Below are 115,343 nucleotides of genomic sequence, written 5' to 3'. Positions count from 1 at the left end.
TCCACGATGTTGACGACCGTGTCCAGGGCGAGGCTCTCACCACAGCCGAAGAGCTCTCGGATCAGGGCAGCCACCGAGTGTCCGGGCATGTACTCCATCACGAAGAAGAGCAGCCCATCGCACTGACCCGAGGTGTAGATCTGCACCACGTTGATGTGCCGGACGCTGGCCATCGCCACCGCCTCGTTCTGGAAGGAGTCCACGAGCTCCGGGTCGGCCGCATGGACGGGCAGGAGGATCTTGACCGCCACCTCGCGTTCGAGGAGCAGGTCGTGCGCCAGGTAGACTGCCCCCATCGCCCCCTGACCGAGCAGGTGCTTGAGAAAGTACTTCCTCGCGAAGGTGGTGCCGGCCGGAACGGGCGGGTCCGCGTCTTGACGTCCGGCGGCCGCGAAGATCAGGGTGGCTCTGGCCGTATCCGTGCCACCCGGGCGGCGCGTGTGGGGCGATTTGGCTCGCACCGTGGAGGCGGTCGCCCTCGAATGGAGGTCGAGCGGTCGTGCCCCCGTGTCCGCGCTGTCGGAGAGGCCTCTCTTCGCCCGAGAGGCTCCGCCGGCGGCACGCCTTCTGGTCTCGCCCGAGCCGGAGGTGGCCCCCGCGCCCTTCCCGGCGTGCAGGTCGCGGTTACGCGAGGAACGATCGCGAGTTCGTTTCATGACCCGCTTCGATGCATGCTTCGCGCCACCGCCGACCTCGCCGTGCGCACGCCCTTCGCGCCCGATTCCGGTGACGCGCCTCGCGCAGACTGCAAGACGGGCCTGGCGATCTGCAACGTGTGCACTTCGCTGCGCAGTCGGTGCGATCCATCGCCTGGAGATCGTGCGGGGTGCAGCGGATCTCGCGCGTGGACGGCTGGCCCCCGAGTTGCATTCTCGTGGGTCATGGTAAATCTCGTCGCTTACGGACAAACGGACGTCGGTCTGGTACGGCCGACGAATGAGGACGCCTTCGTCATCGCCGATCTGACGGACCGCCGTCCGGTCGAGAAGAGATCGGTCGCGCGTTTCAAGGTGGGCGAGCGGGGCGTGCTGCTGGCCGTGTCGGATGGGATGGGGGGCGAGCGTGCCGGCGAGGTCGCCAGCACGATGGTCATCGAGTCCATGCGGCGATCGATGACGGTGCTGCCGAGCATCGAGCCGATCCACGAGATCGTCGAGCAGTCGGCGGAGGCGGCGAACCGCGAGGTCTGGACCGCCGCACAGCGGCCGGAGCTCACGGGCATGGGCGCCACGCTCACGGCCCTGCACTTCCACGGAACGTCGGTATACATCGCCGAGGTCGGTGACTCGCGCGCCTACCTGCTGCGCGGCGGGTGTCTGGTCCAGGTGACGCGCGACCAGAGTTACGTCCAGATGCTGATCGACTCGGGGGCGCTGACGCCGGAGCAAGCCGAGACCGCGCCGCTCAGGAACGTCATCCTGCAAGCCATGGGCGTGAAGGCGGACGTGTCGGTCGCGCTCGGTCGGCTGGAGCTGCGCCAGCGCGACTGCTTCCTGCTCTGCTCGGACGGGCTGTCGAACAAGGTGTCGGCTTCCGAGATGCAGCAGGTGATGCTCGCCGCGCCCACCATCGAGGTGGCGTGCACGACCCTCATCAACCTAGCGAAGCAGCGCGGTGGGGAGGACAACATCACGGTGCTCATCGGCGTGGTGAGCGGCGACCTGCCTCCGCTCGTGGAGGGTGAGACCGTCGCCGAGACGCTCCAGATCCTGCAGGAGGCGCCCGAGCTCGGTGCTCTCGGGGTCACCGGCGCCTGAGGCGACCGTGGTCCAGCGAACCGAGCTACGGAGTTACTGCAGGTGCTCCTCAACGAGCCCGAAGCGGTGGGGCGTCAGAACGCGCCACGAAGCCCGGCGGGATGGGTTGCGGCCCAGGGGACCGTCATCAGGCAGCTTCCACGGCGACCCTGAGCTTCAGCCCGCTCGCGGTCACGGCGTCCTGAAGCGCGAGCTGAACGAGCACGCGCGGTGGGTGCCCGAAGGCCTTTGCGAACCGCGCGGCCTGCTCGGGGCTGACGAGGCGCCGGCCCTTCTCCACGTCACAGAGGTACTGGCGAGAGATTCCGACCTTCTTGGCAAAGGCCACCTGAGACAGGTCGTCACGAGCACGCAGCGCTTCGACCGCCGCGCCTCGACAAGAAGAACCCGACGGCGACGTTCCGGGGCGCGCGGCCGAGGCTCTTTTCGGCCCGCCTGGTCACCTTGACCTTCACGCTCTCCCCACACCGGACTACCGGAACAGCCCCTCGAGCGCCGCGGCGTTGTTCAGCTCGTTCGCGCTCGGCGCCTGGACCTTCTGCTGCGCGCCCATGATCGTGCGATAGACCTCGACGTCTCCGCCGACCCAGGAATGGACGAAGCGCGAGAAGGAGTTGTCGGTCCAGAAGAGCCGATAGAAGTGTTCGAGGTGGATCTCCTGCCCCTGCGCGATGAGGGTGCGGAGCTCCTTCTTCGCCGCGGAGATGGCCTTCGGTGTCGCCACCGTGAACTGTCCGGCGTTGGCCTTGGCCAGCTTGCGGTCGCCCGCGGTCGCCCCGACGTTGAAGCCGGTCATCCGGTTGCCGCGCTTCACCTGCAGCTCGATGCGCTCCGCAGCGGCCGGGTTGAATCTCACGCGCGAGCGCGCGAGGGCCAAGTTCCCGACGAGTAGGGTTGCCAGCGCGACCGAAAGCATCACCGTCCGCATCTCTCACCTCCTTGTGGGCGGCGACCGGCGCCGCGTGAGGGGAGTTACGCAAGGGGAGTGCCACGTATCCAAATCGTCGTCCGGAGCGTTTACGGGAGCTTGGATGCGTCTTCCAGGAGCGCGCCGTGGCGCCTGCGGCCTGGCCTGGCGGTCGGGGGTGATGCGCATCGGTTGCAGAGGTGGCAGGACCCGCGAGGGCTCCGCCGCCGCGATCGGGGTGCTTCTCGCTACTGCAGGTGCTCCGGCTCGGGCGCGCGGCTGGCCGGGACCTTCAGCGCCGCGAGCTTCGCGAGGCGGGTGCGGTCCACGATCGTCCCCGTGGCCGGGATCGCCAGCGCACCATCCACCAGCTCGGGGGTGAAGAGGATGGCCTGCGCCTGCCCGTTGTAGCCGAGCTGCACGAGCAGCTCCTCCTCGAAGTACTGGCAGCGCTGCTCGCAGCAGTAGAAGGGCTCGCGGACGCGGTAGAGCCCCTCCGCGGCGAGCGGCTCGAGCGTCTCGGCGTAGCGCGCGTCGGGGACGGTGGTGCCGTGCTCGTGAAAGAGAGCGCGGTTGTTCTTCCAGCCCCTCGGGAGGTAGACGCCGGGGCCCGGGTCGCCGTGGTTGTGGTAGTAGACCAGCACGCCGGCCGGGACGGTTTCTTCGATCGCTTCGGTGGTGCGGTAGAGGCCGCAGGGCAAGGCTCGCGTCACCCGCGAACTATAGCAGGGGTTCCGTGGGGCATGGATCCCTTGTCCGTGCGCCCCGGCCCGCTCTATAGTTCTGCCGCTTCGCGCTATCGAGGGAATCGCATGCGCTACCTGCTTCCCGCTCTGCTCCTGGGTCTTCTCCTCGCCGGTTGCGGCAAGAAGGGCGCTGGCGCCGCCTGCGAGCTCACCGAGGAGGGGGCGAAGAAGTGCGCCTCCTCGCTCTGCCTGAAGGTGCAGTGCGCGTCGGGGGCCACTCCGGCGGTCTGCGCCGGCGGGAACTGCATGGCGGGCGGGTCCTGCGCCTCGAGCGACGAGACCTGCGTGCAGGTCCCCGGCTACAACGCGGCGTACTGCGTGCCGAACTCCGCCTGCAAGTAGCGGCGCGTCGCGCCGGAGGCGACTACTGCCGGGCCAGTCGTTTCGCGACCTCGGCCGCCTGCCGCCGGATCGTAGGTTCCTGGTCCCAGTAGCTCACGAAGCGGGCGAGCGGCAGCGCGTCGCGGCTTCCGATGCGCGCGAGCGCCTCGAGGAGCCGGCTTCGCGCCTCGGCCGGGGCCGCGTGGAGCTCCTGTTCGATCTCGGTGAGGGCGTAGGGCCCGAAGGTCAGCACCTTCTCCAGCGCGTTTCGCTCTTCGCCGGCACCTTTGGCGTTCACGAGCGCGCGCACCGCGACCCGGCAATCCCAGTCGCGGCTCGAGTCGCACCCGCCCGCGCCGAGCATTAGCCCGCCGAGGAGGATCGTTCCGAGGACCGTGCGCGCCGGCATGCGCGCAGCATAGGCGCGGGTGTGGCTCCCGCCAAGGCCGTTTGAGTCGAACCCCTCCGAGCCTCGGTGCCCCCCGCCTTCCGGCGGATGCGGTAAGGCCTCGGTATCAAAGGCCCTGCTCGTGGCACGCGGGTTGCTGTCAGCTACCCGGTGGCCGCGCGGCAATCCATCCTTCTCGTTCTCTCGCTGCTGCTCGTCGCGGGGTCCTCGGACGCCGGGCGCCGGGCCGGCACCTCGAGACCGAAGCGGGCCCCGGTGGTCGCGCCAACGCTTGCGCTTGCCCCCGCGCCTACCCCCGTCCCCACGCTCGCTCCCGCCCCCTTCTCCGTCGACCGGATCAAGGTCGGGCCCGAGGGCTGCTTTCGTCCCTGGCTCCTCGGCCGCGGCGCGCCGCTCCCCCAGGGTCAGGCCGCGCTGGCGCTGGTCACCGAGGCCCAGCGTGCGGTGATCGGCCGTCTCGCGGAGCTCATGCCCTTCGGCCCGGCCGGCTACCAGGAGGTGCTCGTCACTCCGCGCCACCTGGCCTTCCGTCGTCAGCCGACGGTGGACGGCTGCGCCGTGGTGGATCTCCTTCGTTTCGAGGACGCGGCGGCACAGCTCGCAACCGGGCGGTCGCTCGCGCTCGCCAAGACCTGCGTGGGGCACGCGGGGGCCGGGCGCGAGGTTCGCGCCGAGGTCGGCCCGGTCGATACGCTGCGCCTCTATCGCCAGCTTCCCGCGCGCGCCGAGGGAGACGTGGCCTCCACCGACGGCTTCACCTCCTTCGCGCTCAGCCTCGCCGACGCCTTTCACCCCTTCGGCGCCGCCGGGCCCACGGTGGCCTTCTGCGTGCCGCGTCCGCTCTTCGACCGCGCGGTGCGCGGCGAGGCGGGTGGCACGGGCTGGACCGGTGGCGGGCTCGGCATCGACGTCGAGGAAGAGGTCCAGCTCGACACGCACGCGCTGCGGCCTCTGCTCCCCTGAGGTTGTCGCGCACCGTGCGCGACGTATGCGAGCTCACTCCGCCGTCCGCCTGCGGTACGTCTCGCGGACCAGCGCCGCGACCAGAAGTCCGGTCGCGAGCAGGCCGAGCAGCAGGAAGACCGCCGCCCGATAGGTGGGGGCGTCGCCTTTGACCGCCTGCATGGAAACGATCACCGCCACGCCGCCCGCGTTTCCCGCCAGCATGAGGAGCCCCGTCGCGGAGCCGGCCTGCGCGGGGCCCGCGAGCTCGGCCGACATCTCGAGGAGCAGGGCGTAGGCCGGCAGGAAGAAGAAGCCGAGGAGCGCGGCCAGCACGAGGAGCGTCGCGTAGTGGCCGCTCGCGCAGAGCGGGTAGACCGTGGCCAGCGCGACGGCGGTGCAGAGCAGGACGAAGGGCTTGCGTCGACGAAAGCGGTCCGACAGGGCCGGAATCACCACCGCGCCGACGATGCCGCCGATCACGAGCATCCCGCCTACCATGCCGGCGTCCACGGCGCTCACCCCGTTGGGTGCCAGGATCTGCTCGAGCCAGGTGGTCAGGCCGTTGAAGAAGCCGAGCCCCACGAAGCCCAGCAGGCAGACGAGGAGCAGGTCCCGGTCGCGAAGGAGCTGGCGCATCCCGCGGGGTGCCGTGTCGCTCGACGCCGCGGCCGGGCCGCGCGGGTTCGGCCGCACGAGCGCGAGGAAGAGGCCCGCCACGGCGACGCTCGCCCCGGTGAAGGCGATCATCGCGCCTCGCAGCCCGAGCGCCTCCACTAGTGGGGGCGTGGCGGCCATCCCCGCGGCCATGCCCAAGAACATGCCCATGGTGCCGAGCCCGGTGGCCAGGGCCCCCTGCCGCTCCTCGAACCAGTCGGCCACGAGCTTCGTGATTCCGTTGACCACCAGCGGCTGCGCCAGGGCGACGCCGATCTGGCCGGCCAGAAGCGCGGCGAAGCTTCGATCGTAGATTCGCAGCGCGGAGCAGAGCGCCATCAGCACCGCGCCGAGCCCGATGGTGAAGCGATAGCCTTTCCGGTCGGTCAGCGTCCCGGCCGGCACCGAGACCAGCACGTAGAGCAGGGGAAAGACCATGACCAGGGTGCTGGCCACGAGCTCGCTCACCCCGTAGGTCTTCTGCACCAGGGACAGGAGCGGCGCGAAGTTGAGCCAAAGCGCCTGGCTCAGCGCGGCCACCAGCATGTAGCTCACGAGGACGAGCCAGCGGCGGGAAGGCGGGGTCATGCCGTCGCGAATGTGGCGCAAGTACACCCGGGCATCAAGAGGCCCAATGCCCTTGACACGGCGCGCGTCCTTCCCTACCGTTGCGCCGTCGCGCGTAGCATTTTCCGCTAGTTAAAAGGCTCGAACCGGCGAACATGGCCCTTACCTTCACTCCGCAAGCCCAGGCGCGGATCGCCAAGATCCTCGCCCGCTACCCGAACAAGATGGCGGCCTGCTTGCCGCTCCTCTGGCTCGCCCAGGAGGAGTTCGGCCACGTGGGGCCCGACGCGCAGGCGCTCGTCGCGGCCACGCTCGACCTGCCGGCGTCGCACGTCTACGGCGTGGTGACCTTCTACACGATGTACAACCAGAAGCCCGTGGGGAAGTACCACGTGCAGGTCTGTACCAACGTGAGCTGCATGCTCTGCGGTGGGTACGACACCCTCGGAGCCTTCGAGCGCAAGCTCGGCATCCGGTGCGGCGAGACCACCCCCGACGGGCTCTTCACCCTCGCCGAGGTGGAGTGCCTGGCGGCCTGCGGAGGGGCCCCGGCAGTGCAGATCAACGATCGCTATTACGAGCCCGTCACCCCGGAGACGGTGGACGCCCTCGTGGACGCCCTGCGCGAGGGGAAACAACCGCCGTCGCGGCCCAAGGCATGATGACCAAGATCGTCACCCAGAACTTCGGCAACGCCCAGGCGAAGGAGCTCGCGACCTACGAGCGGCTCGGCGGCTACGCGTCGCTGCGCAAGGCGCTCGGCATGTCGCACGAGGCCCTCGTCGAGGAGGCCAAGAAGTCGAACCTCCGAGGCCGCGGGGGCGCCGGCTTTCCCGCGGGTCAGAAGTGGAGCTTCGTACCGAAGGAGGCGAAGACCGTCTACCTGGTGGTCAACGCCGACGAGGGAGAGCCCGGGACCTTCAAGGACCGCTGGCTCATGTACTGGGACCCGCACCGGCTGATCGAGGGGGCCTGCATCGCCGCGTACGCGATCCGCTCGCACTCGGTCTACATCTATATCCGAGGCGAGCTCTTCGAAGAGGCGCGCATCCTCGAGCGGGCGGTCGAAGAGGCCTACGCGAAGGGCTACCTCGGCCGGTCGATGGCCGGCTCGGGCTGGGCCATGGAGATGGTCGTGCACCGCGGCGCCGGGGCGTACATCTGCGGCGAGGAGACGGCGCTCCTCTCCTCGCTCGAGGGGAAGCGCGGGCAGCCCAAGCTCAAGCCCCCCTTCCCGGCGGTCAAGGGCCTCTTCGGCGAGCCGACCGTGGTGAACAACGTCGAGACGCTGATGAACCTGCCCACGATCGTCGAGAAGGGCGGGGCCTACTTCGCCGAGCTCGGCGTCCCGGGCGACGGCGGCACGCGCGCCGTGGCCGTGAGCGGGCACGTGAAGAACCCGGGCGTCTACGAGATCCCCGTCGGCACGAACCTGAAGGACATCATCTACAAGATCGCAGGCGGGATGCGCGGGGACCGGCCGCTCAAGGCCGTCATCCCCGGCGGGAGCTCGATGCCCGTCCTCACCGCCGACGAGATCGACGTCCCTTACGCCAACGACGCCATGAGCAAGGCCGAGCACATCAAGCCCGTCGAGGTGGCCCCCGGCAAGCCCTTCAGCTGGGGCGGCCGGCCGCTGCGCTCGCTCCCGGGCTCCGGGGCCATCGTGGTGATGGAAGAGGGGACCGACATGATCGCGGTCTGCGCGCGCGTGGCCAAGTTCTACGCCCACGAGTCCTGCGGCCAGTGCACCCCGTGCCGCGAGGGGACCGGCTGGATGAACGCCGTGATGGGGCGCCTGGCCAAGGGGCAGGGGCAGCGCGGCGACGTGGAGCTCCTCTCGACCATCGCCAACGGCATCGCGGGCAACACGATCTGTGCGCTCGGCGACGCGGCGGCCTGGCCGATGCTCGGTTTCATCACCAAGTTCCGCTCCGACTTCGAAGCGCGGATTGCCGCCTCATGAACCAGCCCGACCGACCTCGCTCGCACCCCGCCGTCGCCTGGAAACTCCCCGCGCTGGCCGGGCTCCTCGTGCTCGCCCTCGGCCTCCTTCTGGGCGGCACCGCGCTGGCCCAGGACGCGACCTACGTGGCCCAGGGGGCCGAACCCGCGGGGCTCGACCTCGTGCTCTGGGGCTTCCGCGCCCTGGCCGCCCTCACCCTGGTCGCGGCGGCCGCCATGGTCCTCTCGCACAACCCGGTCGTCGCCTCGCTCTGCCTCGTGGGCACGCTCTTCTGCATCGGCGGCCTCTTCCTGATGCTGCACGCCACCTTCCTCGCAGCGATCCAGGTGCTGGTCTACGCCGGGGCGATCATGGTGCTCTTCGTCTTCGTGGTGATGTCCGTCGGACACCGGGACCGCGAGGAGCTCGGCTTCGGGCGCGGCCGCCTGTCGAAGGGCCTCGGCATCGTGGCCGTCGCGATCCTTCTCATGCGCCTCATCCCGCTGCTCAAGACCGCCAAGCTCGGACCGGCGGCGACCGTGCCCGACGGCTTCGGGGACGTGCGCAGCGTCGGCAAGCTCCTCTTCAACGAATACCTGCTCCCCTTCGAGGCGATCTCGATCCTGCTCCTCGTGGCCATCGTCGGGGCGGTGATGATCACGCGCCGCCCGACTCGCGAACCGGGCCAGCCGCCCGAGCGAAAGGGGGTCTAGATGATCCCGCTCAACGAAGTGCTCGTCTGGGCCGCGGCCCTCTTCGGCATCGGGCTCGTGGGCGTGCTCGTGCGACGCGACCTGCTCGTCGTGCTGATGTCCATCGAGCTCCTGCTGAACGCGGTGAACCTCACGATCATCGCCTTCGCCCGCGCCCGCGGCGACGTGGCGGGGCACGGCCTGGTTTTTCTGATCGTCGCGCTGGCGGCCGCCGAGGCCGCGGTGGGCCTGGCGATCGTCGTGTCCATCTTCCGCACGCGCAAGACGGTCAACGTCGACGAAATAACCCTCATGAAGCACTAGACGCGGCGAGCCCCCGATGAAGGCCGACTTCCCTCTCTTCTGGATTCCGCTCCTCCCGCTCCTCGGCGCGGCGATCAACCTCCTCGTAGGGCGCAAGCTCGAGCGGCGCGCGGTGCACGTCATCGCCTGCGGCTCCGTCTTCGGCGCGCTCGTCGTGGCGATGGTGGCCGTCTTTCGCGAGCTCTACCCGCTCTACCTCGAGGCCCGCGCCGCGGGGGACGCGGGCGTGCTGCCGTCGCTGGTCAACGAGGTCTTCGACTGGATCGTGACCGGCGACGTGGCCATCAAGGCCGGCCTGGTCTGCGACCCGCTCACGGCGGTGATGATCCTCGTCGTGACCTTCGTGGGCTTTCTGATCCACGTCTACTCGGCCGGCTACATGGAGCACGAGGCCGGCTACGCGCGTTACTTCGGCTACCTGAACCTCTTCACCGGGTCGATGCTCCTGCTCGTGCTCGGCGACAACCTGGCGCTGCTCTTCGTCGGCTGGGAGGGGGTGGGCGTCTGCTCGTACCTCCTCATCGGCTTCTGGTACGACAAGGACGGGACCGAGCGCTTCGGCACGGCCAACGCCGAGGCGGGCAAGAAGGCCTTCATCGTCAACCGCATCGGGGACCTGGCCTTCCTCATCGGCATGTTCGTGCTCTTCGCCGCCACCGGCACGCTGAACATCCAGGAGCTCGCGGGCAAGGCCTCGGCGCTCCTGCAAGAGGTGCGGCCGGTCGGGCTCGTCACCGTCTCCGTCGCGGGGCTCGCCGGCTTTCTGCTCTTCATCGGGGCCACGGGTAAGTCGGCCCAGATCCCCCTCTACATCTGGCTCCCCGACGCCATGGCCGGCCCGACGCCCGTCAGCGCGCTGATCCACGCCGCGACGATGGTCACGGCCGGGGTCTACATGGTGGCGCGGCTCAACTTCATCTACATGCTGAGCCCCACGGTGATGGGGGTGGTCGCGCTCGTCGGGGGCCTGACGGCGCTCTTCGCCGCGACGATCGGCATCGCGCAGAACGACATCAAGAAAGTGCTCGCCTACTCGACGGTGAGCCAGCTCGGCTACATGTTCCTCGGCGTGGGCGTCGGCGCCTTCTCCTCGGGGGTCTTCCACCTCTTCACCCACGCCTTCTTCAAGGCCTGCCTCTTCCTCGGCGCGGGGGCGGTGATCCACGCCCTCGCCGGTCAGCAGGACATCCGCCGCATGGGGGCGCTCAGGAACAAGATCCCCCTCGTGCACTGGACCTTCCTCGTCTCGACCCTGGCCATCTCGGGCATCCCCGTCTTCGCCGGCTTCTTCTCCAAGGACGAGATCCTCTGGAAGGTGCTCTCGACGGGAAACCCGGCCTGGCCGAGCTGGTTCCCGTACCTGCTCTTCGTGCTCGGCATGGGGGGCGCGCTCTGCACGGCCTTCTACATGTTCCGGCTCTACTACCTGACCTTCGGCGGGACGAACCGCGTCGACCCTCACGTCGAGGCGCACCTCCACGTGCCGGGGGTGGCGATGAGCATGCCGCTCGTGGTGCTGGCGATCGGCGCCACCGTCCTTGGCGTGCTCGGCCTCCCCGAGCTCGGGCCGCTCCACAACTACTTCCACACCTGGCTCTCGCCCGTCGTCGCGCAGGGGGAACGGATGATCGCCGCCGGGCTGTCGGTCCCGGGGGGAATGGGCCCCGTCGCCCCCGGGCACCTCGCGCACAGCCACAGCGCCGAGGTGGGGCTGATGGTCGCCTCGGTGGTCGTGGCCCTCGGCGGTATCCTCATCGCACGCCGCAGCTATCGCGACGCGATGCCGGCCACGGAAGACAAGCCGCTCGAGCAGCGCGGCGGGCTCTTCCGGCTGCTCAGCAACAAGTACTGGATCGACGAGCTCTACGGCTTCGTGGTGGTCAAGCCGGTGAAGCTCGCGGCGACGCTCTTCTACCGCGTGGTGGACCGCTTCTTCATCGACATCATCGGCGTGAACGGCTCGGCCTGGGTGGTGGACGCCGTGGGCCGCGTCGCACGTCGCGCCCACAACGGGAACCTCCAGCACTACGTGGCGATGCTGCTCGTCGGCACCGGGCTCGTGGTCTACTGGGTCAGCTCGCCGCCGGACCGCTTCGAGGTGCGGCCTCCGAGCCCCGTGGTCGTCGGGCAGTCGGTCACCTTCGACGCCACGCAGGGGGTCATCCCGGACCAGCGCAAGCTCGAGTACCGCTGGGACTTCGACGGTGACGGCACCTGGGACACGAGCTTCTCGGCCGCGGCCACGACGAGCCACGCCTTCCCGAAGGCGGGCAAGTACAAGGTGAAGCTCGAGGTCCGCGACCTCCGCTTCGGCACGCAGGCCAAGGAGACGCGCACCCTGCGCGTCGAGGAGTCGCCTCGCGGCGCCCCGGGGGAGGCACGCTGATGCTGCTCACCGTGATCCTGGCCATCCCGCTCGTCGGGGCGCTCGCGCTGATGCTCCTGCCGAAGGACGAGCCGCAGCAGGCGCGCAACCTCGGCCTCTTCTTCAGCCTCGCCACCTTCGCGGTCTCGCTCGGCCTGCCGGCAGGCTTCCGCCCGACGATGGGCGAGATGCAGTTCGAGCTCAACTTCCCGTGGATCAAGACCTGGGGGATCAACTTCCACGTCGGGATCGACGGGATCAGCCTCTGGCTGGTGATGCTCACCACCTTCCTCACACCGGTGGTGATCCTCTGCACCTACAAGTCGATCCAGGACAAGGTGCGCGAGCTGATGGTGAGCTTGCTCATCCTCGAGCTCGGCATGCTCGGGGCCTTCATGGCGCTCGACCTCTTCCTCTTCTACGTCTTCTGGGAGGTGATGCTGGTGCCGATGTACCTCATCATCGGCATCTGGGGCCACGGTCAGAAGATCTACGCCGCGATCAAGTTCGTGATCTACACGATGGTCGGCTCGCTGCTGATGCTGGTCGCCATCCTCTACATGTACATCACGCACGGCCGCGCCACGGGGGACTACACCTTCGACTACATGGTGCTGAGCCAGAGCGTGTGGGGCCAGGAGGCGCAGCTCCTGCTCTTCGCGGCCTTCACGCTGGCCTTCGCGATCAAGGTGCCGCTCTTCCCGCTGCACACCTGGCTCCCCGACGCGCACACCCAGGCGCCGACGGCGGGCTCGGTGATCCTCGCCGGGGTGCTGCTCAAGCTCGGTACCTACGGCATCCTGCGCTACTCGATGGCCCTCTTCCCCTGGGCCGCCGCCGCCTTCGGACCGTACCTGTCGATCCTCGCGGTGGTGGGGATCGTCTACGGCGCGCTCGTGGCCTACGCCCAGGACGACGCCAAGAAGCTCGTCGCCTACTCGTCGGTGAGCCACCTCGGCTTCGTGGTCCTCGGCCTCATGTCCTTGACCGTCAGCGGAGTCGGTGGCGGCGTCTACCAGATGATCGGCCACGGCCTCTCGACCGGTGGGCTCTTCCTCGCCATCGGCGTGCTCTACGACCGACGGCACACGCACCGGCTGGATCAGTTCGGCGGGCTCTGGCGCCGGATGCCCGTCTTCGCCGGCCTCTTCATGGTGGTGATGCTCGCCTCGGCGGGGCTCCCCGGGCTGAACGGCTTCGTCGGCGAGTTCCTGATCCTGGTCGGGAGCTTCACGCACGAGCAGCAGATGGCGCAGGCAGACCTGCCGTCGCTTATCGTGCACTCGCGGATCATGACGGCCATCGCGGCGCTCGGCGTGGTGCTCGGTGCGGTGTACCTCTTGCATCTTTTCCAGAAGCTCATGCTTGGGCCGATCACGCAGCCCAAGAACGCGGACCTGCCGGACGTCTCGACGCGCGAGGTCTGGACCTTCGTGCCGCTGCTGGTCTTCATCTTCTGGATGGGCCTCTATCCGAAGCCCTTTCTCACGCGCGTGGAGCCGGCGGTGAACCTCTTCCTCAAGGAGTACAAGGTCAAGTACGCCGCCTCCGAGGCGAACGTGGATGGTCCGCCCAAGGTGGTGAAGGAGCTCTCGTACCGGGGTAAGGCGATTCCGCCGCGGCCGGTGGTTCCCGCCCCCGCAGCGCCGGCTGGGACCCCGGCTGCAACCGGCGCCCGGGCCGCCGCGGGAGGTGTGCGATGAACGCGCTCCGCCCCGCGGACTTCCTGCACCTCTTGCCGCTGATCTTCGTCTTCGGCTGGGCCTGCCTCGTGCTGCTGGCGAGCGCGCTCGGTCCCGTGAAGGCCTCGCGCCTCGGGCCGCTCTCGCTCTTCGGTCTGCTCCTGGCGCTCGGCGTGACGGCCTGGTCCTGGGTCGAGCACGCGACGCCCGCCACCGAGCTCTTCGGCGGGATGCTGGTCGTCGACCGCTTCAGCCTCTTTCTCGATCTCATCTTCCTCGTGGCCACGGGGCTGACGATCCTCGTCTCGTCGGGCTACCTCGACGAGCATCGGCTCGCGGAAGGCGAGTACTACGCGCTCGTGCTCCTGAGCCTGGTGGGGATGATGCTGCTCGTGCACGCGGCGGACTTCGTGACCCTGCTCATCGGGCTCGAGACCATGTCCCTCGGCGTCTACGCGCTCGCCGCCGGGTGGGCCGAGAAGCGCAAGAGCGCCGAGGCGGGTCTCAAGTACTTCGTCATGGGCGCGGTGGCGTCGGCGATCCTCCTCTACGGGGTTGCGCTCCTCTACGGCGTGACGGGGACGACGAACCTCGCGGCGATCGCCCGCAAGGCCTACGGCGAGGGGACGAACCCGCTCTTTGTGATGGGGATGTTCCTGGTCCTCGGGGCGATGGCCTTCAAGGTCTCGCTGGTGCCGTTCCACATGTGGACCCCCGACGCCTACGAGGGGGCGCCGACGCCGGTGACCGGCTTCATGGCGGCGGCGGTGAAGGCGGCGGGCTTCGGCCTGCTCCTGCGTCTCGTGCGCGGGACCTTCGGCGCCGACGGGCTGGTCTACGGCTCGGCGGGCTGGGTGAACATCTTCTGGACGCTCTCGATGCTCACGATGATCGTGGGAAACCTGGCGGCGCTCCGGCAGACGAACATCAAGCGCATGCTGGCCTTCTCGTCGGTTTCGCACGCCGGCTACCTGCTCCTCGGCGTGGTCACGCTCACGGTGGTGCCGCAGAGCCCGGGGCCCTTGCTCTACTACCTGCTCTCGTACTCGCTCACGACGGTCGGCGCCTTCGGCGTTGTGGCCTGGCTCGGGCGCGAGGGGAACGAGGGCGTTCAGCTCGAGGATTGGGCGGGGCTCGGCTCGCGGCGACCTGCGGCGGCTTTGGCCATGACGATCTTTCTGCTCTCCCTCGGCGGCGTGCCGCCGACGGCGGGCTTCTTCGCCAAGCTCTACGTCTTTCGCGCGGCGCTCGAGCACCCGAGCCTCTTTTGGCTCGTCATCATCGGGGCGCTCAACAGCGTGGTCAGCATCTACTACTACCTGCGTCCCGTCGTGGCCATGTACTTCCGGGAGGGGCAGGGGGATGCCGGTTCGGCGCCGCTCCGCTCGGGGCAGGCCGTGACCGCCATCGTTTGCGCGGCGATCCTGGTGCTCCTGCTCGGACTCGTTCCCGGGCCCTCCCTCGACTGGGCGGCCCGTTCCCTCCTCGCGCTGCCCTGACCTTCCGCGAAGTGACCGCGCGGGCGGGGCACCGTCGCGCGGGTCTCCTCGCGCGATCTCCGCCGTCAGCTGGGCAGCTTCTCCCCCCGCGCGGCGTAGATCGATCTCGATGGCCTCGATGGCGCCGCAGCTCGTGTCCTCGTGAAGCGCGCCGGCCTTCGCTCCCTCGGTCTTCTCGCTGTCGGCGTTGCGGGCTGCCTCTGCGCGTCGACGGCCCGCGCGGCCGAGTGGCGCGCGCACCTGGTCGCGACCTACGCGGAACGCCCGCCCGGTCCCGGCCCCGTCCAGGCCCGCCTCGGAGAGCTCGTCCGGCTGCAGCTCGTCCTCGAGCGGGGGAGCGGCCGACAGGGGCGCCTCTATGCGGCGGCGTCCCGCCTGCGCCTCGTCCCCGGCGGGCCCCTCCGGCGGGCGCTGCCCCTCGAGGAGCTCGGCCCACTGCGCATCTCCTGGTATCGCGTCGAGCCCGAGCTTCACCACCTCGCGCTTCGTCCCCCCAACGAGGGGAACCCGGCCTACTCCAACTCGGTCCTCTTCGGCCCTCGCCACGGCGTCTGGCTCGGGTACGACCGCCTGGAATACCGACGCACGCTCATCGCCGGCGCCCGGGGAGCGGTGCTGGAGGTCCGCCGCGCCGCACCCAGCCATGCGAAGCTCGCCGCGCACGGGGGGCTGGGCACCATGCGGTTCCAGGCCGTGGTCCTCATCGCCGGGAGCGAGGTGTCGTCCCCCGGCCTCGAGGCACAGGAGCGGGGCGGCCTCTCGCCGGCGGTGATGCGGGTGAGCTTTCGCGCGGGAGATGACCTGCCGGGCCACCTGACCTCGTACTTCAACGTGCCGAACGTCTTTGGCAGCGCCGGGGTGGCGGCCAGCAAGCACCAGACCGAGCTCTACCAGGGGGCGGACTGCGCCGACGTGATCGTAGGGGCCGCCCGGCGGGCCGGGGCGCGGGTGCCGTACACCTCGGCCCTGGGTCTCAAGGCCTACAGCCGGCCGGTGACCCCTCGGCTGCTGCTGAAGGAGGATGGGCTGTTTCTGGCCGACGGCCCCCGGAAGGGGGAGAGGGTTCGTTTGCGTTTCGGGGAGGAGGTCCGGCCCGGAGACCTGATGCTCATCGACTATTATGGCTTCAACGGCAGCCCCCGCAGCTGGGACCACGTCGGGGTGCTGGCGGAGGACCGGGGTAGAAAGGGGGAGCTCGACCCGGAGGACCAGCTCCTCCACATGGGGTATCTCCACGGTCTCGTGAAGGCTGCCCTCTCGACCGAGGGCCCAGCCTACGTCCAGTTTCTGCGCTTCCGGCCCAGCATCGAGCGCGCCTGGCGAGCCGGAAGTCGCTGACCAATTCGTAATCCCTCGGCAAAAAACGCGAGGAGCTTTCTCGTCGAGGGCTCGGCAGGAACGGCCACCCTACCGGAGGCCCCGCCCCCTTCCTCCCGCCATAAGTCGTCTATCAATGCAGAATAACGTGCGGTCTCGCGCCAACGTGGCCCCACCTCGGCCTGGCCGCATCTCGCCGTACCCGCCGTACCTCACCCAGGTTGATTTTCACCCGCCGTACCTCACCCGCCGCACCTCACCCAGGTTGATTTTCACCGCACCACCGCACCTCACCCAGGTTGATTGCCGCACCTCACCCAGCCGCACCTCACCCGCCGCACCTCACCCAGGTTGATTTGGGCCGTCGCCCGGCGCACTGGGGTGGGCGCCCCGGGCGGCGCGGCGAACCGTGCTATAGGTCCACGGGCTCTCACGGCCGGGTCGCGTCCGGCACGGCGCGGCCAGAGATCAACCTGGGTGGGCGAGAAATCAACCCGGGTGCGGCCCGGTGAACCAGAAATCAACCCGGGTGCGGCCCGGTGAGAAATCAACCCGGGTGCGGCCCGGTGAACCAGAAATCAACCCGGGTGCGGCCCGATGGGAGTGGCCCGATGAGGAGAGGTCCAGGACGAATGATGCGATGCGGCATGTGGGGGCTAGCGGCGCTGGCCTGGGCCGTGGCGGTGGGGCCCGGGTGCGGGACCGGCCGGGGGTCGGCTTCGGCCCGTGAACCGGGTGGTCATGGACTCGATCCCGCCACCGGGCTGCTCCGCGTGGCGCCCGTCCGAGTGACGACCCCTGCCTCCGCGGCCTTCTGGCGCCAATGGGGGGACGGGAAGGCGGAGCTCTCGGCCTATCGCATCGTCACCCCCCGCTACGGGGCGGCGCGAGCGGGGACGGCGGTGCTGATCTACGTGACGGAGCCGATGGACAGGCGCACCTGGCTCAAGGACGACCGGGGAGCGGTGCCGGAGGCCGAGCGCCTGAACGTGCTCAAGCTGAACCACTCCCTGGCCTTCCGGACCGGGGTGTACCCCTACAGCGTGATGACGAGCGTCTTCTCGCCGGTGGACGGGGTGGGCCGGGAGCGCTTCGCGCCGACGAAGATCACCTTCAGCGCGCAGGAGTGGTGCGGGCACGTCTACGAGCTGCTGCACGCGACGGCCGGAGCGTTCGCCAGCCAGCTCCGCTCGTATTTCTCCGTGGACGGTGAGCGGAGCGAGCTCGTCGCGGTGCGGCCGGGGACACTCTACGAGGACGCGCTCCTCATCCAGCTCCGGGAGCTCGACGGGGCGTTTGCCGACGGCAAGGACTGGTCGGGCGAGCTGGTGCCGGCCCTCTGGAGCGTGCGCAAGGCGCATCAGCCGCTGCGCCCCGTGCGCGCGCGCATCCAGCGGACGGCGGCGCTGCGGCAAGGGATCAAGGTCACGCGCTTCGAGCTGCGCCTCGGGGCGATCACGCGGACCATCGACGTGGAGCAGGCCTACCCGCGACGCATCCTGGGGTGGACCGGGAGCGACGGCGAGAGGGCGTCGCTGCTCAAGACGGCGCGCCTCGCCTACTGGCAGCTCAATCGCCCTGGAGACGAGGCCCAGCTCAAGGCGCTAGGGCTCGCCCCCGACGGCACGCCACCGCCCGAAGGGGTCCCCGCGGCGACGAGGAAACCGTAGCCGGCTCGCTGCGCCCCTCATCCGGCGCAGGACGCCCGCGCATGCCCCTCACCCGGCGAGGAGCAGCACCAGGTCGTTCACGTTGGTGCCCGTGGGGCCGAGGCGCAGCAGGTCCCCCGTGGCGGCGAGGTAAGGGTACGCGTCGTTCTCGGCGAGGTGCGCCCGCGCCTGGAGCCCGAGCGCGCCGCCCCGGGCGATCGTGCCGCCGTCCACCATCGCGCCCGCCGCGTCGGTCGGGCCGTCCACCCCGTCGGTGGCGAGGCTCACGAGCAAGGCCCCCTCGAGGCCGTCGAGGGCCAGCGCCGCCGAAAGCGCGAGCTCCTGATTCCGTCCGCCGCGCCCGCGCCCCTGCACCGTCACGGTCGTCTCGCCGCCCAGCACCACGCAGGCCGGTCGCGCGAGCGGTCGGTCGCTCGTCACGAGCTCGCGCAACACCCCGGCCAGGATCCGACCGACCTCGCGCGCCTCTCCCTCGAGGAAGGTGCTCAGCAGCAGGGTGGCGAAGCCGAGCTCGCGCGCGCGCCGCACTACGGCCTCGGCCGAGACTACGTTGCTCCCGACCAGCGTCTGGACCACCCCCGCGAGTCGCGGGTCGCCCGGCTTCGGCGTCTCCGGCCGCGTTCCGGAGGCGCCCTCCCGCAGAGCGGCCTCGACCGACCCGGGAACGAGTAGGCCCCGCTCCCTCGCGCGCTCCGTGACCGCGAGCGCCTCGGCGAAGGTCGTGGGGTCGGCCGTCGCGGGGCCCGAGGCGATCACCTCGAGCGGACTTCCCACCACGTCGGAGAGGACCAGCGCCGCCACGCGCGCGGGGTGGGCGCGTGCGGCGAGCTGGCCGCCCCCGAGGCGGGTGAGGTGCTTGCGCACGGTGTTCACCTCCCCGATCGGGCACCCGGCGCGCAGCAGCGCGTGCGTGGTCTCGACGAGGTCCTCCAACGTGAGCCCGGCCGCCGGGAGCGCGAGCAGCGCCGAGCCGCCGCCCGAGAGCAGGCAGAGCACGAGATCCTCGGGGCGCAGTCCGTCCAGAAGCCGTTCGAGCTCCGTCGCTCCGGCGACGCCCGCGGCCGTCGGGACCGGGTGCCCCCCTTCGCGCAGGGCCACGGGTCCGATCGCACCGGGCGAGACCTCGGGCACGATCACCACGCCCGCCTCGATTCGCTCGCCGAGGACGGCGACCGCCGCCTCGGTCATCGCGCGTCCCGCCTTGCCTCCGCCGACCACGCGGAGCCGCGCCCCGCGGGCGAGCGGCAGCCGCGTCTGCCCCACGCGCAGCACCTCCCCGTCGAGCGCGAGGCTTCGCCGGACGGCCGCCGCGGGGTCCGCAGCCTCGAGCGCCGCGGCTAGGAGCTCGTGCGCGGCCTCTCGGAGCGCCGGTCTCACTTCGATGCGCCGCCGGGTGCGCCGCCGGCCGGCCCGCCTGCAGCCTGGAGCAGGCTACAGTCGAAGTCGCGGATGAAGCGGACGTTCAGGGCTTCGTAACCGCCGGGCTCCTTCGCCGAGCGGAAGGCCGTGTGCCGCTTGTACTCGGCCTCGATCTGCGACATCGGGTCCCCGTTGATGCAGCGGCGCAGGATGCCGAAGATCATCCCCGAGCGGTGCATCCCGCCGCCGCAGTGGAAGTAGACGTGGCCCCGCGGAGGGCCTCCCTTCGGCGAGAGGATCTCGCGCCGGATGAGGCCCGCCACCTGCCCCATGGCCGTCTTCAGGTTGCGCGCGTAGTCGGCGGGCTTCTTCACCAGCGCGCGCCACGGGAGGTCCTCCTTCGAGATGTCGTAGTGCGTGGCGCCCATTTCCTTGGCCACGCGCTCCTCCTGCGCCACGAGCTCGAGGAAGGGAAACTCGCCGCCGTAGAGGTTCACCACGTGCTGCACGCGGCCGTGCCGGATGAGCGTGCGCAAGCAGGAATCGGCCCGCAGCGGATCGGTGATCACCCCCGAGCGGTAGACGAGCACGGGGCGCGTCTTCCCCGTCGCGTCGCGGTAGGAACGACCCTTGAGGCGCAGCACCCCGACGTTCTGCGTCTGCAGCACGTCGAAGATGGTGCGCACGAGGTAGCCGAGGACCTCGCGGCTGGCGCTCTTCCGCTGCTCCGTGGTCGGCGTGGCTCCCAGGTGTTTGGCCACCTTGTCGGCCAGCTCCTGGCTGTAGCGCGCCAGCGGAGGATGCCAGGTGACCGTGCTGTTGCAGCGCAGCAGGTCCGGGTCGATCCCCTCGGCCTTCAGCACGGCGCGCGTCTCGGGGTTCTCGATGCGCTGGCTCGCGCGCGGCTCGGTCCCCTCGGGGACGGCGTAGGGCGGCGCCGGGGGCTTCACGGGCGGTTTTCCCCACGCGAGCCCCGACGGCAGGCCCAGCGCCCCTACGGAGGTTAGCGTGACGAGGAGGAGCGGACGCATTCGAGCCATGATGGTCTTCACGAACGGAGGTTAGTAACCCCCGCTCCGTCGCGTCAATTGTCCGATGTCGATGGCGCCCTCGAGGCGACCGGGGTGGACGAGCAGGCCCGTCGGGAGCGGCATCGGCTGTTCGGGAGGAACGTAGAGCGCGAGCTGACCGAAGCGCATGGTGAAGTCTCCGAAGCGCGCGGGCAGGCCGCGGGCCCGCATCGGGTCTGGACCGTCCTGCAGCTGGAGGTGCAGGTGCGGCTCGGCCGAGTTGCCGCTGTTGCCGCATGCACCCAGGCGATCGCCCGCGCGAACCAGTTGGCCCCGGCGCACGCCGAGGCCCGGTCGCAGGTGGAAATACGCCGTGTGCTCGCCGCTCGCGTGCCGCAGCACGACCAGATTGCCTCCCGTGGCGAGCGGGCTGCGGAGGAGCGCCTCCAGCTCGGGGCGGCGTCCGACCGGCTCGTTCTCGGGCTGGCCGTCCAGCGTCAGCACGACCTCTCCGTCGGCGGCCGCCAGCACGGGTCGGCCGTGCGCGTGGTACGCGGCGTTCATGCGCCTATCGCCCGCGTGCGTGAGCCCCTCGGGCCCGGCCACTGCCAGGTCGTAGGCGAAGCTCTGCGAGAGGAGCAGGGCCTGCCCGTGTGGCTCATCGAAACGATGCCCCGACAGCACTTGCCAGTGGCCGGCCACGGGGAGCCGCAGTGGCGTGCGTCCGGCGAAGGTCTGCACGGCGAAGGTGCGACTGGCCGCCCCCCCGTCGAAGGCCACGGTGACGCGCAGCGCGTCGGGGAGCTCGGCGGGGCGCAGGATGGTGAACTGCCGCGTGAGCGAGACCGTCTCGCCGGAGCCCACGCGGGCGTGGCCCATGGGGCGCAGATACCGGTCACGCAGGCGATGCGCGGTGGCGAGGCTCTGGGGGTCGGTGATCACGACCCACGGTGCGGCGCGCAGTCTCCGGCCGAGCAGCGCCTCCTCGAGCACCGTCGTGCCGAGGCGGGCGCCCCTCTTGAGGTGCGCGAGGTCGATGCGCCGCAGCGTGAGCGGCGTTCGCCCTCGGTTGTGCAGGTTCAGATGGAAGAGCAGGTGCGCGTACTCGCCGCTCAGGGTGAGCAGCGGCGCGGCCTGGAGCGGGTCGGGGACGAGAGCGAGCTCGAGCGGATCGGTGTCGAGCTGACCGAGGAGCGGCGCCGGGCGGGGCGCGGGGCAGCCGGCAGGCCCGAGAAGGAGGCCGAGACCGAGGAGCCCGAGACGGGCGAGGCGCGCGAGAGCCGCGGACGCGCCGGGCAGAAGCTACTCCACCACCGTCGCCGACTGGATGATCACCGGCTCGAGCGGGCAGTCCTTCGAGAAGGATCCCTTCGCCCCCGTCGGGACGGCCTTGATCCGGTCCACCACGTCCATCCCCTCGACGACCTCGCCGATCACCGCGTAGCCGTAGCCTTCCTGCGTGGTGTCCTTGTGGTCGAGGAAGTCGTTGTCCACTACGTTCACGAAGAACTGCGAGGTGGCGCTGTTCACGTCCGGGGTGCGCGCCATGGCGACGCTGCCGCGCTTGTTCTTCAGGCCGTTGTGGCCCTCGTTCTCGACCGGGGAACGCGTGGGTCGCTTCTTCAGCTCCACGTCGTAGCCGCCCCCCTGGATCATGAAGCCGTCGATCACGCGGTGGAACACCGTGCCGTCGTAGTGCTTGGCCTCGACGTACTCGAGCATGTTCTTGACCGACAGGGGCGCCTTTTCCTCGTCGAGCTGAACCACGATGTCCCCCATTGTCGTGGAAAAACGAACCTTAGGCATCGCTGGGCTCCTGGCAAGATGGACCGTGCGGCTCGGCCTGGCCTGGCGGGCAGCGCTCGCCAGAAGGACTTACGACCCACCCGGAACGGTGAGTCTAGCGCCAGCGAGTGGGCAAGCCAAGCGTCGGTTTGCCGCGATCTTCGCCGCGGGCTGCGAGCCCTTTAGGGGTCCTCGTCTCCCTGGCAGAGCGCGTGGCTGCGGAGCTTCTCCCAGAGGGTCTTGCGGGAGATACCGAGCAGCGCGGCAGCCTCGGCGCGGCGGCCGGACGTGCTGGCGAGGACGCGTTGCAGGTACTCGCGTTCGAAGGAGCGCAAAGCCGCTGTCAGCGGCACCACGGAGAGCCCCGGGTCGTCGCTCTCGGGGGCGCCCCCGGCGATGTCGGCCGGAAGGTGCGCGAGGTCGACGGGCTCGTCCCGGGCGAGCAGCACGGCCTGCGTGATGGCGTGCCGCAGCTCGCGGACGTTGCCGGGGAAGGCGTACGAGGCGAGCGCGGCCCAGGCGCGGGGCGTGATCGAGGGGAGCGGGCGGTCGGCGGGCACGCTCTGGCGCAGGAAGTGCTCGACGAGCAGCGACAGGTCGCCCGGCCGCTCGCGCAGCGGCGGGACGGTCACGCCGAGGGCGTTCAGCCGGAAGTAGAGGTCCTGGCGAAAGCGACCCTGCTCGATCATCTGGCGCAGGTTGCGGTGCGTGGCCGAGACGAGGCGCACGTCCACCTTGACCGCCTGGTTGGTGCCGAGGGGCTCCACCAGGCCGTCCTCTACCACCCGCAGCAGCTTCGCCTGCGCCGAGGCCGGGAGCTCTCCCACCTCGTCGAGAAAGAGCGTGCCTCCGTCGGCCGCGCTGAAGCGGCCCTCGCGCCGCCTGAGCGCGCCGGTGAAGGCGCCCTTCTCGTAGCCGAAGAGCTCCGCCTCGAGCAGCGTGTCGGGGAAGGCGCTGCAGTTGATCACCACGAAGGGCATCTTGCGGCGCGGGCTCGACTCGTGGATCCGGCGGGCCAGGAGCTCCTTGCCGGTTCCGCTCTCCCCCACGATCAGGACCGGCGTCTCGCCGCTCGAGAGCGCGTCCACGCGCTGGAGCGTGGCGGCCATGGCGGGGGAGCGGGAGACGATGCCGCCGGCCGTGCGGCAGTGGGCGAGCTCGTCGCGGGCCGCCTCGAGCGCGCGCTGGAGGCCACGCCGTTCGGCCACACGCGCCACGCGCACGACCAGCTCGTCCTCGTCGAAGGGCTTGGTGAGGTAGTCGAGGGCCCCTTCACGCAGCGCCCCGACAGCCTCGGAGACGGCGCCGTAGGCGGTCATGAGGACCACATCGGTGGCGGGCGACTCGGCGCGCAGGTGCCGGAAGATGGTCAGCCCATCCACCTCGGGCAGGCGGATGTCGGTGACGACCACGTCGTAGCGGGCGGCGCCGAGCAGCGAGAGCGCCTGCCGGCCGGTGGTGGCCAGCGTGACGTGGTAACCCTCGCGCCGCAGTCTGTCGCCGAGCGACAGGCGGATCGTGGGCTCGTCGTCTACGAGCAAGATGTCAAGCAAGGGTGGGACCCTCCGCCTGTGGCAGCCACAGGGTGACGCTGGTGGGACGACCGGGAAGGCTCTCGATGCAGAGCTCGCCGCCGTGACTGCGCGCCACGGTGTTGGTGATGGCCAGCCCGAGGCCCGTTCCTTCGCCCGGCGGCTTGGTGGTGAAGAACGGCTCCGTCACGCGCGGCAGGAGCTCGGCGGGAATCCCCGCGCCGCGGTCGATGAACCGCAAGAGCGCGCGTCCCGACGAGACCTCGACCTCGGCGTCGATGGCCTCGCCCGGGGGCGAGGCGTACACGGCGTTCATGAGCAGGTTGACGAGCGCCTGGAGGAGCTGGGCGCGGTCGGCGAAGACCCAGACCGGCGTGTCCGGAGCCCGGGTGCGAACGGCAGTGTTCTTCTCGCGCAGTCCCGGCGTGACCATGCGCACCGACGAGGTGAGGAGCTCGCGCGCGTCGAGCAGCGTCGGGTTGAGGTCCCGGCGTCGCGAGTAGTCGAGGAGCCCCTCCACGGCGAGCCGGATGCGGTCCAGGCCGTCCAGCATGGCCTGGTGGTACTCGCTGCGGCGTTCCTCGGCCACCTGTCCCGAGGCGAGAGAGCGGGCGCAGCCGATCACCCCTTGTAGCGGGTTGTTCACCTCGTGGGCCACCCCCGCCACGAGGAGGCCGATCGAGGAGAGCTTCTCGGCCTGCACGAGCTGCGCTTGATCCTCGGCGAGCTGGTCGGTCGCCGCGCGCAGCTCGAGGTGCGCGACGCGGAGCGCCTCGGCCCGCTGCCGGAGCTCGGCCGCGACGTACCCCACGAGCGGCCCGTGCACGAGGAGGCCCGCGGAGGTGACGGCGGTGGTCCACGTCTCGCCGGGGAAACCCTCGCGGAGCTGGAAGGCGCCGTAGACCGCCACGGCGAGCAGCGACGCGCCGGTGCCGATCCGCAGCCCGTGATAGAAGGCCGCCATCGCGGTCCAGAGGTAGAGCGCGCGGTAGAAGGGGCTCTCGGCGCCGCCCGTGAGCGCGACGAGCGCCGCCACGAAGACGAGGTCGAGGCCGAACGCCACGCCGTAGAAGGTGCCCTTGGCCGGGGAGCGGAGGAGGCGCCAGCCGGCCGCGTAGAGCAGCGCGCTGTAGAGGGCGAAGGCGCCGAAGGCGTAGAGCGCGGCCTGGCGCTCGGCCGCGTGGCCCTGCGCGAGGAGCGCGTACGAGACGCCCGCGACCAGCCCGCCGACCCGGCACGCGGCGTAGACGGCGTCCTGGGTGTCGCGAACCGCGGCGGTCCGGCCGACGATCTGGCCGCGAGGCCCTTCAGGCTCGTTACGCTCTCGAAACATCTCGCCGCCCGCCTGTTGCAGGTTCGTGACGCCGGAGGCGTTCGCGCCGCCCCACGAAACACCCTGCGGAGTCCTAATAGCAGCAAAGCCGCGCCCCTTCAAGCGACGGCACGGTCCTTGATAGGCGGGTCACGCCAGGCGGTCACGCATCTCACGGAGGAGCCCATGCCGAGCCGGTGCTGCACACCCATCGCGACCCGCACGCTGGGGCTTCTGCCCGGGGCGCTGACCTTCGTCGTGGCGCTCCTGGCCGCGGTGAGCCCATCGCGGCGCGCCGCCGCCGCCGACGCGACCGGCACGATCTCGGGTGAGGTCGCTGCGCGTTCCCCCAAGCTCAAAGCGGGCGTGGTGGTCTACCTCGAGAAGGTGCCGGGCGCGTCCACTCGGCCGGGCGCTCCGGTCACTATGGACCAGCGCAAGATGGTCTTCCTCCCGCACGTCCTGCCCATCGTGCGCGGGACCACGGTGCGCTTCCTCAACAGCGACGACGTGCGCCACAACATCTTCACCCCCGACGGGGACAAGTACAACCTCGGCACCTGGCCGAAGGGCGAGGTTCGCGTCCGGACCTTCACGCGCCCCGGGGTCTACCGCCAGCTCTGCAACGTGCACCCCGAGATGGAGGCCTTCATCGTCGTCCTCGACAACCCGTTCTTCGCCGCCACGGGGCCCGACGGGCGCTTCGCCATCAAGGGGGTCCCGCCCGGGAGCTACGTGCTGAAGGTCTGGAGCGAGAAACTCTCGGCCCCGAACCAGAACGTGAAGGTGACCGCCGGCCAGACCACGACCCTCAAGCTCAAGCTGGCGCGCTGACCATGGACGCGCGCGTGCGTTGGATGCTGCGAGCGGGGCTCCTCGCGTTGGTCTGTCTGGCGGGACTCGACCGCGCCTGGGCGGTCCCCGCCTTCGCGAGGCGGTACGGCACGAGCTGTCAGACCTGCCACGTCGCCTTCCCCAAGCTCACCCCCTTCGGCGAGGCCTTCCGTCGCCGGGCTCACCACTTCCCCGGCGGGCAGGACGAGGACTACCGCAAGAAGGAGCAGCAGAAGCTCGGCGCCGACGGGTACAAGGCGGTCTTTCCGCGCTCGGTTTGGCCCGGAGAGCTCCCGGCCGAGATACCGATCTCGGCCTTCGTGACCTCCACCGTGCGCGGCGCCCCCGAGGGACCGCAGCGCGCGAGCTTCGCCGCGGTGGGCGGCAGCGTGGCGCTGAACGGCACGGCCACGCTGGGCTCGTGGGTCTCGGCCTGGTTCGGCATCGCCTTCCTGGCGGGCACCGGTGAGACGGCGCAGGTGAGCCTCGAGCGCGCCTTCGTGGCTATCGCCCCCTTCAAGCGTCCGTGGGCCGTGCTGCGCGTGGGGCGCTTCGAGCCGGCGATCTTCAGCTTCTCGAGCCACCGCATGCTGGGTCTCGCGCCGTGGATCCTCACCGCGCCGGTGCGCGACAACCAGTTCGCGCTGGAGCCGACGCAGCTCGGCTTCGAGGTGGCGGGGATCGCGCTGCGCGGTCGCGGCAGCTATGCGCTCGGCTTCGTGGAGGGAGCGGGGAACCAGCTCAACGCGCCGAAGGACCTCTACGGCCGCGTGGCCTACAAGATCGGCGGTATGCGCCCCGACGGAGACGTGGGGACGGCCGAGCTCAACCTGGCCGATCCGGCGCCCTGGCGCGAGTGGAGCGTGCAGCTCGGGGGCTTCGGGTACTTCGGCTGGGCCGAGATCGGAAACCCGGAGAGCGCGAGCCAGGACGATCGCTTCTGGCTGGCCGGCGGCGACGTGAGCGCGCAGCTCCGGGACGTCTCGGTGACGGCGGCCTACTCGCAGGCCCGGCATCGGCGTCCGATCCTCGCCGAGCCGACCCGTTCGCTGACGGTGCACCAGCTCATGGGTCAGGTGGACTACGTGCTCTTTCCGTGGCTCATCCCGACGGTGCGGTACGAGCGTCGCATGCTCGACGGCGGGGCGGAGGATCGCCTCACCCCTGGCGTGTACCTGCTCGTGCGGGCCAACATCCGCGTCGTAGTCCTGGCGAACGTGCAGCGCCCGATCGACGGCCGGTTCGCCCTCGAGCGCGTCCAGGGCAGCCTGGCCCTCGGCTTCTGAGGAGAACGCATGCTTTCCACGTGTCATCGAGTCCCGCGTGTTGGAGCTGCGCTGCTGCTCGCAGCCGTGCTCTGCGGCTGCAGCGACCACGTGCGTCGCCGTTTCGCCCTGACCGCGGTGCAGAACCTGCCCGCCGCCACGGCGATCCTGGCCGGGACCTCGCTGCGTCTGGAGCTGACGCGGCTCGAGCCGCTCAAGAGCAGTCACGAGCTCGTGGCCTGGGGGCGACGCCTCACCGGCTGGCTGCCGCTCGGCGCCGTGTCGGCGACGGTGCCCACCAACTTCGCGCTGCCGCCGGAGCTCGGTTCCTGGTCGGAGCTCGAGGAGCTGGTAGTGAGCGAGGAGTCGCGCGGTAGGTGGGCCTCCGCGCCGGGGGCGGCGGTGGCCTTTCGCGGACGCCTCGGTGGGGCCCTCAGTCTGGGCAGCTACGGGCAGCTCCAGAGCCAGACGCTCGCGGAGGTGACGGCCGAGGTGGACATCGAGGATGGGCGCCTGCGTGTGACGCCGAAGCACCTCTCGGCCGCGGTCGCCCCCTTCCGGCACGGCCTGCTCCTGCTGCGCACCGGCGGAGAGCACGACCACGCCGCGGGCACCCCTCGGCTCGTCGGCACGCTGAAGGCCGACGGCGCGACCGAGGTCACGATCGAGGAGCTCGTGGCGACCTACCAGGAGGTGGCCGTCACGCTGGAGCTCGTGAACGGCGTGGAGCAGGCGGCCACGGGCAGCGTTTTCTTGAAAGGGCAGGTTCCGGCCGCGGCGGGCGCGACGAGCGCGCCGGCGGGCGAAGGACACAGTCACTGATCGGAGGAAGCGAATGACGACGCAGAAGAGCTGGCATCTACGAACTCTGGCGCTCCTGGGTGTGGCGTGTGGCCTGCCGTTCGGGGGGTGCGGCGCTACGGAGTCGCACTCCATGTCCGACATGATGTCGGCGCTGAGCAGCGCCATCGACGTCTTGAAGCAGAAGGTGACGACCCACAAGACCGACGCGGCGACCGTCGCCGATCTGGCCGCGCTGACCTCGCTCGAGGGGACGCACACGGCGGAGGCGCTCGTGGTGGTGGTGGACCTCGAGCACCAGATGGCGGACCTGCAGACCTGCAAGGGGAGCAAAGGCGAGCTGCCGCCCCTGGGGACCATGGTTCCGACGGTGGCGGCCGCGAAGAGCGAGTGCGACGCCCATCGCGCGAAGATCTCCGCCGCGCCGGATCTCGCCGCCGCGCGGGCCGAGGAGACACGGTACCAGGAGGCGATGGAGAAGCACGTGATGGCGCTCCACGGCGGCCACCACGGGATGAGCGCCATGGCCGGGTCGTACACCTGCACCAGCGCCAGTCACAGCACGACGGGAGGCCACGGTCACTGACCGAACAGAGCCGGCGGGAGCGGTCGTGACGACGATGCAGACGCAGACGCAAACGACCAGGGTCCCCTGCCGGGCGGCCTGTCCGGTGGGCACGCACGGGGGGGGCTACGCCGCGTTTCTCGCCGAGGGGGACGTGGCCGGCGCGTACCACGTTCTGCGGCGGAGCAACCCCTTCGCGGGGGTCTGCGCCCACATCTGCCCGCGCCCCTGCGAACGCGCGTGTCGCCGATCCGCACTGGATGTGCCGCTCGAGCTTCGACGCCTCGGGCGCTTCCTCGACGAGGTCGCCGCCGCGTCGAGCTGCGGGTCCCCCCAGGCGATCCTCGAGCAGCTCGACCGTCCTCGTCCCCGGGCCGAGGCCGGTGGTCGGGTGGCCGTCGTCGGTGCCGGTCCGGCGGGGCTCGCCTGCGCGCACGACCTGCGACTCATGGGCCACGAGGTGGTGGTCTTCGAGCGGCGCGCGGAGCCGGGCGGCTTGATGCGCTACGGTGTGCCGGCCTTTCGCCTGCCGCGCGAGGTGGTCGAGCGCGAGGTCTCCTTCATCCTGTCGCTCGGGGCGGAGGTGCGGTCCGGAGCCGCGGTCGGACGCGATCTCCCGCTGCAGCGGCTCCTCGCTGAGCACGACGCGGTCTACCTGGCCACCGGCTGCCCGGCTGGCCCGCCGCGCCTCTTGCCCGGCTCGGACCTTCCCGGCGTGCTCTCGGGGGTCGAGTTCATGGCTCTCGTCGCGCTCGGCAAGGCCCCCGAGCTCCTCGGTCCAGTGGCCGTGCTCGGCGCGTCGCAGCTCGCGTGCGACGTGGCCCGAACGGTCCTCCGGCTCTTCGCGGCGAGCGGTCAGTCGCCTGGCGGGGCGGCGCGCCGGACTCTGGGGGTCGAGCTCGTCGCCACGGCCTCCGATTCGGTCCTGCGCGGCGAGGTGCCCGACTTCGTGGCGGCCGAGGAGGAGGGGGTGCGGCTCCTCGGTGATCGCCGGGTGGTGGGCATCCGCGAGGGGGGCGGGCGTGTCGTCGGGCTGGCCACGGTGCTCGAGCCGGGGTCGCGCGCGCCCCGCAACGCCGTGCGGCGCAGGCCCTTCCACACCTCCTCGGAGCTGCCGGTGGCGACGGTCATCCTGGCCGACGGCAGGCGCCCCGAGCTCTCCTTCCTCGACGCGGAGCTGGCGGCGGCGGTGACCGAGCAGGGCTTCGTGCGCGCGAGCCGGGAGAGCGGAGAGACCGCGGTGTCGGGCCTTTACGCCGGAGGGGATGTGGCCTTCGGTCCCCGCAGCGTGGTCGAGGCCGTCGCCGACGGACGCCGCGCTGCGCTGGCCATCGACACGCGTCTCACGGGACGGCTCGAGGTGTCGCGGGCGCACGAGGTCGTGACGGTGGTGCTCGACGCCGACGAGGCGAGCGTCGTCGCGGAGGAGCGGGACGACGCGCCGGTCGAGTTTCCGGGCCGCCTCCCCATCGAGGAGCGAACCCTCCTGCGCGAGGTGGAGCTCCCCATCCCCGTCGCGAGCGCGCGCGCCGAAGGCCGGCGGTGCCTCCGCTGCTGGATCGACGCCACGTTCCAGGCCTCCGCGCTGGCGGGCAACGAGTGCCTTCACTGCGGCGGCTGCGTGGAGATCTGCCCGCAGAGCTGCATCGATCTGGAGGCGCTCCGGCTGCGGGCCGCGTCGTGCGGTGACCGCTTCGTCGAGCTCGACGCGCGCCTCCGCGGCGTGGGCGGCGAGACGTCGGCGGGCGACCTGCCGCGCAAGGACGACAGCACCTGCATCCGGTGTGGGCTCTGCGTGCTCCGCTGTCCGTCAGGGGTCGTGCTCCTGCGCGCGACCTGCCCGCGCGAGGAATGGGAGCTGCTCGCGCACCTGCCCTCGCGCTCGGGAAGGAGCCCCACATGGCACTAGTGGACGACCTCAAGGAACCCCTGGAGGTGGAGGAGCGGGAGCGTCGAAGGTTTCTCGCGCTCCTCGGCGGCGGCGCGCTGGGCCTCGCCTCGCTCGGCTCGACCCTCCTCACGCTGCGCTTCCTCTGGCCCCCCGTGGAGTACGAAGAGGAGAGCCGCTTCCCGCTCGGGCGGGCCGAGTCCTTCACGCCGAACACCGTGGTCGCGATCCCGACCCACCGGGTCTACGTGGTGCGCACCGACGAGGGGCTCTACGCCCTCTCCGCAGTCTGCACGCACCTCGGCTGCATCACGCGCTACGACCCCGCGAAGCGCGGCATCTCCTGCCCGTGCCACGGCAGCCGCTTCACCGAGAAGGGCGAGGTCGTGGGGGGGCCCGCGCCGCGCCCCCTGCACCGCCTGGCGCTGCTCCTCGAGGACGGCGTGGTCTGGGTGGACACGAGCAAGCGCGTCTCGACCGACGCGCTCTTGAGGGTCGCCTGATGGGCGCCTTCCTCGAGCGCATCGCTCGCAGCCGCGTCTATCGATCGATCGTCCGGCACGGGGCGCCGACGACGAACCGCAACCGGGCGCTGCTCGTCTTCTCTAACCTGTTTCTGCACGTCCACCCCGTGAAGGTGCGGCTGCGCGCCATCGCGTTCCCGCGCACCTTCTACCTCGGCGGCCTCTCGCTGATCTGCTTTCTCATCCTCACCGTGACCGGCGTGCTGCTGATGTTCTACTACCGGCCGTCGGTGCCGCACGCCTATCACGACATGAAGGAGCTCGAATTCGCCGTCGCGTACGGGCTGTTTCTGCGCAACCTGCACCGCTGGGCCGCGCACGCCATGGTCGCGCTGGTCTTCCTGCACATGGTGGTGGTCTTTCTGCGCGGCGCGTATCGCCCGCCGCGCGAGTTCAACTGGGTCATCGGGGTCGTCCTCTTCGTGCTGACGATTCTCGGCTCGTACACCGGTTACCTCTTGCCATGGGATCAACTCGCGCTCTGGGCCGTCACCGTCGGCACGAATATGGCGCGGTCGGCTCCGGTGGTGGGCGAGGGGATCCAGCGACTCCTCGTCGGAGGAGAGACGATCGGCGAGGCCGCGCTGGTGCGTTTCTACGTGCTCCACTGCGTGGTGATCTTGTTGCTCCTGCTGGTGGGGATCGCGCTCCACATCTGGCGCATCCGCAAAGACGGCGGCATCTACTTGCCCCCCCGACGGAGAGAGTGACGATGACCGACGCGGAGGGACGCGGGGCCAAGGAGGGCCACGAGGGGCACGCGCCCGGAGAGGACCGCGACGAGCGGGGATCGGCCGATGAGGCCCTGGTCATGACCTACCCGCACCTGCTCTTGCGCGAGCTGCTCGCGGTGCTCGCGGCGACCCTGGTGCTGGTGCTGGTGTCGATCTACGTCGACGCTCCGCTCGAACAGGTCGCGAACCACGAGAAGACCCCCAACCCGGCGAAGGCCCCCTGGTACTTCCTCGGCCTCCAGGAGCTGCTCCACTATTATCCACCTGTCGTCTCGGGGGTGATCCTCCCGGGGCTCTATCTCGTCGCGCTGGCGGTCATCCCGTACGTCCGGATGAACAACGAGCGGCCGCCGCTCTGGGAGGAGCGGCGCGGTCGGCGCCTGGCTTGGCTCTGGATCGCGGTTGCGGCGGGTACTGCGGTGATGGCGCTCACCGGGGCGCATCCGGCGTGGCCGCTCATCGGGCCGCTCTGGGCGGTCGCGCTCCTCATGACGCTCGCGGCCTTCTGTCGCGCGGGGGGCGGGGCCCGGGGCTGGCTGCGTCGGCAGAGCCTGGCCTTCTGGATCTTCGGCTGGTCGGTGCTGGCGGTCGTGGTCCTCACGGTGGTGGGCGTCTACTTCCGCGGGCCGGGGTGGCGCTTCACGCTCCCCTGGCGCGACGGGGTCTTCTACTGATGGCTGGCGGCGCGAAACCCACGGCGACCTTGCGGCTCGGCGCCCTGCTCTGGGCCTTTGCAGCGCTCGCGCTGGCGCTCACGGCCAGCCTCGCGCTCCTCGCGGCGAACGAGGAGGGCTCGGAGTGGCGCACGCTGCAGCGGCGGTATCGAGAGCTCGCGCGCGCGGCCGGCGGCGGGGCGCTCCCGGTACGGGTGCGGCAGCTCTACAAGCCGGCGCTCGGCGTGGTGGACCGCTGCGTCTCCTGCCACCTCGGCATGGGCGAGGCCAAGCCGGTCGCTGGGCACCCGGTCTTCTCGGCGCACCCGCCGCTCCCCCACCGCGTGCGCGACTTCGGCTGCACCGTCTGTCACGGCGGACAAGGGCGCGCGACCCGTACGGCCGCGGCGCACGGTCAGGTGCGCTTCTGGGACGAGCCGCTGCTCGAGCGGGCGCACCTTCAGGCGGGGTGCGGAAGCTGTCACACCCATCTGCCCACGGCGGATCCCGCGCTGGTCGCGAGAGGACGCGCGCTCGTCCTCGGGGCCGGGTGTCTCGGCTGCCACCGCGTGGGAGAGCGCGGGAGCTCGCGTGCGCCCGCGCTCACCTTTGTCGGGCTGCGCGGTTACCGGGCCGAATGGCACACGCACCACGTCGAGCAGCAGGCGACCGCCCAGCGGGGCCTCTTCAAGGAGGTGCCGTTCTCGCCCCTCGGCGACGACGAGCTGGCCGCGCTCAAGGCCTTCCTCACGGTGCAGGTGGGGGCGCCGCGCCTGATCGAAGGGAAGCTCCTGAGTCTCTCTCTCGGCTGTCGCGGGTGTCACCGCGTCGGGGGCGTGGGGGGGGAGGAAGGGGTTCCGCTCGACGGACTCGGGCGCAAGGCGGCCCGCGAGCTGGACTACCGGGGCGTGCGCGGTCCGCACACGCTCGCGAACTGGCTGCGCGAGCATTTCCTCGACCCCGCGCGCGTCGTTCCCGGGAGCGAGATGCCGCGGCTCGGGTTGAAGCCGCAAGAGGCCGAGCGGCTCACGACCTACATGCTCTCGCTGCGGGCCGTGCCCCTGCCGGCGAAGTGGACCCCCAAGGACCGAGCCCGCGGGGAGCAACTCGGGGAGCGGGACTTCCCCACCGACGGAGCGTCGCTCTACCGCGCGTTCTGTGTCGCCTGCCACGGTCCCGAGGGGCGGGGGCTCGCGCGCACCTTCGGCAAGGTCACCGTCGAGTTCCCGGCGCTGGCGAACCCCGAGTTTCTGGCGCTGGCGGACGATCCGTTTCTGCGAGGGACCATGGCGCGCGGCAGACCGGGGCGCCGGATGCCCGCGTGGGCCAAGCTCGAGGGCGGCCTGCGCCCCGTCGAGCTGGACGCGCTGGTCGCGTACGTGAGGAGCCTCGGGCCCGGCGTCGCCTCGTTCGAGCAGGTGATGGCCGAGACGCCGGACCCGACCCGCGGTCGCGCACGTTTCGCCACGAGCTGCGCGCCCTGCCACGGCGCCGCCGGCGAGGGGACCGCGATCGGGCCGCCGCTCGCCGCCGCGGACAACCCGGTGACGAAGAGCGAGAACCGCATCTACGGCACGCTCGCCATGGGGGTGGCCGGGACGGCCATGGGGGCCTTTCGTCGGTTCGACGCCCGCGAGCTGCGGGCGGTGATCGCCGCCGTGCGCGAGCTCCCGGAGCGCGCCGAGCTCTCTCGCGCGCGCTGGAAGGCCGTGGCCGGGGAGCCCTCGCGCGGGGCGGCCCTCTTCAAGCAGCACTGCGCCACTTGTCACGGCGAGCGCGGCGAGGGGAAGACGGGGCCCTCGATAGGCACCCCGGCGTTCCTCGAGGTCGCGCGGGACGGCTATCTCACGGGGACGATCGTGCGCGGCCGCGAGGGGCGGCGGATGCCGGGCTTCGGCCAGGCGGGCAAGGAGCACAAGAGACTGCTGGCGGGCGAGGTGGCGGACCTCGTCGCGTTCCTGCGCGCGCGGGCTCCGGCGGTGGGGTCGTCACAGCGAACCCGTTGATTTCAATCTGGACCTTGCCGACCCGGCACGCCGACCGGGTGGATGCGATCTAGCCCTGGCAATCAGGACCAAGTTGGTCTAATTTGACGCAAGTCAAGTCAGCCCGCTGTCTCTCTCTAACCCATTACCCGGGAGGATCCATGAGCACGCTCGCTAACAAGTCGGCTGCGATGCGGTTTTACGAAGAGGTGCTGAACCGAAGGCAGCTCCACCTCATCGATGAGCTCGTTGCGCAGGAGTGGGTCGACCACAATCCGGACCCCGGAACGAAGCCCGGCGCTGCCGGCCTCAAAGGGATGTTTCGCGAGGTGCTCGAGGCCTTCCCCGACCTCAGGGTCACCGTCCACTCCCTCGTCGCAGAGGGAGACAAGGTCGGCGTGTACGTGTCGTTCGAGGGCACGCACCTCGCCGCGTACATGGGTCTCCCCGCGACGGGGCGGCAGGTCTCCGTCACGGGCTTCGATTGGATGCGGTTCGCGGGCGGCAAGGCCGCCGAGCGCTGGGGCGTCTTCGATCAGGTGGGGATGATGCAGCAGCTCGGCGCGATGCCCGGTCCGACGCCCGGCGACCTGAAGGCGACGTCGCGGCGCTACTACGAGGCGCTCGACAAGACCAAGGGCGACGTCGGGGCGCTCGTCGGTAATTACCTCCACGCGAACTGCGTCACCCATTTCGGGGGCCAGCCGCACCCGCTCGACGTCGAGGGCGTGCAGGGTCTGGCGCGGAGCTTCTGGACTGCCTTTCCCGACCTCGTGCACACCATCAAAGATCAGGTCTGCGAAGGCGACCGCGTGTTCACCCGCATGACGGCCAAGGCCACCCACAAAGGGGAGTTCGCCGGGGCGCGCGCCACGAACAAGGTGTGTGAGATCGACGTGATCTCGGCGCAGCAGTACACCGAGGGCAAGATCGTCGAGCAGTGGGTCCAAATCGACCTGCTGGGGCTTCTCTCGCAGATCGGTCTCGTCCCCCCCCCGAAGTAGCTGGCCGTTCCCTGCCACGGGCTTTCTGAGCGCCGGTCGGCCGTCCCGCCTCTACGGTCGCGCCGACCGGTCGCGGAAAACCATCGTGGTCAGCTCGCTCGGACGAACGGTGAGCCACCGCGGCTTGCTGTAGCGGCGCGCGGAAAGATAGTAGACGCGAATGCGGTGCGCCCCCGGCGGCAGCGCGTACCCGACGAGCGGCGTGAGACGTCCCGTGGAGCGGCCGTCGAGGTAGACGCGAGCGCGCGGGGTGGCGTTCACGGTGAGGTAGCCGATGCGCCGTCCGGGTGCGGTAGGCCGGGGGGTGGACTCGAGGCTGCCATCGGGGCTCGGGACCGCGGTGGCGGCGTCGGCGGGGGCGCTGGGGCTCGCGTCCGGAGGGGCCCACGCGGCGGCGGCGTCGGCGAAGCGCCGTCCTCCTGAGGGGAGGGTCTCGGGCGGTGTGCCCGGCTGCCGGCCTCCATCGGAGAGGAGAGCGGCGCCTCGACCGACGGGGTCGTTCGATCGCGCGACCCAGATGGCCACCAGTATCCCGCCCAGTGCGGCGAACGAGAGCGCGAAGAGCGGCAGAAGGCGCTGGAGCGCCTGCCGGTCGCCGAGCACGGCCCGAGCGCGGCGGGGGAGCGAGACCCTCGGGGTAGCGCGCGCGCGACGTCGGCGCGGGAGCTCGAACGGCTCGTCGAGGGCGGCCTCTTCGGGGCGCCCGGCCGGCGACTCCTCCGTGTCGTCGGCCTCCGGGCGCGGCGGCGCCGGGGCTGCCGGCGACTCCGCACGAGCAGGCCGCGGTCGCGGTCGGGCGGGCTCAGCCGGGGAGGGTGCTGCCTCCGGGCGCTCCTCCGCCGGATCCGCCGGGTCCTCCGGGTCCTCCACGGCCTGGGCGCGCCCCCGCGGCTTCTGAGAGCGAATGACGCGCGTCTCGTCCTCGAAGAGGCGCTCCCGACGCTCCCGCGCGGAGAGCGACGCCGCCGACGGATCTGTAGGCGCGAGCGCGGCGGAGAGGTCCGGCCCCACGTCGGTGAGCTCGGGCGAGCTGGCCTCGAGGCCGCGGTGCGCGAGCTCCCGCTCCTCGCCGCGGGCCGCGACCCGCGGTGAGGAATTGGCCCTGGTGGGGCCCTCGTCCAGGAGGCCCTCCGGGAAGCTGTCCCGGGCCACCATGGTGATCTCGCCGGTGTGCACGACCCCCGAGGCCGCCGTGGCGGACGCGCCGCCGAAGCTCACCGAGGCGTCCGCGAAGAGAGGGGCGCTGAGAGAGATCGAGCGTTCGGCGGGGCCGTTCTTTCGCGCCGCGAGCAGGGCCTCGGCCCGGCGCTGCACGCGTTCGGCCAGCGTCTGCGTCGTGCGCAGCGGGTCGTAGGCGCCGCGCTCCTCGAGGTGACGCCGGAGCGCGGAGGCGAAGGCCTTGGCCGAGGCGTAGCGCCGCCGCGGGTCGCGCTCGAGGGCCCGCAAGGTCACCTCGTCGAGCTCGGGGGGCAGGGTGGGGTTCACGCGCGAGGGGGGCTCGACCTGATGGTGCAAAGCCACCATCTGCTGGCCGCTGCTCGTGGAGCGGAACGGCTGCTTGCCCGAGAGGAGTTCGTAAAGGATGGCCCCCGCGGCGAAGATGTCCACGCGGTGGTCGATCTCGCCGCCGCAGGCCTGCTCCGGGGGCATGTAGCTGAACTTGCCGCGGATGTCCCCCACCACGCTCACGTGGCTCGAGATGGCCGCGCGCGCCACGCCGAAGTCAGTCAGCTTGATGTGGCCGTGGCGCGAGATGAGCACGTTGTGCGGCGTCACGTCGCGGTGGATGATGCCCATCGGGCGGCCGCCGTCGTCGGTGCGGTGGTGGGCGAAGTCCAGCGCGTCGAGGATCGAGATCACGACGTGGGCCGCGAGCTCGACCGGCAGGGACTGCGAGCTGTGCTCGTCGAGCTCCACGATGCTCTTCAGGTCGAGCCCGTCCACGTACTCCATCGCGATGTAGTAGCTGTCGGCGACGCGGCCGAAGTCGAAGACCTGCACGATGTTCGGGTGGGTGAGCCGGACCGTGATCTTGGCCTCGTCGGCCAGAAGGTCCACCGTCTGCTTGTCCTGCGTGCAGAAGGGGAGCAGGCGCTTGATGGCCACCTGCTTCTCGAAGCCGCCGACGCTGGTCGTCCGCGCGAGGAACACCTCGGCCATCCCGCCGTACCCCAGGCGCGAGAGCAACGTGTACTTGCCGAACTGTTCCGGAGGCATCGCCGAGGCTTATCTTACCAGCCTCGGCGGGGCCTGTCCCGAGGCCCCACCGAGGCCGCGTTGCGCCCACGTCACCCCCACCGCCATAATGCCCGCTCGATGCCGTCCTCGTCGCCTCCGCCCGCGCGTCGCAGAGCCTCCCGCCCCCCTCCGCCCGTCGACGAGGCGGAGCTTCGAAGACGCGCGGCCGAGCTAGATGGCTCGACGGTGGGCGAGCTGGCCCGGGCCCTCGGCGTCCTGCTTCCGGCGGAGGCGCGGCGCGCGAAGGGCGCGATCGGCGCTCTCGTCGAGCGGGCGCTGGGCGCCACCGCGGGGAGCCGCGCGCTCCCCGACTTCCCGCACCTCGGCATCGAGCTCAAGACGATCCCCCTCGACCGGGAGGGGCGCGTGCGAGAGTCCACCTTCGTGTGCACCGTGGACCTCCTCGAGGCGGACCGCGAGGAATGGCTCGCCTCGCGCGTGCGGCGCAAGCTGGGGTGTGTGCTCTGGATGCCCGTCGAGGCCGCGCGCGTGGCGCCGCTGCCCGAGCGCCACTTCGGCACGCCGCGCCTCTGGCGTCCGGACCCCGAGGAGGAGGCGCTCCTCGCGGCCGACTGGCACGAGGCGATGAGCCTCATCGTGCTCGGCCAGGTCGAGCGGCTGGACGGTTATCGCGGCAGGGCCTTGCAGGTGCGACCCAAGGCCGCGACGGGCGAGGTCCGGGTCGAGGTGCTCTCGACGCACGCGGAGGCCGTCTCCACCGTGCCGCGCGGCTTCTATCTGCGCGCGCGCTTCACCGAGGCGCTCCTCTGGCGGTGAAGTCGCGCGCCCCGTCCGCCGAGGTCCCCTACGAGCGCGAGCGGAGCTTCTTGCGCACGGTGACGCGGTTGCCGCGTTCGTTGTAGGCGATCTCGTCCACCGATAGCCGGGCCAGGAGCACGCCGCGACCGTGATCCGAGAGGAAGTTGGCCGGGTCGGTGGGGTCGGGCAGGCTCTGCCAGTCGAAGCCGTTCCCCTCGTCGGTGACCTCGAGCTCGAGTTCGTCGTCCCGGCGACGCGCGCTGACCGTCGTGCGGCGGTCCCGGTAGGCCGGCTGCTTCAGGCGGTCGGCGAGCAGCCGGTCGAGCGCCCCCGCCTCGAGGGCGCGGCTCTTGTCCTCGTAGGAGAGGCCGAGGTTGCCGTGCTCCATCGCGTTGAGCAGCAGCTCCCTGAGGGCCAGGCTCAGCTCCGTCACGGAGCCCTTCTCGAAGCCGGCGGCGCACTGCCGCAGCAGCTGGTCGACGAAGGGCGCGATGGCCTCGAGGTCGTTGCCCAGCTGATAGAGCCACGAGCGCTCGAGCTGCCTCACGGAGCCCGGCATCCCCACCGACTCGTGGCGGGCCAGCCGGAGCGAGTCCTCCATGCGATTGAGGGCGGCCGAGAGATCGTCGAGGCGGACCGGCTTCTTGATGAAGTCGGTGACCCCCGCGCGCAGGGCCTGAATGGCCATCGACTCGGTGCCGTGTCCGGTGATCACCGTGACGGGCACGTCGGGCGCTTCCGCGCGGATCACGAGCGCCACGGCGAGGCCATCCCGTCGCGGCATGCGGATGTCGCTGATCACCATGTCGGGCGTCTCGGCGCGAAAGAGGTCGAGGCCTTCCTCGCCATCCGAGGCCGTCGTGACGTCGTACCCTTCTTCGACGAGCAGGGCGCCGAGCTCCTCTCGGACCAGAGGCTCGTCGTCAACGAGGAGGATTCGGCGCTTCGTTCTCATGTCCGGACGGGGCAGTCTTGAGGGTGATGGTGAAGGTGGTGCCTTCTCCCGCCGTGGATTGCACGGCTAGTGTGCCACCAAACCCGCTCACCAGACCATAGCTGATGGAGAGGCCCAGGCCCGTCCCCTTCCCGACCTCCTTGGTGGAGAAGAAGGGGTCGAAGATGCGCGCGCGAACCGCCTCGGGGATCCCCGGTCCGTTGTCGGAGACGCAGAGGGCGAGGCTCGCCGAGGACGAGGCCTCGACGGGGTGCGCGTGGATGCGGACCGCGCGCTCGCGGCCGGGGGGCGTAGCCTCGAGCAGCGCGTCGCGCGCGTTGATGAGCAGGTTGACGAGCACCTGCTCGAGCTGGGCTTCGTCGGCCTCGACCTCCGGCAGTCCGTCGGGCAGCTCGACGGCCACCGCGATTCCCTTGTCCGTGAACTGCTGGCCGAGAAGGTCGAGGACGGTGTGCACGGGGCGCGCTGCGGGGAAGCTCGTGATCTTCCGGACGCTGGGCCGCCCGAAGCTGCGCAGCTGGTCGATGATCTTGCTCGCCCGCTGAACCTGCCCCTGGACCTTCTCGAGCTTCTCCCGCAGAAACGCCCCGGCCTCGTCGTCGGGGACGCGCTTCAGCATGCGGGAGGTGAGGAGCCCGATGTTGTTCAGCGGCTGGTTGAGCTCGTGCGCCACGCCGGTGGCCATCTCGCCGAGGCTGGCCAGCTTGGCGCTCTGGATCAGCTGGAGCTCGTTGAGCTGCAGCTCCACCTCGAGGCGCTTGCGGTCCGTGATGTCGATGAAGACCACGAGCTGGCCGTTCGTGCGGCCCTCGGCGTCGGTGATGTCGCTCGTGCTCAGCGCCAGCAGGTGCTCGACGCCGGCCTTGTCGACCCAGAATTCCTCGTCGGGGCCAGCCTGCATGAGGGAGCGCAGCGGGATCTCCTGGCTCGGCGGCCGATGCGTGAGGTCGCGGAGCTGGGCGAGCGTTACCCCGCCGACCGTCTCGGCCTCGCGATAGCCGAGGATGCGCTCGGCGGCGCGGTTGATGAGCTGCACGCGTCCGCTGGCGTCGGTCGCGACGATGCCCACCCAGTCGGTGGCGTCGAGCAGATTGTCTCGAAACGCGAGGTGCGCCTCGGCGGAGAGGCGCGCCGTCACGGCGACGTGCTCGGCGTTCCGCCGGCGCTCGACGTCGCGGGCCAGGGCGCCGGTCAGTCCGTCGACCAGGCGCGCGAGCGGATGGCGGAGCATCCAGTTGGCCGTGAAGAACATGATCAAAAAGCTGAGCGCGACGCCGAGACCGAGGACCCCGGCCCCGATGGTCATGTACTGAAGGGTTCCCTCCTCTTCGGCCTGCCGCGGGACGACCAGGAGCAGCTGGTGCTTCGCGTCGTAGGGGCGCAGGATCCACGCGCCGCTCAGCTCGCCGAGCGCCTCCTCGATCTCCACCTTGGTTCCGAGCGTCGGTGGGCCGCGGTAGACCTTCTGGGCCATGGCCGGGAGCGCGGGGTGCGACGCGAAACGCAGCGCCCCGGCGTGGGTGACGAGGGCCATCGGGATCTTGGTGATGCGCGCGGCGCGACCGACGATCTCCTCGTCCGTCGCCCGCGGGCTCTCGTGGCGGAGCGCCTCGCACGCGCCAGCCGCGAGGTCGCCGGTCTTCTCGAGGAACTCGCGCGTGTTGGCCATCGAATCGAAGATCTCGTAGAGCACGCCGGCCCCGCCGACGAGGAGGTTCAGCGCCAGGGCGATGAGCACGAAGCGCAGGAAGATCTTCTGCGCGCCCTGCGCGGTTCCTTGCTGGACGGCGAGCTGTCCGGTCAGATCCTCGCCGTCGTGTACGGTGGGTCTCGGCACCTGCCGACTCTAACCGCAGAGGCCGCGTGAGTCGATCGCGCTCTACCCCGGTGGGTTACCGGGGTATCATTGCGCGGCATGTACGAGGTATTCGAGCACACGGCAGATCTCGGGCTTCACGTCGAGGCGCCGACGCTCGAGGGCCTCTTCGCCGAGGCGGGGAGGGCGCTCTTCTCGGTGATCGTCGAGGAGCTCGACGCGGTGGAGCCGCGCACCACGCGCGAGGTGCGGCTCGAGGGGCCGAGCGAGGACTACCTGCTCTTCGACTGGCTGACCGAGCTCCTGTACCTGTTCGAACGGGAGCACCTGCTCTTCGCGCGTTTCGAGGTGCGGCGCGACGGGGACCGCCTGATCGGGCGAGCCTCGGGGGAGGGGGTGGACCCGGAGCGACACCACCTCACGCACGAGGTGAAGGCCATCACGTATCACGGCCTGTTCGTGGAGGGCGGCCCCGCGGGCTTTGCGGCCGAGGTGATTCTCGACATCTGAGGTGGACCTTGGGCAAGGGTGGGTTTCACGGCACGCTCGAACGAGTGAACGATTGCTGCTACCGCATCCCGCGCAGCTACCGGGCGGGGATGCGCGTGGACGGCCTCATCTACGCCGACGAGGCGATGATCGAGGAGATCCGGCGCGACCAGGCGCCCGAACAGGTGGCCAACGTGGCCTGCCTGCCGGGGATCCAGCGCGCGAGTCTGGCGATGCCCGACATCCACTGGGGCTACGGCTTCTGCATCGGCGGCGTCTGCGCCACGGACCCCGAGGAAGGGGGCGTCATCTCGCCGGGGGGCGTCGGCTACGACATCAACTGCGGCGTCCGTCTCGTGCGGACGGCGCTCTCCGCGGAGGAGGTGCGGCCACGGCTGCGGTACCTCGTCGAGCGGCTCTTCGCGCGCATTCCGACCGGCGTCGGCCAGAGCGGGGACTACACCTTCGGTTCGAAGGAGCTGCGCCGGCTCATGTCGCGCGGCGCGCGCTTCCTGAAGGAGCGCGGACTCGCGACCGAACGAGACCTCGAGCTCACCGAGGGGCACGGGTGCCTGGAGGGGGCCGAGCCCGAGCACGTGAGCGAACGCGCGATCGAGCGGGGCGAGAGCCAGTGCGGGACGCTCGGTTCGGGGAACCACTTCCTCGAGGTGCAGGTGGTGGACCGCGTCTTCGACGACGCGGCGGCGCGCGCGATGGGGCTATACGTCGGGCAGGTGTGCGTGATGATCCACTCCGGGTCGCGAGGCCTCGGGTATCAGGTCTGCGATGACGCGCTCCGTGCGCTCCGGGGAGTGCCGGAACGCTACGGGATCGCGCTTCCCGACCGCCAGCTCGCCTGCGCTCCTGCGAACAGCCCCGAGGGGCAGCACTACATCGGGGCCATGCGCGCGGCGGCCAACTTCGCCTGGTGCAACCGGCAGCTCATCCTGTGGCAGGCGCGCGAGGTCTTCGAGCAGGTCTTCGGACGCTCGTGGGTCGAGCTCCAGATGGAGCAGGTCTACGACGTGGCCCACAACATCGCGAAGCTGGAGCAGCACGAGGTCGAGGGGCGTCGCAAACGGGTCTGGGTGCACCGCAAGGGGGCCACGCGGGCCTTTCCGGCGGGGCACCCTGACGTGCCGGAGCTCTACCGCGAGGTCGGCCAGCCGGTGCTCATCCCCGGGGACATGGGCCGGGCGAGCTGGGTGCTCGCGGGGGAACCGGGGAGCCTCGAACAGACCTTCGGCACCACCTGCCACGGGGCCGGCCGGGCGCTCAGCCGCACCGCGGCGGTGGCGCAGGCGCGGGGACGTCGCATCGACCGGGAGCTGGAGGAGGCGGGGGTGATCGCGCGCGCGCGGAGCCACAAGGGGCTCGCCGAGGAGCAGCCCGGCGCCTACAAGGACGTGGATCGCGTGGTGGAGGTGGTCCACCGCGCCGGGATTTCGCGCAAGGTGGCCCGGCTGCGTCCCATCGGGGTGATCAAGGGGTGAGGCGCTAACCCCCGCGGGCGTTAACCGCCACGGGCTTCGCGGCCCAGGAGCTTGCGCGCCTCCCGGTCGAGCTTGCCCCACCAGCCCTTGCCGAAGATGAACTCCAGCGTGCCGCGCTCCGAGTCGTAGAGCCGCGGATAGCTCGGGTGGTCGTCTACGATACAGGCGAAGGGCTCGTCGTCGGTCTCCTCGAAGATCCCGGCCGAGGCCGGACCGTAGACGGTGAGGAGCGTCCTCTTGCCGCCGTCCGCCTCGTAGTCGTCGAGCGCGAGCGGCCAGAGCGAGCAGGCGACGGGCTTCCACTCGCGCGGGTCCTCCTCGTGCTGCATCGCGGTCATGTGCAGGGCGCACAGGCGCATGCCGTCCCGGTAGATGGTGAACTGGCAGGCCTTGGTGAGCGGGGCGTCGTGTACGAGCTCGAACCCGTAGTCGTCGTTCGTGCGGAAGGGATCCTCGTCGGGATTCTGCAGTCGGTGGTCCTTCGGCAGGTTCTTCCGCACGGCGGGGAGGCGGTCCAGGATGACCTTCCGGTCACGCTCCGTCACGGGGACGTCGTAGCGAGAGCAGCAGGAACGGTCGATGAGCGGCCGCTTCTCCGCCCAGTGGATGCAGCGGTGGCTGTCGCAGAGGAAGCGCCGCTTGACGAGCTGCGGGACGTCCACGTCCACGTGATCGATGGAGAGGAGCTCCTCGCGGGAACGGAGCAGCTCGACGTACTTACGAGTGGCGCACCACTGGAGCTCGTTGTTCCACTGCTCGAGGGTGCTTGGTTTCTTTTGCGCGCGGGTCTTGGACATGGCGCGCTCTTATGACACAGCCCGCACCGGCGACGCAATTGCGCGGTAAGACGCGCGCGTCACCGGCCAGGTCGAAAATAAAGCTGCCCGCCCCGCTGCGGGCCACCCGCCGCCACCCTAAAGCCGAAAGCTGCCCGCCCCGCTGCGAGCACCCGCCGCCGCCCCAAAACCGAAAGCTGCCCGCCCCGCTGCGGGCCACCGCCGCCACCCAAAAAATTGAACTACGTCGAATCCGTGAAGCCCCAAGTCCGAGGTGGCGTCTGCCACAGCACGCTTCCGGTGATCCCCTCCCGATCCCCTTGTTCGAGAAGCCACTGGCTTCTCGCCCCTGCGCGCGCAGTCGAGGCTGCGCGCACCGTCGCCACAATACCGAGAGGAGATCACCGGGAGCGTGCTGCAGGTCGCTGGGCGCGCCCCCTAGGCCCAGCTTCTTTTGTCGACGCCACCTCCGTCCGTTCTCCCGCGGGGGAGAAAAACGCAAAAAAGGCGCAATCACGACCGGTTCGCAGAGCGAAACCCGTCCGATTGCGCCTTCGACTTGCAGGCCCTAGTCCTGCTCGACAAGGCCGCCCACCACCAAGTAGCGAGCGAGTTAACACCCTATTTATGGCGCTGCGGGTCCAACCTGTCAACGAACAATTTCGATCATCTCCGCGTTTTTTTTCGCCGCGCGGAACACGCCGCGCCGCGGCGCTGCGGAATCAGGCGTAGGCCTTGAGGACCTCCTCCAGGGTCTTGCGCAGGTCGCCCAGCTCCTTCGACTTGAACGCGCGCTTCGTGCGCTCGAGCGTGTCCACGGCCTCCTTGAGGGCCTGTGCGAGGGCGAGCCCCCGCGGACAGTTCATGAGCTGACAGGCTTCGCGCGCCGCCTGCTGCGTCGCGAGGGCCTGCGTCATGTGCTGCAGATCTGTCAGGGAGGCCACGATGTTGCGCATCGTGAGCTGGACAAACGCGTCCACGGGTTTCTGCGCCGGCGTGCTCGACGCTCCGAGCGTCTGTTCGACGAGGTCGAGCTCGCTCTTCCAGCTCTGCAGACGCTCACGCGTGGACTTCACCGCGCGGAAGCTCTGATAGCGTTCCACGGCCAGCTTGGCCTGGGCGAGCAGCTCTTCGAAGTCGACCGGTTTCAGCAGGTAGGCCGCGACCGGGAGCTGGATCGCCTCGATCGCCGACCGCACCGACGGATAGCCGGTGACGAGGATGACCTGCAGCCCCTCGTAAAGCTCGGGGAGCTGCCGGATCAGCTCCAGGTCGGGGTTTCCGGGCATTTTGATGTCCGCGATGAGCAGGTCGAAGGGCTCGGCCTTGAGGACCTTCGAGGCCTCGAAGGCGTCGGGGGCGCAAACGCATTCGTAGCCCTCGCGGCGCAGCAGGTCCGCGGTGGCGAGGAGAAAGGTCTCCTCGTCGTCGGCGATCAGAATGCGGCCGAGCGCTCGGTCAGGCACTGGCTTCCTCCGGCAGGGGCTCCGCCGCGGCCTGGTCCACGGGGAGGCACAGGCGAAACGTCGTGCCGCGACCCGGCTCGCTCTCGAAGTCGAGGGAGCCGCGCATGGCTTGCACGAGGCTCTGGCAGATCGCGAGACCGAGTCCCAGCCGCCCCGTCCCCGCGGTACCGCTCTTGGTGGTGAAGAAGGGCTCGAAGATGCGCGACCGGAGGTCGTGAGGAATGCCGCACCCCTGGTCCTGCACCGACACGCACAGGTTCTGCCCCTGCATCTCGGCCCAGATGCGCACCTCGCCGCTGGCCGGTGAGGCGTCGATGGCGTTCTGGACCATGTTGTAGAGCACCTGCCGGAAGGAGCCCTCGGCCAGTCGCACCGTGTTGCCGGCGCGGGCCGCGTCGACGCGCAGCCGGATGCCCGTCTCGCGGCAATTCACCTCGAGAAGCGCCGCCACGTCCTCGATCACGCTGCGCACGTCGCAGGGACCGAGCTCGCGGATGGGCAGGTAGAGGTCGAACATCTGGCGTACGATTCTGGCGATGCGCTCGACCTCGCGTTCGATGCGGCCGACGTAGCTGTGGTAGGGGTGCGAGGTCGGGATCGCGTCCTTGATCAGCAGGAACGAGTTCTTGATGCCGGCGAGCGGGTTGTTGATCTCGTGCGCTATGCGGGCGGCCATACGACCCGTCGCCGCGAGCTTCTCGATGGCGCGCATGGCCTCCTCGGCCCGGCGACGTTCGGTGATGTCTCGCACCACGCCCATCACGGCCGGAGACCCCTCGAAGGAGACGGGGAGGCCCATCGTCTCGACGAGCATGAGGTGGCCGTCGCGGTGGATCATCCGCTGCTCGGTCCGCGGGGACATGGAGAGCGCTCCGGCCTGCAGCCGGTCGATGCATTTGCCGGCCCGCGGTCGGTCCTCGGGGTGCATGAGCGCGAGGGGGGCGGTGCCGATCAGGTCCTCACCCCGCTCGTACCCGAGAACCTCGAGCACCGCAGGGTTGACGTACACGATCTGACCGTGGCGGTGCACGATGATCGCGTCCGGCGAGGCCTCGATGAGCGAGCGGAAGCTGGCCTCGGAGAGCCGTCGTGCCTCCTCGGCCTGGCCGAGCGAGACCACCACGCGCCGCCGCTCGGCCATCTCGCGGTGCAAGGCCTCGTTGGTGGCGAGGAGCTGCTGGACGCGCAGCTCGAGCTCGTCGTTGGCCTTGTGGAGCTGCCGCTCCAACTTCTTGCGCTCGGTCACGTCGCGCGTCGCGCCGGCGAAGCGGACCGGCTCGCCGCCGTCGGCCCAGATCCCCTGGCCGCGCGAGTTGTACCAGCGGTATTCGCCCCACGCGCCCGTCTGCATGCGGAATTCGACGTCGTAGGGCTCGCGTTCGAGGAGGTGTCGGCGTACCGCGCTCTCCACGTCGTCCCGGTCGTCGGGGTGGATGCGGCTGAGCCACATGGTCGGCGTCACGCTCTCGCTCCCCTCGTAGCCGAGGAGCTTCCGGAAGCGCGGGGAGAACCAGATCTCGTTGGCGTCCGTGAAGCCGCGCAGGTCGCGGATCTTCACATCCCAGAGCGCGTCGTTCGCCCCCTGGATGGCCAGGTCGAAGCGCTCGAGCGTCTCGCGGAGCGCCTCCTCCGCGCGCTTGCGCTCGGTGATGTTCCGGATGATCGTCAGCGTCTCGTCGTCGCCGCTCGGGACCATCCGCGCCTCGAAGTAGCGCGTCCCGTCCGAGGCCGGGAGGTGGTACTCGAACGAGGCCAGCGTCCCCGAGTCGAGCGTGCGGCCGAGCGCCTCGCGTGCGGCGGCGATGAGCGACGAGGGGAGCGAGGTCTCCTCGAGCAGGAGGCCGAGCACCTCGTTGGGCTCCGCGACGAGCGTAACGCCGGGACTCGGTTTGACGTCGAGGAACCGCCCCTCCCGGGTCAGGCTGATCATCGTGTCCGGGATGGCGTTGAGCAGCGCGCGGTTTCGCGTCTCCGAGCGCCGCAGCGCGTGCTCCATCTGCCGTCGCCGCGTGATGTCGGTCTGCGAGCCGCCGATGCGCACGGCCTTCATGTCGGCGTCGCGGATGGCCAGGCCTCGGGCGAGGACCCAGCGGTAGGCCCCGTCGCGGTGCCGGATGCGGTACTCCTGCTCGAAGTGCTGGCGCCGCCCCTCGAGGTGGTCGTCGAGCATCGCTTGCACCTCGGGGAGGTCCTCCGGGTGCACCCGCGAGAGCCACTCTTCCGGCGAGTTCGTGATCTCGCTCTCTCCATGGCCGAGCATCGATTTCCAGCGCGGGGAGTAGTAGACCTGGTTCGTGGCGAGGTTCCAGTCCCAGAGCCCGTCGGTGACGCCGCTCGCCGCCAGGGCGAACCGGAGCTCGCTCTCGCGGAGCGACGCCACCGCGCGCTTGCGCTCGCCGATCTCCTGCTGCAGTTGCTGGACGCGGAGCTCCAGCTCCTCCTTCGCCTGAAGGACCTGCCGCTCGAGCTGCTTGCGGTCGGTGACGTCCCGGATCGAGCCCGCTACGCGCACCGCGCGCCCCGACGTGGGGTGCCGCTGCGCCTCGCCGCGCGCGCTGTACCACCTCCAATCGCCGGCGATGTTGCGCAGGCGATACTCCACATCGAAGGGGAGACGGTCGACGAGGTGCCGGCGGAGCTGCTCCACCACGTACGGCTGGTCGTCGGGGTGGAGCGCGGCGTACCAGGCCGCGGCCATGGTCTCCGGGTCGTCCGACGTGCAGCGGAGGAGCTCCTTGAAGCGCGGAGAGAACCACATCTGCAGGTTCCGGGGCGGGAACGACTCGTCCTCGAGCGTGAGCTCCCACAGGCCGTCCGAAGAGCCCTGGACCGCCAGGTCGATGCGCTCGTGCGTCTCGCGGAGCTCGGCCTGGGCGCGACGGGCCTCGGTGACGTCGACGATCACTCCGTCCCAGAGGACGCGTCCGTCGGGGAGCCGTTGGGCCCGTGAGGCGCCGTGAAACCAGATCGTTTCACCCGAGTGCAGCACCGCCCGACCTTCGAGCACCCAGGGGGTGAGCGATTCGAACGACTCCGCCACGGAACGGGCGAACCCCTCGACGTCCTCGGGGTGAAGGAGCGATAGCAGGCTCGACGGGTTCCGCACGACCTCATCGGGTTCGACGCCGAACATGGTCCGGCAGGCGTCGCTGAGGTAGGTGAAGGTCAAGGAGCCGTCGGGCTTGCCGATGACCTGGTAGACCACCCCGGGGACGTTGTCGGTGATGCGCTGGAGGCGGGCCTCGCTCGCGCGGAGCTTCTCCTCGGCGCTCCGACGGCGCAGGCTCTCGTGCGCGCGCCGCTCGGCGAGGCGGAGCCGCAGCTCGAGATGGTCGGGGTCGAGCGGGCGAACGAGGTAGTCGCTCGGCCCCGAGGAGAGAAGCGGGGCGAGCTTGGTGACGTCCTCGGCGTTCGCGACGAACAGCAAGACGGGCTCACCGGCGCCGGGGCGACGCCAGAGCCAGTGGCAGAACTCGGCTTCCTCTGCGCTGACGAGCTCCCAGTCGGCGACGACCAGGTCGTAGGGGGCCGCCTCGTGTTCGGCGAGCGCGCGGCTCACGTCGCCGCAGGAGTCCACCTGGTGGCCAAGCGCGGTCAGTCGTTGCGCGATGGACTGCGCGGCTGTCGGCTCTCGCGCGAGGACGAGCGTGCGCATGCCAGATTCCACCCTCCCGGTCCCGAAGCGTGTCGCACCTATGATAGTGTACCGCGGCGAGCGTGGGGGAAAGGGCAACCGATAGGTTTCTTCCGGAGGGATTCATGGCACGCATGTTCACGAGGGAGGCCATCACCGAGGGCCTCGAGGCCTGCAACACGGACCCGGCGCATCTGGAGCGGGCCAAGCTGATGTCCGGCACGGTGGTGCTGCGGGCGCTCGACACGCCGGACGGCAAGGACGTCCTGGTGACCTACACCTTCGACAAGGGACGGTGCACCAAGTGGGTCTTCGAGGAGGAGCCGGCGCCGTCGGCGCTCCGCAACCGCCCGTTCGTGCCGATGAAGGATGGGTTGGCGCGGGTGACGGCCGCCTACCAGACCTTCGTCAAGCTGGACAAGGGGGAGATGGAGCCGGCCGACGCGATGAACTCGCCCGACTACAAGATCGAGGCGAACATGATGATGATCCTGCCGCTCATGCAGGCCGTGGATTCCTGGAATCGGAAGATTCGCAGCATTCCAAAGGAGTATTAGAACCCTCGCTCGCGCTGTCCTGCCCCACGTTCGCGTCGATGGGAAATACCGTCGGCGGCTCGGGCGCGAGGACCAGTCGGAGCCGACGCACCCGTGCTTTGGGCGGCTCGAGCCCGAGCGCGAGGAGCACCTCTTCGGGGCGTCCCGTTCGTCCCTCACGGCTCGAGACGCGCAAGAGGAGCTCGGTCTCGCCGCTCGGGCCGACGGCGACCTCGAGCTCTTCCACGAGCGGCCGGAGGTCGTAGTCCTTCTCGCGCCGTCGACGCGGCAGCGTCGTGGCGGCGAGGAGCTTTGCCACCCGCTCGCGCAGATCGTCGGCCGAGGCGGGGGGCTCGAAGCGCACGCGGTACTCGGCCGCCTCGACGAGCGCGGGCAGGGCGCGCGAGGCGCACGGGAGCTCCGTCGCGTCGAGGGGGGTGAAGCCGGGCGGGGCGCAGCGAGCGAGCGCCGCGAGGAGCTCGTCTGCGGAGGGGCCGTCGACGGCGACCCAGAGGTCGAGGAGCTCGCCCTCGCTGCTGCACCCGAGGGGCAGGGCGGCGCCGAACTGCACCTTCGCGCGCGGGTGGTAGCCGCGGCTGTACACCACGGGGATCTTGCCGCGGCGGAGCGCGCGTTCGAAGGCGCGCTGCAGGTCCAGGTGGCCGCAGAAGCGCAAGGCGCCGTCCTTGGCGAAGCGGACGCGATAGCGGCGCGCGGCCGGCGGCGGCGCGGGGCGCGGGGCGCGCGGCACCAGGGCGGCGTCGGCCTCGAGAGGGGCGTCGGCCTCGACGGCGGCGTCGGCCTCGAGAGGGGCGTCGTCGCCCGTGGCGGTATCGTCCAGACGTTCGTTCATGGCAGCGGGCCTCGTGGGGCGATCAGGCCGTCGGCTCGAGCGGGGCGCCTCGCGGCGGCGGCTCCGTCGCGGACTGCGCGGCGGCCTTGTGCGCGGCGCGGCCCACCTCGGGGCATTGCCAGGTCTCTCCCGGGTTCGCGCGCCGGAGCTCCTTGAACTTGGGGAGGATGCCGCAGGCGAAGCACTTGTCGCGGCAGTCCTGGCGCGTCCGTCCGACGAGGCTCCACTCGTAGTCCTCGCGCAAGAAGGCCTTCGTCACCGCCGGGTCGAGGTGCTCCCAGGGGAAGACCTCGTCCGCGCCTCGCTCGCGGTGGGTGTAGAAGGCGGGGTCGAGCCCCACCGCGGCGAAGGCCTCCTGCCAGAGCGCGTCCTTGAAGTGCTCGCGCCAGGCGTCGAAGCGCGCCCCGCGGCGGTAGGCCTCGAGGATCACGGCGCCCAGGCGGCGGTCGCCGCGCGAGAGCCAGGCCTCGATCATCGTCTCGCGCGCGTCGGTCCAGCTCAGCTTGATGTTGCGATCCCGCAGCAGGCTGCGCAGCAAGGCCTGCTTCGCCGCGATCTGCTCGGCGCCGTCGCAGGGCACCCACTGGAAGGGCGTGTGGGGCTTCGGCACGAAGGTGCTCACGCCGACGTGGACCTTGGCGCGGCCACCGAGGGAGCGGCGGCCTTCGTTGAGCACCGCGCGCGCGAGCTCGGCGATGGCGCGCACGTCGTCGAGACCCTCCTGCGGGTGGCCGATCATGAAGTAGAGCTTGATCGTCTGCCAGCCGCGCCCGTAGATCGCGCGGGCCGTGGTGACCACCTGCTCGGTGGAGACCGGCTTGTTGATGATCTCGCGCATGCGCTCGCTCGCCGCCTCGGGGGCGAGGGTGAAGCCGCCGCGCCGCGACTGGCCCTGCAAGACGTCCATCAGCTCGGCGGAGAAGGACTCGATGCGCAGCGAGGGGAGCGAGACGTTCACCTGGCGTCCCGCGAAGCGCTCGGTCATGGCCCGCACGAGCTCGAGGACCTGGGTGTAATCCGACGAGGAGAGGGAGAGGAGCCCGACCTCTTCGTAGCCCGTGGCCTCGAGCGCCGCCTCGGCCGCGGCGAGGACCTCTTCGACGGAGCGTTCCCGCACGGGGCGCGCGATGATCCCGGCGTGGCAGAAACGGCACCCACGCGTGCAGCCGCGCATGATCTCGATCGGGACGCGGTTGTGTACGAGCTCGAGGGTCGGGACGAGAAAACGCGTGACCGGCGGTGGCAGCCGCGCGGCGATGTGCTTGCGCACGGTCGGGGGCACGCCGTCGTGACGCGGCCGGATCGCCTCCACGGTGCCGTCGGCGTGGTAGCTGACCTGGTAGAGGCTCGGCACGTAGACCCCGGGGAGGCGGGCGAGCGCTTCGAGCAGCTCCGCGCGCGAGCCGGTGCCACCTTTCCAGGCTCCGACGGTGCGCAGGACCTCGAGGATCAGGTTCTCTCCCTCGCCGATCACGAAGGCGTCGCAGAAGTCGGCTACGGGCTCGGGGTTGTAGGTGGCGTGGCCTCCCGCGACGACGACCGGGTCCTCTCGCGTGCGCTCCGCGGCGAGGAGCGGCACCCCCGAGAGATCGAGGAGCGCGAGCAGGTTGGTGTAGAGCGTCTCGTAGGGGAGCGTCACGCCGAGCACGTCGAAGTCGCGGATGGCGTGCTTGCTCTCGAGCGAGTAGAGCGGGAGTCCTGCCGCGCGGAGGCCCTTTTGCATGTCGGGCCAGGGGACGAAGACCCGTTCGGCGAGCATGTCGCTCTGCTGGTTCACCTGATCGTAGAGGATCGCCAGGCCCAGGTTCGGCATGCCGATCTCGTAGACGTCGGGGAAGGCGAGAGCGAGCCGCAGGGGGACCTGCGCCCAGTCCTTGACCACCGCGTTGAGCTCGCCGCCGACGTAGCGACCGGGCTTCTCGACGGAGAGGAGCAGGGATTCGAGCTCGATTTCGAGTTGGCCGGGGGTACGGGGGATCACGCCGGGGCTCCGTGGCACGGGCCTATATAGCATGGACCCGCGGAAGCACCAGGGCTTGGGGTGGTATGGTCGCACGCGATGGCCGGACGAACACGACCGCGGGCCGGGGGGCGTGCGCAGCGGCAGGAGCAGGCGCCGGCGATCCCCGCTACTCCGCGCCGGGCGCGCTGGGAGCTCGTCGCGCTCTTTGTCGCCCTGGCGGCGCTCTACGCCCTGACGGCTTGCCCCACGATCTTCTCCGGAGACGCGCCCGAGCTCGCGGCGGCGGGAGCGACGTTTGGCGTGCCTCACCCGCCGGGCTATCCGCTCTACTGCCTCGTGGCGAACCTCTGGTCCCGGGCGCTCCCCGTCGGAGACGTGGGCTGGCGTCTCAATCTGCTCTCCGCGCTGGCGGCGGCGGGCGCGGCCAGTCTGCTCGGGGCGCTGCTCCTCCGGCTCGGCGTCGGCGTAGCCGGGGCGCTCTTCGGGGCGCTCTCCCTCGCCCTCGGCGCGACCTGCTGGTCGCAGGCGCTCATCTCGGAGGTCTACGCCTTCGACCTGCTGCTTGGCGCCCTGGCGCTCCACTTCGCGGGGCGCGCGCGCGAGCGGCGCAGCGTCGGGGCAGCGGTGGCGACGGCTGTGCTCGCGGGCCTCTGGTTCGGGCACCGGACGGTGAACGTCCTCTACCTGCCGGCGCTGCTCCTCCTCGGCTGGCCGGCCCTCGCCGGGAGGCTCGCACGACCGCGCGTGTTCCTCGCGCTCCTCGGCGCGGGGGCCGCCACGCTGCTCGTGTTCGCGTACCTGCCGCTCGCGTCGCGGGCCCAGCCGCTGCTCGACGCGGGGGACCCGGAAACCTGGTCCCGTCTCTGGGAGCACGTCACGGCGCGGGTCTATCGACGGTACCTCCTCGCGGGCTCGGTTCCGGCCCACCTCGGCCAGCTCTTCGCCGGGCTGCCGCGGGAGCTCGGCGTGGCGCTGCTCCTCGCGCCCGTGGGGGCCGTCCTCGGGTGGCGACGCGCGCGCGGACCGACGGCCGCGCTCCTCTATCTCGTGGCGGCCAACCTCGCCTTCGCTGCGGTCTACCATGTGCCCGACGCGCAGGTATTCGTGCTGCCGGCGCTCCTCGGGCTGGCCGCGCTGGCCGGCCTCGCGGCGCACGCGCTCCTTTCGCACCTGCCGCCTCGCGCGGGGGCCTGCGCGCTCGTGGCTCTCCCCGTCGGGCTCGGGGCGGTGAACTTCGGACAGAACGACCTCCGCGGACAGACGCTCGCGCGGGACTTCGCGCGGGACGCGCTCGACCCCGCGGAGCCCGGCGCCATCGTGCTGACCCACGTGGACTCGGTCTCGTTCGGCCTCTGGTACGTGCAGGCCGTCGAGCGGCGGCGGCAGGACCTGCTCGTGCTCTCGCGCGGTCGCGCCGTGAGCTGGTATCAGCAGCAGGTGCAGCGACAGCGGCCGGAGCTCGCGCTGCCGAGCTACGAGGGACCCGACGCGGCGATCGCCTGGCCCGCGCTGATCCTGGAGCGCAACGCCGAACGCACCCCCGTCTACGTCACGGCGGACCTGGCCGGCTTCTTCGGGCCCTCGGCCTCGGCCGCGCTCCGCGAGCGGTACGTGGAGCTCCCCGCGGGGCTCATGACCCGGCTCGCGCCGGCCGCCCGGGCGCCCGCTCCGTCGGTGGTCGTGGCGCGAAACCGGGCTTTCTGGCGCGCGGCGTGGCCTCACGCCGTCGCGGCGCGCGAGCGGGTCCTCGAGACCGAGCAGGCGGCGCTCCTCCTGCACTACGGCAGCCTGCGGGTGCTCTTCGCCCGCTACGCGCTCCGTCACGGGGAGGCGGCGGCGGCGCGAGAGGCGGCCGAGGCGGTGGTGGCCCTGAAGGTCGGCCCCGTGCTCGACGCCGTGAACCGCGTCTATCGGCGGCAGGGTCACCAGTACCACATGAGCCGGATGCCCGAGCTCGCCGCGGGGCTCGCGGCGCTGGCGACGGCGCTCGAGAAGGGCGAGGTTTCGCTCACCGCAGTTCGGAGCCAGCTCGAGGGTCCGTCGCCCGAGGGCGTGCCCCCGCCGGCCCCCGGGGCCGCGCCGGGCCCTCGATCCTCGGGGCCGCTCTCCGTCGCCGAGAGCCCGGCCGAGGAGCAGAACCGGGAAGGGATCGCGCGGGCGCAGCGGGGCGACCTCCACGGAGCTCTCGCGGCGTTCGAGGCCGCGGTGCGCCGCGACCCGCGCCACGGCGGCGCGCTCTTCAACCGGGCGCGGGCGCTCACCTCGCTCGGGCGCCTCGAGGAGGCGCGTCAAAGCTATCGCGCGTTGCTCGTCCACCATCCGGCCCACGTGCCGGCGCTGCTCGGACTCGGGGAGCTCCTCGCCCGCGACCGCCCGAGCGAGGCCCAGGCGCTCTACCGTCGCGCGCTGGCCGCTCCGGTGGACGCCTCGCTCAGGACCGTGCTAGAGGAGCGCCTTGAGGCACTTGGGCGCGCGGCGGCGGCGGCGGGGGCGAAGGCAGGTCCCGCCCGTGCTGACGCGCCCCGGTGACGCGCGCTGGCGCAGTGGAGTACGAGCTCTGATGGATCGCATCGCCTACCTCGACGACCTCGCGCGCCTGGACCTGGACCGCCAGGCTCGCGCCGGGATCCCCGAGGCGATCTACGGTGAGGGGAAGACCCTCGACCAGGTGCTGCAGATCGCGACGCGCCTCGCGACCGAGTGCGGCCGCGCCATCGTGACCCGCCTGCTCCCCGGCTGGCTCGAGGAGCTGCGCGCCCGCCTCGAACCCCAGCTCTCCGTCGAGGGGTACGGGGGACGCGTGGCCGTGGTCCGCCGCCCGGGGCATCGGCCCGCGCCGTCGGGGGGCCTCATCGGGCTCCTCGCCGCGGGGACCTCCGACATCCCGGTGGCCGAGGAGGCCCGCGTCGCCGCCGAGGAGATGGGGTGCGCCGTGATCCACCACTACGACGTCGGCGTGGCCGGCGTGCACCGTCTCGTGGAGCCGCTCCGCGAGCTCCTGGCGCGCGACGTCGCGGCGGTCGTGGCGGTGGCCGGCATGGAGGGGGCGCTGCCCACCTTCGTGCGCGGCCTCGTCCCCTGCCCCGTGATCGGCGTGCCGACCTCCGTCGGGTACGGCCACGGCGGGCGCGGGGAGGGGGCGCTCACCACCATGCTGCAGAGCTGCGCCCCCGGCCTGACGGTGGTGAACATCGACAACGGCTTCGGCGCGGGCGCCACCGCGGCGCTCTACGCCAACCAGCTCGCCCGCGCGGCCCGACGGGCCTCGACCGAGGGCGCCCCGTGAACCATCCGCGACGCGAGGAGGCGTGATCGAAGATGCGACCCGAGATCGATTTCTACGGTATCGATGAGCTCTTGAACGAAGAGGAGCGGCTGGTCCGCGACTCCGTGCGCGCGTTCGTCGACGAGCGCGTGATGCCGATCATCCAGAAGCACTACCGCGCGGGGACCTTTCCCAAGGAGCTGGTCCCCGACATCGCGCGCCTCGGGCTGCTCGGCTCGACGCTCAAGGAGTACGGCGGCGCCGGTGTGGGCCCGACGGCCTACGGCCTCATCAACCAGGAGCTCGAGCGCGGCGACTCGGGCATCCGCTCGTTCGTCTCGGTCCAGAGCGGGCTCGTCATCTACCCGATCTACGCCTTCGGCAGCCCCGAGCAGAAGGAGCGCTGGTTGCCGCGGCTCATCCGGGGCGAGGCGATCGGCTGCTTCGGGCTGACCGAGCCCGATTTCGGCTCGAACCCGACGGGGATGCGCACCACCGCGCGGCGCGACGGGAGCGGCTTCATCCTGAACGGCACCAAGCGCTGGATCACGAACGGCAACCTGGCCGACGTGGCGGTGGTCTGGGCCAAGCTCGACGACCAGGTGATGGGCTTCCTCGTCGAGCGCGGGGCTCCGGGCTTCTCGACCGTCGAGATCGAGGGAAAACTCTCGCTCCGCGCGTCGGTGACGAGCGAGCTCATCTTCGAGGACTGCCGCATCCCGGGCGACGCCATCTTCCCCGGTGTCCAGGGGATGCGCGGCCCGCTCTCGTGCCTCACGCAGGCGCGCTACGGCATCGCCTGGGGGGCGACCGGGGCGGCGATGGCCTGCTTCGAGGAGGCGCTCTCCTACGCCAAGGAGCGGGTGCAGTTCGACCGACCGATCGCCGGCTTTCAGCTCACGCAGGCCAAGCTGGTCGAGATGTACAGCGACATCGTGCAGGCGCAGCTCCTCTGTCTGCGCCTCGGGCAGCTCAAGGCCGCGGGGAAGGCGAGCCCCGTGGCGGTCTCCCTGGCCAAGCGGAACAACGTGGCCATGGCGCTGCGCATCGCGCGCGTGGCGCGTGAGATCCTGGGTGCGAGCGGCATCGTGGACGACTACGCGGCGATGCGGCACATGTGCAACCTCGAGTCGGTCTACACCTACGAGGGGACGCACGACATCCACACCTTGATCGTCGGGCAAGCGCTGACGGGCATTCCGGCCTTCTCGGGCAGCGGGAGGTGAGCGCCGTGGAGGGAGCGTCGCCGCTCGTCGGCATTCTGGTGGGCAGCGAGCGGGACTTGCCCGTCGTGGCCGCCGCGGGCCAGGTGCTGAAGAAGCTCGGCGTGAGCTACGAGATCCTCGTCCGTTCGGCGCACCGCACGCCCGACGAGACCTTGGCCTACGCACGCGCGGCGCGGCAGCGCGGCCTAAAGGTCCTCATCGCGGGGGCGGGGCTATCGGCCCACCTCGCGGGGGTGCTGGCGGCCAACACCACGCTGCCCGTGATCGGGGTCCCGATGGCGGTCGGGTCGCTCAACGGCCAGGACGCGCTCCTCTCGACGGTGCAGATGCCGCCCGGGATCCCGGTGGCCACCGTGGCGATCGACGGCGCGGCGAACGCGGGCTACCTAGCGGCGCAGATCATCGCGGTCTCGGACGAGGCGCTCGCTGGACGAATCGAAGAGGACCGCGCCGCGCGGCGGGCCCACATCCTGGCCGTCCCCCCCGTCATGGGGTGACGGGACGGCGTCGCCTGAGGGCGGTTCGCACCCGGGCGCAGAGCTCGTCGGCCCCGATCGGCTTGGCCGCGAAGAGCACGTAGTCGTCGAGCCCCGCCTGGAGGTCGTGCGATTCCTCGTAGCCGCTCATCAGCACCACCGGCAGGTGCGGGCGGACCTTGCGGATCTCCGCGAGGAGCTGGCGCCCTCCCATGAGGGGCATCACCGCGTCGATGAGGGCCACGTCAAACGCCTCGGGGCTCTTTTCGAAGAGGCGCAGCGCCTCGGCGCCGTTCGGCGCGACGACCAGCCGGTAGCCGCTCTCCGAGAGCACGCGCTCGATCACCTGGCGGAGCGGCGCCTCGTCCTCGACGACCAGCACCGTTCCCTGCCCGGGCGGCAGCGGTGCCGGTGCGGGTGCCGGGGTGGGCCGCCGCGGCCGGGCGGGCTGCGACGACGCGGGCAGGAAGACGAGGAAGGAGGTCCCCTGGCCAGAGGAACTCTCGACCCGGATGATGCCGCGGTGCTGGTGCACGATCCCGTGCACGGTCGCCAGGCCGAGACCGGTGCCGCGCGCCCCGGGTTCCTTCGTCGAGAAGTAGGGCTCGAAGATGTGGGCCAGCGACTCCTCGGCGATCCCGGACCCCGTGTCCGCCACCGTGAGCACCACGTGCGGACCGGCCTGCGCCTCGGGGTTTTCGCGCACCTCCTCGGCGGCGAGCGAGGCCTCGCGCGTCGAGATGACGAGCTTGCCCCCCTCCGGCATCGCGTCGCGCGCGTTGATGCAGAGGTTCAGCAGCACCTGCTCGAGCTGCCCCACGTCGGCCTGGATCGGCGGGACCTTCGCGTCCAGGCGGAGGGTGATGAGGATGTCCTCGCCGATCGTGCGCTGGATGAGCTGCATCAGGTCCAGCACGACCTCATTGACGCCGACGGGGGCGAGAGCCATGCGCTGGCGTCGCCCGAACATCAGGAGCTGTCTCGTCAGCGAGGTGGCGCGCTGCGTGGCCGAGACGATCACGTCCAGGTCCTCGTGGTCGGGGCCCGGTGGGAGCCGCGACTGCAGTAGCTGCGCGGAGGCGAGCACGCTCATGAGAAGGTTGTTGAAGTCGTGGGCGATGCCACCGGCGAGCCGGCCGATGGCCTCGAGGCGTTGGGAATTCTCGACCTGCGCCCGGTAGCGGGCCTCCGCAGCGGCGAGGCGCTCCTCGAGGCAGCCCTTCTCGGCGCGCGCCCGGTCGAGCTCGCGGCGCAACCGCGTCTGCTCGAGGACTCGCCGCGCGATCTCGGGGAGGAGATCGATCGTGCGGCCGTCCTTGACCAGGTAGTCCTTCACACCGCGCTTCATCAGCTCCACGGCGAGCTGCACCTCGTCGGCGGCGGTGACCACGACGACGGGCAGGTGGCTCAACGCGGCGGAGAGCCGGTCCAGAAGCTCGAGGGCGTTGCCATCGGGGAGGCGGTAGTCGAGGACCACCAGGTCCGGGGCGTAGCTCTGGAGGGCGTGCGTTGCCGCCTGCAGCCCGTGCACCACCCGGGCCTCGAGGCCGGCCTCCTCGAGGACCTGGGCCTCGAGTTGCGCCATCGCCGGGTCGTCCTCGACCACGAGGACCCGCTGTCGCGCCATGATTCCCGCGTCGATCATGAAAGGACCCCACCTCCCCGCGCTTCGTCCGAGCCCCGGTCCGCGCTACGTTCGAGCAGGCTAGCATGCTCGCGCCGGGGACGGGAGAAACGAACCGGGGACGGGAACGCCGTCACCCGAGGGGAGCGGTCGCGGGGGCGAAAGACGAGCACGGCGCGCTGCGTCGCGAGGCTGTGATCCCTTCGCCGGCGAGCCGCAGCTGTAGTAACGTCACCGGGAGTGAGCACCCCGGAACGCGCGCGCGATCTACGCGATTTGGAGTTTCTCGCGGACGTCACGCGAGAGACCCTGTCGTCGCTGCAGCAAGGCCCCTTGCTGTGGCGCGTGGTGCAGCTACTCCGTCACCGTTTCGGCTACGACGTGGTGACCATCGGCGTGGTCGAAGGGGACGCCGTCGTTTTCCGCGCCGGGAGCAGCAGCTCGGGGGAGGCGGAGCTCGTGGACGGGTCGCCCGACATGGCCCTGCGCGCCCCCGCGGGGCGCGGGATCGTGGGCAAGGTGGTCGAGACGCAGGCCTCGCGGCTCGTGCCGGACGTGGCCGTCGACCCGGATTTCGTCGCCGAGCTCGCGGCGCCGAACGTGCGCAGCGTGCTGGTGGTGCCGATCGTCCACCGCGACGAGCTGCTGGGCGTCGTGGACGTGCAGTCCGAGCGTCCGGCGGCCTTCGACGAGACGGACCTCAAGCTGCTCGAGGTCGTCGCGGCGCTCGTCGGCCCGGCGATGCACACGGCGCGGCTCTACGAGCGGGAGCGACGAAGGTTGCGGCACTTCCGGCTGGTCAACGAGATGAGCCGGCTGGTCATGTCGTCGCTCGACCGCGAGCAGGTCGTGGCGATGGCCTGCCGCGCGATGCTCGAGACGCTCGACATCTCCTTCGCCGCCGTGCTGCTGCTCGACAAGACCGGGCGGCGCCTGGTGCACGGCGGGCACGCCACCCGCCTCGAGTTCGTCGAGGGCGTGGATTTCGAGCGCCTATCGCGGCAGCTCGGCGAGGGGGTGGTCAGCGAGGTCGTGACCTCGGGCGAGCCGCTGCGGGTCGGCGACGTGCGCAACGATCCGCGCTACGTGGAGCTGGTGAAGGGGGTGCGGTCGGAGATCTGTGTGCCGCTGCGGGTGCGCGGACGCATCCTCGGGGCGGTGGACGTGGAGCACGTCGAGCCGCACCACTTCACCGAGGAGGATCAGTCGCTCCTCGAGAACCTGGCCGGCTACCTCGCGCAGGCGATCGACAACGCGCGGCTCTTCGACAGTCAGCGCCGGCGGTGGCAGCAGCTCCTCGTGATCAACGAGGTCACGCGCATCTGCACCGAGTCCATCGACCTGGACCAGATCCTCGGGCACGTGGCCGAGCAGGTGCACGACCGCTTCGGTTACTTCGTCACGGGGGTCTGGCTCAGCGAGGAGCGCGAGATGGTCTTGCGCGCGCTGTCGTGCGAGCAGCCGACGACGGTGCAGCTCGGGAGCCGGGAGCCGCTCGGGTGCGGGATCGCCGGCCGCGTTGGACGCACCGGTCAGACGGTGATGATCGGTGGCCCCGAGAACTTCGACGCCGCGCAGGCGCTGCATCCGGACGTGCAGAGCATCCTCTGCGTGCCGCTGAACACCCACGATCGGATCATCGGCGCGGTGGAGGTACAGCGCTGCGAGCGCGACGGCTTCGACGACGACGACCGACTGGTCCTCGAGACGCTGGCCAAGTCGGTCGCGGGGGCCATCGCCAACGCGCGGGCGATCCGTAACGCCGAGCAGCTGCGCGAGGACCTGAACCGGATGATCGTGCACGACCTGCGGAACCCGCTACAGGCGGTGCTGCTCACGCTACAGGAGGTGTCCGCGACGGGGGGCGACCTGCTTCCGGGGACGGTGGCCGACACGGTGCGGGAGGGGGTCGGCAGCACCGAGGACATCCTGGAGATGGTGAACAGCCTCCTCGACGTGGCGCGCTTCGAGGCGGGGAGGGCGCAGCTTCGCCTCTCGCCGGGGGCGCTGAACGACCACCTGCGTGCGGTGGTGCGAAGGCTCGCGCCGCTCGCGCGCTCGCGCGGGATCCAGGTCACGACCGTGCTCTCGCAGGACGTGCCCGCGCTGCGCTTCGACCACGAGCTCGTGAGCCGCATGCTGCACAACCTGGCGGGGAACGCGCTCAAGGTCACCCCGGCCGGGGGACGGGTGACCATTCGCAGCGAGGTGGTCGAGGACGGTCACGACCGGGTGCGGCTCGTGGCGCCGTACGTGCTCGTCGCGGTGAGCGACACCGGCGAAGGGATTCCCGAGGAGTACCACGACAAGATCTTCGAGAAGTTCGGTCAGGTGGAATCGCGACGCGCCGGCGTGCGCATGTCCACCGGGCTCGGCCTCGCGCTTTGCCGGTACGTCGTGGAGGCGCACGGCGGAGAGATCTGGGTGCAGAGCCAGCCGGGGGCGGGGTCCACCTTCTTCGTCGCGTTGCCCACGCCTCTGGCGTCGGGGCGGGTCGCGCCGTCCCCACCGAGGATCCGACCGGGCGGAGACTGACGCGCGCCTGGCAGCGACGCGGGCGGCTGCCGGCGCACGCGGACGGTCAGGGCAGATCGACCGTCCCTGCACCGTCGAGACCCACCCCGCTCGAGGGGCTCGGCGCGGGGGCGGAGCCGTAGAGCCAGCTCCGGTCGTTCCGGTCGTCGGGCTGCCCATCCAGGCGGTAGGTGTCCGCGCCGTCGGTGTCCACGAACACGCCAAGGGTGAGCGCCTTCGGCCGCCAGCCGGTCTGCACGCTCTGCGGCGCCGCGCCGAGGGTGGACTTCCCGACGGTGACGTAGCCGTCCGTGCCCCCGCGGTTCACGAAGAACCCGTGGCCGTTGTCGTTGCCCGCGCCGAGCGAGAGGTTGGGGGCACGGTAGGCGTCGTCTCCGCCGAGGTCGAGGTGCCAGCCCACGGAGCAATCGTGTCCGACGCCGATCGAGGTGGAGCGGGGCGCGAGCTCGGCGTTGTAGCGGTCGTCGCCCCCATCCTCGAGGAAGAGCGCGAGGGCGAAGTGCGCCGCCGAGCCTTGCACGTACCAGAGGCCGTCGTAGGTGTCGCGGCCCGCCCCGTCGGCGAGGACGCCCGTGCCGTACCAGTAGCCGGTGCCCTGCGCGAAGACCGAGGCGCGGTAGCGGTCGTCGCCGGTCTTGTCGCGCAGCACCCCGAGACCGCCGGCCATGCTCTGCCCGTCGGAGAGGTCGGCGCGCCTGCCGAAGCCGGCACCTTGCACGAAGCTCGAGTTGCCCGCGCCCGGTAGCTGCGGCGAGTGGTAGAGCGGGTCGCCCCCCTGGGCTGGGTCCCCCACGTCGGCCAGGTACGCGTCGTTGCCGGTCGCATCGTAGAGCAGGCCCACGCCCTTCACGTAGCCGTAGCCCTGGGCCTGCGTGTAGGTCTCGTAGCGATCGTTTCCGCCTGCGTCGAGGAGGAGCCCGAGGCCAAAGATGCCCGCACCCTGCGCGCCGGCCTCGCTGCGATAGCGGTCGTCGCCCCCCGCGTCGTAGAGCACGCCCACCCCGAGCGCGCCGAAGCCTTGCGACATGCGGAGCGAGGTGTACCGGTCGGCGTCGGTCCCGAGGTCGAAGAGGAGTCCGATCCCCAGGCGGCCTGCGCCCTGGCGTGAGGACTCGGAGAGGGAGATCGGGCCGTCACCTTTGGTCGGTGGGAGCCCCGCGGCGCGTCCGCCCTCATCGGAGGGGAGGCGCGCGCCGTCGAGGGGGGAGGGAGCCTCGACGTAGCCGTAGGTGTCCGAGCCGGCGAGGTCGATGAGGACCGACACCGGGTTGTCGACGGAGGAGGTGGCGCCGGCGGGGATGCGGTAGGTGTCGTTGCCGCCGGTGTCCATGAGGAGCGCGATAGGGCCGGAGAGCTCGGGGTCTTTCGGGTCGTAGGTCGTGTCGCCCGGGCCGCGCAGGAGGATGCGCCCGATCGGCGTGGCGATGGAGAAGGAGACCGCGGTGCCCACGAAGCGGCCGAGGTCGGCTCCTTCGATCGCCGCGGCGAGCGCGACCGCGGCGCGGTAGAGGGGCTGCACCTTGAACCCGGTCGCGCCCCCCTGGAGCACCTTGTGGACCCAGGGTTCCCTCGGGTTCAAGGCCTTGCCGCTTCGCGCGCGCAGGGCGAGCGAGGTGGCGTAGGTGAAGAGGACCTCCGGCGTGATGCCGGGGCTCTCGGCCGTCTTGCCGAGGTCGATCTCCCTGAGCGAGGCGGCGCGGGCCTTGGCGGCCTCCGCGAGCGCATCCACGACGGGGGCCAGCGCGGCTTGCAGGCCCACCGGGACCCCGGCCACCTCGCGCCCGAGCTGCGCCGGGTCCGCCTTGCCGCCGCTCCCCTGCAGGAGGCGCGCGAGAGCCCACCCGAGGGGGGAGGTGCTCTCGGGGGCTCGCGGGGGCAGGCAGACCGGCCCACCGAAGCCGGCATGGTGCAGGGCGACCTGCAGGGCGCGCGTGACGGGGCGGCTGGAGGCGAGCGCCGCATCCAGCTCGGAGGCGAGCGTGCGCGCGAACCGCGGGCTCTCGAGGGCGGTGCGATGGGTGCGCTCGAAGAGGGGGAGGCGATAGGGGTCGGCCGCATAGAGGAAGGCGTAGACCGCCGGGTCGTAGCTCGTGTAGCTCGCGGTGCAGCGGTCGCGTGCCAGCTTGGCGAGGGCCTCGTCGAGGAGGTCCGGCGGCGCGGGTTTCGGCACCGTGCAGCCGTCCCGGAGCGGACCGGCGTCGGCGAGCGGCTGGACGCAGAGCGCGCTCCCGTCGGCGCCTGGCCCGCCCTCGGAGCGCGCGTCGGTGCCGTGTCCCGCGTCGGTGCCGTGTCCCGCGTCGGCGAGCGCCGCGTCCGAGGTCGCGGTGGTGGCCTCCCCGCAGGCCGCGAGGAGCGACGCCGTGAGGCAGAGCGCGGCCACGAAGGGCGCGGCCACGAAGAAGGCGGCGAGGAAGAGCGCAATCGACGAGCGGTCCGATGGTGTTGCGCGCGCAGACCTCATGCAGGGCCTCCGAAGCTCCAGGGGGGCGTGTTTACCACGCTCTCCGGGCCGACCAGGGTTAGAATGGGGACCCATGGCGTATCGATCGTTCGTGGCACAGGTAGCCGTGCGGCGGCGGGGGCGCGTGGTGGGCGGGGTCTTCGCCCTCCTCGCCGCGGGGGCGCTCGGCTGGATGGCCGTCTCCTTCGCGCAGAGCACGCTCGTGCCGCGCCTCGGGCAGTACTGGAGCGGGGTGAGCGAGACCTATCGCCGCGCGCAGTGGGCCAATACCGTCGCGGCCGCGGCCTGGGTCGCGGGAGCCGCGTCGCTCAGCGTGTGGCTCGTGGCCTTCTCCCTGCGCCGCGCGTTCGGCCTCCCCGGGCAGCCGCGCTCCGCGGCCCGGACGGCCTTCTTCGTGGTGCGCATCCTGGCGGCGATTCCGTTCCTCATCTGGCTCGGGCTCTGGTCCGCCGACGAGATGGGCCTGCGCCGAAAGACCGGCGCGCCCTTCATCGCCCTGGGACAGGGCCTGCTCGTGTGCCTCGCCTTCGCCTACGACGTGCCGCGTCTCGTGCGCAACGCGCGCACGGCGCTTCGGTCGCGGCTCCCCTTGCTGCGCGTGCCGCGTCGCTCGCTGGCGGAGCTGCCCCCGAACGGCGCGGTGCGAACCTTCGGCGTGGTGGCGCGAGGGTCCGAGGCCCTTTCTGGGCCTCTCGACGAGGAGGTGGTGGTGCACTACCGCGAGGAGCGGCCGCTCCCGCTGCCCGATCCCGGTGTCGAGTTGCTGCCGCCCGAGCTGCAGGAGCGAACGAAGCGCCTCCACGCGGTCTCCTTCCTGCTGACGCACGCGGGTCAGCAGGCCTTCGTGGAGGTGGAGCCCGACCGGCTCGTCGTCGAAGGAGACGAGGTGGCGGGGCAGACCTACCGCGAGCTCACGGTGAAGGTGGGCGAGACGGTCCAAGTCGTGGGCCAGGTGCTCTCCGGGGGCGGCGGAGCCGGAGGCTACAGGTCCGGTCCGGCGCGCCTCGGAGCGGGAGATGGGTCGCTGCTGCTCGTCAAGGGCGAGAGCGTGATGCATCGACGGCTCCTCGTGGCGGGCGTCATCGAGCTCCTCGCCGCGGTGGGCTTGCTGGCGTGCGTCCTCGGACTCGTGGGCTTCTGGCTCTACGCCGGCCGAGTCGCGTCCCAGGCGATGCGATGACCGCGAGGGCGCGGCGAGCGATTCTCCTCGTGGACCACGGAAGCCGGCGCGCAGAGGCCAACGCGCTTCTCGAGCGCGTGGCGAGACTCGTGGCCGTCAAGGCCGGACCCGAGATGGTCGTGCGGCACGCGCACCTGGAGCTCGCTCCCCCGACGGTTCCTGAGGGGCTCGCGGCCTGCGTCGCGGCCGGCGCGCGCGAGATCGCCGTGCACCCGTACATGCTGGCTCCCGGGCGGCACGCCGCGGAAGACATCCCGCGGCTGGTGGCTGAGGCGGCGGCGCTCTATCCCGAGGTGAACATCCGCGTCACCGAACCGCTCGGTTTGCACCCCGCGATCAGCGAGCTGGTGCTCGAGCGCTGCGGGCTGCCCGTGGTGGGAGAAACGACCGGAGAAACGACCATGACCGACAAGCGCGTCATCGACATGTGGGCCCCGCTCCTGCCAGTGCCCGAGATGGTGAAGCACGTGGTGGGGCACTTCCCGGCCGCGATGCTCGGGTACCTGCGCGTCTTCTGGAAGCTGGAGCCGACCGCCGAGGCGCTCGCCCAGGTCCTGGCCGGACGCGAGCTCCCCGAGGAGCAGGTGGTGGCGCTCCTCGACGCGGGAGGGATCGGGCGGTCGCTCATCACCGGCTTCGACGAGACCACGAACGCCGGGATGGCCTTCATGTCCAACGAGGTGGTGGCCGGCGTGGCCGAGCGGCACCCGGGGCGCTTCATCCCCTTCGCAGGGATCGACGTGGGGGCGGGGATGCGGGGCGTGCGCGAGCTCGAGCGGCTGGTGCGCGAGCGAGGGTTTCGCGGGCTCAGCCTGCGCCCCTTCATGACCGGGCTTCCGGCCGACGACCGGCGGTACTACCCGCTCTACGCCAAGTGCGTGGAGCTCGACATCCCCGTGAGCGTGCACAGCTCGGCCAACTGGTCGGCCGAGAGAGACAACGAACTCGGCCACCCGCGGCACCTGGGCGTCGTGGCGACGGACTTTCCGGAGCTGAAGCTCATCGTGAGCCACGGCGGCTATCCGTGGGTGCTCGAGGCGGTCCTTCTCGCCTGGAAGCACGAGCACCTCTACCTCGAGCTGGCGGCGCATAGACCGCGCTACTTCGCGACGCCCGGCACGGGATGGGAGCCACTCATGCGCTTCGGGCAGACGACGATCCAGGACAAGGTGCTCTTCGGCACGGGCTGGTTTCTGATCGGGCGACCGCCGGGGGAGCTCTTGGCCGAGTTCCGGTCCCTGCCGCTCGAGCCGCGCGTGCTCGACAAGTGGCTCTTCGGCAACGCCGAGCGGCTGCTCGGGCTCGCGTCGGCGCCGCCGTAGCGGAGGTGTGGCCGCCGCTGGAAGCTCCGCCGGCGCATGCCGGCCATCGCTGCACGAGGAGGAGAACCGATGATGCGAAGCTCACAGCCGCTGATTCCCCTCTGGGCCGTACTGGTTGGCCTGTCGCTCGCGGGTTGCAACAGCTTACCGAGCGGTCAGGCGGACGCGCGCGTGGTCGACGCCACGTTTCGCGACGCCGGCTCGCGCGACGCGACAATGGCGGACGGGGGCTCGGTGGCCGACGCCTTCGCCGCGCCGTCGGCGTTGCAGGCGGTGGTGAACAAGCTGCTCGTCCCGACGAGCGGAACCGAGTACGCGCGCGACTACGAGGGCAAAGGGGAGAAGAAGAACCGCTTCGGCACGATCAATCAGCTCGTGTCGAGCTTCAACCTGGGACTCACGGTGCAGGCCACCTTCGACAACATCCTCGACGGGGCGGTCTGGATCCTCCTCGTGGAGCTCTTCGCGGATTCGCTCGGCGGCTCGGGTCCCGCACAGCTCAAGGGGTACGTCGGCGAGGACCAGGACGCGGTGCACACGGCCGAGGACAACTTCTCGGGGAGCGAGCTCTTCGGCAAGAAGTCCACGGCGGGGCTCTTCACCCTCCCGGGCACGCTCGCGAGCGGGGCGGTCAAGGTGGGGCCGGCGAGCGGGACCTTTCCGATCTGGGTCGAGGGCGCCGAGGTCGTGACGGCTCGTTTCGAGCGGCTCGAGGTCACGGCGAAGGCGAGCGCCTCCGGGATGACCGAGGGGCAGCTCACCGGGCTCGTCCCCAAGAGCGACTGGAACGAGAAGGTGATCCCCAGGGTCGTGCGACAGATCGACTACACCTACAAGCATCCGAGCACGTCGCAGAGCAGCCGGGACAAGCTCCGCGACGTCTTCGACGCCAACAAGGACGGCACGATCACGGTGGACGAGTTCATGGGCAACACGGCCATCAGCTCCGCGCTCGGTCCGGACGTGGACACCGACGGAGATGGCAAGCCCGACGCGGTGTCGATGGGCCTCGGCTTCACGGCCGTTCCCTGCACGATCAAGAAGTAGCGTTTCGAGCGGCTTGCGCGGCGAGCCCTCACCGCGCGAGGAGCTCGCGCGCCTCTCCCCCCTCCAGCACCCAGAAGCGCGAGCGCGGCACGCGGTACTGCGAGAGCACCGCCGCGAGAGCCCGGGGGGGATCGTCCCAGTTCTCGTCGGAGAGGCGAAAGGTGCCGAAGTGGATCGCCACGCTCGTGGCAGCACCGAGCGCGAGGTGGGCCCGCAGAGCCTCCTCCGGCGAGAGGTGCGAGTCGGCCATGAACCAGCGTGGCTCGTACGAGCCGATCGGCAGGAGCGCGAGGCGGAAGGGCCCGAACCGTCGCCGCGCCTCGGCGAAGTGCGGACCCCAGCCGGTGTCCCCGGCGAAGTAGACCGCTCCGGCGCTGCCCTGCACGACGTAGGCCGCCCATAGGGTTCTCGACCGATCCGCGAGACCGCGCCCCGACCAGTGCCGCGACGGCGAGAGCGTGACTCGCAGGTGGCCGTGGCGAGCGCTCTGTCCCCAGTCGTACTCCTCCCCCCCGGGGATGCCGTGCCGCTCGAGGAGCGCGCGGTTGCCGAGCGGCACGAGGATCCGCGGCCGGTGTCGCTCGGCGAGGCGCCGCAAGGTGGGGAGGTCGAGATGGTCGTAGTGGTTGTGGCTGATCAAGACGAGGTCGATCGGCGGGAGGTCGGCGAAGGCGATCCCGGGGGGCCGGTGGCGCTTCGGGCCCACCCCGGACCAGGGGCCGACGCGATCCGAGTAGACCGGGTCGGTGAGGACATTCACGCCGTCGAGCTGCAGGAGCACCGTCGCGTGGTTGATGAAGGTGACGCGCACCCGTCCCGGCTCGCGCACCCGCGCCGGGGGCCGTGGGCCCGGAGCGGGCGTGGGGAGCTTTTCGGGCCACTCCGGAGGCTTCCGCGTCCACCACCAGCGCAGCACGTCGAGCGCGCGCTTCTCCCGCGCGGGCACCTGGTTCAGGAAGCGCCGGCCGTCGAAGTGGGCCGTCCGGGGGCCCACGTGCGGGGGAGCCGAGAGGCAGCCGGAGGCGCAACACGCCAGGGCGAAGAGGAGCGCGGCGACGGGCGGTACGCGGCGAGCTACCCGGCGATCGGCGCCTCGAGTCGGGCCAGAGCGCCGTCGATTCCCGTGCCGCACGTTCACGAACCCGAGCTGGCCTCGGCGTCGATCCGCTGCCGCAGCTCCTCGAGCAGGGCCGCGGGAGCCCGCACGCGCAGCCGCGTTCCGGTCTCCTCGTGCGTCTCGCCGAGCACCCGGCAGGCTTCGTAGGTCGCGTGCACCAGGCGCTGCGCGCGGTAGGGGACGAAGAGCTCGCCCTCCACCATGTCGCGCTCGAAGAAGCCGAGGATGCGCTCGCGCAAGGCCGCGACGTCCTCCGGACGCTTGGCCGAGATGATCAGGGCGTCGGGGAGCTCCTCCGCGAGGGCCCGCCGCACCTCGGGGTCGAGGCGGTCGGCTTTGTTCAGCACGACCAGGGTCGGGTTCTCGCCGGCGTCGAGCTCGCCGAGGACCGTGCGCGTCACCTCGAGCTGGGAGCGCCAGGCGGGGTCGGCCGCGTCCACGACGTGCAGGAGGAGCGCCGCGCCGCGGGCCTCCTCGAGCGTGGAGCGAAAGGAGGCCACGAGGTCGTGGGGGAGCTTCTTGATGAAGCCCACCGTGTCGGAGACCAGGATGCGCGGGTGGGTGAGCGGCTGGAGCACGCGGGTGGCGGTGTCCAGCGTGGCGAAGAGCTGATCCTCGACCAGCACCTCGCTGCCGGTGAGCGCCCGCATGAGGGAGGACTTGCCCGCGTTCGTGTAGCCGACGAGCGCGACCGTATCGAGCTGGCTCCGTCGGGACCGCCGCTGGCCCACGTCCCGCTCGAGCGCGACGAGCTCCTGCCGCAGCTCGGCAATGCGGTCGCGCACCCGTCGCCGGTCGAGCTCGAGCGCCGACTCGCCGGCACCCTTGCCGCCGATGCCACCACGCTGGCGGTCGGCTCCTCCGCGCGCCTCGCGGAGTCGCGGCGTGAGGTAGTTGAGCCGCGCGATCTCCACCTGCAGGCGCGCCTCCCGCGTGCGGGCGTGGCGCTGGAAGATGGCGAGGATGACCGAGGAGCGGTCCAGCACCTCCGCGCCCGTGGCGGCCTCGAGGTTGCGGAGCTGCGAGGGGGTGAGGTCGTGGTCGAAGATGACCACCGTGGCCTGCTTCGCACCGTCGGGTCCCGTCTCGGCTGGCGGCGCCTCCTCTAGGTCGGAGTCGGGGGCGAGCTCCGCCTCGAGCTCGGCGACCAGCTCGGCCCCCTCTGCGCCGTCGTCCTCTTCCTCTTCGTTCGGCTGCGCCCCCTTCTGCCGGCGCGAGGCGCCGGGTGGCACGCGTCCGGTCCCGCCCGTGTAGCGCGCCAGCTCCTTGAGCTTGCCCGACCCGAGCACGGCGGCGGCCCCGGCGCTCGGGCGTCGCTGCGTGATCCGGCCGACCACCTCGAGCCCGAGCGTCTCGGCGAGGCGTGCCAGCTCGTCGAGCGAGGAGGCGAGCTCGGCGTCGCTCACTCCCGGTTGCTGGACACTGGCGAGTACTGCATGTTTCGGGCGTTCGCGCATGGGAGCGCAGAGTGCAGCCTGGGGTCGGGGAGGTCAAGCGAGCTCGGCGGTGGCTCCCGGGGCCTCGGTTTCCCTTGAACGTGGGGCTTGAGGTCCCAGCCGCGGGGACGAAAACGCTGTGGTCTTTGGAGGTCGGGCACGGAATGTCTCTTGCAGCGGTACCGCCAGCTGCATGGATGGGCGGGGCCGGGCTCGTCGAGGAACAACGAACACGGAAGGGGTCAGGGTCGATGCGGAATAATAGAGAACAGAGGCTCGGGTATCTCGTGGAGGGAAGGCCCAGGAGGCCCCTCGCTTCTGCGGCGGCGCTGGTCGTCGTCGCAGCTCTGGCGGGATGCAGTGCGGACCGCTCGGAGCCGGTGGGGAGCTCGCGTGCGAAGCTCGTAGCGGGTGCGCCGCACAACGGCATCTATATCGTGGTGCTCGCGAAGGGGGCGAGCCCGCAAGGCGTGGCCCATGCAGCAGGGGTCGCCGCGGTGCATAGGTATCAGCACGCGCTGAACGGCTTTGCGGCCCCGCTCTCGAGTCAGGCCATCGCCGCGCTGACCGCGAATCCGAACGTCGCGTACATCGCGCCGGACCAGGAGCTCCACGCGGTGGCGCAGACCCTTCCCACGGGCATCCGGCGCGCCGGCGCGGACAGCAACGCCACCGCGCGCATCGACGGCAAGTCGGACCCCATGAACGTGGACGTCGCCGTGATCGACACCGGAACGGGACCTCACGCGGACCTCAACGTGGTGGGTGGCGAGAACTTCGTGCCTAAGGGCAAGTACGGCGGACCGATCGATCCGCTGGCTTACCAGGACGGCAATGGTCACGGGACGCACGTCGGAGGCACGATCGGCGCGATCGACAACGGTGCCGGGGTGGTGGGGATGGCTCCCGGGGCGCGCCTCTGGTCCCTGCGCGTCCTCGATAATTCGGGCTCCGGAAGCTGGGCCGGGATCATCGCGGCCATCGATCGTTTGACCTCGTGGGCCGGCACGCCGGGGCGTCCGCGCGTGGCCAACATGAGCCTCGGGGGGGGCGGATACCCCTCGAGCTGCGATGCCGAATGCGTTTGTGCGTACACCGCAGTCAGCGGACGCGACGCGATGCACGAGGCGATCTGCAAGTCCGTCAAGGCGGGGATCACCTACGTCGTGGCGGCGGGCAACGAGAGCTGCGACGTGGACGCCTGCACGCCGTACGGCCAGGGCCGGGCCGCGGTCCCAGCCACCTACCGCGAGGCGATCACCGTCTCGGCGCTGGCCGACTTCAACGGTCAGTCTGGGGGGGGCGCGAGCGCGACCTGTCGCGTGGACCAGGACGACACGCTGGCGGACTTCTCGAACTTCGGCGCGGGTGCCGGAGCGATCGATCTGATGGCGCCGGGAGTCTGCATCACCTCGACGTGGCTTTCGGGCGGCTACAACACGATCAGCGGCACCAGCATGGCGACGCCCCACGTGACCGGCGCCGCGGCGCTGCTGCTGGCGGCTTCGCCGTCGCTCGCTCCGGCGGAGGTCCTCGCGGGCCTGCTCGCCGGCGCGGATCCGCTCCCGTGCGGCTCCGGAGGCTGCGCCGACGACCCGGACGGCGTGGCCGAGCCGCTGCTCGCCGTGCGCGGCAGCTTCGTCCCGGGGGCCTGCACGCTCGACAGCGAGTGCGACGACGGAAACCTCTGCAACGGGGTCGAGAGCTGCGCGAGCGGGAGCTGCACCGCCGGCTCGGCGCTCTCGTGCAACGACGGGAGCGCCTGTACCCAGGATGCCTGCGACCCGACCCTGGGCTGCGTCTTCAGCGCGATCTCGTGCACGGACGGCAATAGCTGCACCGCGGACACCTGCGATGCGGCTGTAGGCTGCCTCTTCACGCCGATCTCGGGCTGCACCTCCTGTCTGCCCGTGGGCGCGTCCTGCGAGACCTCGAGCCAGTGCTGCTCGTCGAGCTGCGGCGGGAAGCGCGGCAACAAGACCTGCCGGTAGTCCCTCGACGGGGCGAGCCTCTTCCAGCGGCACTCCCCGGCCGCTCTCCCGAAGGTCCGCAGCTTCCGCTCCGCGAGCCGCGTGCAGCGGCCTGCACACGCGGCGCTGCCATGAGCAGGTTCTTGCACACCTGACGCGATAACGCGTGTGTCGTCGCGTCGGGTGGCGCCGGCACGAGGCTTGCTCCATCGCCCCTTCGAAACGGAGGGGCGAGCATGAAGACCCTGGATCGGTTGCGACGGAGCGGTGGGTGGGTGGCCTGGCTCCTGGTGGTGGTGCTCGTGAGCGGCACGAGCGCCTGCACGAGGATGATTCCGCTGCGCCTGGCCTCGCCGACGCTGGGGGAAGAGGTCAAGAAGTCGAAGCAGGTGGTCGCCACGCTGTGGGACCGGACCACGGCCCGCTTCGACCGGCCGCGGCTCGACACGGACCGTGTCCTTCGTGGGGGCGTCGTGAGGTGCTCAGGGCCGAGCTGCGAGCGGATCGTCGAGCAGGGATGGATCCGTCTCGACGAGGTGAGTGGGCTGGAAGGGCGGATCTACTCGAGGGGGAAGACCGCCACCTCCGTGACCCTCTCGGTGCTTGGCGGAGCTCTCTTCGTCGCGGGCATCGTGGCCCTGGTAGTCGTCATGCGCGGATCGGGAAGCTGGGGCCCCACCGGCGGCCGCCTCGGCTCTTGCCCGCACGTCTACAGCTACGACGGCGCGGGCTGGCACCTGGATTCGGACACCTACGGGATGGCGTTCTTCGAGGCGATGGAGGAGACGGACTACGACCTGCTCGAGCGGCTCCGGCCGGTGGACGGCGTCTATCGGCTGCGGCTCGCCAACGAGCTCGATGAGACGGAGCACACGGACGCGCTGGCCTTGCGGGTCGTAGATCACCCGGCGGGCACGCGGGTCGTGCCGTCGCAGAGCGGGGAGCTGCACACCTTTCGCGCGGAGGTCGCGCCGGTTCGCGCGACCGATCTGCGTGGGCGCGAGGTGCGTGGGCTCGTGGCGGCGCGAGATGGGGTCTACTTTCAGAGCGACCTCGGGGACCGGCGCGTCGAGCGGGCGGGGGACGCGCGGGACGGGTTGATCCTGGACTTTCCGAAGCCCGCGGGAGCCAGGCAGGCCAAGCTCTGGCTCTCCGGCATGAACACCCGCTTCGCCTCGGTGGCGCTCGGGTATCTGTTTGCGCAGATGGGGCCGCGGGGGATGAAGCGCTTCCGCGAGCGGCTGAAGACCGATGCGGCGGCGCGGCGGCGCTTCTTCGAGTTCATGGAGCGCGAGGGGATGCTCTCGGCCTCGGTATGGACCGGGCGGCGCTGGGAGCAGCGAGGGCGCTTCTGGCCCGCGGGGCCCGACGCGCGCAAGGACCAGGCGCTGGTCCTGCCGATTCAGGACCTGGCGGGCCCGCGTCTCCGGGTGCGGCTCGAGGCGGCGACTGCCTTCTGGACCATCGATGCGGTTACGGCGGACTTCGGGCCGGATCTGCCGCTCGAGGAGCGCAAGCTCACGGCGCGGAAGGCGGTGGCCGACGACGGGCGCGATCTCACGGCCACCCTCGCGGCGATCGACGGGCAGCGCTACACGACCGAGCAGGGCGAGCGCGCCGAGCTCGTCTTTGATGCGCCGCCCGCGCCGGCTCCAGGCCTCGCGCGCTCCTTCGTGCTCGAGAGCACGGGCTACTACGATCTGCACCTTCCGCCCGCGCCGCGCGGGAGCATAGCCGCCATGCGGCGCGTGCTGGAGCAGCCCGGGCAGGGCTCGCAGCTGGCCCTCGCGCTCCTCCTGAACGCCCTCGCCGCCGACCCCGCCGCCGCCCGCCTCGTCGCGCCCGAGCGTGTGCAGCCCTCTGCACACCACGCTCGCCCCTGAGCAGCCCGCTGCACAGGCTTCGCGTCGAAGTCCTCGTGGGTCTTCTGAGGCGCGCCGGCACGGTCCCTGCACTGCCTCGCCGTCAACAGGAGCGAAGCCGATGACAACCACCCCCTTCGATCGTGCACTCGAGAGCGGCGTTCCCGTGATCCTGGAGGCGCCGCCCGCGCGCGACCTCTTCGACAAGTGTCGCCGCTACGGCCCCATGGTGGAGGCGATGCGTCGAACCGGCGTCTACGAGCGGTTCTATCGGCCGGTGGTCGAGGGGGCGCTCGATCACGCCGTGGAGGTTCGCACGGGCCCTGGCACGAGCCGGCGCCTGAGCTGCTTCGATTCGAACAGCTACCTTCACCTGCATCGCCATCCGCGCGTGGTGGCCGCCGTGCGGGGCGCGCTCGACGAGGTGGGTTACGGCACCCCGAGCGCCCAGCTCCTCTGCGGCACGAGCCGCTACCTCTGCGAGCTCGAAGAGACGGTCGCCGCGTTTCACGGGCGTCCCGCGGCGCTCGTCTTCTCCAGCGGCTACGCGGCGAACCTGGGGACGATCGGCGCGCTCCTGGGTCCGGAGGATGCGCTGCTCGTGGACCGGCACAGCCACGCGAGCATCCACGACGGCGGTCGCGCCGGGCGGAGCGCTGGACGGCGGGCCTACGCCCATCGCGACGTGGCCGAGCTCGAGGCGTCGCTCGCCGCGCTGGAATCCGAGCGGCGAGGGGGCGTGCTCATCGCCACGGATGGCCTGTTCAGCATGCACGGGACGGTCGCGCCACTCCCCGAGCTTGCGTGGCTCGCGAGGCGCTACCGGGCGAGGCTCCTCGTGGATGAGGCCCACGCGACCGGTGTGCTCGGTCCGACGGGGCGCGGCCTCGAGGACCACTTCGGCCTGCCGGGTGCGGTGGACGTGCTCGTCGGCACCTTCAGCAAGGCTCCGGGAACGATCGGCGGCTACGTGGTCGGGGACGAGGAGCTGATCGAGTACCTACGTTTTCACGCCCGCTCGGCGGTCTTCACGGCGGCCCTGCCGGCGGCCCTCTGCGCCGGAGTCACCGAGGCCTTCCGGGTCATGGAGCGCGAGCCCGAGCACCGGGAGCGCCTCTGGCAGAACGTCGCGCGTTTCGCCCGTGACCTGCGCGAGCTCGGGTTACCGGTACTGCCCGAGCCGACGCCCATCTTCATGCTCCCCGTCGGTGCGGAGGACGCCCTTCCGAGCGTGGCCGGGAGCCTCTTCGCCGCCGGGATCAAGGCCGGCTACGTGACCCATCCGGTGGTGCCACGCGGCGAGGCGGCCGTGCGCTTGAGCGTCACCGCACGCCACACGGCCGAGGAGCTCGACCGCGCCGCCGAGGCGCTGGCCATCGCGCTGCGGGGCCTCCGCGCAGAAGGGAGCGCCGCGTGATGCACGCCGACACCCAGCACGCGACGGCCGCCGTGCGGCCTGCACCTGTCCTCTCGGCTCACTTCTGGCGCGACATGGCTTGCACCATGCGGCCGTACCTCATGTTCGTCTCCGGGGCGGCCGGGCTCGCCGGCCTCGCGGTGGCGCCGTCGCCGCCGGCCTGGGCGTTCGTCGTCGGCTTTCTCGCGGCCTTCGCCAGCTATGGCTTTGGCCAGGCGCTGACGGACGTCTTTCAGACCGACACCGACGCGCTCTCCGCGCGATACCGGCCGCTCGTTCAGGGTCGGCTCTCGCGCCGGGACGTGCTCCTGGTCAGCCTCGTCGGGCTTCTCGGCTGCGGGATGGTCTTTCTGCTCCTGAACCGCCAGAACGGGCTCCTCGCCCTCCTCGGCGTGCTCGGCCTGGCGACCTACACGCCTGCCAAGCGGCGCTTCTGGGCGGGGCCCTGCTGGAACGCCGCGATCGTGGCTCTCTTGCCGCTCATGACCTACCTCGGGGGGAGCGAGCGGGGGGCGCTCGACGCGCTGCGCGGGCCGGTGCTGCCCCCGGTGCTGCTGAGCGTCTTCTTCGGCTACGCCGTCTTCGTGGTGCTCGGGTATCTGAAGGACGTGAGCGCGGATCGCGCAACGGGCTACCGGACGGTCGTGGTCCGCTTCGGCTGGGTTCCGAGCGTCCTGGTGAGCGCTCTCTTCGCGCTCGTCAGCGCGGGCGCGAGCGGTCGGGTGCTCGTGGCGGCGGACACGGTCACAGCACCAGCCGCGGTCCTCGGCTGGACGCTCTGGGGCGCGGGGCTCCTCTCCTACGGGCAGGCCCATTTCGTGCTCCTGCGCGTGCGCGACGAGCACCTCGCCCACCTCGGGATCGTCCCGGCGCTGCGGGCCTTCGTGCTTCAGCACCTGGCGCTGGTCGCGCTCTACAAGCCGTTGCTCGCTCCGCTGCTCGTCCCCTACGCCGTGCTCGCCGAATGGGCCTGGGAGGGGCGTCCCGAAAGGAGGCAGGTCTGATGGGCCGGGCGTTCATCCTCGTCAATCGTCGCGCCCGTGGCGGCGCGGCGTCGTCGCTCTGGTCGGCGGTCAAACCCCTGTGCGAGGCCGCGCTCGAGGGGCTCGATTGTCGCAGCACGGTCACCGTGGAGCTCGACGAGACCTCCCGCTGGCGAGAGGAGCTGCGAGCGGCGCTAGGATGCGGGACGCGCACCTTCGTCGCCGCCGGAGGGGACGGCACGGTCGGTGCGCTCGTGAACGAGCTCGCCGAGCGCGTGCCTCCCGCGCAGCTCCCGTCGCTGCGACTGGGTGCGGTGGGCCTCGGGTCGTCGAACGACCTTCACAAGCCGGCCGGGACGAGGGATCCGGTGCCGCTGCGCCTGTCGCTGCCCGCGCTGCCGAGGGATCTGTGCACGGCGGACTATCGCGCGGCGGCCACCGGCGAGCGCGGACGGAGGCGCTTCCTCGTGAGCGCCAGCCTCGGCCTTCTCGCGGAGGGCAACGCGCGCTTCAACACTCCCGGCGCGATGCCTGCGCGGCTGAAGCGCTGGAGCGTGCCGCTCGCGATCGGCTGGGCCGGTGCAGCGGCGCTGCTCAGCCACCGCCCGCGGCGGCTGAGTCTGCGACCTTGGTCGTCGGCCGCGACCTTCGCGTCGCGGGGCGAGCCGGGCGCGTGGGGCGAGCGAGACGAGCCGGGCGAGGGGCTTCTCGTGGACAGCCTGAGCGTGCTCAAGACCCCGTACCTCACCGGGGGGCTGCGTTGCGAGCTGCCCGTCGAATTTGCGGACGGGCGTCTGCACGTCGCGGCCTTCGTGCACGAGGGTCGCTGGAGCGCCGTTCGAACGGTCCGCGCGCTGAGCCACGGGGTCGCTGGACGGCATTGCCGCTATCTCGCGACCGAGCGTCTGGCGGTGGCAGGCGAGCGGCCCTTCGACCTCGAGTGCGACGGAGAGCTCGTCGGCGGTCTCGAGGAGGTGCACTTCTCCGTTGGAACGTACCGGATCGGCGTCCTCGAGAACGCCGCCGAGGAAGGCCGATCATGACCAACAACGATGGGCATGCGGCGCGGGTGGACGCCGTGGACGAGAACGCCCTCTTGCGCGGCTGGGCGCGCACGCGGCCGCTCGCGAGCTACCAGCTCAACAGGTTCCTCGAGGCCGACGCGGAGCTCCTGGCGTTCGAGCCCAGCCGTTTCGGGGCCACGCTCGCCATCACGACCGATTCCATCGACGAGGAGATCGCGAGCGGCCTCTACCGCGACGGCGAGACGATCGGCTGGGTGGCGGCCATGGCCTCGCTGAGCGACCTCGCGGCCGTGAACGCCGAACCGCTCGGGCTCGTCTGCGCCGTGCGCTTGCCACAGCACCGCGCGCGCCGCCTGCAGCGCGAGCTCCGCCGTGGCCTGCTGGCGGCGTGCGAGGCGGCAGGGACCTTTCTCCTCGGTGGCGACACGAGCGTGGGCGGCCGGACGGCGAGCATCACCACCACGGCCGTTGGTCGCGTTCCGGCGGGGGCCCCCGCCTTGCGGCGGATCGGCTGCCGCGCGGGGGACGCGCTCTACGCCACCGGCCTGCTCGGCGGTGGCGCGACCTATGCGGCGGAGGCCTTGCTCGGCCTCTCCGTGCAGCCCGGGGGAGCTCCCTTTCGGCCACGGGCGCGTCTTGTCGAGGTGCGCGCGGTCGCGCCGTTCGTGCGGGCGGCGATGGACACCAGCGACGGGCTTCTCGCCACCGTGGATCAGCTCGCGCGACTCAACCACCTGGGCGTGCGCCTCGCGCTGCCCGCCGGGCTGCTCACGGCGGAGGCGCGGGCCCTCTGCCGCGCGCACGGCTGGCCGGCGCTCCTGCCGCTCGCCTGCCATCACGGCGAGTTCGAGGTGGTGCTGGCGGTGCCCGGGGCGCAACGCACGCGCTTTCTCGCAGCGGCCCGTCACGCGGGCTGGCGCCCCGTGCTCGTCGGGGAGCTGACCGCGGAGCTCGGGGTGCGAGGGCCCACGGGCGCCGCGATCTCCACGGCCGCGATCCGGAACCTGAACGCCGCCGGGACCTCTCCCCGACGCTACCTGGCGGAGCTCGTGGCGCTGATCGGGCGCGACGACGCTTCACCGGCGGGCTCGGGTGGTGCACTGTAGTGCGCGGAGCCATGCATAGTCTCGCGGAGCTGCCCCGGATGCTCGCCTGTGGCGTGCATCTCTTCGTGCTCGCCATCCTGCTGCGCCAGAAGAGCCCGCTCCGCTGGCCCGTGGTGCTCCTCTGCCTCGTGCTCTTCACCTGGAACTTTGCCGAGCTCGCCGACGCGACGATGGGCGGCGCGCGTTTTCAGTGGCTGGACCTCGCCGTCTCGCCGCTCACGGTGCCTCTGGCGCTGCACGTGGTCCTGGCCTTCGTGGGTCGGGTGCGCGAGAGGCGCCTCGTGCTCGTCGCGACGTACCTCGGCTTCGGGCTCCTCTCCGGCGTCTCGTGTCTGCCGCGTCGGGGGCCCACGCCGAGCACGTTCGGTGACTCGGCCGCCTGGTCGGTGCTCTACCTCGGCCTCTCCGTTCCAGCGATCGTCTTCGCCGCGCTCGAGCTGAGGGGGCACCTCCGCTCGACGGGGGATGCCTCGGAGCGCATCCGCACGCGGCTCCTCCTCGTGGCGCTCGTCCTCGGGGGCCTGCTCATGTCCACGGCCCTCTGGCCCTTTGGCTGGGCGCCGCCGCACGTCGACCAGCTCGGCGCGCTGCTCATCGCCGTCGTGCTCGCGCTCGTCGTGCTGCGCTCGAAGGTTCTCGGCCACGATGTCTCGGCAAGCGCCTGGACCTACGGTGGGGTCCTCGCCTGCGGGGCGGCCGTGGCCTACGCGATGACCTTCTACGCCTTCGCCGGGGGCCTCGCGCTGGGGCTCTTCGTCGCCTTCGTCGTCACGGTCACGGCGCTGGCCCTCTTTCGCGACCTGCTCCAGACCCTCTGGACGCACCGCGCGCGCGAGGCGGAGCTCCGGTGGCGCGGGCGCATGTCCGCGCAGCTCGCCCACGACCTGCGCAACCCCCTCTGCGCCTTGCGCGGTGGGCTGGAATACTTGCAAGAGGAGAACCGCCGGACCGAGGCCCACGGAGAGCAGGAGCGATTCCTCGCGCTCCTGCTCGAGCAGACGGGGCGCATCGACCGCATCCTGGAGCTCTATCAGCGCCTGACGCGTATCGAGCCTGTCTTCCGTCCGCTGCCCGTGCGCGAGCTCCTCTCGGAGGCGGTGGGGACGGCGAAGCTGAGGGCGCTGGCCTCGAACCACGAGGTGACGATCACCACGAACCTCGCTGAGGAACTCCCGACGCTTCAGGCGGACGCGGAGCTTCTCGGGCTGGCCTTCGAGAACGTGCTGCGAAACGCGGTTGAGGTTTCGCCCCCGCGGGGCCAGATTGGCGTGGTGGGCCGGGTCGCCCACGGCGCGCCCCGCGCCGAGCCGAGCCGCCTGGTGATGGAGGTGAGCGACCAGGGTCCGGGCGTCGATCCGCGGGACCGGGAGCGGATCTTCGACGAGTTCTTCACCACCAAGCCCGAGGGCACGGGTCTCGGGCTGCCTTTCGCACGGCAGGTGGCACGCGCGCATGGGGGAGACCTCGAGCTGGCGAGTCAGGCGGGGGGCGGGACCTGCGTGCGGTTGTGGCTCCCCGTCAGGGAATAGGGACGTGACGCCTCGAATGCAGCTTCTCGTCGTGGATGACGACCTGGCCGTGGCCACGGTCCTGGGTGCGCTCCTCAAGCAGGCCGGGTACCGCTTCCGCCACGCCGCCTCGGGGGAGACTGGGCTGGAGGCTCTCGAGCGCGGCGCGTTCGATGGCGTGATCTGTGATCTGCAGCTTCCGGGGATACAGGGGCTCGAGGTCCTTGGCGCGATCCGCAAGCGCTGGCCCGAGCTGCCGGTCGTGATGCTCACGGCCCACGGGAGCGTGCCGGTGGCCGTGGAGGCCATGCGTGCGGGGGCGGCCGACTTCCTGCTCAAGCCCTTCGACCGCGAGGCGCTGCTCTTCGTGCTCGAGAAGGCGCTGGCCGTGCACGCGGCGGGACACGAGGCGTCGTGCGCCGAGGCGACCTCGCGTGGCGGCGACGGGGGTGAGAGGGAGAGTGAGCTCCTCGGCGACTCGCCTCCCATGCAGGAGCTCAGGCGCGTCATCGCGCGTCTCGCGCCCACCGACTCTACGGTGCTGATCCAGGGCGAGACGGGTACCGGCAAGGAGCTGGTGGCGCGGGAGCTCCATCGCCTGAGCCGGCGCAGCCGCGGGGCGCTCGTGGCCGTGCACTGCGCGGGACTTCCCGAGGCGCTGCTCGAGAGCGAGCTCTTCGGCTACGAGAAAGGAGCCTTCACCGGCGCGGCCTGTCGCAAGCCCGGCCGCGTCGAGCTCGCGCAGGGCGGGACGCTCTTTCTCGACGAGATCGGCGAGCTCGGCCCCGCAATGCAGGTCAAGCTGCTCCGGCTGCTGCAGGAGAGGCGTTTCGAGCGCCTCGGGGGCCTCGAGAGCGTCGTCGCCGACGTGCGATTTCTCGCCGCGACGCACCGCGACCTGGCCCAAGAGGTAGCGAGGGGCGGCTTTCGGGAGGACCTGTACTATCGGCTGAGCGTCGTTCCTCTCACCGTGCCGCCGCTCCGCGAGCGAGGCAAGGACCTCCGGGCGCTGGCGGTTCGGTTCTGCGCCGAGGTCGCGCGCTCGACGGGGCGCGGAGGCGTGCGACTCACCGACGGGGCGCAGGCGGCGCTCGAGGCCGAGCTCTGGCGGGGGAACGTGCGGCAGCTCCGCAACATCGTCGAGCGCATGGTCGTGCTCGGTGACGGTGAGGTGATCGACAGCGACGCGGTGCGGGCCGCGCTTACCTGGGCGGGCTCTCCTGTCTCCGCGGTGGCGGGCCCACCCGGGAGTCCGGCCACTTCCTCTGCGCCGAGGACGCTCGAGGCCCAGCGAGGGGAGGCCGAGCGCGCGGCGCTCCTGCAGGCGCTCGCCCGCTCGGGCAACAACCGCTCTCTCGCGGCCCGCGTCCTCGGCATCAGCCGCCGCACCCTCTACAACAAGCTCGCGGAGCACGGTCTGCTCGACGAGGCGTGAGCGTCCCGGCTTCTCGACCTGACGGACGCTCGCGGTGCGGGCGAGCCTTTCACCGGCTTTCGTAGATCGTGGCCGCGAGCCCCTTGCGGCGGTCCGCATGACCTCCGTGGATCTAGCAGCGTCAAGCCACCGGAGACGTTATTGCAGGAGCACGGGCGCACCGTTTATCCCGGGAGTCGTACGGATGAAGTGGGGCGAGCACTGTGGAGCCGTCGCCGTCGCACCGCGCTGGGAGCGCGTCCCTGAAGAAGGGGGACTCTCCGGGCTGCGAGCGGGCTTCCTCTTCCTCGTGGCCGCCGCAGCTCTCGGTGCAGGTGGGCGTGCCTGTCAACGACGGGGCGGGTGGGAGCACCACCGGAGCGGTCACCCTGCGGGTGGGGCCCGCGCCGAGGCTCAACGTGGCGCACGAGACCGTGCTCGCCTACCAGTCGGCCGCGAGCGCCGTGATGGGCCAGACGATCCTCCGGTACGTGCAGGCGCAAGACCCGGAGGGGCAGAGCGTGACCTTCGCGTGGAGCACGACGCTCGGCTCGCTCGGAACCCCGGCGACCACGACCACCGCGAGCGAGGTCGTCTGGAAGGCGGGGGGCTGCACCGTCACCGCGACGCCGTCATCTAAGCTGCTCGACCGGTCGCGCTACCCGCACACCCATTCCCGCGAGGCCCAGGAAGCGCTCTCCCTCGCCACGGTGAGCGCGGGCCGTGCGGTTTCGCGCAGCGCGACCTCGCGAGCGCGGATCACGGGCACCTGAGCGGGTATTTCTTCGACGGGTCGGCTCCGCCGGCGGTGTCGCAGGCATAGGACGCCCTCGCGGGATCCCAGCCGCACTTCGGAATGGGCAGGCAGTCGAACGTCACGAGCCGGTTGTCTGCATCGCACCATTTCAGCGTGCGCTCGTCCACGCAGCACCCCTGGCGACCGATCTTCCCGCAGGCCGTGCTCGTCGAGCCCGTGTCTGGCAGCACGGATCCGTCGCGCGTGGCGACGGAGTCCGGGGCAGAATGTCCGCCGTGGTCGACGGTCGGTGCCGCGTCCTTCTTCGAGGGTGTGGTCTCCCCCATGCACCCCGCGATCGCGGGGAGTAGACAGAAGGCCAGAGCGTATCGCATGACGTTACCTCCTTCTCGTGAAGGGCCGCTTGTAGGGCGCTCGGGACTGGCACCGCGGACGTTCGCTTATCTCCTCGCCTGAGATGGCTACTACAGAGCGCTCGACGCACATGCATTTTTTTATGCTACCGCGGACTACCGCATGGCGACGACCAGCCTGTTTCATCCACCGCTTGACCCGTCGGCCGTGCCGGGGCGACGTTGTGCCGGCATGTCGATCTGGCTACGAGTGCTCGTTGCCGGCGTGATCGCCGCCTCGAGTGGTTGCCATCGGGTATTCCCTTACGAGGCTTTCGAACGGCAGGACGGGGGCGTCGTGTCGCGGGACGCCGGCCAGGTCACCGACGGACCCGGCGTGGACCGGCGGGTGGAGCCGACCAGCGATGCGCTGGCGACGACAGACGTCGCCGCGCTCTGCACGGAGAACCAGCCGCTAGCAACCCCCACGTGCTCCGGCTGCGGCAAGGCCTCGTGCGATGACCTGCCGGACTATCGCGACCCGTGGAGCGACCTGGGTTGCAAGGCCGTGCTCCTCTCGGAGGACTTCTGCGGCGACCTGCGGCAGTGGAAGGCAAGCCCGCCCTCTCCCGTCACGATCGCCCCGCGCGGGGTCCTGCGCTTCGGTGGCACCGGGACGACTGCGATCTCCGCAACGATCACCGGAGTAGCGTCGGTGCCCATGCCAGGCTACCTCGTGGAGCTCCGGCTGCAGACGCCCGCGGCTGCCCGCGGCTCCATCCAGCTCTGGGCAGACGTCCGGTCAGGCCAGCGCTTCGACCCCTCCCTCTACCGCTCCTGCGAGCTTCGCTGGACCGCCAGCGGGGCCGAGCTGCGGAACCTCGTGAGCACGCCGAGCTTCACCGACTCGGGTGAAACTCCGGCAACCGTGCCTGCGGGCCAGAGCGTCGTCCTTCAGAGCTACATCAGACAGAGCGAGCACCACTGCCGCCTCGCGAGCGAGACGACGATCCTGGTCGATCGTGGCCTCCCGATCGAGGGCCCCATCCCGGCCGGCGAGCCGACGATCACCATCGCCGTCGTGCCCGCGCCGGGCGCAGCTCTTACCGTGCCGCTCGACTGGGTGCGCATCTTTCACCCCGCCTCCAATCCTCCCTGACGCGCGCCGCCTCGATCCCCCGCCGCGAGGACCGCGCACCGGCTCGACGTGTGCCCGGCGCCTCGGTCCGAGTTGAGCGGCGGTCGGTGGTGGCCTACCATCGGCTCGAATGCGCGAGGAGCTGAGAGACCCGGCCACCCGCTTCGCTCGCGCGGCGCGCGCGGCGGGGGCCAACCGGCCTGCGGATGGCGTCGTGGCCGACCTGCTGGCGCGCTACGCCGAGCCGCGGCGGCACTATCACACGCTGACGCACGTCCTCGACTGTCTCTCGCTGTTCGACCGCTTCGAAGCGCTCGCCGAGCGGCCCGCGGAGGTCGAGCTCGCGCTCTGGTTCCACGACGCCGTTTACGATCCCGAACGGAGCGACAACGAGGCCGAGAGCGCCAGGCTGGCGGACGAGGCCCTGCGGGTGCTCGAGGTCCCGGAGCCTTGCCGCACGCGCGTCGTGCGCGCCATCGAGGCCACGCGACACCACGACGCGACCGAGGGCGACGCTGCGCTCTTGGTCGACCTCGACCTGGCCATCCTAGGCGCCGACGCCGAGAGCTTCAGGCGCTTCGAGGAGCAGATTCGCTCCGAGTACGCGCAGGTCCCCGACGCGCTCTTTCGCATGGGTCGGCGACAGGTGCTCGCGGGCTTTCTCGGTCGCCCGCGGATCTACCGGCACACGCGGCTCGCCGAGCTCTTCGAAGGCCCGGCACGGGCGAACCTGGCCCGGCGTATCGAGGAGCTCTCGCGCTCCTGAGCGCCGCCCGTCGGCGGAGCCCTCGGATTCCTGCTCCGACGTTCAGTAGACCTCGAATGCGATTGTGATCACACTAGCTTGGATCGGCCTCGAACACCTCTACCACGGTGCGAACACCTCTACCACGGTGCGGGGGCGGGGGCGGCGTCTCGACTACCAGAGGCGCAAGGGGAAGGGGAAGCGCGGGGGCTTGCTCAAATGAGCCTCGACGTTGGAGGGCACGACGGAACCCCGCAGCTTGAACTGCAGGGCCTCCATCTGGGCCCAGAGGGTCTCGGCCAACGACCTCGCCCCCCGGCGGGCGCTGGAGCGGAGCTCGGCGCGTAGCATGTACTGCCCGTCGGCGAGGCTGCTGAGCGCCGTCTGGACGCGATCCACGAGTCCCGCCGCGTTCCCCTCTTGGGCGAAGGCGTTCAGGAGCACGCCAACCTTCGCGTCCCTCGAGCCGGCGACCTTCGCCGCGACGAGCTCCTTGTAGACGCCGTCGATCCGGCGGTTGAAGAGCCAGCTGGCCCACGCCCGGCGGACCGGGTTCATGCGCTGCAGCCCCTGGATGTCGCGCCACGCTCGGGTCACGCGTCGCTCGGCCTGCTCGCCCGTGATGACGTGCGGCGCCTCGGTGGCGTGCTTTGCAGCGGCAGGGGACGAGAGCGAGAGCAACAGTGCCGAGGCCAGAAGCCCGGCCCGCAGGGTCCGACGACGCATCGATCAACCTCCGTGTGGAGGAGACTCCTTGCAAGCCTCCTGCCGGAGGCTGCGTCCGGCCCGGGCCTTTGCCGTCGAGCGGTTAGCTGGCTGGTAGCCCCGGGCGGGCTGACGACCGGTCCAGCCACACGCGACGAGAGGAGCCGGCCCGGCCGAAGCCCGAGTACCCATGGGGGCGCGGAGCGTGACGCTGCAGCGCCGAGCTGACGAGGTCTCCCCTATCGGGGGGTGTCCGGCGAGTCCGCGGGCTGGGACACGTGGGCTGGGATCCGCTTGACCGCCTCCGAGCGCCTGGATACGCTATTTGCACGCCTTCTCTGATGTCTCTTGCACTCCGGCGGCGCGGGGAACAGGTCGCCAGCCACGTCGTCGACACGGTCCACCGGCACCGCCACCGCGGCGGGAAAAGGCAGCATGTCGGGTCCATCCTGGGTCGAGCCTCTCATCGGCCTGCGCGTCGCCCCTCGGGCCTGACGGGATGGGCCGCGCGGCCTTCCTCCCGAAAGCGCTCCGGCTCGGGTTGGCTCTCGGCCTCTTCGCCGCCACCGTCTCGGGGTGCGCTCGTACCTCCCCTGCAGAGGACGCGGGGCCACCGGATGTCCGGGCGATGGACCTCGCGCCTCGCCCCGACACCGGTCCTCGTGGGCCCTCCGACGCGGCCTCCGACGCCGGCAGACCCACGGGCTGCGTGACGGTCGATGACCAGCGGCCGATCGAGGTCGCCCGCGCTTCCACGCGAGACGAACACGCGCTCACGCTCTTCGCCCGGAGCGCGAGCCGCACCTTCTGGAGCGAGCGCGGTAACGAGGCGGTGGTGCTCGAGGTCTCCGGACCGCGCGGCCGGATCGGCCATCTGGTACTCCATCAGGGGGCCGACGCGTTCGGCTACGCGATGCAGCTCGGCGAGCTGCGCGACGGAGATGCCGTCTCGGTCAGGGTCTCGGAGCTGAGCGCGGCCAAGGCCCTGCGGCGGGCGTGCGTCGGACCCGCCACGCTCACGTCCCGGGCCCAGCTCGGGGCGAGGGGCGAGGGGCTCGTGAACGCGCCGATCTTCAAGTGGCCCGTCGCCAAGCGCTTCGACGATCTGCCGGTGCTGCTCGGCTGGTCCAAGCAGACGGCGAAGTACGAGGCGGTCTACACCCACGAGAACGGCGGGACGGTGGCGCTGTGCGGCGGAGGCGCGAGCGGCATCCAGGCGGAGCTCGCGCGCTGGGGCCGCGCCTGCGACATCGAGGGGCTCTACGCCTACGGTGGCGCGAAGAGCTGGGGGCGCTGCAGCGGCGCGACGAGCTTCGCGAGCCACGCGCCGCTGATGGAAGGGGCGCATCCGATCTTCTACTACGGCGACGGGCACAACCGCCTCTACGAGCACCGCGGTGGCTACGGGCAGGCCTGCGGGAATTCCTCGGACAACAAGGCCGACGGGGATCTAGCCGGATGGAACGTGGGTAACCCGGGCAACGACTCGAGCCTGGACGGCCCGTTCGTGGTGGTCCTCCGGCCGCTGCCGGTGGAGCTCGACCCGCTGGGCTACGCCGCGACCTCGGGGACGCGCGAGCAGCTCGTGGACCGCCACGCGCCCTGGCTCTACCGGATCACGGATTCCGAGCTCCGGCGCGAAGGACGCATCGACCACAAGAAGGCGCTGCCGATGGAGCGCTACCTGTTCGTGGACGTGCACGCCTCCGACGTGGGGGGCTCCGGCGACCGCGTCTGTTCCCTGCGGGTGGACGGCGGCTTCGTCCTGCGGGTCAGGACGGCGGCGGGGGCCACGCAGGACGGCCCGCAGATGACGGCTTCGTACTTCGGCGCGCAGCCCAACTGGAAGCGGCTCGCCATTCCGCTCGACCAGCCGTACCAGCCGCGCGACCTGACGGCCTTCGTGTTCGACGCCTACGACGACGACGGCATCTATTTCCTGTCGCTCGGGTCGGCCTTCATCCCGAAGCCGGAGGGGGACAACGGCGCGACGCTCGCGATCGTTCGCCGCGGAGTGAAGACCGTGAACGTGTACGTCGACGACGATTCCTCGGGGTGTGTGAACGGTCAGAACCGGGACGGCCCCGAGGGGCTCGCCTATGCCTGCCAGGGCGGCGCGTACGAGGTCGCGAAGTAGGCGAAGGTCCCGGGGGCGCGTGCGCGGGATGGTCCAGCCGCTACGGCCGCACGTCGATGGTCCCAGCCTTTCGGGAGCGCGCCTGCTGACGCACGTCCTGGTTGGACATTCTCTGCAGGATACGCGCGCGGCCCGTCGTCGCGAGCACGTTGCGGTGTTTCGCGGTGCGCGGCATGTGGCCGAGGGCGGCGAGCTTGGTGGCCTGCGTGGCGTCGAGGAGCACGACCTTCCGACCGGCGGGGGAGATGGCGAAGTAGGTCGAGGGATTGGTCGTCAGCTTGTCGGGCAGCGGCCCGGGCCCACCCGTGGTCTCCGTGTGCTGCGATTGCCCGAGGAGCCAGCCGTCGCTGAGCTGCGCGAAGTAGCGCACGCGCGCCCGATGCACGGTGGGAGGCGCGTCCGCGCTCGGAGACGAGCGCACGGTCCAGCGCCAGATGAGCTCGGGGAGGCCGGTAGCGCCCTTGCGCACGGTCCGGCGCGCGCCCTCGGGGAGCTCGAGCCCGACGCCGAGGTCGCCGAGGTACTGGGCGAGACTCGCCCCGGACGAGGGGCGGCGACTCACGTTCTTCGCGTGGGCCTCCGCCTGCTCGTTGAGCTTCATCGCGCGCTCGCGCGAGACGACCGTGACCTGGCGTCCGTTCTTCGAGACGATGAACGGGACCGCCGAGGTGGTGGTGCCCACTCCGTAGTGCGTGAAGCCGAAGGTGCGGCCGTCGGGTAGGGGGAAGAAGGTCGTGTCCACGTGCTCCGCCCCCGAGCCGGTCTGGCTGAGCGTGCGCGTCGCGACCTGGCCCTTGCGGGTGGTCGTCACCCGAAGCCGGAAGTCCGCGGGGACGTCGAGGAAATGCTCGAGCAGGTGGAAGAGCTCCGGACGGGCCGGATCGGGCACGACCAGTTTGGCCGCCGAGTAGCTGCCGTCCTCGTTGCGCAGGGCGTCGGCGCGGTGGACCACGCGCGGCGCGCGCTGCTTGCCGGCCGGGGGTTCGGCCTGCGTCTGGCCGGGCGCCGCGAAGGACGAGGCCGAGAGCGCCAGAAGCCCCAGCAGCGCCACGAGCGCCCCTGCAGGTACGACGGCGATGGCGCGCGGGTGGCCCACGACGCCCCTGCAGTGCAGTACGCGTGCCAGGTGGACGGCCCCGCAAGCACAAGCACTTGCGCCCGCAAGAGGCCGCGATTGGGGACGGGGGGCCTCGGTCCTTCCCGCGCGGTGGCCGGTGCCGGGGCCAGGGGGCGTCGCGTCACGCGGCTCCAAGTCATCGAAAGGGCGCTTTCGGCCTGCCCACCGTGAACCGCAGTCGCGCTGGCGCGCCGCTTGCTCAGGCCGCGCCGAGGAGTCACTGCCATGCGCACGCTTCTGATGCTGTCCTCCATGGTCCTCGGTCTCGCAGGTGCCACGCCGCACTCTCTGGCGCGCCGAGCGGGCGTGCACGAAGCGCCCCCCGACGGTGGCGGGAAGGCCTCCCGGCGTCGCGGCATTCCCATGGTCCAGGAGACGCACGTTGGCCTGCGAGCCTTTCCGATCTTTCTGCCTTCGGTCCACTCGGCGCTCGCGCGGCTGCGGGAGACGGGCCACGCGGCCCTGGCCGAGACGCTGCGCTACGGCGACGGGCTGGCGGTGCGTGGCTATCGCGTGCGAGGGGTGCGCGCCGACGTCGTCGCCAAGCTGCCGGCGCTGCGGCAGGCGTCGAAGGAGACGCTGCTCGCCGGCGTCGCAGGTAACGGCAGCCTCGAGGAGAGCCTCTACGATCAGCTGCATACGCTCGCCCTGCTCGGGCTGCCGAACCGCCTGGAGGAGCCGCAGTCGGTAGGCCGCGCGGCGGACGTGGGCGCCTCTCCGGAGGAGCGACGTCTGCTGCGGCCCCAGGCGCAGCGATTGCTCGACTCGTTGAACGTGGAGCAGCGGCTAGACCTCCTCGTGGGCGCCTCGAACGCGGGGCGCGTTCCCGATTCCCGCTCGCAAGACGAGCAGCGCATGCTGGCGCTGGCGCGCGTGCTCGGCTTCTCGCCGCTGCGTAGCGTCCAGGCGGTCTATCGCTCGACGAAGTCGGCCGTCGCGCGGCTGCGGCAGGCCGCGGCGGCGTACATGCGGGATCCCACGGCCGAGGGGGTGGCGGCGGAGCTGCGCGCGGCGGCTCAGGTGGTGGGTGCGCGCGCGGAGGCCGGGTTCGAGCTGCGCGGAGCCGTCGTGCGCCACGGAGGCCTCTCCCAAGCCCTGACCACGTATGTGCGGGGGCTCGACTGGCTCGACCTCCACGTGCGGGCCGAGGGGCTCGCGAACCTGCTCCGTCCGGGCGCCCAGAACTATCGGGAGGCGCGGCCCTTCACCGAGGAAGAGCGCGTGAGCCAGGTGCGCGAGTACATGGAGCGGCTCGAGCGCGAGCTCCAGGCTCTCGACGCGTCCTTTCGCCGCGCCGGGCCTTGAGGAGGATCTGGGCGCTGCGCATGGCGCGACCCTCCGCTAGGCCCGCGGGTTAGCAGCCCTTGGTTGGGGCGCACGAGGTCCAGCTGCAGCTGCTCGAACAGGAGCGGATTCCCGTTCCGCCGCCGCTCGGAGTGCAGCACTGCGAGGCGCCCGGTGTGCAGCCGGACTTCACGCAGCGCCACGAGCAACCCGTGTCGGGGTTGCACCGCGGCGCCTTGCAGTCGCCGCAGTCCGGCTCGTTCGTGCAGCTCGAGCTGCAGGTACCCGGAGTCCAGGGCCCCCACTGGCAGTTTGCGCCGCAGGTGCGCGTCGGGATCTGGGTCGCGCATTCGCCGCAGGCTTGAGGCGCGCCCTTCCCCGCAGTCCCGGGGACGCAGGCGCACGCGTCGGCGGGGACGCTTCTATCGGTCGACGCGGCCGCCTCGGCGCGACCATCGCTGGGAGATGGGCCGTCCGATCGGCCTCGATGCCAGGGCGATCCGTCCGCCGGGGAACCGCCTCGGGGTGGCCCGTCGCGCGTGGGGATCGTGCCGCCGTCGTGGCCCCCGTCCTCGCCGCCGTCGGTGAACGAGGGGCCAAACCCGTTCGCCGGCGCAACGCACTGGCCGCCGAGAGCGCCGGAGTGCGGCGGATAGCGCCGGCCCGAGTCGCAGGATGGGTCCGTGAAGCTGCAGTTCCCCACAGGCTCGCAGACTCCCTGCTCCCCTCCGCGATTGCACTGGTGGGAGCTCGAGCACTGGTAGGGCGCGGTTTCCATGGAGCAGCCGAGCGAGAGCGCGACCGCCGCGAGCGCGAGGCCCGCGTGCGCGAATGGCCGACGTGGCCGGCTTCTTCTATCTCGGTCGATAGAACAAATCGTGCGCACGCCCTCGGTCCCTGTCAACCCGCATCGGCCGCGCGAGCGCGCGGGCGGGTTAGCGCTTTCCGGAGCCGGTGTCGATCGCGACGAGCTGGGCGGCGAGCCGCTGCAGCGCCTCTCCCCGCGGCAGGCGCCGCGCGCGCTGGCCCACCGCTTCGAGCTGCACCGTGCCCACGACCGTCATGAAGGGCCGGTTCCGGTCCGGCTTTCCGGCGGGCCAGGGTCCGTCGGTCTGCACGCCCCGCGAGACGAGCAGCGCCTGGTAGGAGCGGGCGTTGCCGCTCTCGGGTGTCGCGCGCGCTTTCGTTCGCACGATGATCTTCACGCCGTCCGCGAGCTTGTATTCGTCGCGCAGGCGCTGCTTCACCAGCATTGCGGCCTGGCGCGCCGTGAGCTCGCGTGCCGAGGCGACCCCCGGAGCGAGGGTGAGGACGGCCAGGTTCAGGGCCACAAGGGTGCCGAGTCCGCTAAGGGCGGTGCGCATAGGAGTCTCCCGGTAAGTTCTGGCGGGCCAACCAAGCATCGACCGTGCCATCGCTGCTCGCGCCGTGCGGGGACGCAAGGGCGAGAGATCACGAGATGGGTCGGTCGTGGGGCCCGGGGCGGCGGGGACTCCAGGCCCCGTCGGTGGCCGGGAGGATGGCCGGGGCGTTCGGTCGGTTCGCAAGGACTAGGGCGACGTGCTGGCGCGCTCCTTCTCGAGAGCCAGCGCCCGCGCCGCGACCTGGGCCGACGAGGAGGCCTTCATCGATTGGTCCCAGGTCTCGACCAGGAGCTGATTGGTGTAGAGCACCTCGCCGCGGTTCGTGACCAGGCGGTACTTCGCCTGGCCCGGCCAGTGGTCCTGCGGCCGTGCCAGCTCGACGCTGACCAGGGCGCGCCCGGCGCTCTGCATTCCGCCCGCGCGGACGACCTTCGCCCCCCAGCCGAGGTCCCAGCCGAAGTAGCGGCCCGCCCGATAGCCGTGGTCGTTGAAGGCGCGCTGCCAGCTCTCCTCCATCACGAGGAAGTGCGGTTTGCGGCCGAGCGCCGCCTTGGCTCGACGGAAGTCGTCCCAGGCCCCTCCGCCGCCCCCGATGCGGACGACGTCGAAGACGGCGTGCTCGGGATGCGCCGCCATCGACGTGAAGCGCTGGTGCATCTCCTTCGCCGAGAGCCGGAAGACCTTGTAGTGGGACAGCGGATAGAGCTCCTCGTGCCGATCGACGACGGGCTGGGCGAGCGGGTCGAGCAGCTCTTCGCCCACCCGCTGCGCGGCGAACTTGCCGTGCTCTCGCAGCTGTCGGTAGAGGAGCACGCGCCCATCCGGCAGGACCTTGCTCCGGTTCAGGGAGCCGTCCGGGTTGGTGGTGATGGCGCCCTTCCTCTCCGCCCGCGCCTCGCGGGAGGCGGTGACGAGCGAGAGGGAAGCGAGGAGTAGGCCGACGGTGGTGCAGCGCGAGGTTCGGCTCATGGGGTCCGTCCTGGTCGGGCCTACGCAGCGCAGGCCACGCGTCGGTCGCCACGAGCAGGAGCCGTGCCAGCCCCGATGGCCGATATCACGGGGCTATTTCTGGATGGCCGCCGCGCCAGGCGGCTCGGGGCGTCAGCGGGCCAGGCGGCTGCGGGCTCCGCGTTCGCGCCCCGGAGCGGCTGCGCGCGTCCGTCGCGCGGCTACGAGGAGCAGGAGCGAGAGCCACGAGAGGCCAGCCGGCGCAGGGGACTCTCCCACCGGGACGGAGCAGCCTGAAGCGCTCTCGTCGGAGTCCGGCGCGAGCACCTGCTCCTCGGGCGGTACCGGGGCTGGCGCCACGCCTCCCGCCTCGATCGTGACCGTCACCATGGCCTCGGCCTCGGTCCCGGCCGCGTCGCGTGCCACGACCTTGAGTTCGTGACGGCCCGCCGAGAGTGCGGGCGCCACGAGCCCGTAGGGGGGCCCCACCTCGTCGGTCACGACGTGGCCGTCTACGAGCAAGCGCACCTTGACCGCGTGGCCCTTGCCGTCCGAGGCGTTGAGCTTCACGGTGACCGGGCCGGCGGGGAGCACGGCGCCCGAGCGCGGCGCGAGGATCTCGAGGCGCGGGGTCGCCCCGGTCGGCGGGTTCGTCGGGGGCGACGGTGGGAGCGGCGTCGGATTCGACGGAGCCGCGCTCACCGTGGGCGCGCGGACGATCATATTGGCGGCCTTGGCGTAGGCGCGCAGGAAGGCCCCGGAGGCGTACCCGTAGCCGCCGTAGCCCCACCCTTCGCCCCAGCTGTTGCGAAACTTGAAGTAGGTCTCGGGGCGCCCCGATGGGTCGTTCCGTCGCTCGTAGCCCACGAGCAGGACCGCGTGGCCGCCGCAGTTCGAGCGGAGCAGGCAGCTCGCGACGGCCACCGAGATCTCGAGGTCGCTGCGGTTCGGCCGGTCGAGCACCGGGCCCTTGATGACCTCCGAGTCCCAGACCAGCCCGGCCCAGACGGTGGTCTTCGGGTTTTCCGCGAGGGCGCGTTTGAGCGCCTCCGGGTCGTTGCCGGTCGCGCGCATCTCGTCGATCCCCCAGCGCGACTCGGCGCTCAGGTTCGCGGCGGGAGAGCCGCCGTAGGGCCAGGAGCGCTCCTCGGCCACGCGGTATCCGGTGAGGCGGCTCGTCACCTGGAAGTCGAAGCCCATGATGTTGCCCAGGCGCTGCGCCGTCTGTTCGACGGAGAGGTGGGTCTTCAACCCGTAGTAGGCCTCGATCATCGCCGTGGCGGCGAAGGCCATGCACGTGCCTCGGTCGCCCTGGTGGCGCACGCGGGGCAGGCCCGCCGAGTGGTCGACCTGGGCCGGCAGGGTGTTCGCGCTCATCCCGCGCTGCTCCGCGGACGGAGGCTCCCCCGCCGGATTCCCGTCGCCGAAGACCTCGGGGGAGAGCAGCGGATGGCCCTCCGGCGTGGTTCGCTCGAGCTCACCGGGGGAGGGCGCCGAGCACGCGCCACCGAGGGCGAGCAGCGCCACGCTCGCGCTCGAGGCCAGCCTGGCGAAAGCGGTCCCTCGTCGTGCTCTCGGGCGGAGATGGAGCATGTCCAGCGCGGGGCGAGTGCACGAAGGATGCCGCCGCCGCCACGCGGGGGACGTTCAGGATCTCGAGCAACTGCATGTGTCGGAGCACGCTCGGTCCCCCACCGTGCCCCCTGCCGGTCCCCGTGGTCCCCGAGGGGCTGGGGACAACGCACCCCAGCTCAGAGCGAGCGCCGGCCCCCGCGGCTCGCCCCGGTGGGGGCGGCCTGGGGCTCGACCCAGCTCTCGAGGTCCAGGCGCTCGTTCTCGCCGTCCACCTCGAGGAGCAGGGTGTTGCGCAGGCCGAGGCGCAGGGCCTTCCGGTCGGCCTGATCGGGCACGGCCGCCCAGGTGCCGGTGTTCACGTAGGAGACCCCCGGCAAGAGCGGCTTGACCCCCGGCACGTGCGTGTGGCCGAAGGTCACGACGCGCGTCATCAGCAGGCGGCCGAGCTCGAGCGCCGCCTTGTGACACTCCTGCTCCACGTTGAAGATGTTCTCGCCGTGCGCGAACCATTCGTAGACGAAGTAGACCAGGGGAAAGCTGGAGAGCGGCACCATGAGCTTGATCCAGAGGGGAATCGGCACGAGCGCGAGGGCGATGGTGCCGCCGGTCATCAGCACGGCGATGGCCAGCCGGTCGAGCCAGAACTCGCGGATCACGCGGTAGAGGCGGCCGGCGATGGGCAGGCGGCGGAGCCGATTGATCACCTTCACCTCGGGGAGCGGCATGTGCCCGCGTTCGGCCTGCGCGGCGAGCAGCGCGCGATAGTCCAGTCGGTGCCGCTGCTGCCGCCCCTTCGTGGTGAGGAGCGCGGCGACGGTGGAGAGGCTGCCGAAGAACCACGGCAGGACGAGGCTGCGTCGGCTGAAGGCGTAGTGCCGGAACCAGTGCGCGACGTAACGGAAGACGTTCAGGATGTAATCCGAGGCGTGCGGGTTGAAGAACCCCATGCGGCTCATCATGCGCCGGTTGGAGAGGTTCCCCATCGGCAGGGCGATCTCGGGGCCCTCGGGGCCGGGGACCGTCGGGTCGAGCACCGAACGCAGCGAGGTGTAGACGTCGTACTGGTGTCCGTGCTCGGCGTAGATCTCGCCCGGCACGTAGAAGAACCACGGCTCGACGACAAGCTGGTCGTCGCGCACCGCGAGGCCGAGCTCGGCGGCCCGCGCGAGGATCGCCCCGCGCCACGCGGCCTGCACGCCGGGGAAGAACATCTCGGGGTCGTGGTTTCCCGCCACGTAGACCACGCGATGCCCCGCGCCGACGTACCGCGCGAGCGCCTCGACCAGGATCGGGTGGTGCGCGAGCACGCGCTCCAGCTTCCAGACCGACTTGGCCTCGGTGGGATTCAGGCCGTACATGCGCTCCCCCGGCGAGACGGGCCAGGGGGGCGCCTCGGGCACGGCGCAGACGAGATCGAAGTCTACGATGTCCCCGTTGAGCACGAAGGTGAGCTCGTCGCCCGGTTGCGCGCGCGCGGCGAAGCGCCCGAGCAGCTCGGCCATTCGGTCGTCGAACAGGTGCCGCGGGTGCTTGTAGTCCTTCCAGCCGTCGGCGTGTTCTTCGGTGTCGGCGAGGTGCAGGTCGGAGACGATCAGGTAGCGGTGCATCCGTACGCAATTCAGCATAGCTCAGCCTCGGGCGCCATGCCGAAGATCTAGGGAGCGGTGGTCCGTCTGGCGCGCGGCCACGCGCGCGAAGGCGTCAGGGGACTGTCTCACCCCCGCCGGGGCGCGCGCCGAACGACGCTCGAATAGCTGGCGGTGCGATGGAGAAGATCATCAGGCTCACGTCGTCGGTGAGCGGCTGGGGTGCGCTCGCCCGTCCGGTCTTCCAGGCGATCTGCCCGCTCTTCCAGCCCCAGTAGCGGTCGGGGCCCGTGAAGGAACCCCCGCCCACCCTCTTCTCCGCGGCGAAGCGACGCACGTCCACCGGTAGCGGCTTCTGGCCCTGGTGCCCGTCGTTGAAGACGAAGAGGCCCCCCGGGCCGATCGCCAGGCCTCCGTCGATGCGGCCGTAGTCGCACGCGGAAAGGAGCTGGATGTCCACGGGCACGTGCGAGCCCCTCTCCCCGAGCGTCTCGTCGAAGAGGCGTCGAGCTCCGTGGTCGATGCAGAGCTCGATGCCGACGCGGTACGATCGACCGTCCTTGGTCCACGAGAAGACCCCGTCCGAGCGCCCCGGCTCGAAGGTCGTTCCGCCGAGCGCCGCGACGCGCGCGTCTCCGCCGCTCCCCCGCTTGGAGTAGGTCTTGAGCACCTCGCCGTCCGAGACCACGAGCGCCGTGTTCTCGCATCGGCCGTGAGGACCTCGCCAGGCGATGGAGCCGGGAGCGAGGAGCGTCGAGCTCCCGCGACTGAGCTGTCGGAGGCGCTCCCGGAGGTTCCGGAAGTCCTCGCCGCTCGCCAAGCCCCGCTCGGGCAGAAAGAACCACTCGGGGCCCACGAGCATCGAGAGCTCCGGGTGCTCCCGCACGGCGCGTTCGACGGCGGCCAAGGGGTCGCGGACGACGTGACCGATGCCGGTGCGGGCGCAGAGCATGCCGATCTTCCAGGGCGCCACGTTTGTCTGGGCCCGACGGAGCCTTGTCTCGGCCGTGCGGCCGTTCCTCGCGGCGCCAGGCTGCCCCGTAGCAGGTGGGGCAGCGGCGCACGCGACGAGCACCAGCACTCCGATGGAGCTTCGAGCGGTCATGGGTGTTTGTGGGCGCTCGATGAGCAAGGACTCTGCCAGGCGCCGGCTGGCTCCCTCAGGGAGCGGTCGACGGGATATCGATAGCTTGCCGGGACCTGGCCGCGAGCGCGGCCGGCTACCCCCTTCGGAGGTCACCGAATTCGAAACGCCGTCTCCGAGACCGCATCGGGCCGCGCGCGGCCGCCGGGGGCCCGAGCGCCGCGATCGCTGTCATTTCAGCGGACCCGGACGCGCGCCGCCGTCGGCCTGCCAATTGCTAGACCGGCGCGCGACACCAACTCGAGGAATGCCATGAGAACGACCACCGCTCTCGCGCTCTCCGTTTTTCTCGCTGCCTGTAACGCGGGCCCTGGGGACCCGAGCTCCTCGGTCTGCCAGCAGGCGGCGGAGCACGTCTCGACCTGCCGCGGCACCACGGTGCCCGCCGCGAGCGCCGAGCCCTGCGACGCTTCGCGCGCCACCGTCGCGCAAGGGGTGGTCGACAAGAGCTGCGCCGCGATCGCGGCCGAGGCCAAGGCCGACGGGCCGTGGTGCCTGCCGGCCCTCGCCTGGCTCGGGCTCTGCAAGAAGAACGAGCCGCCCGCGCCGACGAGCGACTTCTGCGTGGCGCGCTTCGTCCACGACCCGTACGCCGTCAACCTCTGGATGGAGGTCGATTGCGGGGCGGGCAGGGTGCTCACGACGACGCCCGTCCGCCCGAGCATCTTCGCCGGCGACGAGGGCTACGCCGAGAACGTGCGCACGCAGGTGCAACAGCTCGACGAGATCATGGCCGACAAGGGTTACACGAACGTCGGGGCCTTCCCCTTCTTCGGCATCGGCGCGGACCAGCTCTACCAGCGCAAAGACCTCGTGAAGAACCCCCGCTCGCGCTACTGCCTCGCGCTCGACACCACCGTTCGCCCCATGAGCATCGGCGAGGAGACCCGGCAGGAGTACCGCTTCATCTGCGACGGCGGCGCGAAGATGACCATGAGCGGCAGCGAGCGGATGTTCTACGACTACCTCGCGGCGGAGGGCTACAGCAAGGCGGCGACGTTCTCGAAGCCCCTCGACCTCGACAACCTGACCCTGACCAAGCTCGTCTTCACCGCTCCGCCCGCCGTGAAGTAGGTCGTTTCCTCCCCGCGAAGATTTCGCGGAACCCGCCTCTCGCCCCGTTGTCCCTTCTCACAGGTATTCGCGTGGTGCTCCCCGAGCGACGGGGAGCGGGCCAGAGGCCCTGCGCGCGGACCGTTCGAATCGTGTTCCTCACAGACCAAGGGAGGTCAGGGCGAACCATGCGTTCCGAAGGCCGACGTGTGCTCAACGTGGTGGCGCGGTGGGAGGAGCAGATCCTCTGGCATCGACAGCTCGAGGCGGGGGAGGGGATCGAGGCCGGCCCCGAGGCGGGCTGCGCGCTCGTGCTGCCGGAGGCGCTGCTCGCGCAGACGCAGGCGCTGGTGGAGCACGAGGCGGGCGGGTGCCTCCTCTCCGTCCCGCCGGGAGGGAGGCTGGTCCTACACGCGAGCGACGAGAGCGGCGCCCCGGCGCGCGTCTTGTCGGGGGGCGAGCGCGCGTCGCTTTCCGACGGAGAGCGGGCCGAGCTCGAGCTCGGTGCGGTGCGCCTGCAGCTCTTCTACGGCGAGCGCCCCGAGAGCGTGCGGCGTCCGGCCGTGGGCTGGGACCTGCGGGCCCATCGCGGGACGCTCGTATCGTTCGGGCTGCACGCGCTGGTGCTGCTGCTCGTGGCGGCCATCCCGCCCGACGGTATGGCGCTGACGACCGGGAGCTTCGCCGTGAACCCGCGCTTCATCCCGCTCCTCACGCTGGCCAAGGAGGACAAGGATCGCCTCCCGGCCTGGCTGCTCAGGGCCACCGAGGGGGGTGGCGGTGGACGCGCGGCCCCCGGGCCGGCCGGACGGATGGGCAAGAAGGACGCACCGCGCACGGGTAAGCGCGCCGCGGTGAAGGGGAGCGACGACCGCTTCCAGCCCGCGGGGGCGATGGACGTGCAGAACACGGGGGCGCTGGCCGCGCTGCGCTCGAGCCGCACGCTCGCGCTGCTCCTCGATCCGACGAAGCGCGCGCTCGGGGACGAGGCGGAGCAGGCGCTCGGCGGGCTCGTCGGCAATCAGGTGGGCGAGGACTACGGCGTGGGCGGGCTCTCCCTGTCGGGACCGGGGCGCGGCGGCGGCTGCGAGGGCGGCGACCCGGCGAAGTGCGGGTTCGTGGGAGTGGGCAAGGGGGACCTCGGGCGCATCGGGCCGCTCAAGGGTCCGGGCTCGGGCGACAAGTGGGGCCCCGGGCACAGGGCGAGTCTTCCTCCGCCCAAGGCCGCGCGCATCCACGTCGGCGGCGGCGAGGTGGTGCACAAGGGCGGCCTGAGCAAGGAGATCATCCGTCGCGTCGTGAAGCAGCACCGGAACGAGATCAGCTTCTGCTACCAGAGGGAGCTCCAGGCCAACCCGCGCCTCGGGGGCCGCCTGGTGGTGCGCTTCGTGATTCAGGGCAACGGGCGCGTGGCCTTCGCGAACGTGGCGGAGAGCGAGCTCCAGAGTCGACCGGTGGAGGGGTGCGTGACGCAGGCGGTGCGGCGCTGGGAGTTTCCGGCTCCGCAGGGCGGAGGGCTCGTGGACGTGACCTATCCCTTCGTGCTGCGCTCGGCCGGACAGCTCGCCGGAGCCGAGTAGCGCGCGGGGCGGCTCGCCGAGCCACCCCCTCGCCGGAATTCGAAGACCCCTTTTCCATCCGCCCGAAATCGGGAGCCCCGGTTCGACCACGCCCCTGAAACCCCACAGCATTTTCGCGATCCGGCGTGGCACGGGAGTTGTTTATCTCCGAGGACGATGCCTGTAGCGCGACGCTTTGTTTTTGCCCTCCTCCTCATCTGTGGACTGGTGGACGCGCAGGCGGCCTGGGCGCGCCAGCCTCTGCCCGAGCCGAACATCGTGCGGCTCACCGACCAGCAGCGCGCGCAGGTGCAGGCCCGCGGACTGCGCGAGGCGGCGCTGGACCCGGCCTTCGTGCAGCAGCACCATCGCAACTACACCTTTCAGATCCCGTTCGAGCGCGTGCGGCCGGCCGTGACCGACGAAGGGCGCGGCGACCGCTCGTGGGCCTGCGCGGCGCTCACGGTTTTTTCCAGCAAGGCGATGGTGCGCCGCAACCAGGCGCCCGAGCCGCTCTCGGTGGCCTTTCTCACCTATCAGCTGCTGCACCGACGGGCGAGCGGGATCCTCTCCGACGCCATGGCGGTGGACGGGCGGATCAACCTGGGCTTCGTGTCGAGGAACCTGGAGGTGGGGGGTGGGACCTTCGGCGACGCGAGCCGGCTCATCAAGGCCGCGGGGATCGTGCCGGCGCGGGCCATGCCCCTCACGGTGGACGGCCGCACGAACGCGACGGACGGGCACCTCGGCATCCTGCACGACCGGATCGGGCGCGTGCTGGTGCGGGCGGTGCTGGAGCTCGAGGCGATCAACGAACGGATGCCCGGCGCCGACGACGCGACCAAGGCCGCGCGCACGGCCGAGAAGAAGCGCGTGAGCGTGCAGGCGCTCCGCGCCGTGGACGGCGTGCTGGACACCGTGCTCGGGCGTCCTCCGGCGCGGTTTGCGGTGGGTGGGCAGCTGCACACGCCCCAGAGCTACGCCCGCGAGGTGCTGGGGCTCGCGGACGACGACTTCGAGTACGTCTCGCTCTCGTGCGACACGACCCGTCGCGCGGGGCGTCCGTACCGGCTCGGCAAGCAGCCGATCTACAACGTCACGATGGAGACGCTCGAGGAGCTGATGAAGGCCACGCTGCATACCGGGCAGGCGGTCTACCTCATGGCGAACCTGGACGGCGGCTCTCCCGCGCGCGTGGCCGACGGAGAAGGGACCCCGCGCGCGGCTCGCGGCATCCTGAGCCCGGGGGCCTTTCGCTACGATCGGATCGTCCCGGTGCCCCCCTTTGCCGCCGAGGACGAGCGGCGCGCCGGCGTGCTGCCGGCGAGGCGGGCTGTGGCCATCACCGGCTACGACCTGGAGCCGGGCGGCCCTCGCGTGCGCAAGTGGAAGGCGGTCGCCGGGCTCGGCCCCGCGGTCGGGGACGAGGGTGTGTTTCACCTCTATCGCGACTTCCTCGCGCGCTACGGCGGGCGCGTGGCCGTGCCGCGGGCGGTGGTGCCCGACCGGCTGCTCGCCGAGTGGAACGCCGCGGCGGCGCCCAACCCTGGACCCGCGCGTCCCGCGGAGGCGTGGAGCGCGGAAGAGCGCTCGCAGCTCGTGCTGCGGCTTCTGGACGGCACGGTCACGGTGCGCACTGCCGCCGAGGTCACGGGCCTCGAGGTGGGCGTGATCGATGGATGGCTCGCGGCGGGTCGCGCTGCCGTACGCGCGGCTCTCGAACGCCTCCCCGGGGTGCCTCCGGCGCAGGGGGTGCGGCGATGACGCGCGCCACGCTCCGGCTCCTTCCCTTTCTGCTCCTCGGCTTCGTCGCGCTGCCCGCGCTCGCACGCGAGCCGGCCGCGCCCGCCATCCCCGAGAACGACGCGGCGCGCGCGGCGCTCCCCGCGGCGGCGAAGGAGCGCCTGATCCAGCGCTACGGCCTGAAGCCCGTGGCGCTGCGGCGCGAGTTCGTGGCCCAGCACCGGACAGCCTACGGGTGCGAGATCCCGCTCGAGCGCCGGCCGCACGTCGTCGGAGATCAGCAGCAGAGCGGGCGGTGCTGGCTCTTCGCGATGGAGCACGTGCTGCGGAGCAAGGTGGCCGCGCGGGGCGGGGAACCCCCCCCGGCGCTCAGCCCGTCGTTCCTCAACTACTACGCGCTCCGGTCCAAGGGGCGTCGGATGCTCGCGCGAGTCGCCGTGCGCGAGGGACACCCGGACCTCGGGTACGCCGCGGAGAACCTCGGCGAGGGGGGCTGGTACCCGTTGGCCGTGGACCTCGTGCGCAAGTACGGGCTCGTCCCCGAGCAGGCCATGCCGACCACGCGCGACGGGGAGCGGTCGGGGGTGGACTCCGGCGTCGTGCTGCTCCAGCTCAAGCGGATCATCTCCGCGGCCTACCGCGACGTGGCGGCGATCAACGGGAGCGACCGCGCCGACAAGTCGCGCGCGCGGCTCGCGGTGCTGCGCGAGTACGAGGCACGCATCGACGAGTTCCTCCGCACGACCATCGGCGTCCCGCCCGAGGAGTTCGTCTACAAGGGACGCCGCTACACGCCGCAAAGCTTCGTGAGCCAGGGGCTCGGGCTCGGCCCGCAGGACCTGGACTACGTCATGCTCTCGAGCAATCCCGCGCTGGAGCAGGGGGCGCGTTACCGGTACACCGTCGCCGAAGGTGCGACGCAGTTCGACGTCTGCAACGTGGCGGAGAACGTCGTGCGGGACGCCATGGTGGCCACGCTCCGTCGGGGTGAGGCGATCTGTTTTTCGGCCAACGTGAGCCCCGGCAACCCGCACGTGGTGCCCGACAAGAACGTGCCGCGTGGGGCGCTCGGGATCCTGAGCCTCGAGGCCTTCCGTTACGCCCCCTACGTGCCCGAGGCGCCGCTGGCGAGGGCCGAGCGGATGCGGGCGGGCTTCGCCCCGGTGAACCACGCCATGGTGATCACCGGCTATGACCCGGGGGCCGAGCCGGGGAGCGTGCGCAAGTGGAAGGTGGACAACAGCTGGGGCGCCGACGCCGGCGACCAGGGGCACTTCCACATGTACGACGACTTCTTTCGCGAGTACGGCGGGACCGTTGCGGTGCCGCGCGCGATGCTCCCCGAGGCGGTCCTGGCGCAGCTCATGGCCGAGCCGCCGCGCAACGACCAGCCCGTGCGGGCCTGGACCCCGGAGCTGAAGGAGAAGGTGGCCGTGCGCCTCGCGACCGAGGAACTCACCCTCTCCGACGCGATCCGCAAGTACCGCCTCCCGCGCGCCACGCTGCTCGGCTGGAAGCAGGCGGCCCTCGAGGCGCTGACCCAGGCCCTGCGCCCCGGCGCCCCTCCCGCCCCGGTTCGCCCCGCGCCCCTCGCCGCGCGGCGGTAGGGACACCCCCTGGCCGCGGGAATGCTCGGCCGGGCGAAGGGGTTCTCACCGCGGGACGAGCGTGCTAGAAAGCGCCCGCCCCGGGGCCCCGCATCGTGAGGGGTCCCAAGGGCCCGACACGGAATAGGCCGATCGGGTTGTGGTGGTCGAGGCGCGCGGCCAGCGAGGCGCGAGGAGGGCGCCTACCCGTCGGTAAGCAACCGACGAGCAACGACGCTGGCCGCGATGGATCGGCCGCCACAATGAGCGGATTATTCCGTGTCGGGCCCTTAACGATTCAAAGAGATTGCGGCCCCTGCACCGGACGGATGCGTCGCCCGGCGAGCGGGCTGCGCGTGAGCTCGCGGTCGAGGATCTACGCATGCATTCCGAGGTTCGCGTCATTAACGAGATGGTGATGGCCGAGAGCGCCTTCGTGGAGCGCCTCGGCAGCGAGGTGGCCAAGGTCATCGTCGGGCAGAAGCACATGGTGGAGCGGATCCTGATCGGGCTGCTCACCGGCGGGCACGTGCTGCTCGAGGGGGTGCCGGGGCTGGCGAAGACCCTGGCCGTCAAGACCGTGAGCGACACGCTGCAGTTCGCTTTCTCGCGCGTGCAGTTCACCCCCGACCTGCTGCCGGCCGACATCATCGGCACGATCATCTACAACCCGCACAGCGGGCAGTTCTCGGCCAAGCAGGGGCCGATCTTCGCCAACCTCGTGCTGGCCGACGAGATCAACCGCGCGCCGGCCAAGGTGCAGAGCGCGCTCCTCGAGGCGATGCAGGAGCGGCAGGTCACGATCGGCGACACGACCTATCCGCTCCCGTCCCCCTTCATGGTCATGGCCACGCAGAACCCGATCGAGCACGAGGGGACCTATCCCCTCCCCGAGGCGCAGCTCGACCGCTTCATGCTGATGATCAAGGTCAGCTACCCGACCCGCGAGGAGGAGCGCCTGATCATGGACCGCATGACCTCGGGGGTGAATCCGACGGCCGACAAGGTCATCGGGCCCGAGGAGCTCGTGCGGGCGCGCGGGGTCGTGAACCAGGTCTACGTGGACGAGAAGGTGCGCGACTACATCGTGGACGTGGTTTCGGCCACGCGCTGGCCGGAGAAGCACGGCCTGAAGGGGCTGGCGGACTTCATCGAGTACGGCGCGAGCCCGCGGGCCTCGATCTACCTGAACCTGGCCGCGCGGGCCCACGCGTTCATCAAGCGGCGCGGCTTCGTCACCCCCGAGGACGTGAAGGCGGTGGGCCCGGACGTGCTCCGGCACCGCGTGATCCTGACCTACGAGGCGGAGGCCGAGGAGATCACCACCGAGGACCTGATTCGCAAGCTCTTCGAGCAGATCGAAGTGCCCTAGCGGCCCTAACCCGGAGCGCGCGCTTCGAGGGGACGAGCGGTGTTCGCCCGCGAGCTGATCAAGAAGATCCGGCGTATCGAGATCTACACCAACCGGCTGGTCAACGATCAGCTCGCCGGGCACTACCACAGCGTCTTCAAGGGGCGCGGGATGGCCTTCGAGGAGGTGCGTCAGTACCAGCCGGGCGACGACATCCGCCTCATCGACTGGAACGTCTCGGCGCGCATGAACGACGTCTTCGTCAAGCTCTTCGTCGAGGAGCGCGAGCTGACGGTCATGTTGCTCGTGGACATGAGCGCCTCGGGGCTCTTCGGCACGCACAGCCAGACCAAGCGCGAGATTGCCGCCGAGATGGCGGCCGTCGTGGCCTTCTCGGCGATCAAGAACAACGACCGCGTGGGGCTCATCGTCTTCACCGACCGGGTGGAGAAGTTCGTACCGCCCAAGAAGGGCAAGAAGCACGTCCTGCGGGTGGTGAGCGAGATCCTGACCTTTCGCCCCGAGAGCCGTCGCACCGATGTGGCCTGCGGGCTCGAGTTTCTCGGCCGCGTCACCAAGCGCAAGAGCGTGGCGTTCCTCTTGACGGACTTTCTCGGGGAGGCGCCCGAGGGGACGCTCGACCCGCGGAGCTACGGGCTGCCGCGCCGGCTCGAGCACGCGCTGAAGGTGGTGCGGCGCAAGCACGACCTGATCCCGGTCACGATCACCGATCCGCTCGAGGAGGCGCTACCGGCGCTCGGGATCGTGGAGCTCCTCGACTTCGAGACCGGGGAGCAGCTCTCCTTCGACGCCGCCGGGCCCGAGGGGGCGGCCTTCGCCCAGCTCGTGCGCCGCGCGAAGGAGGTGCGAGAGGCCTTCTTCCGCAAGCTGAAGATCGACTTCATCAATCTGCGGACGGACGAACCCTACGTCGAGGCGCTGGTGCAGTTCTTCCGGGCGCGCGAAAAGCGGCTGGCGCACGGATGAGGAGCTACGGCGCATACGGGCTCCTGCTCGTCGGCCTCGCCCTCTCGCGTGGGGCTTTGGCCGGGGTCGATGGAGGGGCGGCGTCCAGCCAGCCCACGAGCGCGCCGACGAACGACCCCGCGGGCGCGCCGACGAGCGAACCCACGAGCGAGCCCGCGTCGCAGCCGGCGGGTGACGCGGGGGTGGTCCTGCCCGCCTGGGCGCCGAAGCTCACCGCCCGCGTCGAACCCGCGGTGGTGCGGCTCGGCGACCCGGTGCGCGTGACGATCGTCGTGCGCCAGCCGAAGGGGGTGACGGTCACGCTCCCTCTGCGCCTCGAGCTCGGGGACTTCACCGAGCTCTCGCGCAAGGAGACCCAGCGCGAGCTTCCGCCGTCGGGGGGGCTCCCCGAGGTGGAGCAGACCTTCGCGCTCGAGGTGGCGGCCTACAACCTCGGGGAGGTGACGCTGCCGCCCATCGAGGTGAACGCGCTCGGCCCAAAGGGGGAGATCCTCTCGCTCAAGACGGAGGCGCTGCCGATCCGCGTGCGGAGCGGGATGGGCAACGAGCCGAACCCCAAGCTGAAGGGGCTCGAGCCGCCGGTGCAGGTCTTCCAGCGCAACTGGTGGCTCATCGGGGGCCTCATCGCCCTCGGCGCGGCGCTGGTCGTGGCGCTCCTGACGCTGCTCGTGGCGCGCTACGTGCGCGCGCGGAGGGAGAGGCACAGGCCCCCGCCGCCGCCCATCCCCGCCGAGCGGACGGCGCTGGCGGCCCTCGCCGCGCTGGACGTGGAGGCCTACCTCGCCCGCGACGCGCACAAGGAGCTCTACCTGCGCTTCTCCGAGATCCTGCGCGCGTACGTCGGCGCGCGGTGGGGCTTCGACGCGCTGGAGATGACCACCACCGAGATCGCCGAGTGGCTCGCCCGGCGGCGCGTCAAGAGCGGCACCGAGCAGAAGCTCCTCTCCTACTTCACCGAGTGCGATCTGGTGAAGTTCGCCAAGCACCGCCCCGAGGTCGAGGTGGCCCGCGCCGCGAAGGCCGAGGCCGAGACGATCGTGCGCGAGACGACCCCCGTGATGGCTAGCCCGCCCGAGGCCCCGCATGCCCCCCAGTAGCGCAGCGGCTCCACCCCCCGCCGCGGCGAGGTCCGCGGTGCGACGGCGCTCGGCCGGGCCCGTGGGCCTGCTCGCGTTGGTGGGCCTCCCGGTGGCGGGGTACCTCGTCTGGGATCTCGCGAACGCCGGTCAGGTGGCCTTCAAGTACCCGCTCGTGCTCCTCGGCCTCCTCGCGCTGCCGCTCCTCTATCTCGCCGAGTTCGTCTGGAAGAGCCGCGGACGCGCCGCGCTCGCGTACTCCAGCACGGCGGCGCTCTCGCGGCTCCGGCAGGGGTTCTTCGCCCGGCTCGTGGCCTTGCCGCAGGTGCTGCGCCTCGTGGCCGTGGCGCTCCTCGTCGTCGCGTGCGCGCGGCCGCAGACGCGGGACCGCGGCGGGCGCGTCGAGGTGCAAGGGATCGACATCGTGGTGGCGCTCGATCTGTCGAAGAGCATGGAGGCCACGGACCTGGTGCCGAATCGTCTCGAGGCGGCGAAGAAGGTGCTCGACGACTTCATCCTGCGGCGGCGCGGGGACCGCATGGGGCTCGTGATCTTCGGGCGCGAGGCCTTCACGCACTGCCCACTCACCCTCGACTACGGCGTGCTGCGCGAGCTCCTCGGCGACCTGCACTTCGACCTGATCGACGGCTCGGCCACGGCCATCGGCAACGCGCTCGGGGTGGGGCTCGCGCGCCTTCGGGCGAGCGACGCCAAGAGCAAGGTAATCATCCTGCTCACCGACGGAGACAGCAACGCCGGCAACGTGGCGCCGAGCCAGGCCGCGCGCTACGCCCAGGCCATGAAGGTGAAGGTCTTCACCATCCTGATGGGGGCGCAAGGGGAGCAGGTGGTGCGCGACGCCTTCGGGCGGGCGGTGCAGGGGGGGCGCCAGTTCCCGGTCAACCCGAAGCTCCTCGAGGAGATCGCCGCGCAGACGGGAGGGAAGGCCTACCTTGCCACCGACCGGCAGGGGCTCGAGGAGAAGTTCGAGCAGATCCTGCGCGAGCTGGACAAGAGCACGCGCCGGGAGGTGGCCGCGGTCTACGCCGACGCGCACCGCCCCTTCGCCGCGACGGGCCTCGGGCTGCTCCTGCTCGAGGCGCTGCTCGTGCTCACGCGCCTGCGGCGCTTTCCCTGAGGCCCCATGCGCTTCGCGAACCCCGAGCTGCTCTGGCTTCTCGCGCTTCTGCCCGCCCTCATCGTGGGGCTCGCGCTCCGCTACGGCTGGCGGCGGCGGACGCTGGCGAGCCTGGGGAACCTGGCCCAGGTGGCGCGGCTCGCGGCCTCGGTCAGCCCCGGACGGAGGCTCGCGAAGGCGATCCTGCTGGTCCTCGGCCTGGGGCTGGTCATCCTGACGCTCGCGCGGCCGCAGGCGGGGGAGCGCACGAGCCTGGCGCCGGCGGTCGGCATCGACCTCGTGGTGGCGCTCGACTTCTCGAAGAGCATGCTGGCGCGCGACGCCTATCCGAGCCGCATCGAGCGCGCGAAGGCCGAGCTCGTGCGCCTCATCGACGGGCTGAAGGGGGACCGCCTCGGGCTCGTGGCCTTCGCCGGGGAGACGCTGAGCTACCCGCTGACCACCGACTACGCCGCGGCCAAGCTCTTCTGGCGGGACATGACCCCGCTCGACATGCCGGTGGGCGGGACGGCGATAGGCAAGGCCATCGTGGCCGGCACGCGCCTGCTCACCGCGGTGCGGGGCAAGGGGCCGCCGCGCTCGCAGGTGATCCTGCTCCTCACCGACGGAGAGGACCACGAGAGCGAGCCGCTCGAGGCCGCGAAGGAGGCGGGCCGCCTCGGGATCCGAGTCTATACGGTGGGGATCGGGTCCCGCTCGGGGGAGCCGATCCCGCAGCTCAACGAGGACGGGACGATCTCGGGCTACCTGCAAGGGCCGGGGGGGCGCCCCGTGACCTCGCGGCTCGAGGACCGGACGCTCGCCGAGGTGGCCAAGCACACGCGCGGGCGGTACATCGAGATGGACCCGCGGCACTTCGCGGTGGAGCCGATTCTCGCCGAGCTGGAGAAGCTGACCCGCTCGGAGATCAAGTCCCGGCTGGTGAAGCACTACGACGAGGTGTATCCGTGGTTCCTCTTCCCCGCGCTGCTCTGCCTGATTCTGGAGCTCCTGCTCTCGGACCGCCGCCGGCGCGTTACGGCCCCCGAGGTGCACGCATGAAGGCGCGACCGTCGCTCTCGACCCGTGCGAGGGTCCTGCTTCTCGCCTGTGTACCGTGGCTCGCGGCGTGGGAGCCCTTCCGCACCACCAACTCTGCCGTGGAGGAGGGGAACGCGCAGCTCGGCGCCGGGAAGGCCAAGGAGGCGCTCGAGCAGTACGGCCAGGCCGCGCGCCAGCTGCCCGACGAGGCGGGGGTGCACTACAACCGGGGCCTCGCCCTCTACCAGCTCGGCCGACACGAGGAGGCGCGGCAAGCGCTGACGCAGGGAGCGGCGACGGGGAACGTGGACCTGAGGGCGAGGAGCTTCTACGGCCTCGGCAACGCGCTCTTCCAGCTGAAGAAGTACAAGGAGGCGGTGGAGGCCTACCGGCGGACGCTGGCCCTGCGGCCCCGGCACGACGCCGCCAAGTGGAACCTGGAGCTCGCGCTCCGGCGGATCCAGGACGAGAAGAAGAAGGAAGAGCAGAAGAAGAAGGACGAGGAGAAGAAGAAGCAGGACCAGAAAAAGCCAGAAGACCAGAAAAAGCAACAAGACCAGCAAGACAAGCAAAAGCAGCAAGGCAAGGACCAGGACCCGCAGAAGCAGCAGAAGCCCGAACCGAAGAAGGATCAGCCCGACGGCAAGAAGCCGGAGCCGAAGAAGGAACCGCCGAAGGAGCGGCCCCAGCCGAAGCCGCAGGGGGGCGGCAAGGGCGAGCCCAAGAAGCCCGAGGGGCAGCCGGAGGTGGATCGCGTGCTGGATGCCCTCGACCGCTCGGACAAGAAGCTGCAGCGGAATCGGGCGCGCATGATGCTCCCGCCGAACTACCGCCGCCCCGAGAAGGACTGGTAAGGGCTCGTGATAGAACAAGTCAAGCGATTGAGGTTGTCGAGGCGCCCGGATGGCAAGGCGCGCCGACGAAGTCGTACTGGTCGGTACTTCGAGGAGGCGCAACGCCGGCAGTCGGGATGGATCGGCGACGTCAGCGTTCGAGTTGTGCTGTCACGAGCCCTACACATGGTCAACTGGGCCGCGATCCATCCCGCCGGGCTGCGTTGGGCGCTGCGGTGTCTGCCCACCCTGCTGCTCGTCCTCTCGGCCTTCTGGCCGCTCCTCGCGCAGGCGCAGCACAGCGTGCGGCTGGAGGTGGACAAGCACCTCGTGCAGGTGGGGGAGGTGGTGCAGGTGACGGTGGAGCTGAGCGTGACGGGGCGCGGAGGCTACGACCGCTACTTCCCGCCGCAGCTGCAGGGGTTCCGCGAGGCGGGGGGCGGGATGACCTCGCAGAACGTGGAGATCATCAACTGGCAGGTGCGGCGGCGCGAGACGCACGTCTACAACGTGATGCCGCTGCGCGAGGGGAAGCTGACCATCGGGCCCGCGGCGGTGCAGGTGGGTGGGCGCACCTTCCGCTCGGCGACGGTCACGCTGGACGTGCGCAAGGGGAAGCTCCCTGGGGGGGCGCAGGCGCCGGGCCAGGCCCCGCTTGCGGGGGGCCCCGCGGCTCCCGCGGCACCGGGGGCGCGCGAGCTCGAGACGCTCTTTCTGCACGGAGGCGCGGCGCCGAAGAAGGTCTACGTCGGGCAACAGGTCGTGGCCGAGTGGCGGCTCTTCACCCAGACCGACGTGCTCGGCTTTCAGTCCACCAAGCAGCCCACGACGGACGGTTTCTGGGTCGAGGACCTCGAGTCCCCGCAGCGGCTGCAGTTCGAGCGCACGGAGGTGGCCGGGCGCGTGTACTACGCCGCGCTCCTCGGTCGGAAGGCGCTCTTTCCGCAGCGCGCGGGCAAGTTGATCGTGGGGCCGATGGCGGCGCAGGTGCGGACGCTGAACGACTTCACCTCCTCGGCCTCGGAGCGGCAGAGCCCGGAGCTGACCGTGGAGGTGCTGCCGCTGCCGACGGCGAATCAGCCCCCCGGCTTCTCGAACCAGAACGTGGGGCAGTACGAGCTCTCGGCCTCCCTCGATCGCGAGAGCGTCAAAGGGGGCGACGCGGTCACGCTGAAGCTGGTGATCCGCGGGCGGGGGAACCTGCGCCAGCTCAAGGTGCCGGTCCTACCCGCGGTGGACGGCTTCAAGGTCTACGAACCCAAGGTGAGCGAACGGCTCGAGCTGTCGGGGGGCGTGTCGGGAGAGAAGCTCGTCGAGTATCTGCTCCTGCCCACGCGCGCCGGTCGTCTGCGGTTGCCCGCGCTGAGCCTGCCCTACTTCGACCCGGAGGCGGGGAAGTACCGCACGGCGCAGGCGGCGGGGCTCACGCTCACGGTGACGGGGCAGGTGGAGAAGGACGGGCCCACCCGAGGCCGCGCGGAGCGGAACGTGCTCGAACGGGACATCCGTCCGCCGCGCCCGCCGCGCCCGATCGCGCACGAGACCCCCTTCTCGCCGCTCAAGGGGATCACCCCCTGGCTCGTGCTCTTTCCCGCGGCGCTCTTCTTCGGCCTGACGGGGGGCGCACGCCTCAAGGCCCGCCTGAGCCGGCCCTCGGCCGCGGCGACCCACCGCGCGGTGACGCGCCGGGTGCGCGAGCACCTGGAACGCGCCGTCGCGCTCGAGACGAGCGGGGAGCGCGGTGCCTTTTTCGGCGAGCTCGCGGCGGCGTTGAAGGAGCAGCTCCGGCTCTTTCTCGGTCAGGCAGTGGAGGGGCTCACGCGCGACGAGCTCGGTCAGGTGCTGGAGGGGGCCGGGCTCGACGCGGCGCTCGCGCGCGGAGTGCTCGAGGAGCTCGACAACTGCGACTTCGGGCGCTTTGCCCCCTCGGCGGCCTCGGGGCCGGCGCTCTCGGAGGCGGTGGCCCGCACGCGGCGACTCGTCTCGGAGCTGGCGCGGGCCCTACGGCGGAGGGGGGCCTGATGCCGCGCCGATCCTGGCCCATCGCGCTCTTGCTCGGGCTCTGCCTCTTCGGAGCGGACCCCGTGCCCGCGCGGGCGGAGACGGTGCAGGAGGCCTACGGTGCCGCGCTCGCGCACTTCTACGCCGGACGCTACCCGGCGGCGGTGCAGGGGCTCGAACGGCTCGTCGCGGTGCCCGTGCACCACGCGGACCTCTTCTACAACCTCGGCGTGGCCTACTACCGCCTCGGGAAGCTCGGCTCGGCGGTCTACTACTTCGAGCGTACCCTGGCCCTCGACCCCGCGGCGGAGGACGCGCGGCACAACCTCGCTACGGCGCAGGCCCAGGCGCAGGCCCGGGTGAAGGACGTCCTCCGGGGCGTGGCCAGCGAGACGGGCTGGGAGCGCGCGGTGAAGCTCCTCTCGCTGCGTGGCTGGACGGTCGGCTTCGTCGGTCTCTGGTGGCTCCTCTTCGGCCTCTTCGCGCTGCTCGGCCGGCTCCCCCCCGGGGCCGCGCGCGCCGGGACCGTGGCGGTGACGAGCTTCGTGGCCCTGCTCCTCCTCGGAACCGCGGTGCTCGGCGGCGGGAGACTCCACACCGCCCGGAGCGTGCGGCACGCCGTGGTGCTGCCGGATCAGGTGTCCGTGCGCGAGGGACCCGCGCCGGGCACGCGTAACCTCTTCAGCCTGCACGCCGGGCTCAAGGTGCGCTTTCTCGTCGAGGAGGGCGGCTTCGTGCAGATCCGCCTGGCCAACGGCCTCGAGGGGTGGGTGGCGCGCGGCGAGCTGGGCTTATTGTAGACCGCTACCTCGATCTTCATAGGAGACCTCTCGATGCCGACCCTCGCGCTGCCCGAAGTGACCCTGGCCTACGACGACCGCGGCACGGGCGATCCGGCGCTCGTACTGATCCACGGACTGGCGTGCGATCGCTCGTACCTCGCGCCGCAGGCCGAGCGCTTCGTCGGGCGGCACCGCGTGGTGAGCGTGGACCTTCGCGGCCACGGCGAGAGCTCCGCCGCCGCGAGCTACCGCATCCGGGACTTCGGCGACGACGTGCTGCGCCTCCTCGACGCGCTCGAGCTTCCGCGCGTCGTGGTCGCGGGACACAGCATGGGCGGCCTGGTGGCGCTCGAGGTGGCGGCGCGCGATCCGGAGCGGGTCGTGGGCGCCGCGCTGCTGGATTCGCCGATCCTTCTCGGCGCGGAGACGGGCCCCATCTTCAAGGAGCTCCTCGCGGCGCTCGCCGGGCCGAACTACGTCGAGGTCTTTCGCGCCTTCAACGCGCAGTGCTTCTTTCCGTACGAGGACGCGGCTCGTCGGGAGCGCCTCCTGAACGAGATGTGCAGTGTCCCGCGCGAGGTGGTGCTGCCGGCGCTCGAGGCGATCGTCACCTACGACAGCGCGGCAGCCTGCGCGCGCATCTCGGCCCCGCTGCTCTACCTGCGGGGGCTGAACGCCGTCTCAGAGGCGCTCTGGCACGAGCACGTACCCCACGGGCTCTGGGGTCAGCCGACCGGGGCGGGGCACTTCCACCAGCTCGAGGTCCCCGACCAGGTGAACGCGATGCTGGACCGCTTCCTCGCGCTGGCGCTCCGCTCCTGACGGTGGGCCCGGGTGTGGCTGCGAAACGGGTCGACCGCTTGCGTCGCGCCGCACGGCTGCTCGGGGTGCTCCTCGCCGCGGCTGCCGCGAAGGGCTGCAGCGGTCCGGGGAGCGCGTCCTCCGACGGGGGAGCGGACGGACGTCCGGCCTCGGTCGACGCCCGGGTCGGTTTCGACCTGGCCCCACCCGACGGCGCATCGGCTTCCGCCTGCCCGCGCTTCGATCCCGGCCGGGTGAGCGGAACCGTCGGCGCGGCGCAGCTCACCGAGGCGTCAGGGCTGGTGGCGAGCCGCCGCACGCCGGGGCTGCTCTGGCTCCACAACGACTCGGGGGACGGACCGAACCTCTACGCCGTCAGCGCGAGCGGCGTGCACCAGGGCACCTTCGCGCTCGAGGGGGCGACGGCGGTGGACTGGGAGGATCTCGCCGCGGGGCCGGGACCGGAGGCGGGGCGCTCGTACCTCTACGTCGGGGACATCGGCGACAACGCGGAGGCGCGCGAGCACGTCGTGGTCTATCGCGTGGCCGAGCCCGAGGTGAAGGTGGGGACGATCCCCGAGGTGACGACGCTCGGCGGCGTCGAGCGCTTCGAGTTCACCTATCCGGCCGGCAAGGCCACGAACGCGGAGAGCCTGTTCGTGGATCCGGGGAGCGGCGACCTCTACGTGCTGGCCAAGCGCAGCCAGGGGCCTTCGCCGCTCTACCGGGCCAGGGCGCCCCTGTCGGCCGGGACGCGCCGCGAGCTAGAGCAGGTGGCGGAGGTGGACCTCGCCGCGCTCGGCGGGGACGCGCTCGCCACCGGGGCCGACCTCTCTCCGTCGGGGGAGGAGCTGCTCGTGCGGAGCTACACGCGGCTCTGGCTCTTTCGCCGGGCCAAGGGGCGGAGCGTGGCCGAGGCGCTCGCGAGCCCGCCCTGCGCGGTCCCCGTGCTCCGCGAACTCCAGGGGGAGGCCGTGGGCTTCGCCGCGGACGGGCAGGGCTACTTCACCGTGAGCGAGGGCGCCGCGCCGGAGCTCCACTTCCACGCGCGGCAGCGCTAGGGCAGGGGCGTGATCCACGATAGTCGGTCATGTGCCTCTAGAGCGCCGACCGGCTTGACCTCGGTCGTGAAATCGCCGATCTGCGTCGCATCGCTGCGTTGCTCCTCGGTCACATATTCCCGATATGCTCCCTCGTCGCGCCTTGCGCTGCTCGCACCTCGACGATTTCACTCGGTCGGCCAAACTGATCGGCGCTCTCGGCAGCCCCACCTCGCCGGAGGCGGTCGCGAGCGCGGCCGAGGGGGCAGCCCGCTCCCCGGCTGTTTCTTCTGCCCCGCGCCCGTGCGTTTCCCACCCCACCCCGTCGCCTCCCGCAGAGGCAACGGGAGCTGCTTCGCCGAATCCGCCGACGTACGTGTGCCCGAAGTCCGGTCATCTCCCGAGGAGGACTTGCGTTTGCATGCCATCATGAATAAGGCCAATACCAGCGAAGCGCCGGTCTGAGGTCAATCGATCTCCTTGCACGAACACACAAACACAACAACAGCCACCCCCTCCCCGCCGCACCGACCCACCCCGGCCCTCCGCGTGCGCCCACTGCCGCCCGCGCTCGTGCCCCTAAGTCGGGGCCCGTCGTGGTCGGCGCTCTCCGGCAACCGGTCGGTCAGAAGCGCGCGGTCACGTCCAGGGCGGGTGAATGCGTGATCCCCGCGCCACGGGCGTTCGTGGGGGGCCGCGTCTGGCTATTGCGCACGTCGCGCGGGAGATAGAGCCCGAGCAGGTAGGTGGCCGAGAAGCGCCACCGGGGGCTCATCCTGTAGACCACCCCGGCCGTGACCTTGACGTAGGAGTTCGACGGATTGTCGAGGGTGAAGGTCTCGTCAGGGATGGGCGAGGCGTCGAAACCGAGGCCGGCGAGCAGGTCCAGCGCGGGCAGGCGCTTGAAGGGGCGCACGTCGATCCCCCCCGAGACTTGATAGCTGAGCTTGTACTTCTTGTCGCGCGTGAGCGAGGCCTCGGTCATCGGCTCCTTGCCGACGGCGGTCGGGTTGTAGATCGGACGGAGCACCTGCTTGTCGTAGAGCTGGTAGAGCCAGAAGCGCGCCTCGACGCCGAGCTCGACGCGCCGCCCGAGCCGGAAGTGCAGGCCGGCCTGCAGGTTGTGCGGGATGGGCATCTCGATCACCAGCCGCTCGGGTAGCTTGTACCCCACGGAGGTCACGAGACGCTGGAAGGTCTCCTGGTCCTTCACGTTCTTTCCGAGAGCCTTGAATTCTACGTTTCCTTCAAATGTTGCACTCTTCGCGCCGGCGTACCCGAGCCCGATGGAGAGCCACGGCCACGGTGAGACGAGCGCCGAGAGATTCCAGCCCACGCCGTGGTCCACGCCGGAGAAGTCCATGCGCAGGTCGCCGAGGAGCTGCTGGGCCAGGACGGCGAGGCCTTCGGGGCGGCTCCCCTGGGGGGTCAGCGCGTCCGCGAAGCTCAGCTTCTGGGACATCGAGAGCGTGAGGTAGTTGTAGGAGAGCGCGCCGCCGAGGGCGAGGTAGCGGTTGACGCGCCAGCCGACGGCCAGGGTGGGCGCGATGGAGAGAAAGACGCCGCCGACGATCATGTACGCGGTAGGCGCGCTCTCGGGCATCTCGGCGCCGTAGAGGTTCGGCGAGTAGAGGGCGAGCGCCACCACCACGTCCTTGCCGCGGCGCCCGAGGAAGCCGAGGTCGGTGCTGGCCGCCAGGTAGGGGAGCAGGCCGAAGTAGCGCTCGGGCGAGATCTTCGCCGCGTAGTAGCCCTCGCCGTCGATGGGCCACGGGCAGGGGGCGGCTCCCGGCTCGCCGCACCCGCTCGGGTTGATCTCCGGGTAGCGCTGGGGGTCGAGCGCCTTGACGCGGAAGCTGTGACTCACGAAGGTCGGGGCGAAGAAGGCGTAGACCTGCCTGTCCGGTTGATCCGCGAGGCCCGCCGGGTTGTGGAAGACCGCGCTCAGGTCGTCGGGACAGCCGATCACCGCCTGCATCCCCCCGCGTCGCGTGCCGAAGGTCGTGACGGTGAAGCCGCCGGCGCGCGCGCTCGACGCGGACAGGCCGCAGCCGAGGAGGATTAGAGCCGCGACGACCCGCGGGGATGCGGTGCGGCGGTCGAGACGATCGGGGGAGGCAGCTAGCGGGCGGTGCAGAGCTCGGGTCGAGGGAGCGCGCGTCATCGCTCCATCGTATCACCGCGCGCGTGCTACTACGCCTTGGGCGGACACGTCCCGCCCTTCGGGATGCAGACGTTCCCGAAGGCGCCGCCGCTGAAGATCGGCACGCAGTCGTAGCCCGTGGGGCAGGGGTTCTGCTTCGAGCAGCTCCGGCTGCAGATGGTCTGTCCCCCCGGCAGAGGCAAGCACTTCGCCCCGGTGCCCGTGCACTCGGGCTTCTGCGCGTTGCAGTAGTCGCAGAGCTGCCCGGCGCTCTTGCCGCAGAGCTGCCCGTCGGTCCCCGCGGGGAGGATGCAGTTCGCCTGCTCGCAGCACTTGGGCTCGAAGTAGACGTTGTAGCAGGCGCACGGCGTGTTCGGCCGCTTGCCGTCGGAGCG

General features: G+C 71.1%; 96 protein-coding genes (1 of these 96 running past the window's edge). 62 read left to right on the top strand and 34 right to left on the bottom strand.

The genetic code is table 11. The annotated features are described in order from the left end of the window. Positions 1-656: the 5' portion of a serine/threonine protein kinase gene (locus IT371_00755; protein MCC6746153.1), read on the bottom strand. 511 nt of this gene lie to the left of the window's left edge; 656 of the gene's 1,167 nt are visible here — the first part of the coding sequence; the start codon lies at positions 654-656; its stop codon lies off the left edge, out of view. A gap of 225 nt (positions 657-881) precedes the next feature. Between IT371_00755 and IT371_00750 the strand changes: the two genes are divergently transcribed. Further along, positions 882-1,757: a serine/threonine-protein phosphatase gene (locus IT371_00750; protein MCC6746152.1), complete on the top strand. Its 876-nt coding sequence runs from the start codon at positions 882-884 to the stop codon at positions 1,755-1,757. Between the two features lie 127 nt (positions 1,758-1,884). On the opposite strand, the gene IT371_00745 is transcribed toward IT371_00750, so the two are convergent. The 3 genes from IT371_00745 to IT371_00735 all read right to left on the bottom strand — a co-directional run bounded on the left by IT371_00745 (position 1,885) and on the right by IT371_00735 (position 3,377). Beyond that, positions 1,885-2,112, bottom strand: a complete 228-nt coding sequence (locus tag IT371_00745) for a helix-turn-helix transcriptional regulator (GenBank protein ID MCC6746151.1) — start codon at positions 2,110-2,112, stop codon at positions 1,885-1,887. 117 nt (positions 2,113-2,229) lie between these two features. Beyond that, a complete protein-coding gene (locus IT371_00740) occupies positions 2,230-2,685 on the bottom strand; it encodes a hypothetical protein (protein MCC6746150.1) in 456 nt (151 codons plus the stop codon). A 227-nt stretch (positions 2,686-2,912) separates the two neighbouring features. Then, positions 2,913-3,377, bottom strand: coding sequence for a hypothetical protein (locus tag IT371_00735; protein MCC6746149.1), 465 nt, complete (start codon positions 3,375-3,377; stop codon positions 2,913-2,915). Positions 3,378-3,476: 99 nt separating this feature from the next. Between IT371_00735 and IT371_00730 the strand changes: the two genes are divergently transcribed. Further along, positions 3,477-3,752 (top strand): hypothetical protein, encoded by a 276-nt coding sequence (locus tag IT371_00730; GenBank protein ID MCC6746148.1) that lies wholly within the window; start codon positions 3,477-3,479, stop codon positions 3,750-3,752. A 22-nt stretch (positions 3,753-3,774) separates the two neighbouring features. Here the strand turns inward: IT371_00730 and IT371_00725 are convergent, their stop codons facing one another. Beyond that, positions 3,775-4,140 carry a hypothetical protein gene (locus IT371_00725; GenBank protein MCC6746147.1) on the bottom strand — a complete coding sequence of 122 codons (366 nt, stop codon included), beginning with the start codon at positions 4,138-4,140 and terminating at the stop codon, positions 3,775-3,777. 255 nt (positions 4,141-4,395) lie between these two features. Here IT371_00725 and IT371_00720 point away from each other — a divergent pair, with 255 nt between their 5' ends. Further along, on the top strand, positions 4,396-5,103 hold the full coding sequence (locus tag IT371_00720) for a hypothetical protein (GenBank protein MCC6746146.1): 708 nt from the start codon (positions 4,396-4,398) through the stop codon (positions 5,101-5,103). Positions 5,104-5,136: 33 nt separating this feature from the next. On the opposite strand, the gene IT371_00715 is transcribed toward IT371_00720, so the two are convergent. After that, positions 5,137-6,327: an MFS transporter gene (locus tag IT371_00715; GenBank protein MCC6746145.1), complete on the bottom strand. Its 1,191-nt coding sequence runs from the start codon at positions 6,325-6,327 to the stop codon at positions 5,137-5,139. A 134-nt stretch (positions 6,328-6,461) separates the two neighbouring features. On the opposite strand from IT371_00715, the gene IT371_00710 reads away from it, so the two are divergent. The 9 genes from IT371_00710 (at position 6,462) to IT371_00670 (ending at position 17,800) form a co-directional block, all read left to right on the top strand. Continuing rightward, positions 6,462-6,968: an NAD(P)H-dependent oxidoreductase subunit E gene (locus IT371_00710; protein ID MCC6746144.1), complete on the top strand. Its 507-nt coding sequence runs from the start codon at positions 6,462-6,464 to the stop codon at positions 6,966-6,968. Next, complete coding sequence (locus IT371_00705) at positions 6,965-8,272, top strand: SLBB domain-containing protein (protein ID MCC6746143.1); 1,308 nt, start codon at positions 6,965-6,967, stop codon at positions 8,270-8,272. Before IT371_00710 ends, IT371_00705 begins: the two co-directional genes overlap by 4 nt. Then, positions 8,269-8,964 carry an NADH-quinone oxidoreductase subunit J gene (locus IT371_00700; GenBank protein ID MCC6746142.1) on the top strand — a complete coding sequence of 232 codons (696 nt, stop codon included), beginning with the start codon at positions 8,269-8,271 and terminating at the stop codon, positions 8,962-8,964. Before IT371_00705 ends, IT371_00700 begins: the two co-directional genes overlap by 4 nt. Then, positions 8,965-9,267, top strand: coding sequence for an NADH-quinone oxidoreductase subunit NuoK (gene nuoK, locus IT371_00695; protein ID MCC6746141.1), 303 nt, complete (start codon positions 8,965-8,967; stop codon positions 9,265-9,267). Between the two features lie 16 nt (positions 9,268-9,283). Then, entirely contained in the window at positions 9,284-11,653 is a 2,370-nt protein-coding gene (gene nuoL / locus IT371_00690; GenBank protein MCC6746140.1) for an NADH-quinone oxidoreductase subunit L, read from the top strand. After that, entirely contained in the window at positions 11,653-13,335 is a 1,683-nt protein-coding gene (locus IT371_00685) for an NADH-quinone oxidoreductase subunit M (protein MCC6746139.1), read from the top strand. Before nuoL ends, IT371_00685 begins: the two co-directional genes overlap by 1 nt. Then, on the top strand, positions 13,332-14,813 hold the full coding sequence (locus IT371_00680; GenBank protein ID MCC6746138.1) for an NADH-quinone oxidoreductase subunit N: 1,482 nt from the start codon (positions 13,332-13,334) through the stop codon (positions 14,811-14,813). The genes IT371_00685 and IT371_00680 overlap by 4 nt, the downstream gene beginning before the upstream one ends. 141 nt (positions 14,814-14,954) lie before the next feature. After that, entirely contained in the window at positions 14,955-16,151 is a 1,197-nt protein-coding gene (locus IT371_00675) for a hypothetical protein (GenBank protein ID MCC6746137.1), read from the top strand. Positions 16,152-16,777: 626 nt separating this feature from the next. After that, on the top strand, positions 16,778-17,800 hold the full coding sequence (locus IT371_00670) for a hypothetical protein (GenBank protein ID MCC6746136.1): 1,023 nt from the start codon (positions 16,778-16,780) through the stop codon (positions 17,798-17,800). A gap of 48 nt (positions 17,801-17,848) precedes the next feature. Here IT371_00670 and IT371_00665 read toward each other — a convergent pair whose 3' ends face one another. From IT371_00665 to IT371_00640, 6 genes are all read right to left on the bottom strand, one after another. Continuing rightward, positions 17,849-19,183 (bottom strand): DUF4147 domain-containing protein, encoded by a 1,335-nt coding sequence (locus IT371_00665; protein ID MCC6746135.1) that lies wholly within the window; start codon positions 19,181-19,183, stop codon positions 17,849-17,851. After that, on the bottom strand, positions 19,174-20,199 hold the full coding sequence (locus IT371_00660) for a hypothetical protein (protein ID MCC6746134.1): 1,026 nt from the start codon (positions 20,197-20,199) through the stop codon (positions 19,174-19,176). The genes IT371_00665 and IT371_00660 overlap by 10 nt, the downstream gene beginning before the upstream one ends. Positions 20,200-20,220: 21 nt before the next feature. Next, complete coding sequence (locus tag IT371_00655) at positions 20,221-21,162, bottom strand: M23 family metallopeptidase (GenBank protein MCC6746133.1); 942 nt, start codon at positions 21,160-21,162, stop codon at positions 20,221-20,223. A 309-nt stretch (positions 21,163-21,471) separates the two neighbouring features. After that, complete coding sequence (locus IT371_00650) at positions 21,472-21,975, bottom strand: peptidylprolyl isomerase (protein ID MCC6746132.1); 504 nt, start codon at positions 21,973-21,975, stop codon at positions 21,472-21,474. A 161-nt stretch (positions 21,976-22,136) separates the two neighbouring features. Continuing rightward, positions 22,137-23,507, bottom strand: a complete 1,371-nt coding sequence (locus IT371_00645) for a sigma-54-dependent Fis family transcriptional regulator (GenBank protein MCC6746131.1) — start codon at positions 23,505-23,507, stop codon at positions 22,137-22,139. Beyond that, entirely contained in the window at positions 23,500-24,819 is a 1,320-nt protein-coding gene (locus IT371_00640; GenBank protein MCC6746130.1) for a HAMP domain-containing histidine kinase, read from the bottom strand. Before IT371_00640 ends, IT371_00645 begins: the two co-directional genes overlap by 8 nt. 165 nt (positions 24,820-24,984) lie before the next feature. On the opposite strand from IT371_00640, the gene IT371_00635 reads away from it, so the two are divergent. The 10 genes from IT371_00635 to IT371_00590 all read left to right on the top strand — a co-directional run bounded on the left by IT371_00635 (position 24,985) and on the right by IT371_00590 (position 35,051). Beyond that, positions 24,985-25,632: a carboxypeptidase regulatory-like domain-containing protein gene (locus tag IT371_00635; GenBank protein MCC6746129.1), complete on the top strand. Its 648-nt coding sequence runs from the start codon at positions 24,985-24,987 to the stop codon at positions 25,630-25,632. Positions 25,633-25,646: 14 nt separating this feature from the next. Continuing rightward, entirely contained in the window at positions 25,647-26,918 is a 1,272-nt protein-coding gene (locus tag IT371_00630; GenBank protein ID MCC6746128.1) for a hypothetical protein, read from the top strand. A gap of 9 nt (positions 26,919-26,927) precedes the next feature. Beyond that, positions 26,928-27,719 carry a hypothetical protein gene (locus IT371_00625; GenBank protein ID MCC6746127.1) on the top strand — a complete coding sequence of 264 codons (792 nt, stop codon included), beginning with the start codon at positions 26,928-26,930 and terminating at the stop codon, positions 27,717-27,719. Between the two features lie 112 nt (positions 27,720-27,831). Continuing rightward, complete coding sequence (locus IT371_00620) at positions 27,832-28,284, top strand: hypothetical protein (GenBank protein ID MCC6746126.1); 453 nt, start codon at positions 27,832-27,834, stop codon at positions 28,282-28,284. Between the two features lie 25 nt (positions 28,285-28,309). Continuing rightward, positions 28,310-30,172, top strand: a complete 1,863-nt coding sequence (locus IT371_00615) for an FAD-dependent oxidoreductase (protein MCC6746125.1) — start codon at positions 28,310-28,312, stop codon at positions 30,170-30,172. Continuing rightward, a complete protein-coding gene (locus IT371_00610; protein ID MCC6746124.1) occupies positions 30,163-30,654 on the top strand; it encodes a Rieske 2Fe-2S domain-containing protein in 492 nt (163 codons plus the stop codon). The genes IT371_00615 and IT371_00610 overlap by 10 nt, the downstream gene beginning before the upstream one ends. Then, positions 30,654-31,385, top strand: coding sequence for a cytochrome b N-terminal domain-containing protein (locus IT371_00605; GenBank protein MCC6746123.1), 732 nt, complete (start codon positions 30,654-30,656; stop codon positions 31,383-31,385). The genes IT371_00610 and IT371_00605 overlap by 1 nt, the downstream gene beginning before the upstream one ends. A 2-nt stretch (positions 31,386-31,387) precedes the next feature. Beyond that, positions 31,388-32,083 (top strand): hypothetical protein, encoded by a 696-nt coding sequence (locus IT371_00600; GenBank protein MCC6746122.1) that lies wholly within the window; start codon positions 31,388-31,390, stop codon positions 32,081-32,083. Beyond that, positions 32,083-34,068: a c-type cytochrome gene (locus IT371_00595; protein MCC6746121.1), complete on the top strand. Its 1,986-nt coding sequence runs from the start codon at positions 32,083-32,085 to the stop codon at positions 34,066-34,068. Before IT371_00600 ends, IT371_00595 begins: the two co-directional genes overlap by 1 nt. 140 nt (positions 34,069-34,208) lie before the next feature. After that, a complete protein-coding gene (locus tag IT371_00590) occupies positions 34,209-35,051 on the top strand; it encodes an ester cyclase (protein MCC6746120.1) in 843 nt (280 codons plus the stop codon). 51 nt (positions 35,052-35,102) lie between these two features. On the opposite strand, the gene IT371_00585 is transcribed toward IT371_00590, so the two are convergent. Continuing rightward, positions 35,103-37,268, bottom strand: a complete 2,166-nt coding sequence (locus IT371_00585; GenBank protein ID MCC6746119.1) for a serine/threonine protein kinase — start codon at positions 37,266-37,268, stop codon at positions 35,103-35,105. Between the two features lie 99 nt (positions 37,269-37,367). On the opposite strand from IT371_00585, the gene mutH reads away from it, so the two are divergent. Then, positions 37,368-38,066: a DNA mismatch repair endonuclease MutH gene (gene mutH, locus IT371_00580; GenBank protein ID MCC6746118.1), complete on the top strand. Its 699-nt coding sequence runs from the start codon at positions 37,368-37,370 to the stop codon at positions 38,064-38,066. 28 nt (positions 38,067-38,094) lie between these two features. On the opposite strand, the gene IT371_00575 is transcribed toward mutH, so the two are convergent. After that, positions 38,095-39,003, bottom strand: coding sequence for a response regulator (locus IT371_00575; protein MCC6746117.1), 909 nt, complete (start codon positions 39,001-39,003; stop codon positions 38,095-38,097). After that, the gene (locus IT371_00570; GenBank protein MCC6746116.1) at positions 38,972-40,840 is read right to left on the bottom strand and encodes a PAS domain S-box protein; all 1,869 of its coding nucleotides are present in this window, start codon (positions 40,838-40,840) and stop codon (positions 38,972-38,974) included. The genes IT371_00575 and IT371_00570 overlap by 32 nt, the downstream gene beginning before the upstream one ends. 78 nt (positions 40,841-40,918) lie before the next feature. Here IT371_00570 and IT371_00565 point away from each other — a divergent pair, with 78 nt between their 5' ends. Both IT371_00565 and IT371_00560 read left to right on the top strand, forming a co-directional pair. Continuing rightward, positions 40,919-41,329 (top strand): archease, encoded by a 411-nt coding sequence (locus IT371_00565; GenBank protein ID MCC6746115.1) that lies wholly within the window; start codon positions 40,919-40,921, stop codon positions 41,327-41,329. Between the two features lie 89 nt (positions 41,330-41,418). Beyond that, the gene (locus IT371_00560) at positions 41,419-42,801 is read left to right on the top strand and encodes an RtcB family protein (GenBank protein ID MCC6746114.1); all 1,383 of its coding nucleotides are present in this window, start codon (positions 41,419-41,421) and stop codon (positions 42,799-42,801) included. Positions 42,802-42,821: 20 nt separating this feature from the next. On the opposite strand, the gene IT371_00555 is transcribed toward IT371_00560, so the two are convergent. From IT371_00555 to IT371_00545, 3 genes are all read right to left on the bottom strand, one after another. Continuing rightward, a complete protein-coding gene (locus tag IT371_00555; protein MCC6746113.1) occupies positions 42,822-43,598 on the bottom strand; it encodes a DUF3109 family protein in 777 nt (258 codons plus the stop codon). A 701-nt stretch (positions 43,599-44,299) separates the two neighbouring features. After that, positions 44,300-45,043, bottom strand: coding sequence for a response regulator (locus IT371_00550; GenBank protein MCC6746112.1), 744 nt, complete (start codon positions 45,041-45,043; stop codon positions 44,300-44,302). Continuing rightward, positions 45,036-48,698 (bottom strand): PAS domain-containing protein, encoded by a 3,663-nt coding sequence (locus IT371_00545; protein ID MCC6746111.1) that lies wholly within the window; start codon positions 48,696-48,698, stop codon positions 45,036-45,038. Before IT371_00545 ends, IT371_00550 begins: the two co-directional genes overlap by 8 nt. A 104-nt stretch (positions 48,699-48,802) precedes the next feature. Between IT371_00545 and IT371_00540 the strand changes: the two genes are divergently transcribed. Continuing rightward, entirely contained in the window at positions 48,803-49,234 is a 432-nt protein-coding gene (locus IT371_00540; protein ID MCC6746110.1) for a hypothetical protein, read from the top strand. Here IT371_00540 and IT371_00535 read toward each other — a convergent pair. Together IT371_00535 and IT371_00530 are read right to left on the bottom strand one after the other, a co-directional pair. Beyond that, positions 49,176-50,066 carry a DUF2344 domain-containing protein gene (locus tag IT371_00535; protein MCC6746109.1) on the bottom strand — a complete coding sequence of 297 codons (891 nt, stop codon included), beginning with the start codon at positions 50,064-50,066 and terminating at the stop codon, positions 49,176-49,178. The genes IT371_00540 and IT371_00535 overlap by 59 nt on opposite strands. A 22-nt stretch (positions 50,067-50,088) precedes the next feature. Beyond that, positions 50,089-52,047 (bottom strand): TIGR03960 family B12-binding radical SAM protein, encoded by a 1,959-nt coding sequence (locus IT371_00530; protein MCC6746108.1) that lies wholly within the window; start codon positions 52,045-52,047, stop codon positions 50,089-50,091. A 78-nt stretch (positions 52,048-52,125) separates the two neighbouring features. Here IT371_00530 and IT371_00525 point away from each other — a divergent pair, with 78 nt between their 5' ends. The 4 genes from IT371_00525 to purE are packed head-to-tail and all read left to right on the top strand — an operon-like array spanning position 52,126 to position 57,017. Continuing rightward, positions 52,126-54,558 (top strand): DUF2723 domain-containing protein, encoded by a 2,433-nt coding sequence (locus IT371_00525; protein MCC6746107.1) that lies wholly within the window; start codon positions 52,126-52,128, stop codon positions 54,556-54,558. Between the two features lie 31 nt (positions 54,559-54,589). Continuing rightward, a complete protein-coding gene (gene larB, locus IT371_00520; GenBank protein MCC6746106.1) occupies positions 54,590-55,315 on the top strand; it encodes a nickel pincer cofactor biosynthesis protein LarB in 726 nt (241 codons plus the stop codon). A 32-nt stretch (positions 55,316-55,347) separates the two neighbouring features. After that, positions 55,348-56,520, top strand: a complete 1,173-nt coding sequence (locus IT371_00515) for an acyl-CoA dehydrogenase family protein (protein MCC6746105.1) — start codon at positions 55,348-55,350, stop codon at positions 56,518-56,520. A gap of 5 nt (positions 56,521-56,525) precedes the next feature. Beyond that, positions 56,526-57,017, top strand: a complete 492-nt coding sequence (purE, locus tag IT371_00510) for a 5-(carboxyamino)imidazole ribonucleotide mutase (GenBank protein MCC6746104.1) — start codon at positions 56,526-56,528, stop codon at positions 57,015-57,017. On the opposite strand, the gene IT371_00505 is transcribed toward purE, so the two are convergent. Next, positions 57,007-58,641, bottom strand: coding sequence for a response regulator (locus IT371_00505; GenBank protein MCC6746103.1), 1,635 nt, complete (start codon positions 58,639-58,641; stop codon positions 57,007-57,009). The two genes, purE and IT371_00505, sit on opposite strands and share 11 nt — an antisense overlap. 219 nt (positions 58,642-58,860) lie before the next feature. Between IT371_00505 and IT371_00500 the strand changes: the two genes are divergently transcribed. Then, on the top strand, positions 58,861-61,155 hold the full coding sequence (locus IT371_00500) for a GAF domain-containing protein (protein ID MCC6746102.1): 2,295 nt from the start codon (positions 58,861-58,863) through the stop codon (positions 61,153-61,155). 46 nt (positions 61,156-61,201) lie between these two features. On the opposite strand, the gene IT371_00495 is transcribed toward IT371_00500, so the two are convergent. Beyond that, positions 61,202-63,616: a hypothetical protein gene (locus IT371_00495; GenBank protein MCC6746101.1), complete on the bottom strand. Its 2,415-nt coding sequence runs from the start codon at positions 63,614-63,616 to the stop codon at positions 61,202-61,204. 73 nt (positions 63,617-63,689) lie between these two features. Between IT371_00495 and IT371_00490 the strand changes: the two genes are divergently transcribed. The 3 genes from IT371_00490 (at position 63,690) to IT371_00480 (ending at position 67,165) form a co-directional block, all read left to right on the top strand. Next, entirely contained in the window at positions 63,690-64,796 is a 1,107-nt protein-coding gene (locus IT371_00490; GenBank protein MCC6746100.1) for a hypothetical protein, read from the top strand. Beyond that, positions 64,793-66,118: an amidohydrolase family protein gene (locus IT371_00485; GenBank protein MCC6746099.1), complete on the top strand. Its 1,326-nt coding sequence runs from the start codon at positions 64,793-64,795 to the stop codon at positions 66,116-66,118. Before IT371_00490 ends, IT371_00485 begins: the two co-directional genes overlap by 4 nt. 69 nt (positions 66,119-66,187) lie before the next feature. Continuing rightward, the gene (locus IT371_00480) at positions 66,188-67,165 is read left to right on the top strand and encodes a hypothetical protein (GenBank protein MCC6746098.1); all 978 of its coding nucleotides are present in this window, start codon (positions 66,188-66,190) and stop codon (positions 67,163-67,165) included. 28 nt (positions 67,166-67,193) lie between these two features. Here IT371_00480 and IT371_00475 read toward each other — a convergent pair whose 3' ends face one another. Then, a complete protein-coding gene (locus tag IT371_00475; GenBank protein MCC6746097.1) occupies positions 67,194-68,159 on the bottom strand; it encodes an MBL fold metallo-hydrolase in 966 nt (321 codons plus the stop codon). Between the two features lie 140 nt (positions 68,160-68,299). Beyond that, the gene (hflX, locus tag IT371_00470) at positions 68,300-69,739 is read right to left on the bottom strand and encodes a GTPase HflX (GenBank protein MCC6746096.1); all 1,440 of its coding nucleotides are present in this window, start codon (positions 69,737-69,739) and stop codon (positions 68,300-68,302) included. 230 nt (positions 69,740-69,969) lie between these two features. Between hflX and IT371_00465 the strand changes: the two genes are divergently transcribed. From IT371_00465 to IT371_00425, 9 genes are all read left to right on the top strand, one after another. Beyond that, the gene (locus IT371_00465; protein ID MCC6746095.1) at positions 69,970-71,709 is read left to right on the top strand and encodes a S8 family serine peptidase; all 1,740 of its coding nucleotides are present in this window, start codon (positions 69,970-69,972) and stop codon (positions 71,707-71,709) included. A gap of 215 nt (positions 71,710-71,924) precedes the next feature. After that, on the top strand, positions 71,925-73,571 hold the full coding sequence (locus IT371_00460) for a hypothetical protein (GenBank protein MCC6746094.1): 1,647 nt from the start codon (positions 71,925-71,927) through the stop codon (positions 73,569-73,571). Positions 73,572-73,671: 100 nt separating this feature from the next. Beyond that, positions 73,672-74,967: a pyridoxal phosphate-dependent aminotransferase family protein gene (locus IT371_00455; protein MCC6746093.1), complete on the top strand. Its 1,296-nt coding sequence runs from the start codon at positions 73,672-73,674 to the stop codon at positions 74,965-74,967. Beyond that, positions 74,967-75,971, top strand: a complete 1,005-nt coding sequence (locus IT371_00450) for a UbiA family prenyltransferase (GenBank protein MCC6746092.1) — start codon at positions 74,967-74,969, stop codon at positions 75,969-75,971. Before IT371_00455 ends, IT371_00450 begins: the two co-directional genes overlap by 1 nt. Next, positions 75,971-76,993: a hypothetical protein gene (locus tag IT371_00445; GenBank protein MCC6746091.1), complete on the top strand. Its 1,023-nt coding sequence runs from the start codon at positions 75,971-75,973 to the stop codon at positions 76,991-76,993. The genes IT371_00450 and IT371_00445 overlap by 1 nt, the downstream gene beginning before the upstream one ends. Next, positions 76,990-78,081: a hypothetical protein gene (locus IT371_00440; protein ID MCC6746090.1), complete on the top strand. Its 1,092-nt coding sequence runs from the start codon at positions 76,990-76,992 to the stop codon at positions 78,079-78,081. Before IT371_00445 ends, IT371_00440 begins: the two co-directional genes overlap by 4 nt. Positions 78,082-78,092: 11 nt before the next feature. Continuing rightward, positions 78,093-79,610, top strand: a complete 1,518-nt coding sequence (locus IT371_00435) for a hypothetical protein (GenBank protein MCC6746089.1) — start codon at positions 78,093-78,095, stop codon at positions 79,608-79,610. Positions 79,611-79,626: 16 nt separating this feature from the next. Next, complete coding sequence (locus IT371_00430; GenBank protein MCC6746088.1) at positions 79,627-81,024, top strand: sigma-54-dependent Fis family transcriptional regulator; 1,398 nt, start codon at positions 79,627-79,629, stop codon at positions 81,022-81,024. A 320-nt stretch (positions 81,025-81,344) separates the two neighbouring features. Then, positions 81,345-81,776 (top strand): hypothetical protein, encoded by a 432-nt coding sequence (locus IT371_00425; GenBank protein MCC6746087.1) that lies wholly within the window; start codon positions 81,345-81,347, stop codon positions 81,774-81,776. Here IT371_00425 and IT371_00420 read toward each other — a convergent pair. After that, positions 81,763-82,134, bottom strand: a complete 372-nt coding sequence (locus IT371_00420; GenBank protein MCC6746086.1) for a hypothetical protein — start codon at positions 82,132-82,134, stop codon at positions 81,763-81,765. The genes IT371_00425 and IT371_00420 overlap by 14 nt on opposite strands. A 211-nt stretch (positions 82,135-82,345) precedes the next feature. Here IT371_00420 and IT371_00415 point away from each other — a divergent pair, with 211 nt between their 5' ends. Together IT371_00415 and IT371_00410 are read left to right on the top strand one after the other, a co-directional pair. Then, entirely contained in the window at positions 82,346-83,251 is a 906-nt protein-coding gene (locus tag IT371_00415; protein MCC6746085.1) for a hypothetical protein, read from the top strand. 109 nt (positions 83,252-83,360) lie between these two features. After that, entirely contained in the window at positions 83,361-83,996 is a 636-nt protein-coding gene (locus IT371_00410) for an N-methyl-D-aspartate receptor NMDAR2C subunit (protein ID MCC6746084.1), read from the top strand. Positions 83,997-84,149: 153 nt separating this feature from the next. On the opposite strand, the gene IT371_00405 is transcribed toward IT371_00410, so the two are convergent. Then, complete coding sequence (locus tag IT371_00405) at positions 84,150-84,701, bottom strand: hypothetical protein (protein ID MCC6746083.1); 552 nt, start codon at positions 84,699-84,701, stop codon at positions 84,150-84,152. Between the two features lie 607 nt (positions 84,702-85,308). On the opposite strand from IT371_00405, the gene IT371_00400 reads away from it, so the two are divergent. Next, a complete protein-coding gene (locus IT371_00400; protein ID MCC6746082.1) occupies positions 85,309-86,817 on the top strand; it encodes a hypothetical protein in 1,509 nt (502 codons plus the stop codon). 40 nt (positions 86,818-86,857) lie between these two features. Here IT371_00400 and IT371_00395 read toward each other — a convergent pair whose 3' ends face one another. After that, the gene (locus tag IT371_00395) at positions 86,858-87,913 is read right to left on the bottom strand and encodes a hypothetical protein (GenBank protein ID MCC6746081.1); all 1,056 of its coding nucleotides are present in this window, start codon (positions 87,911-87,913) and stop codon (positions 86,858-86,860) included. 246 nt (positions 87,914-88,159) lie between these two features. Here IT371_00395 and IT371_00390 point away from each other — a divergent pair, with 246 nt between their 5' ends. Further along, positions 88,160-89,239, top strand: a complete 1,080-nt coding sequence (locus IT371_00390) for a hypothetical protein (GenBank protein ID MCC6746080.1) — start codon at positions 88,160-88,162, stop codon at positions 89,237-89,239. 59 nt (positions 89,240-89,298) lie between these two features. Beyond that, entirely contained in the window at positions 89,299-89,583 is a 285-nt protein-coding gene (locus IT371_00385) for a hypothetical protein (protein ID MCC6746079.1), read from the top strand. A gap of 570 nt (positions 89,584-90,153) precedes the next feature. Here IT371_00385 and IT371_00380 read toward each other — a convergent pair. The 5 genes from IT371_00380 to IT371_00360 form a co-directional block, all read right to left on the bottom strand. Further along, positions 90,154-90,582 carry a hypothetical protein gene (locus IT371_00380; GenBank protein MCC6746078.1) on the bottom strand — a complete coding sequence of 143 codons (429 nt, stop codon included), beginning with the start codon at positions 90,580-90,582 and terminating at the stop codon, positions 90,154-90,156. 186 nt (positions 90,583-90,768) lie between these two features. Beyond that, on the bottom strand, positions 90,769-91,551 hold the full coding sequence (locus tag IT371_00375; protein ID MCC6746077.1) for a hypothetical protein: 783 nt from the start codon (positions 91,549-91,551) through the stop codon (positions 90,769-90,771). 132 nt (positions 91,552-91,683) lie between these two features. After that, positions 91,684-93,057 carry a hypothetical protein gene (locus IT371_00370; GenBank protein ID MCC6746076.1) on the bottom strand — a complete coding sequence of 458 codons (1,374 nt, stop codon included), beginning with the start codon at positions 93,055-93,057 and terminating at the stop codon, positions 91,684-91,686. A 224-nt stretch (positions 93,058-93,281) separates the two neighbouring features. Beyond that, entirely contained in the window at positions 93,282-94,730 is a 1,449-nt protein-coding gene (locus tag IT371_00365; GenBank protein ID MCC6746075.1) for a metallophosphoesterase, read from the bottom strand. A 76-nt stretch (positions 94,731-94,806) separates the two neighbouring features. After that, complete coding sequence (locus IT371_00360) at positions 94,807-95,664, bottom strand: hypothetical protein (protein ID MCC6746074.1); 858 nt, start codon at positions 95,662-95,664, stop codon at positions 94,807-94,809. A 423-nt stretch (positions 95,665-96,087) separates the two neighbouring features. Here IT371_00360 and IT371_00355 point away from each other — a divergent pair, with 423 nt between their 5' ends. From IT371_00355 to IT371_00290, 14 genes are all read left to right on the top strand, one after another. Continuing rightward, complete coding sequence (locus IT371_00355; GenBank protein MCC6746073.1) at positions 96,088-96,909, top strand: hypothetical protein; 822 nt, start codon at positions 96,088-96,090, stop codon at positions 96,907-96,909. 167 nt (positions 96,910-97,076) lie between these two features. After that, complete coding sequence (locus IT371_00350) at positions 97,077-98,468, top strand: AgmX/PglI C-terminal domain-containing protein (protein ID MCC6746072.1); 1,392 nt, start codon at positions 97,077-97,079, stop codon at positions 98,466-98,468. 156 nt (positions 98,469-98,624) lie between these two features. After that, positions 98,625-100,211, top strand: a complete 1,587-nt coding sequence (locus IT371_00345; protein MCC6746071.1) for a hypothetical protein — start codon at positions 98,625-98,627, stop codon at positions 100,209-100,211. After that, complete coding sequence (locus IT371_00340; protein MCC6746070.1) at positions 100,208-101,797, top strand: hypothetical protein; 1,590 nt, start codon at positions 100,208-100,210, stop codon at positions 101,795-101,797. The genes IT371_00345 and IT371_00340 overlap by 4 nt, the downstream gene beginning before the upstream one ends. Before the next feature lie 361 nt (positions 101,798-102,158). Beyond that, entirely contained in the window at positions 102,159-103,148 is a 990-nt protein-coding gene (locus tag IT371_00335; protein ID MCC6746069.1) for a MoxR family ATPase, read from the top strand. A 39-nt stretch (positions 103,149-103,187) separates the two neighbouring features. Then, complete coding sequence (locus tag IT371_00330) at positions 103,188-104,114, top strand: DUF58 domain-containing protein (protein MCC6746068.1); 927 nt, start codon at positions 103,188-103,190, stop codon at positions 104,112-104,114. Beyond that, positions 104,111-105,211, top strand: coding sequence for a hypothetical protein (locus IT371_00325; GenBank protein ID MCC6746067.1), 1,101 nt, complete (start codon positions 104,111-104,113; stop codon positions 105,209-105,211). The genes IT371_00330 and IT371_00325 overlap by 4 nt, the downstream gene beginning before the upstream one ends. Positions 105,212-105,248: 37 nt before the next feature. Further along, a complete protein-coding gene (locus IT371_00320) occupies positions 105,249-106,328 on the top strand; it encodes a VWA domain-containing protein (GenBank protein MCC6746066.1) in 1,080 nt (359 codons plus the stop codon). A gap of 6 nt (positions 106,329-106,334) precedes the next feature. After that, positions 106,335-107,369 carry a VWA domain-containing protein gene (locus IT371_00315; protein ID MCC6746065.1) on the top strand — a complete coding sequence of 345 codons (1,035 nt, stop codon included), beginning with the start codon at positions 106,335-106,337 and terminating at the stop codon, positions 107,367-107,369. Next, positions 107,366-108,202 carry a tetratricopeptide repeat protein gene (locus tag IT371_00310; protein ID MCC6746064.1) on the top strand — a complete coding sequence of 279 codons (837 nt, stop codon included), beginning with the start codon at positions 107,366-107,368 and terminating at the stop codon, positions 108,200-108,202. The genes IT371_00315 and IT371_00310 overlap by 4 nt, the downstream gene beginning before the upstream one ends. Positions 108,203-108,367: 165 nt before the next feature. Next, complete coding sequence (locus IT371_00305) at positions 108,368-110,203, top strand: protein BatD (protein MCC6746063.1); 1,836 nt, start codon at positions 108,368-108,370, stop codon at positions 110,201-110,203. After that, positions 110,203-110,982, top strand: coding sequence for a tetratricopeptide repeat protein (locus IT371_00300; protein MCC6746062.1), 780 nt, complete (start codon positions 110,203-110,205; stop codon positions 110,980-110,982). The genes IT371_00305 and IT371_00300 overlap by 1 nt, the downstream gene beginning before the upstream one ends. A 33-nt stretch (positions 110,983-111,015) precedes the next feature. Continuing rightward, positions 111,016-111,786, top strand: coding sequence for an alpha/beta hydrolase (locus tag IT371_00295; protein MCC6746061.1), 771 nt, complete (start codon positions 111,016-111,018; stop codon positions 111,784-111,786). A 14-nt stretch (positions 111,787-111,800) separates the two neighbouring features. Further along, entirely contained in the window at positions 111,801-112,826 is a 1,026-nt protein-coding gene (locus IT371_00290; GenBank protein MCC6746060.1) for a PE-PGRS family protein, read from the top strand. Positions 112,827-113,430: 604 nt separating this feature from the next. Here IT371_00290 and IT371_00285 read toward each other — a convergent pair. Together IT371_00285 and IT371_00280 are read right to left on the bottom strand one after the other, a co-directional pair. After that, entirely contained in the window at positions 113,431-114,969 is a 1,539-nt protein-coding gene (locus IT371_00285) for an outer membrane protein transport protein (GenBank protein MCC6746059.1), read from the bottom strand. 29 nt (positions 114,970-114,998) lie between these two features. Beyond that, positions 114,999-115,343: hypothetical protein (locus tag IT371_00280; protein ID MCC6746058.1), on the bottom strand; the 345-nt coding region annotated here is incomplete at its 5' end.

Source organism: Deltaproteobacteria bacterium (assembly GCA_020848905.1).
Lineage (GTDB): Bacteria > Myxococcota_A > Polyangia.
Note: the sequence above shows the minus strand (reverse complement) of the source record. Positions and strands in the feature narration are given on the sequence as shown.

Excerpts from the sequence above, each read along its gene's own strand:
- IT371_00700 (MCC6746142.1), top strand. The coding sequence starts at position 8,269 with ATGAACCAGCCCGACCGACCTCGCTCGCACCCCGCCGTCGCCTGGAAA.
- IT371_00515 (MCC6746105.1), top strand. The coding sequence starts at position 55,348 with ATGCGACCCGAGATCGATTTCTACGGTATCGATGAGCTCTTGAACGAA.
- IT371_00410 (MCC6746084.1), top strand. The coding sequence starts at position 83,361 with ATGCGCGAGGAGCTGAGAGACCCGGCCACCCGCTTCGCTCGCGCGGCG.
- IT371_00670 (MCC6746136.1), top strand. The coding sequence starts at position 16,778 with ATGTGGGGGCTAGCGGCGCTGGCCTGGGCCGTGGCGGTGGGGCCCGGG.
- IT371_00340 (MCC6746070.1), top strand. The coding sequence starts at position 100,208 with ATGACGCGCGCCACGCTCCGGCTCCTTCCCTTTCTGCTCCTCGGCTTC.
- IT371_00710 (MCC6746144.1), top strand. The coding sequence starts at position 6,462 with ATGGCCCTTACCTTCACTCCGCAAGCCCAGGCGCGGATCGCCAAGATC.
- IT371_00545 (MCC6746111.1), bottom strand. The coding sequence starts at position 48,698 with ATGCGCACGCTCGTCCTCGCGCGAGAGCCGACAGCCGCGCAGTCCATC.
- IT371_00450 (MCC6746092.1), top strand. The coding sequence starts at position 74,967 with ATGCACGCCGACACCCAGCACGCGACGGCCGCCGTGCGGCCTGCACCT.
- IT371_00535 (MCC6746109.1), bottom strand. The coding sequence starts at position 50,066 with ATGAACGAACGTCTGGACGATACCGCCACGGGCGACGACGCCCCTCTC.
- IT371_00595 (MCC6746121.1), top strand. The coding sequence starts at position 32,083 with ATGGCTGGCGGCGCGAAACCCACGGCGACCTTGCGGCTCGGCGCCCTG.
- IT371_00750 (MCC6746152.1), top strand. The coding sequence starts at position 882 with ATGGTAAATCTCGTCGCTTACGGACAAACGGACGTCGGTCTGGTACGG.
- hflX (MCC6746096.1), bottom strand. The coding sequence starts at position 69,739 with ATGCGCGAACGCCCGAAACATGCAGTACTCGCCAGTGTCCAGCAACCG.
- IT371_00590 (MCC6746120.1), top strand. The coding sequence starts at position 34,209 with ATGAGCACGCTCGCTAACAAGTCGGCTGCGATGCGGTTTTACGAAGAG.
- IT371_00440 (MCC6746090.1), top strand. The coding sequence starts at position 76,990 with ATGACCAACAACGATGGGCATGCGGCGCGGGTGGACGCCGTGGACGAG.
- IT371_00625 (MCC6746127.1), top strand. The coding sequence starts at position 26,928 with ATGCTTTCCACGTGTCATCGAGTCCCGCGTGTTGGAGCTGCGCTGCTG.
- IT371_00725 (MCC6746147.1), bottom strand. The coding sequence starts at position 4,140 with ATGCCGGCGCGCACGGTCCTCGGAACGATCCTCCTCGGCGGGCTAATG.
- IT371_00375 (MCC6746077.1), bottom strand. The coding sequence starts at position 91,551 with ATGAGCCGAACCTCGCGCTGCACCACCGTCGGCCTACTCCTCGCTTCC.
- IT371_00305 (MCC6746063.1), top strand. The coding sequence starts at position 108,368 with ATGGTCAACTGGGCCGCGATCCATCCCGCCGGGCTGCGTTGGGCGCTG.
- IT371_00335 (MCC6746069.1), top strand. The coding sequence starts at position 102,159 with ATGCATTCCGAGGTTCGCGTCATTAACGAGATGGTGATGGCCGAGAGC.
- IT371_00650 (MCC6746132.1), bottom strand. The coding sequence starts at position 21,975 with ATGCCTAAGGTTCGTTTTTCCACGACAATGGGGGACATCGTGGTTCAG.
- IT371_00465 (MCC6746095.1), top strand. The coding sequence starts at position 69,970 with ATGCGGAATAATAGAGAACAGAGGCTCGGGTATCTCGTGGAGGGAAGG.
- IT371_00490 (MCC6746100.1), top strand. The coding sequence starts at position 63,690 with ATGGCGTATCGATCGTTCGTGGCACAGGTAGCCGTGCGGCGGCGGGGG.
- IT371_00430 (MCC6746088.1), top strand. The coding sequence starts at position 79,627 with ATGCAGCTTCTCGTCGTGGATGACGACCTGGCCGTGGCCACGGTCCTG.
- IT371_00405 (MCC6746083.1), bottom strand. The coding sequence starts at position 84,701 with ATGCGTCGTCGGACCCTGCGGGCCGGGCTTCTGGCCTCGGCACTGTTG.
- IT371_00460 (MCC6746094.1), top strand. The coding sequence starts at position 71,925 with ATGAAGACCCTGGATCGGTTGCGACGGAGCGGTGGGTGGGTGGCCTGG.
- IT371_00355 (MCC6746073.1), top strand. The coding sequence starts at position 96,088 with ATGAGAACGACCACCGCTCTCGCGCTCTCCGTTTTTCTCGCTGCCTGT.
- IT371_00315 (MCC6746065.1), top strand. The coding sequence starts at position 106,335 with ATGCGCTTCGCGAACCCCGAGCTGCTCTGGCTTCTCGCGCTTCTGCCC.
- IT371_00715 (MCC6746145.1), bottom strand. The coding sequence starts at position 6,327 with ATGACCCCGCCTTCCCGCCGCTGGCTCGTCCTCGTGAGCTACATGCTG.
- IT371_00640 (MCC6746130.1), bottom strand. The coding sequence starts at position 24,819 with ATGTTTCGAGAGCGTAACGAGCCTGAAGGGCCTCGCGGCCAGATCGTC.
- IT371_00605 (MCC6746123.1), top strand. The coding sequence starts at position 30,654 with ATGGGCGCCTTCCTCGAGCGCATCGCTCGCAGCCGCGTCTATCGATCG.
- IT371_00730 (MCC6746148.1), top strand. The coding sequence starts at position 3,477 with ATGCGCTACCTGCTTCCCGCTCTGCTCCTGGGTCTTCTCCTCGCCGGT.
- IT371_00705 (MCC6746143.1), top strand. The coding sequence starts at position 6,965 with ATGATGACCAAGATCGTCACCCAGAACTTCGGCAACGCCCAGGCGAAG.
- IT371_00505 (MCC6746103.1), bottom strand. The coding sequence starts at position 58,641 with ATGATCGACGCGGGAATCATGGCGCGACAGCGGGTCCTCGTGGTCGAG.
- IT371_00365 (MCC6746075.1), bottom strand. The coding sequence starts at position 94,730 with ATGCTGAATTGCGTACGGATGCACCGCTACCTGATCGTCTCCGACCTG.
- IT371_00390 (MCC6746080.1), top strand. The coding sequence starts at position 88,160 with ATGCGCACGCTTCTGATGCTGTCCTCCATGGTCCTCGGTCTCGCAGGT.
- IT371_00435 (MCC6746089.1), top strand. The coding sequence starts at position 78,093 with ATGCATAGTCTCGCGGAGCTGCCCCGGATGCTCGCCTGTGGCGTGCAT.
- IT371_00380 (MCC6746078.1), bottom strand. The coding sequence starts at position 90,582 with ATGCGCACCGCCCTTAGCGGACTCGGCACCCTTGTGGCCCTGAACCTG.
- IT371_00600 (MCC6746122.1), top strand. The coding sequence starts at position 31,388 with ATGACCGACGCGGAGGGACGCGGGGCCAAGGAGGGCCACGAGGGGCAC.
- IT371_00660 (MCC6746134.1), bottom strand. The coding sequence starts at position 20,199 with ATGGCTCGAATGCGTCCGCTCCTCCTCGTCACGCTAACCTCCGTAGGG.
- IT371_00680 (MCC6746138.1), top strand. The coding sequence starts at position 13,332 with ATGAACGCGCTCCGCCCCGCGGACTTCCTGCACCTCTTGCCGCTGATC.
- IT371_00620 (MCC6746126.1), top strand. The coding sequence starts at position 27,832 with ATGTCCGACATGATGTCGGCGCTGAGCAGCGCCATCGACGTCTTGAAG.
- IT371_00295 (MCC6746061.1), top strand. The coding sequence starts at position 111,016 with ATGCCGACCCTCGCGCTGCCCGAAGTGACCCTGGCCTACGACGACCGC.
- IT371_00480 (MCC6746098.1), top strand. The coding sequence starts at position 66,188 with ATGATGCGAAGCTCACAGCCGCTGATTCCCCTCTGGGCCGTACTGGTT.
- IT371_00325 (MCC6746067.1), top strand. The coding sequence starts at position 104,111 with ATGAGGAGCTACGGCGCATACGGGCTCCTGCTCGTCGGCCTCGCCCTC.
- IT371_00685 (MCC6746139.1), top strand. The coding sequence starts at position 11,653 with ATGCTGCTCACCGTGATCCTGGCCATCCCGCTCGTCGGGGCGCTCGCG.
- larB (MCC6746106.1), top strand. The coding sequence starts at position 54,590 with ATGGATCGCATCGCCTACCTCGACGACCTCGCGCGCCTGGACCTGGAC.
- IT371_00585 (MCC6746119.1), bottom strand. The coding sequence starts at position 37,268 with ATGCCTCCGGAACAGTTCGGCAAGTACACGTTGCTCTCGCGCCTGGGG.
- IT371_00445 (MCC6746091.1), top strand. The coding sequence starts at position 75,971 with ATGGGCCGGGCGTTCATCCTCGTCAATCGTCGCGCCCGTGGCGGCGCG.
- IT371_00455 (MCC6746093.1), top strand. The coding sequence starts at position 73,672 with ATGACAACCACCCCCTTCGATCGTGCACTCGAGAGCGGCGTTCCCGTG.
- IT371_00420 (MCC6746086.1), bottom strand. The coding sequence starts at position 82,134 with ATGCGATACGCTCTGGCCTTCTGTCTACTCCCCGCGATCGCGGGGTGC.
- nuoK (MCC6746141.1), top strand. The coding sequence starts at position 8,965 with ATGATCCCGCTCAACGAAGTGCTCGTCTGGGCCGCGGCCCTCTTCGGC.
- IT371_00300 (MCC6746062.1), top strand. The coding sequence starts at position 110,203 with ATGCCGCGCCGATCCTGGCCCATCGCGCTCTTGCTCGGGCTCTGCCTC.
- IT371_00555 (MCC6746113.1), bottom strand. The coding sequence starts at position 43,598 with ATGTCCAAGACCCGCGCGCAAAAGAAACCAAGCACCCTCGAGCAGTGG.
- IT371_00575 (MCC6746117.1), bottom strand. The coding sequence starts at position 39,003 with ATGAGAACGAAGCGCCGAATCCTCCTCGTTGACGACGAGCCTCTGGTC.
- IT371_00415 (MCC6746085.1), top strand. The coding sequence starts at position 82,346 with ATGTCGATCTGGCTACGAGTGCTCGTTGCCGGCGTGATCGCCGCCTCG.
- IT371_00560 (MCC6746114.1), top strand. The coding sequence starts at position 41,419 with ATGCGCGTGGACGGCCTCATCTACGCCGACGAGGCGATGATCGAGGAG.
- IT371_00540 (MCC6746110.1), top strand. The coding sequence starts at position 48,803 with ATGGCACGCATGTTCACGAGGGAGGCCATCACCGAGGGCCTCGAGGCC.
- IT371_00400 (MCC6746082.1), top strand. The coding sequence starts at position 85,309 with ATGGACCTCGCGCCTCGCCCCGACACCGGTCCTCGTGGGCCCTCCGAC.
- IT371_00565 (MCC6746115.1), top strand. The coding sequence starts at position 40,919 with ATGTACGAGGTATTCGAGCACACGGCAGATCTCGGGCTTCACGTCGAG.
- IT371_00740 (MCC6746150.1), bottom strand. The coding sequence starts at position 2,685 with ATGCGGACGGTGATGCTTTCGGTCGCGCTGGCAACCCTACTCGTCGGG.
- IT371_00485 (MCC6746099.1), top strand. The coding sequence starts at position 64,793 with ATGACCGCGAGGGCGCGGCGAGCGATTCTCCTCGTGGACCACGGAAGC.
- IT371_00350 (MCC6746072.1), top strand. The coding sequence starts at position 97,077 with ATGCGTTCCGAAGGCCGACGTGTGCTCAACGTGGTGGCGCGGTGGGAG.
- IT371_00525 (MCC6746107.1), top strand. The coding sequence starts at position 52,126 with ATGGCCGGACGAACACGACCGCGGGCCGGGGGGCGTGCGCAGCGGCAG.
- IT371_00285 (MCC6746059.1), bottom strand. The coding sequence starts at position 114,969 with ATGACGCGCGCTCCCTCGACCCGAGCTCTGCACCGCCCGCTAGCTGCC.
- nuoL (MCC6746140.1), top strand. The coding sequence starts at position 9,284 with ATGAAGGCCGACTTCCCTCTCTTCTGGATTCCGCTCCTCCCGCTCCTC.
- mutH (MCC6746118.1), top strand. The coding sequence starts at position 37,368 with ATGCCGTCCTCGTCGCCTCCGCCCGCGCGTCGCAGAGCCTCCCGCCCC.
- IT371_00345 (MCC6746071.1), top strand. The coding sequence starts at position 98,625 with ATGCCTGTAGCGCGACGCTTTGTTTTTGCCCTCCTCCTCATCTGTGGA.
- IT371_00635 (MCC6746129.1), top strand. The coding sequence starts at position 24,985 with ATGCCGAGCCGGTGCTGCACACCCATCGCGACCCGCACGCTGGGGCTT.
- IT371_00610 (MCC6746124.1), top strand. The coding sequence starts at position 30,163 with ATGGCACTAGTGGACGACCTCAAGGAACCCCTGGAGGTGGAGGAGCGG.
- IT371_00310 (MCC6746064.1), top strand. The coding sequence starts at position 107,366 with ATGAAGGCGCGACCGTCGCTCTCGACCCGTGCGAGGGTCCTGCTTCTC.
- IT371_00495 (MCC6746101.1), bottom strand. The coding sequence starts at position 63,616 with ATGAGGTCTGCGCGCGCAACACCATCGGACCGCTCGTCGATTGCGCTC.